Raw genomic sequence first — 110,365 nt, forward strand, 5'->3', positions numbered from 1 at the left:
AGGCCGCCAGGGATCGACACGGCGACGCCGACATCGGCGTGCTTGTGCTTGACCATGGCGCTGTCGGTCCACGAGGCATTGGCATCCGGCACCGCCATCAGCGCCATCGCCATCGCCTTGATCACCATGTCGTTGACCGAGAGCTTGTAGGCGGGAACCTCGCCCTTCTCGGTCTTCTTCACCGGTGCCGCCGCATTGAGCTGCGTGCGCAGCGCCAACAGCGCGTCGAGCTCGCAGTCGAGCGTCAGGTAGAAATGCGGGATGGTTGACTTGGCCTCGACCAGGCGGCGCGCGATGGTCTTGCGCATATTGTCGTGCGGCACGAGTTCGTAGGAGCCGTCGGCAAACAGCTTCAGCACCTGGTCGTCCGACATCGCCTTCGGCGCTGCAGCCGGAGCTGCCGCCGGAGCACCGGCAGGCGCCTTGGCAGCGGGCGCGGCCTTCGCGCCGCCGCCGGCAATCGCCGCCTCGACATCAGCCTTGACGACACGGCCATGCGGCCCCGTTCCCGTGACATTAGCCACATCGACGCCGGCATCCTTGGCGATGCGGCGGGCAAGCGGCGAGGCGAAGGTGCGGTCGCCGCCAGCGTGGCCATTGGCGGCCGGAGCAGGCTCTGCCTTCGCCGGCGCGGGCGCCGCCGCGGCTGCCGGCTTCGGCGCTTCCGCCTTTGGCGCTTCGGCTTTCGGAGCCTCGGCCTTGGGCGCAGCATCGCCACCACCCTTTGCGGCAGCGCCGGCATCCTCGCCTTCGCCGGCCAGGATGGCTATCAGCGCGTTGACCTTGACGCCTTCGGTACCAGCCGGAACTACCAGCTTGGCGACCGTGCCTTCATCGACGGCTTCGACCTCCATCGTCGCCTTGTCGGTCTCGATCTCGGCGATCACGTCGCCCGGCGAAACCTTGTCGCCCTCTTTCACGAGCCACTTGGAAAGATTGCCTTCTTCCATCGTGGGCGAGAGTGCCGGCATGGTGATGTTGATTGGCATGTTTCCCTCCCGCCCGGCTCAGCGATACGTGACGGCTTTGACCGCCTCGACGACCTCGCCGACATTGGGCAATGCCAGCTTTTCGAGGTTGGCCGCGTAAGGCATCGGCACGTCCTTGCCGGCGATGGTGATGACCGGCGCATCGAGGAAGTCGAAAGCGCGCTGCGACACCTGGTTGGCGATATGGTCGCCGACCGAGCTCTGCGGGAAACCTTCCTCGACCACGACCAGGCGATTGGTCTTCTTGACCGAGGCGATGATGGTGTCGAAGTCGAGCGGACGGATGGACCTCAGATCGATGATTTCGGCGTCGATGCCCATGCCGCGCAACTCTGCTTCGGCCTTGACCGCGTAGGTCATGCCGATGCCGAAGGAGACGATGGTGACGTCCTTGCCCGGCTTATGAATGCGCGCCTTGCCGATCGGCAGCACGAAATCGTCGAGCTTCGGCACATCGAAGGACTGGCCGTAGAGAATTTCGTTCTCGAGGAAGATGACCGGGTTCGGATCGCGGATCGCGGCCTTGAGCAGGCCCTTGGCGTCGGCCGCCGTGTACGGCATCACCACCTTCAGCCCGGGAACATGGCTGTACCAGGCGGCGTAGCACTGCGAGTGCTGGGCGGCGACGCGGGCGGCGGCGCCGTTCGGTCCGCGAAAGACGATCGGTGCGCCCATCTGGCCGCCCGACATATAGAGCGTCTTGGCGGCCGAGTTGATAATCTGGTCGATCGCCTGCATGGCGAAGTTGAAGGTCATGAACTCGACGATCGGCTTCAGGCCAGCCATCGCGGCACCGACGCCGACGCCGGCAAAACCGTGCTCGGTGATCGGCGTGTCGACGACGCGGCGCGGTCCGAATTCCTGCAGCAGGCCTTGCGTGATCTTGTAAGCGCCCTGGTACTCGGCGACCTCCTCGCCCATGACAAAGACGTCGCCGTCGCGGCGCATTTCCTCGGCCATGGCGTCACGCAGCGCCTCGCGCACCGTGGTCGACACCATCTCGGTGCCGGCCGGAATGTCCGGATCGGCGGCGACTTCCGCTCTCGGCGCTGCGGCGACCGGTGCCGCGGCCTCGCTCTTGGCCGCAACAGACGCAGGTGCTGCCGCCTCAGGCCTGGCGGGCTCCTCGCCGATGCCTTCGCCGGCCTTGTCGACGTCCTCGCCGTCAACCGCGATCACGGCGATCACAGCGTTGACCTTGACGCCTTCGGTACCGGCGGGAACCACGATCTTGGCGAGCGTGCCCTCGTCGACGGCTTCGACTTCCATCGTCGCCTTGTCGGTCTCGATCTCGGCGATGACGTCACCGGCGACGATCTTGTCGCCCTCGTTCTTCAGCCATTTGGAAAGATTGCCCTCTTCCATCGTCGGCGAGAGAGCGGGCATGAGAATTTCGATCGGCATGTCCTTGCCCTCCCTTTACAGTACGATGTCGGTCCAGAGCTCGGACGGATCCGGCTCGGCGTCGTTCTGGGCAAATTCGGCGGCGTCGGCGACGATGTCGCGGACCTCCTTGTCGATGGCCTTGAGCTCGTCCTCGCTGGCCCATTTCTTGTCGAGCAGCCGCGCCCTGACCTGCTCGATCGGGTCATGCTCGGAGCGCATCTTCTGCACTTCTTCCTTGGAGCGGTACTTCGCCGGATCGGACATCGAATGGCCGCGATAGCGGTAGGTCTGCATCTCCAGGATCAGCGGGCCGTTGCCGGCGCGGCACCATTCGGTGGCGAGATCGGCGGCGGACTTCACCGCGCGCACGTCCATGCCGTCGACCTGGATGCCGGGGATCTTGAAGGATGCGCCGCGATGCGAGAAATCGGTCTCGGCCGAGGAGCGCGACACCGAGGTGCCCATGGCGTAGCGGTTGTTCTCGATGATGAAGATCACCGGCAGCTTCCACAGCGAGGCCATGTTGAAGCTTTCGTAGACCTGGCCCTGGTTGGCGGCGCCGTCGCCGAAATAGGTCAGCGAGACGTTCTTGTTCTCGCGATAGCGGTTGGCGAAGGCGAGACCGGTGCCGAGCGACACCTGCGCGCCGACGATGCCGTGGCCACCATAGAAATGCTTCTCCTTGGAGAACATGTGCATGGAGCCGCCCTTGCCCTTGGACAGGCCGCCCCGGCGCCCGGTGAGCTCCGCCATGACGCCGCGAGGCGACAGGTCCATCGCCAGCATGTGGCCGTGGTCGCGATAGGCGGTGATCATCTGGTCGCCTTCGATCAGCGCCATCTTCATGCCAGTGACGACAGCCTCCTGGCCGATATAGAGGTGGCAGAAGCCGCCGATGAAGCCCATGCCGTAGAGCTGGCCGGCCTTTTCCTCGAAGCGGCGGATGAGCAGCATGTGCCGGTAGGCGGCAAGCTCATCGTCCTTGGTGAAGTCGGCAGGCTTCGGGGCGGAGAGCCCTTGTGATTTACCGTCGTTTTTGGATTTGGCAGGCGCTTTTCTGGCGGCGGTGGCCATGCATCACTCCCTGTTGGCGTCTCTTCGCGGACATTTAGAGCAGGATGAAATCCGCTCCGAGGGAGATCGTCTCTCCCCACCGATTTATACGAGGCTAACACGCATAAAAGCATTGCGCCATGCCGAAAAATGCATGGCTGGCATGCGTCTAAGCAATTAAAATCATTGAAAATAAAGACGATTAACTGGAATTCAGTTATTTCGCTGGAGCCGGCAGCATGATGGTGATTTCGTCGGCATGCGAGAGATTGAGCGCCTTGCGCGCCTGTTCGTCAAGCATGTCCTTTTCCAGCGTGCCCTCGTGCATCAGCTGGACACGCCGCTCGAGATCGACCCGGCGCGCCTTGACGGCATCGAGCTGCCCCTGCAGTTCGACTGCCCGGGCTTCGAGCTGATATTTGGAATAGATGCCGAATTCGCCGTGATAGGCATGGAAGCCGAAATAGGCCAGGAACAGCACGCAGAGCGAGGGGACGATCAGCCGGCCGGTGTTTCGCTGCTTGTGCTGACGTGTCCACATGATCCAGATCCTCGTGGCCGCGAACCCGAACGGCCCAGGCTCTTTTTCGCTCCATTGTGCTTAATGGACGGTTACGGACGGGCGTACGCGAAGCCTCAAAACGAAAAAGGGCGGGGAACGCCCCGCCCTTCCTCGATATCCCGATTGGTTGCCGGATCAGCCCTTGACCACCGACTTGCCGGCGTAGCGGGCCTGCTTGCCGAGCTCTTCCTCGATGCGGATCAGCTGGTTGTACTTGGCCATGCGGTCGGAGCGCGACAGCGAGCCGGTCTTGATCTGTCCGCAATTGGTGGCGACGGCGAGATCGGCAATGGTCGAATCCTCGGTCTCGCCCGAACGGTGCGACATGACGGCGGTGTAGCCGGCCTTGTGCGCGGTCTCGACGGCGTCGAGCGTTTCGGTCAGCGAGCCGATCTGGTTGACCTTGACCAGGATCGAATTGGCGACGCCCATGCGGATGCCGTCGCGAAGCCTGGCCGTGTTGGTGACGAACAGATCGTCGCCGACCAGCTGTGTCTTCTTGCCGATGAGGTCGGTCAGGATCTTCCAGCCCTCCCAGTCGTCTTCGGCAAGGCCGTCCTCGATGGTGATGATCGGATAGTCGGATGCGAGCTTGGCGAGGTACTTGGCCTGCGCCTTCGGATCGCGAGTCTTCTTCTCACCCTCATAGACGTAGTTGCCGTCCTTGAAGAACTCGGTCGCGGCGCAGTCGAGGCCGAGAGCGACGTCCTCGCCCGGCTTGAAGCCGGCCTTCTCGATCGATTCCATGATGAAATCGAGCGCCGACGGCGCGCTCTTCAGGTTGGGAGCGAAGCCGCCCTCGTCACCGACATTGGTGTTGTGGCCGGCGTCCTTGAGCTTTTTGCGCAGCGTGTGGAAGATTTCCGAGCCCCAGCGCACGCCGTCGCGCAGCGTCGGCGCGCCGATCGGCAGGATCATGAATTCCTGGAAGTCGATCGGATTGTCGGCATGCGCGCCGCCATTGATGATGTTCATCATCGGCACCGGCAGCACATGCGCCTTGGCGCCACCGACATAGCGGTAGAGCGGCAGGCCGGCCGCTTCAGCCGCCGCCTTGGCGACCGCCAGCGACACGCCGAGGATGGCGTTGGCGCCGAGCCGGCTCTTGTTCGGCGTGCCGTCGAGCTCGATCATCGTCTGGTCGATATGGATCTGGTTCTCGGCCTCCATGCCGCCGATCGCCTCGAACAGCTCGCCGTTGACGGCCTCGACCGCCCGCAGCACGCCCTTGCCGAGATAGCGCGGGCCACCATCGCGCAGCTCGACCGCCTCATGCGCGCCGGTCGAGGCGCCTGACGGCACGGCGGCGCGGCCCATCGAGCCGTCTTCCAGCACCACGTCGACCTCGACGGTCGGATTTCCACGGCTGTCCAGGATTTCACGCCCGATTATGTCGACGATGGCGGTCATTGCAATGTCCCCGATTGATCGATTGAAGCGTCGCGCCCCTCTTAGCCAAAGTGCCGCAAAAGGCAATCGGGGCGCCCGCAAATATTGCCCGCCCGCCGATTCACGAAGCGCAAATTTCTGTCATCATAAGTCATGCGCGGCGCGCAACGTTCTGGTCTATGATTCTGCTTGCGCGGGGCGAAACAGGAGGAGTTTCGCCATGTCCCAGTTGAGCGGTATCGTGAGTTTGTTCCTGATCGCGGCTGCGTTCCTGACGTCGTGCGACAACCAGCAGCCCCAGCAGGGCGCCGCGCAACTGTCGACACTTCAAGCAGCGCAGTAGGATCTTGCAGAAGAAAGGCCCTCGCATGTGCGGGGGCCTTTTTTGATTCCGCTCCGGGCTGGCCGAACGCTTCAGTGCCAGTAGGGCTCGACCCGGTAGTAGCTGTACGACTCGTCGCGTGCCGCCTGGCCGTCGGCGCCCGCCAATTCGTTGATCGAATAGGCCGGCGCGGCCTGCAACTGCTCTTTGGAGAACGGCACGACATAGCCGCCCCTGTCCTCGTCATAGTCGAGGCTCGCCCACGGGATGGCGTGGTACTTCTCGCCAACGCCGAGGAATCCGCCAAAACCGATCACCGCGAACATGATGCCGTTCGAGGTCTTGTCGAGCATGATGTCTTCGACGCTGCCGATGCTCTTGCCTTCGGTGTTGTAGACCGATGTGCCGATGACGCGCGAGGCGGCAATGGCTTCGGTGTGCCCGGTCAGGGTGCTCATGGTGGAACTCCTCTCGATTGAATGCCTGCATGGACAATGAGAGGGGCGGACGAAGGTTCCCGACTTTGTTTTTAGGCAATTCCGGACGGAAAACCGCTACGCACTTTTCCTGAAATTGCTTAGTTGTCGGTGAGGATGAAGGTGACCTTCATGTTGACGCGGTAAGCGGCGATCTTGCCGCTCTCGACGACGATCTTCTGGTCCTGGATCCAGGCGCCCTCGACGTTCTTCAGGGTCTTTGCGGCGCGCGCGATGCCCTTTTCGATGGCATCCTGAAAGCTCTTCTTGGACGATGACGTGATCTCTGTGACGCGGGCGACGGACATGGCTTCCTCCTGCCAGGGCGCTCAGTTGCGGCAGGAGCCTACAGCCGGCGGTTGCCTGCGACAAGCCGATGGGACGCCGAGTCGGGTCAGCGTCCCTTGGCGATGCGATCGAATGCCATCAGCCGTTCCAGCAAGGCTGGCATGTCCTTCAAGGGCACCATGTTCGGGCCATCGGAAGAGGTCGAGTTGTCCGGATCCTGATGCGTCTCGATGAACACGCCGGCGACGCCGACCGCGACCGCGGCGCGCGCCAGCGTCGCGACAAAGCGACGTTCGCCGCCCGAAGAACCACCCTGCCCGCCAGGCTGCTGGACCGAATGCGTGGCATCGAAAATCACCGGCGCCCCGATCTCGGCCATGATCGGCAGCGCCCGCATGTCGGACACCAGCGTGTTGTAGCCGAAGGAGGCGCCACGCTCGGTGGTCAGCACATTGGCGTTGCCGGAACCGGTGATCTTGGCGACCACGTTCTTCATGTCCCAGGGGGCGAGGAACTGGCCTTTCTTCACGTTGATCACCTTGCCCGTCCTGGCCGCCGCGACCAGCATGTCGGTCTGGCGTGAAAGGAAGGCGGGGATCTGCAGGACATCGACATGCGGCGCGACGATCGCGCACTGCTCCTCGGTGTGGACGTCCGTCAGCACCGGAAGGGAAAACGTCTTCCGCAGATCGTCGAAGACCGGCAGCGCCGCTTCCAGCCCGGCGCCTCGCGTGGCCGACAGCGAGGTGCGGTTGGCCTTGTCGTAGCTGGTCTTGTAGACGAGCCCGATGCCGAGCCTGTCGGTGAGCTCCTTCAGCGCGCCGGCCATGTCGAAGGCGTGCTGGCGCGATTCCAGCTGGCAGGGGCCGGCGATCAGCGACAGCGGCGCGGCGTTCGAGAAGACGACGTTGCCGACGGTCACGGACGGATTGGGCGCCAGGGGTTTGTTCATTTTGTCTCCCGGAAGATGAAGGCGGCGCCCTGCCCGGGCGCCGGCCTGACGACAATATCATTGCCGCTCATGTGATGTGCGATGGCGTTGGCCGCAAGCAGGCGCGCTGCGATGGCGGCGCTGCGGACCGAGAAAACGATGGCGGCAAAGCGCAGATGCGGCGACGCTCCGGTCGGAAGGTTGCAGCGCGAGGCGAAGGCCGCCGGCTCCAGGACGGTCAGGGTTGCGTTCGGCAATTCGATCGCATCACCTTGCGCAGCTTGCTTGGTGGCAGCCGTCGAGAGCAGCCCGACCTGGCCAGAAGGCCTGTCGCTGACAGCGACGACTTCGATGATGCCTGTCACGCCGTTGGCATGGGCCTGCAATGCGGTACGGTCGATCTTCGGTCCATTGATGCGCTCACACGCGAAAAGGAAAGCCTCATCGGCATCCTTGCTGGCGCAGAAGGCCAGCTTGAAGGACGCCAGGTCGCTCTTGCCGCTCGTATCGGTGAAAGTGCGCGAAAAACTCAGCATCTCCCCCGCCGACATCCCGGCCCCGACGTAACGAACGTGGTCGGCATCGGCATCGCCGGTTCCGAGCACGACAGCGGAAAAGCCCTCGTCGCCGAGGTTCTGCCGGTAGAGACGATCGCGCGCGACGAACACGTTGCCTTCGCCTATCGCCAGGTCCGCGTCCTGGTCGTTGCCAACCGCCAGCGGCTCCAGATAGGTGCCATCGGCGAAAAAGACACAGCAGTTTTCGGTGCCGAACGGGTGGATGCCGGTCGGCGCGACGACGAAGCCGAGTGAAACCAGCCGCGCCCGCGCGGCATCGAGGCGCGCTGTCGGCAGCACCAGATGGTCGAGCGGATGAGCCTGCGTCGCTTTGGTCATGCCGGCGCGGTGTGCATCATTCCGGAAGTCGGTTCAAGGGGGCTCGGCCAACCGCCCGGCGGGCTTTGGCGGTCTCGATCTCGGCGGCGTGTCCTTGTCGTCGAACGAAGCCACCCTAACTTACAACCATGGGAAGAACTGTGTTCATCGCAATGACGATTGCGGCGATTGCAATTGTCGCCGCGCTGGTGCTGGTCGCGCCCAAGCGAGGCGGCGTCGACCCGGCCGAGACTTCGGCCGTTCAAACAGAGTAAGGCCGCCTGGCGCGCCTGCGTTTCTTGCGAATACAGCGGTATTGCTGATATACGAATTTCGCTTCAGTTTGATGTCTGGCAACGTTTCGTCACCGACCGTATGGGCTAACGGCTGATCGCGCATCGCAACATGGTCGACTTTCGCTGGGCGGCAAAGGCCGGCTTCTGCCGCACTCGACCCCTTACGCACGAGTTCCGCCGGTGACAGTCTCGCCGAATACCTTTCCAGTCGCGCAGGGAGCAGGCGTCACCCCCCGGCTCGCCGTCGTTATCCCGGCCAGGAACCGCCGCGGCAGCCTGCCCCGCACGCTGGCATCGGTCCTGTCCGATCCGCGGCCCGATATCGAACTGGTGGTCGTCGACGACGGCTCCGAGGACGATACCGAAGCCTATCTTGCTTCGCTCGCCGATCCGCGCCTGGCCTGGCGCCGTTTGCCGGTGCCCTCCGGCGCCAACCGGGCGCGCAACGAAGGCGCGGCGCTGACCAGCGCGCCGCTTATTGCGTTTCTCGATTCCGACGATGCCTTCTGTCCCGGGCGCATCGAACGGCTGATCGCCTTCTTCGATGCCAATCCGGATGTCGCCTGCACGATCGACGGTTTCAAGGACGTTGCCGACAGGCGCCAGCGCCTGCATCGATTGCCCGACCCGACGCCTGACGCGGAGCGACTGCGTCGGCTCCTGCTTTGCCACTGCGTGCCGCTGACCAATTCGACCGTAACAGTGCGCCGTTCCGCCTTCGCGTCGATCGGCGGCTACGATGACGGTTTGTACCGCCATCAGGACCGTGAGTTCCTGGTCAGGCTGGGACGGCAGCACCGCATCGCCTTCGGCAAGGCCGTCGACGTCCTCAAATACCGCGAAGCCAATTCGATGTCGCGCAGCCATGCCGGCTACATCGCCGGGCTGAGCGATTTCGTCGCCCGCTGCGAGGACTATCAGACGCCGGATTACGCCACGATCCTCAGCTACCTGACGCTGCGCGGCGTCCTGAAGGCTCTGGCGCAAGGCAGCTTCGGCGTGGCGCTGGCGGAAATCATGGCGTGGCGCGGGGCGAGCAACCTGCCCGGCGGCTTTCGCGTGGTGACTGGCTATTTCGCCGGGCGGCGGCAAAGGCGCCAGCTCGAACAGTCGCTCGCTCAGGCGGCCACGACGTCGGCCGAATAACGCAGTTCACGCAACGGTTTGACCCGGCTGGTCGTCTCGGCATAGAGCGGATGCGCCTTGTAGGCGGCGAGCGCGGCGTCATCCTCGAATTCGGCGTAGACGACGACGTCGATCGCGTTGGAGAACAGATCGACCTTGGTGTTGAGAGTAACTTCGAAATGCGTCGAATACGGGATCCTGCCCAATTCCAGCAGGCCCGATCGAACGGCCTCCACATCCTCCTTGCGTCGCACGCTGAAGAAAACGATGTGCCGGATCAATCCAGCCTCCCTGATCGTCAATTCAGGCGTGTTTTGTGGGAGCAAGGGCGCAGCGTCAACCGGCAACGATGTCGCGCCCGCCATGCGCGGCGTCAGACCGCGCCGGTGACGTAGCGCACGATACGCGATACCTCCCTGACCGTCGTGTCGAGGTAGCGGCCCTGGTTGTAGAGACCGTCCCAGATCAGGGCGAAGGTGATGGTGATGATGACGATGACATAACGCATGACTAAAGTTATCGCATGCGGGTGGCGGCAACCATAGAGATTCCAAGGGCCGAGGACATTCTCCTCTGGATTTGTTGGCTCCAGAACCGACTTCGCCTGCCTCTTGAAGTTGACCCTGATGCCGTGGAAGATTGTGTCGGGAACTCAACGGAAAATGTAGCCGCGGCTGCATTTGTGCCGGATGAATGAACCTCAAGAGGGGTGCGGGGTCGGCCATGTGTGCTGGCCTCCTGAAAGTCGGGGGCAGGAAATGGCTTTCAAGCAAGACTTGGGTGTTGCGCCCGGCGACGCGGTGCTGCTTGACGAATTGAACTTCGCCGAGATCGTCAAGGGCTTGCCGGCAAAGGCGCGCCTGGTGCTTTCGGCCGCCATGGGCCTGCCGCGCGGCTCGCTCAAGGTCCGGATGCCCGACGGCCGCGCCGTCCTCGTCGGCGGCAAGGCACCCGGCCCCGACGCCGAACTGGTGCTGAAGAATTGGCGCCTGCCGGGGCGCGCCTTTTCCGGCGGCACCATCGGCCTCGCGGAATCCTACATGGACGGCGATTGGGACAGCCCGGACGTCACCAGCTTCCTCGAACTGTTCGTGGTCAATTCAGCCCTCGGCGAGAAGGTCGCCGGCGGCGCCAACTGGCTCATCAACACCGTCCAGCGCATCCGCCATTGGTTCAACGAAAACACGCATACCGGATCGCGACGCAACATCTCGGCGCATTACGATCTCGGCAACGCCTTCTATGAGAAATGGCTGGATCCGAGCATGACCTATTCGTCGGCGCTGTATGCGACGGGCGCCAACGATCTCGAAAGCGCGCAGGCCGCCAAATATCGTGCACTGGCAAAAGATACCGGCATCGGCAGGAAGGACCATGTGCTGGAGATCGGCTGCGGCTGGGGCGGCTTTGCCGAATTCGCCGCGCGCGAGATCGGTTGCCGCGTCACCGGATTGACCATCAGCCGCGAGCAGCATGATTTCGCGAAAGCGCGTATCCAGAAAGCCGGGCTTGCCGAAAAGGTCGACATCAAGCTGCAGGATTATCGAGACGAGACAGGCACTTACGACCGGATCGCATCGATCGAGATGTTCGAGGCGGTCGGAGAGAAATACTGGCCGGTGTTCTTCGGCAAGATGAAGACCTGCCTGAAGCCCGGCGGCACGGCCGGCCTGCAGATCATCACCATCAACGAGGCCGCCTACGAGGCGTATCGCGCGCGCCCCGATTTCATCCAGCGCTATGTCTTCCCTGGCGGCATGCTGCCGACACCCTCGATCCTCAAGGCTCTCGGCAAGGATCACGGCCTCGCGCATCTGCGCGAGCGCGTCTTCCCGCAGGACTATGCCCGCACCCTCGCCGAGTGGCGCCAGCGTTTCTGGGGCTCGTGGGAAAAGATCGTCCCGCTCGGCTTCGACGATCGCTTCAAGAAGCTCTGGGAGTTCTATCTGCACTATTGCGAAGCCGGCTTCCGCGCCAGCTACATTGATGTCCGCCAGGTGGTCTACAAGGCCTGAGTGTCTGGCCGGCAGAGCCGGCCCGACCCGCGTCAGAGGAGGATGCGGTATCTGGCGAAGCCCGCATCGCCCTCACCCGCCGGCTCGATCTTCAGCGACCTCACGTCCGCGATGAAATCCTTTGCCCTCGGGCCGGTGTCGAACACCACGCTGGTTCCGGGCAGCGGCGCGAACGACCAGTTGTCGTCCGCCGACGGGTTGATCGTGCCCTCGCTGATGACGTAGCGCACGATCACGTCGCGGTTGGTGTCCGGTGCCTCGTAGATGATCTTGGAAGCGTTTATGTCCGGGAAATTGCCGCCGCCGCCGGCGCGGTAGTTGTTGGTCGCGACGACGAATTTCTGCGCGGGATCAATTGGTTTGCCGTCGAACATCAGATCGACGATGCGGCTGGAGGCATTCGCCGGCCCGCCCTTGGCATCGTATTTCGGCGGTTGCGAAAGGTCGATCTTGTAGGTGACGCCGTCGATCACGTCGAAATTGTAGGACGGGAAGTCGGTGTTGATGAGCGGCTGGTCGGCCTTGCCGGGCTCGATCCGGTTGAAGATGCCGGCCGACATCTCCAGCCATTCCTTGACCTGCGCGCCGGTGATTTCGACGGCTCGCACAGTGTTGGGATAGAGATAGAGGTCGGCGACGTTTTTGATGGCGATGTCGCCCACCGGGACGTCGGTGTAGTAGTCGGCGCCGCTGCGCCCGCCCGCCTTGAAGGGTGCGGCCGCCGACAAAAGCGGCACGTCCTTCCACTGCGTGCTCTTCAGTATGTCCTTCAGGTACCAGCTCTGCGCCTGGTTGACGATCTGCACCGACGGATCATCGGCCACCAGCGCGAAATAGGAATAGAGCGGCGCCGAGGTCTTGCCGACGGGACGGCGCACATAGGCGAGCGTCGCCTCATGGTCCTGCTCGAGCGCGGCGATGATGCGCCTGTCGTCGCCGACGGTCGCCTTGTTCTTGTTGTCGACCCGCTCGTAGATCGGCCGCGCCTCGGACGTCGCGGAAACCACCCGCCACTTCGAGCCGTCGCGCTCCAGAAGCAGATCGATTAGGCCCATATGCGAGCCCCAGAAGCCGCCCATCACCGCCGGCTTGCCTCGCAGCGTGCCCTTGCCGGTGTCTACGCCATCGAGCGCCTGGAAATCCTTCTTGCCGGGGAAGACGAGATGCTGATGACCGGTGAAGACGGCATCGATGCCCTCGACGCCGGCGACGAAGAAGGAGGCGTTCTCCATCATGTCGCCCTGCTTGATGTCGATGCCGGAATGCGAGAGCGCGATGACGATGTCGGCGCCCGCCTCCCTGATCTCAGGCACCCACGCCTTCGCCGCCTCGACGATGTCGCGCGTCTTCACGTTGCCTTCGAGGTTCTTCAGGTCCCAGACCATGATCTGCGGCGGCACGAAACCGATGATGCCGATCCTGATCGGCTGCTCGGCGCCCGACCCGTCCTTGATCTTCCTGTCGAGGATGACATAGGGCTTGAGGTAGAGCTTGTCGTCGCGCGGGTTGGCGGCAAGCGCGGTGCCGCGGATGAGATTCGCGCAGACGAAGGGGAAATTGGCGCCGGCCAGCACCTTGTCGAGGAACGACAGGCCGTAATTGAACTCGTGGTTGCCGAGCGTCGAGCACTCGTAGCCGAGCAGGTTCATGCCCTTCATGATCGGATGCAGGTCGCCGTCCTTCAGGCCCTTCTCGTAGGCGATGTAGTCGCCCATCGGGTTGCCCTGCAAAAGGTCGCCATTGTCGATCAGCATCGCATTGGTTGCCTCCTTGCGCACCGCGTCGATCAGCGAGGCGGTGCGGGACAGGCCCATCGTGTCGTTCGCCTTGTCGGCGTAGTAGTCATAGGGCAGCACGTTCACATGGATATCGGTCGTCTCCATGATCCTGAGATGTGCCTGGTTGGCCTCGGCTCGAGCGGAGAAAGGATGCAGCATGATCAGCGCCCCGGTGGCGGCGGCACCGGCCAGGAATTCGCGACGGGAGACGGGCAGTCGTGACATTGTTTTCTCCTCTTCGACAACGCGACACCCCTGCCAGCGAGCGCGGAGCTTGCCGGTGAAAGACGCATGAGTCCATGTCCGGCGAAATGCCTGTCGATCACGACAAGGTGACGTGTCGATGAAGCGAGACGAGGCGCGCGATGTCAGCCCTTGTCGTCGTCGCCCTGGGTGATCAGCCGCGCGCTGCGCTGGCCAGTGAAGTAGATCCATAGCCAGCTAAGCGAGACCGCGAGCCGGTTGCGGAAACCGATCAGGAAATAGATGTGGGCAACGCCCCACAGCCACCAGGCAAGCCAGCCGGTGAGTTTGATCCAGCCGAAGTCGATCGCCGCCGCGCGCTTGCCGATCGTCGCCAGGTCGCCGGCGTGTTGATAGCGGAAAGGACGCGAAGTCGTATCGCCGGCGAGCCGCGCCTTGATCGTCGCCGCGACGTGGCGCCCCTCCTGCTTGGCGGAAGGCGCCACGCCAGGCACCGGTTTTCCATCCGGGCGCAACACATGCGCGGTGTCGCCGATGACGAAGATTTCCGGGCTGCCCGGAACGGTGAGATCGGGCTCGACCAGCACCCTGCCCGCCCGGTCGGCGGTCGTTCCCAGCCATTCCGCCGCCGGCGAAGCGGCAACGCCCGCGGCCCACAGAATTGTCTTTGCCGGCAGGCGCTTGTCGCCAAAGACAACGCCATCCGCATCCAGTTCTGTGACCGCCTGGCCGAGCTCGACCGTGACGCCGAGCCGCTCCAGCGCCTTCTGGGCATAGGCGGAGAGCTGCGGCGCGAAGTTGGCGAGGAGGCGATCGCCGGCCTCGATCAGCACCACGCGCGTCTGCCTGGTGTCGATGTTGCGGAACTCGTCGCGCAGCGTGTCATGCGCCAGTTCCGCGATGGTGCCGGCAAGTTCGACGCCGGTCGGTCCGCCGCCGACGATGACCAGCGTCAGCAGCGCCTGGCGCCTCGCCGCATCGGTTTCGCGCTCGGCCTGCTCGAAGGCGAGCAGGATGCGGCGCCGAATCGTGGTGGCATCCTCCAGCGTCTTCAGCCCGGGAGCGAACGGCTCCCATTCGTCATGGCCGAAATAGGCGTGGCGCGCCCCGGTGGCAAGCACCAGCGTGTCGAAGCCAACGGCGCTGCCATCCTCGAGCAGCACGCGTTTGCCGGCGCGGTCGACGCCAGTGACGTTGCCCAAAAGCGTCGTCACATTCTTGCGCTTGCGCAGCAGATGGCGGATCGGCCAGGCCACTTCCGAAGTCGCCAGCGATGTCGTCGCCACCTGGTAGAGCAGCGGCTGGAACAGGTGATGGTTGCGCTTGTCGATCATGGTGATGCGCACCGGCGCGCCGGCGAGCGCATGGGTCAGTTCGAGGCCGCCGAACCCGGCGCCGACGACCACGACATGATGGCTGGCTTCGTTCATTCACTTACCTCGCCAAGCAAATCCACCGGACCCAATCTAGGTATTATTGTGCATTGCAGCAATAGCGGGAAGACCGTCCAATTGCCCGGGACTCGCCGCCGGATGTCGTGAATGCACATGTCGACCGGTTTGCACGAGGTATAGCGTCACTGCCGGAATACAGGAGTGAAGCATGGCTGATGATCGTGACGAGCAGGGCCCGGCCCAATACGCCTCCCCGCCCTGTTTCATGCATGAACTCGATCCGCAGTTCTTGGCGCCGCTGACCGACTGGACCGATGTCAGACGCTGGCGCAAGGCCGAGCGCGAACGGTTGATCTCAGCGCGGCTAGCAATCACCGCCGATGCCCGCGCGGCAATGTCGACGCGCATCGCCGAGGGCCTCGACGCTTTGATTGGCGACATTGGCGGCCGCATGGTCAGCCTCTACTGGCCCTTCCGCGGCGAGCCGGATCTGCGGTCCTGGATGGCGTCGATCAACGAACGTGGCGGGCGGACCGCACTGCCGGTCGTCATCGAGAAAGGGCAGCCACTGGTGTTCCGCGCCTACAGACCGGGCGACCGGTTGGAGAAGGGCGTCTGGAACATCCCGATCCCGGCGGAAGGCGATCCGGTGCTGCCAGACATCGTCATTTCGCCGATCGTCGGCATCGACCCCGGCAAATATCGTCTGGGTTACGGCGGCGGCTTCTTCGACCGCACGCTGGCGGCGATGCCGTTCAGGCCGCTGGTGATCGGCGTCGGCTACGAACTGCAGCGCATCCCGACGATCTACCCGCAACCGCACGACATCCCGATGAGCGAGGTGGTGACGGAGGCCACAGGCGCTTAGCGGCGCCTAGGCCATCTCCGGCCGCAAGCCGACCGCTGTCCGGTCGACGATCTCGCGCAGCGCGAAGGACGAATTGATCTTCGTCACATGCGGCATCGCCGACAGCCATTCCTTGTGGATGCGCTCATAGTCGACCAGATCCTTCGCGGCGATGCGCAGGATGTAGTCGTATTCACCCGACATCAGGTGGCAGGACAGCACGTTCGGGCAGCGCTTGATCGCCGCCTCGAAATCCGACAGCGTCTTCTCGAACTGGCCCGACAGCGATATATGCACGATTGCCGTCATCTGGTGGCCGAGCGCGGCGTTGGACAGCCGCGCGTGATAACCGCGGATAGTGCCCGACTTCTCCAGATTGTCGAGCCGCCGCGAGCAGGCCGATTGCGACAGGCCGACCTTCTCGGCAAGCGCGGCGTTGGGTATCCGCCCGTCTTTCTGCAAAGCCTCCAGAATGGCGATATCAATCCTGTCGAGCGGCATTCTTCGTGTTTCCTGCGAAAATAGTGAGATTTCGCGCAACGATTATCGAAGTGCGCCCGTTCTCGCAAGCGCATTCGCAAACACTTGCGGGCCGATTCATGGTTCACTCCGCCAATACAGGGAACGCGCCCGCAAAGGGCCGGATCAGGAGACAGAAAATGCGCGTCGGTTGCCCCAAGGAAATCAAGAACCACGAATATCGCGTCGGCCTGACGCCTGGCTCCGTCCGCGAATATGTCGCGCATGGCCATGAAGTGCTGGTCGAGACCGGCGCCGGCGCCGGCATCGGCGCCGACGACAACGCCTACCGCGCCGCCGGCGCGACCATCGCCAAGACGGCCGCCGACGTGTTCGCCAAGTCCGACATGATCGTCAAGGTCAAGGAACCGCAGCCCAACGAATGGGTCCAGCTGCGCGACGGCCAGATCCTCTACACCTATCTCCATCTCGCTCCGGATCCGGACCAGACCAAGGGGCTGCTCGCTTCGGGCGTCACGGCGATCGCCTATGAAACCGTCACCGACGACCGCGGCGGCCTGCCGCTGCTTGCGCCGATGTCGGAAGTTGCCGGCCGCCTGTCGATCCAGGCCGGCGCGACCGCGCTGCAGAAGGCCAATGGCGGCCGCGGCGTGCTGCTCGGCGGCGTACCCGGCGTGCTGCCCGGCAAGGTCACCGTGCTCGGTGGCGGCGTCGTCGGCCTGCATGCGGCCAAGATGGCGGCCGGCCTCGGCGCCGATGTCACCATCATCGACCGCTCGATCCCGCGGCTGCGCCAGCTCGACGACATTTTCGGCGGCCGCGTCCACACCCGCTACTCGACCGTCGAGGCGCTGGAGGAAGAGTGCTTCTCCGCCGACATCGTCGTCGGCGCCGTGCTGATCCCGGGCGCCGCGGCGCCGAAGCTGGTGACGCGCGAAATGCTGTCCGGCATGAAGAAGGGTTCCGTGCTCGTCGACGTCGCCATCGACCAGGGCGGCTGCTTCGAGACCTCGCACGCCACCACCCATGCCGAGCCGACCTACGAGGTCGACGGCGTCATCCACTATTGCGTCGCCAACATGCCGGGCGCGGTGCCGGTCACCTCGGCGCATGCCCTCAACAATGCGACGCTGCATTACGGCCTGCAGCTTGCCGACAAGGGCCTCAAGGCGCTTGTCGACGACCACCATCTGCGCAACGGCCTCAACGTCCACAAGGGCAAGATCACCAACCGCGCGGTCGCCGAAGCGCTCGGCTACGAGCTCGTCGAGCCGAAGGCGGTCCTCGCCGCCTGACAGGCACGCGAAGAGAGTTCCTCCTGTCGCCCGCCGGCTCCGTCCGGCGGGTTTTTCTTTGCGCGGAACAATTTAGCCAACAAAAAAGCGGAGCCAAAGCCCCGCTTCCTCGACGTTGAGACGTGCCGCCGGTCCATCCGCGGTCGGCAATCGATCAACACTTGCCTTTTAGCAAGTAATTGCGACGGCTATACGACAGTCTCGCCCGACATTCACGCAGATCCGTGGTGCCTTTGTGAAGCACTTCACATTCGGCATTCGAAAACCATGCCTAGTCGCATCGGCCTGTAGGCGGCTTTCTCTTCTGTCGCAGGCTTTTTCCCCAACTGCCCGCCAGCCTATCGGCGGGCATATTTTTTGGAACGCGTCAGGCGCGTTCGATGCGGCACTGGTAGCAATTGTTGCGCGCCGAGCGGACATGGATGTAGGCGATGTCGTCGCGCTCGAGCAGCGTTTCGGCGCGAGCTGCGATGTCCGGCGTCGCTATGACCCCGCCGCTGCCATAGACGATGCGGTCGTTGCGGCCATAGCCACGCACGATGTAGTCGCTGCTCTCGAGCATTTCGGGAAGCGCCGCGTCCTCCGGCGCGCGTGCGCATTCCTGCGCATGCAGGAAGATCGGCCCGGTCTCGGCATAGGGCTGCAGCTCGGGAAACGGCCGGTAGGCCAAAACGAGATAGGCATCGCCCGCGGCGACGTTCTTCAGGCAGTGGCGGCAGGGCACGCCGTCGCCGTCGGAAACCTGGCGCTCCGGCGTATGGCCGTACGCGTCCGCCCCGCCGCGCTGCAGGGCTCTCACATTGTCGGTCGGCAGCGCTTTGAACTGGATGGTCATGGCATGTCTCCGCTATCGCTGACCGGAAATTACGCGGTCCCCGGCACGCTTCCCACCCGATTCCTGCCAAGCAGCGTCAGTCGATGAGCGCGTCGAGCCCGCGCACCAGCGCCTTGCCGGCCCAGCCGGTCGCGCCGGCCATTATCACACGTATCGCCATCGTCGGATCCTCTTGCGCGATCTTCGTTGGCCCTGGACATCAAGCGATATGGAAAGAGCCGGCTCATTCAAGCCGGGCTCTTCCAGGCGAAGGCCTGACGCGGGCGCTATCGGATGAAGTCGTCGAAGCGGCGCAAGGTCACCCTGCGGTTGCGCCAGTTCTCCTGCTGTGTCGGCACCAGCAGGAACTCCTCGCCATAGCCGACGGTTTCGAGCGCATGGCCGGGCACGCCGAACTCGCGCACCAGCGTCCGCTTCAGCGAGGCGGCGCGCTGCTCCGAGAGGATCTGGTTCGACTGGAAGGAGCCGACCGCATCGGTATGGCCCTCGATCAGGATGCGGGCGCCGCGATCGCGCCGCAGGATGCGGTGCAGCGCATCGGCGATGTTGTCGATCTTGCCGTATTGCGACTCCGAGATCGCAGCCGAGCCGAAGGCGAAGTTGATCGACTGGATGTCGATCGAGCGCGCCATGCGCCTGAGATCCGGCCGGCGCTTGAATTCGCGGATGGTGACGCGCTGATTGGGGCGCAGCTTCACCCGGGGCGCGGCCTCGAGCTGGCGCTCGATCGTCGCGGCGGAAGGCGTGGTGGCCTGTGCAAATGCAAGGCTCGGCATGGCAAGTGCCGCAATCATGGCAACGGCAAATGTACGTCGGGTCAGCATGTCTTTCTCCTTCGGCCCGTCCTTCTGACGGGCGCGTTGATCTTGCCGACACCTTGGCAAAGTCAGCCTGAAGCGAGGATGAACGAACAGATGCCAAGTTTTCCGACTGGCCAGACATGTCGCTCCGCGCCATGATGCTCCCGGACGAACGCGGCGCGGTTGAGGGGCCTGGCGAGGATCCGAGCATGATCACCGGAGGATGCCTGTGCGGCGCAGTCCGCTACGAAAGCAGCGCGGAGCCGATCACCACGCGCCTTTGCTGGTGCCGCTTCTGCCAGTATGTCGCGGCCGGCAACGCGGCGGTGAGCGTCTGCTTCCTGACGGCGCGGATCAAGATCGCCGGCGAGACGCGCGACTATGAGAGCGTGGCCGATAGCGGCAACAGGATGCACCGGCGCTTTTGCCCGGCCTGCGGCGTGCATCTCTTCAGCGAGGCGGAGTCGCGCCCGCATCTGATTTTCGTGCGCGCCGGCACGCTCGACGATCCGAATATGATCAGGCCCGCGGCGACGATATGGACGGCCAAGGCGCCGGCCTGGGCCTGCATCGACACTTCGCTTCCGACCTTCGAGGGCCAGCCGCCGCCGGTGGCCTAGGCGGCATCGACACTACGGCCGCATGACGCTCGCCGAACGCTCGGCGAAGGAAAGCGGGTGCACGATCTCCTTCTTCTGCGCCACCGGCGTGAAGCCGAGCTTCTGGTAGAGCGGCAGCGCCGCCGGGTGGTCGAGCGTGCAGGTCTGCACAGTCACCCGCTTCGGGCCATGCGACCAGGCAGCCGATATCGCAGCGCCCAGGAACCAGCGGCCGATGCCTTGCCCTTGCGCATGCTCCATCATGCCGAAATAGGCGAGTTCCACCTCTTCCGGCAGATGCGGCTTGAGATCGAAGAAGCCGGCCGGCGCACCGTCGAGATAGAGCACCCTGATGTCGCGATCCTCGCGGTGGAGGCCGGCCGAAAGCTCCTCGTCGCTCAGCCTCAGCACGTTCACCCAATGCCATTTGCGCCCCACCCGATCCATCAGGTAGCGGTAGAAATGCAGCGGAATATCCTTGGTCTTCAGGAGCGCGATCTGCCGGTTGTACGGGACAGGCGGCGACGCGGCCGGCGGCGCATGCATTTCGAGAAACGTTACCGTGACGTCGATGTCCTGCAGCGCTCCGTTTTCCATCACGGTCATTCCTTGCCCGTCACCACGGGCGTATCGGCAAGCCCGCCCCATTCGGTCCATGAGCCGTCGTAAAGCCTGTTGTCGGTGTGGCCAAGCGTCTCCAGCGCCAGCGTGATCGCCGCCGCCGTTATGCCCGAGCCGCATGACGTGACGACCGGCTTCGACAGATCTATGCCGGCATCCTCGATCACCTTGCGCAAACGATCCCTGGGCAGAAGCTCGCCGTTCTCGGCCAATGCCGTGACCGGCACGCTGCGCGCGCCCGGCATATGGCCGGAGCGGATGCCGGCGCGGGGCTCCGGATCGGTTCCGGCAAAACGGCCGGCGGATCGTGCATCGGCGATCTGGCTTTCCCGGCCGTCGACGATGCGGCGCATTTCGGCGAGGCCGACGACGCGCGCGGCATCGAAGTCGGCGTGGAAGATGCAGGGCGCGATCTTCGTCGGCTCCGCCGTCACCGGGCGGCCCTGCGCCTTCCAGCGATCGAAGCCGCCGCTCAGTATGTAGACCTGGAAGACGCCCATGACCCGAAACATCCACCAGCCGCGCGGCGCCGAGAAATAGCCCGGGCCGTCATAGATCACGATCGTGTCGTCGGCCGAAACGCCCATGGCGCCGACATACTGCGCGAAATTTTGCGGCGACGGCAGCGTATGCGGAAGCCCGGTATCGGGGTCCGAAATGGCGTCCTGATCTAGGAAGCGGGCGCCGGGAATATGCGCCGCCTCATATTCGGCGCGTGCATCGCGCTTTTGCGCCGGCAGGTACCAGGAAGCGTCGATGATCGTCAGGCCGGGCTCGCCAAGGCGCTGCTGCAGCCAATCCGCGTCGACGATGAAAGGACTATCTTCGGCCATTCTTTCTCCTCCCATCTCGCAACAGTGTCGTCGATCAGATCGCCGGCATCGGTCCGAAGCGGATGCGGAAACGCCGGTTCTCGCGGCCCTTCTTCTCGATCTTGCCGATATGGATCTCGCCGACCTCGCCGGTGCTCTTCACATGGGTGCCGCCGCAGGGCTGGCTGTCGATCGAGGCATTTTCGCCGATGCAAACGAGGCGGATCCTGCCGGTACCGACAGGCGGGCGCACATTCTTTGACTTAACAAGACCGGGATTGGCCGCCAGTTCCGCGTCGTTGATCAGCCGGGTGAAGATCGGATGGTCGGCACGCACCAGTTCCATCAGCCTCGCCGTCACATCTTCCTTGGTGAAATTGGCATCGGGAATGTCGAAGTCGACGCGGCTGTCGTCCTCGGAAACGGCAGCGCCGGTGATCGGGAACGGACACACGACGGTGAGCAGGTGGCAGGCCGCGTGCATGCGCATCAGAAGATGCCGTCGCTCCCAGTCGATGGCGAGCTTGAGCCGCTCGCCGATCGTGGGTGCCGCTTGTCCGGGCGCCGGCACATGGATGATCTCGTCCTTGGTCTCGCCGGTGATGGTGGCGGCGATCGCGACCGGGCTGCCGTCGGCACGCTCAAGCCTGCCGGTGTCGCCGGGCTGGCCGCCCGAGGTTGCGTAGAAGATTGTCCGGTCGAGGATTATGCCCCCGCGCTCGTTGATCGCGACAACCGCCGCCTCGCTCGCCTTCAGGTAGGCGTCGTCACGAAACAGAGCTTCCGTCCGGTGCGCCATCACGCGACCTTTTCGAAGGGCACCGAAATGTCGGCCTTCTCTTCCATCCAGCCCGGCACCGGCAGGTTCTTCTCGCGCAGGAATTCGGGATTGAACAGTTTCGACTGGTAGCGCGTGCCGTAGTCGGCAAGGATCGTCACGATGGTGTGGCCCGGTCCCAGCTCGCGTGCCAGCCGGATGGCGCCGGCGATGTTGATGCCGGTCGAGCCGCCGACGCACAACCCCTCCTCCTGGATCAGGTCGAAGACGATCGGCAGCGCCTCCTCGTCCGGGATCTGGAAGGAGAAGTCCGGCTTGAAGCCTTCGAGGTTGGCGGTGATGCGCCCCTGGCCGATGCCTTCGGTGATCGAGCTGCCCTCGGCCTTCAATTCGCCGCTGGTGTAGAAACTGTAGAGCGCGGCGCCCAGCGGATCGGCGAGCCCGATCTTGACTTGGCCGCTCTTGGCCTTCAGCCCGAGCCCGACGCCGGCCAGCGTCCCGCCGGAGCCGACCGCCGAGACGAACCCATCGACCTTGCCGCCGGTCTGGGTCCAGATCTCCTCAGCCGTCGTCCTGATATGGCCGTCGCGGTTGGCGACGTTGTCGAACTGGTTGGCCCAGATCGCGCCATTCGGCTCGGTGCGCGCCAATTGCTCGGCCAGGCGCCCCGACAGCTTCACATAGTTGTTGGGGTTCTTGTAGGGCACCGCCGGCACCTCGATCAGCTCGGCGCCGAGCAATTTGATCGTGTCCTTCTTCTCCTGGCTCTGCGTGTCCGGAATGACGATCACCGTGCGATAGCCGAGCGCCTTGGCGACCAGCGTCAGGCCGATGCCGGTGTTGCCGGCCGTGCCCTCGACGATGACGCCGCCCGGCCTCAGCAATCCGCGCTGCTCGGCATCGCGGATGATGAACAGGCCGGCGCGGTCCTTGACCGACTGTCCCGGGTTCATGAACTCGGCCTTGCCCAGGATCTCGCAGCCGGTTGCTTCCGAGGCCTTGTTGAGGCGGATCAGGGGCGTGTTGCCGATCGCGTCGATCACAGAACGGGGCATCAAGGATTCCTTGTATGAGCGAGGCGAGACCCTAGAAACCCAAAGGCCCGGTTTCAAGGCAAGAATTCGCCTGGACCAGTCGCATTTCGGGCATTGCAATCTCCTGAATTCAGATGCCGTGTTCCGGCACGCATTTCAACCTTGCGCCGAAAAGCGCTCTTTTCATTCGATTCCTTCGCCGCTAGAGCACTACCGACACACTGGCAGGACTTAGCATGACACTCTATCGGGCCAACCCGAAGCATGGCGTCGCCTGGATCACGGGCGGCAGCAGCGGCATCGGCCGCGCACTGGCCAAGGATCTCGCCTCGAAGGGCTACGCCGTGGCGGTGAGCGCGCTCGCGGACGATCCGATCGACACGCTGATCGTCGAGACGGCGCAGATGCCCGGGCATGTGAAGTCGTTTCCTTGCGACGTCACCGACGAGACGGGGATGGCAAGGACGGCCGCCGCGATCGAGAAGGACATGGGGCCGATCGTGCTCGCGGTCTTCAACGCCGGCAACTACATCGCCACGCCGGGCGAGCATCTCGTGGTGCGCGATTTCCGCCGCTCCTTCGACGTCAACTATTTCGGCATCGTCAACGGCCTGGTGCCTGTCGTCGAGCATATGCGCGTGCGCGGGCGCGGCCATGTCGTTCTCGTCGGTTCGGTCACCGCCTATTCCGGCTGGCCGACCACCGCCGCCTATGGCGGCACCAAGGCGGCGATCAACATCCTGGCGGAATCGCTGAAATACGACTTCGACAAGATGAACATCAGGGTTCAGGTGATGAACCCGGGCTTCGTCGACACCCCGCTGACGGAAAAGAACACGATGCCGATGCCGGGGCTGATGCCTGTCCACCGCGCATCCCGCCGCATGGTGCGCGGCATCGAGAAGGGTGGCTTCGAGGTCACCTTCCCCTACCGCATAAGCTGGCCGCTGAAATTGCTCGGCCTCTTGCCGCGACCAATCTGCCGCTGGGTGATCGGCATCACGACCGGCTGGAGGGCGCGGCCGCTGAATTTCGACCGCAAGCTGCCGGGCGTGGCCGACCAGGCGTCGGACCAGGCGAGCTGATCTGGCGAACGGCGATTGCCTGTTACACGGCACGGCCATAGGTTGAGAATTGTTGCTTGGAGCTTCTGATGGGGCGGCGGATCGTGCTTGCGGTACTGGGGCTCGCTGTCATCTTCTCCATGGCCTTTGTTCTCGGCCCACGCGTGTCCGTCGACACGAGGATCCGTTTCGACCCTTCCATCATTGGCGACGATCCGCAGGCCTATCTGGCGCGCGAAGAGGCCGCCGTGCCCAACATCCGCGACGGGCTGGAAAAGGAGATCATCTGGGCAAATCCTATGGTTCACGCCAAGACGCCGCTGGCCATGGTCTACATCCATGGCTTCTCGGCCTCGAAGGGCGAGGTCCGGCCGCTGCCCGACGACGTCGCCGATGAGCTTGGTGCCAACCTGTTCTACACGCGCCTCACCGGCCACGGCCAGGACGGCGCCGCGATGGCCGAGGGCAGCGTCAATGCCTGGATCAACGACTACGAGGAGGCGCTCGCCATCGGCCGGGCGATCGGCGACAGGGTGATCGTCATTGCCACCTCGACGGGTGGCTCGCTGGCGGCATGGGCCGCGACAGAGCCGCGCGCCTCGGACGGGGTTGCGGCGATCGCGTTTATATCGCCCAACTTCGGCGTCAAGGCGTCCGGGGCGGAACTGCTCACCAAGCCCTGGGGCAAACAGATCGCCGAACTCGTCGGCGGCAAGGAGCGCAGCTTCCCGACCCGCAACGCGCTGCATGAAAAGTTCTGGACCCACCAATACCCGATGGCGGCGACACTGCCGATGCAGGCTCTGACCGAACTCGCCTATGCCGCGCCTGTGGAAAAGGCGACCATCCCTGCCCTCTTCATCTTTTCGGATTCGGACAGAGTGGTGCGGCCAGACCGCACCCGCGAGATCGCCGGGCGCTGGGGCGCGCCGCACGAGCTGGTGCCGGTCGACGACACCGGCGACGCCGACAACCACGTCATTGCCGGAGACGCGCTGTCGCCGTCGACAACAGCCGTCCTCGCGGAGCGGATCGTCGTCTGGGTCAAGGCGCTGACCGGGCAGTAGCCGTCACAAGAAAAAGGGCGACCGAAGCATCGCTACGATCGCCCTCGCATTCACTGGTCGGCAGTCAGCTTAGGCAGGCTTGCCGAACCGCAGGCTTCAAGCCGCCCGCGTCGCCGGCCGCTTGCCGCCGAAGCGGCGCTTGTTGTTGCCCTTGAACGACTTGCGGCCCTCCGGACGCTCGCCTTGCGGCTTTGCCGCAAACGGCCGCTCGCCGTTCGGCTTGCCGCCGAACCGCTTCTTGCCGGAGCCGTTGTTGCCGCCGCCCGGACGCCGGCCGTCGCGGCGACCATTGTGGTCGGCACGATCATTGGCCGGCTCGAAATGGCGCTCGTTCCGTTCCTTGGGATCGCGCTGCGGATCGGGGCTGCCGAGATGGTCGGCAGCGATCGGCAGCTTGGCGCGGATGATGCGCTCCACCTGGCGCAGCTTGGCGTTCTCGGATGGATCGCAAAGCGTGATGGCGATGCCGTCCCTTCCGTTGCGGCCGGTGCGGCCGATGCGGTGGACATAGCTCTCCGCCTCGTCGGGCAGGTCGAAGTTCACGACATGGCTGATGCCGGGAACGTCGATGCCGCGCGCGGCGATGTCGGTCGCGACCAGGATGCGCACCGAACCCTCACGGAAATCGTTGAGCGCCTTCTGACGGGCGTTCTGCGACTTGTTGCCATGGATGACGGCGGCCTTGAAGCCATCACGATCGAGATCCTTGGTCACCCTGTCGGCGCCATGCTTGGTGCGCGAAAAGATGATGACGGACTTCATCGCTTCGTCGGCGAGCATCTTCGACAGCACCTGGCGCTTCTGCTTGGTGCGGGCAAGGACGACGCTCTGGACGATCTCAGCCGCCGCCGTGCTTTGCGGCGCGACTTCGACGCGAACGGGGTTCTTCAACAGGCCTTTGGCCAATTCGGCGATCTCGTCCGGCATGGTCGCCGAGAACAGCGCCGTCTGGCGGTCGGGCGCGGTCGCCTTGGCGATGCGCTTGACGTCGTTGATGAAACCCATGTCGAGCATGCGGTCGCCTTCGTCGAGCACCAGCCATTTGGTGTCGGCGAGGATCAGATCGCCCTCACGCACCAGGTCGGTCAGCCGGCCGGGCGTGGCGATCAGGATATCGACGCCGGGCGCGATCTTCTTCACCTGGCTGAAGCGCGAGACGCCGCCGAGCACCAGCGCGGTCGAGACATGCGCGCCCTTGGCGAGGATCTTGATCGTGTCCTCGATCTGCACGGCGAGCTCGCGCGTCGGCGCCAGGATCAGCGCACGTGTGGTCTTCGGCCGGCGCTTGGTGCCGAGTCCGATGATCTTCGAGAGGATCGGCAGCGCGAAGGCCGCGGTCTTGCCCGAACCGGTCTGGGCGATGCCGAAAATGTCGCGGCCTTCCAGCTGCGGCGGGATCGCCTGGACCTGGATCGGCTTTGGATCCGTGAAGCCCGCGGCATGAGTGGCCTTGAGCAGCGCGCCGGAGATCCCGAGCGCGGCGAAACCATTCTGTTCCGCTGTGTTTTCGTTGGTCAAAATAATCTTCTTTCACGCGGCCTTCTGGCCGCAACATCGATGGCGGCAGGGCGCAACCTGCCGTCGAAAAATTGTCATGGAACGACAAGGCGGCGGACGGAACGTCCGCGCGGCTGCGCTGTCGTGCCCGCAAGCATCATGCCTCGGGGCTTTTTCGCCACTTTGTGATGTACCGGAAAGAGGGGCCGATATACCGGAAAGAGGGAAAACAGACGCAACCAGTCTCATTCGTCGAGAAGGCCGGACAATGCCGGCCCAAGCGCCTATGCCGCCGCATATGGACGAATTCGCCTCGGAATGCAAGGGCTGCATGCTGCAATGCAGCAAAACGGTGGCGAAAGCGGCGCTTGCACTCCCCTGCCCGCATCATTTACGACAAACGCACCTATCCGTTTGGGGGACCGGCGATGAAGGACGTGCTGAAGGAACTCGAGCGCCGCCGCGAGATCGCCCGCATGGGCGGCGGCAAGGCCCGCATCGACGCCCAGCACCAGAAGGGTAAGCTCACCGCCCGCGAGCGTATCGATGTCTTCCTCGACGAGGGCTCGTTCGAGGAGTTCGACATGTATGTCGAGCACCGCTCGACCGATTTCGGCATGGAGAAGACCAAGATCGCCGGCGACGGAGTCGTCACCGGCTGGGGGACCGTCAATGGCCGGCCCATCTACATCTTCGCCAAGGACTTCACCGTGTTCGGCGGCTCGCTGTCGGAAGCGCATGCCGAGAAGGTCATCAAGGTGCAGGAGATGGCGCTGCGCAACCGCGCGCCGATCATCGGCCTCTACGACGCCGGCGGCGCCCGCATCCAGGAAGGCGTGGCGGCACTCGGCGGCTATGCCGAAATCTTCCAGCGCAATGTTCTGGCCTCCGGCGTCATCCCGCAGATCTCGCTGATCATGGGCCCTTGCGCGGGCGGCGATGTCTACTCGCCGGCGATGACCGACTTCATCTTCATGGTGCGCGACACTTCCTACATGTTCGTCACCGGGCCGGATGTGGTGAAGACCGTCACCAACGAGACGGTGACCGCCGAGAGCCTCGGCGGCGCCTCGGTCCACACCACCAAATCCTCGATCGCCGACGGCGCCTACGACAACGACGTCGAGGCGCTGTTGCAGATGCGCCGGCTGGTCGATCTCTTGCCTGCCTCCAACACCTCGGAAATCCCGGAAATCGAGTGCTACCAGTCGGTCACCGACCACGACCTGTCGCTCGACCGGCTGATCCCCGACAACGCCAACAAACCCTACGATATCAAGGAATTGATCCTTAAAGTCGCCGACGAGGGCGACTTCTTCGAGATCCAGCAGAGCTTTGCGAAAAACATCGTCACCGGTTTCGGCCGGGTCGAGGGCCGCACGGTCGGCTTCGTCGCCAACCAGCCGATGGTGCTGGCCGGCGTGCTCGATTCCGACGCCAGCCGCAAGGCGGCGCGCTTCGTGCGCTTCTGCGACTGCTTTTCCATTCCGATCGTCACCTTCGTCGATGTCCCGGGCTTCCTGCCCGGCACCGCGCAGGAATATGGCGGGCTGATCAAGCATGGCGCCAAGCTACTGTTCGCCTATGCCGAGGCGACCGTGCCGAAGATCACCGTCATCACCCGCAAAGCCTATGGCGGCGCCTATGACGTCATGGCGTCGAAGCATCTGCGCGGCGACATGAACTACGCCTGGCCGACGGCGCAGATCGCGGTGATGGGCGCCAGGGGCGCGGTCGAGATCATCTACCGCAAAGACATCGGCAATGCCGAAAAAATCGCAGCGCATACAAAGGCTTACGAGGACCGCTTCCTGTCACCCTTCGTTGCCGCCGAACGCGGTTATGTCGACGAGGTGATCATGCCGCACTCGACCCGCCGCCGCGTCGCCCGGGCGCTGAGGATGCTGCGCAACAAGGACATGCAGAACCCCTGGAAGAAGCACGACAACATCCCGCTGTGACCTGAATGCCGCGCTTCATCATCAGCGCTGGGCGGCGGTTCGGCAGGTTCGCGGTGCTGTCCGCTGCGGCGCGAGATCATGGGAGCCTTGCGACCGCCTCGACCGCCGCTTGCCCGCCTTCTGGAAATGGCCGCAGACTTGTCGCAAAGCCAGTATTTGAATGGTTGCGCCCAAAGGGCGTGGGAACGTCCGGATGACGGCAAGTCGACACACCCGTCATGGGCACAGCGTCTGGCCGCGCTGGGATACGTGGAGACGCCTGAGATCGAACCGATACGGCGGACAGCACTCTCCACGCTGCTTAACCCAGAGACGGCCGAACAACAGATCGCCGGGTTTAACAACAGATGGACCGAGCGGATGGAGGACTATCTCCAGCGCTAAGCGGCGGTCCTACTCGTAGTTTTCGTAGGATTTTTCCTCGATTAGGGAGGAGCTGAGCAACACGTTTATCTCGCGCTTCAGCGCGGCGCGGCGGTCGTTGGTTCGGTAGACGCCGCGGGCGAGTTCGATGAAACGATCACCGAAGCGCTTGTTGAGTTCTTCGACGCGGATATCGTCCTCGATGACCCAGAGCGCCTGGTTGACGGCCTTCAGTTCCGCGTAAAGGCCGGCCAGCGTCTCCGACGCCGGGAGGTGGTCGTCGCGAACGCGCGATAGCTCCTCCAGTTCGTGCTGGACGTTGGCCAGTTTGGACGCGTCGGCGATGCTTGCCGCCTTGATCTCGAGGATCGATATCTTGTCCAGCAGTTCGCCGGGGGCGATCTCGACGCGTATGGGGCGGACCATGCAATTGCCCTTTTCTGATGAGCCTTGTCAAACATCGCCGGCGGGGAATATGGACCCACCGGACGGAGTAGCGGCAATAGGCAGCCGAAACGAGCCAAGTCAATCTCCTGGATGGCGGCGGCTGCGCCGACGCCGATGAATTGAAAGGTATGCGTCTTGGATCCAATCCTCTTGGTCGGCTTTCCGGCGGTCGGCGATTTCGTCCGCTGTCATTCGGCCATCCGCATCCTCGCGGAGCGGTTTCCCGAGCGCCCGATCGACGTCGTGACCTCGCCCGGCAACGTCTCTTTTGCGCGGTTCATGCCGCATGTCCGCAAAGCGTGGCCCCTAAAGAAGCGTCATATGGAGCTCGGCCTGGCGGAGCGCCGCAGCCTGGTGCGCGAGCTTCGCCAGCAGAACTATGGCTCGGCCTATCTCATGACGAGCACGATCAAGGCGGCCCTGATACCGTTCATGGCCGGCATACCGGAGCGCATCGGCTACCCGCAGGAGCTGCAGTTCGGGTTGGTCAATCGCTTCCCAGCCGGCTGGCTGCGCCATTTGTGGGCGTTCGGTCCGCGCAAGACGCGTCTCTATGAGGAGGTTTGCTCCATCGCCACCCTAGACGCGAGGCCGGCCAACGTCGATTGGCCAGCGCCGCAGCTGGTCATCCCGGCCGCGGAATTGGATGAATGGCGCAGCCGTGCCGGGGTCGAGGCCGGCAAGCCAGCACTGGCAATCTTCACCGGAGACATGACCAGCTCCCGATCGTGGCCAATGGAGCGCTTTATCTCGGTCGCCAAGGACCATTCCAATCGCGGCTGGGCGGTATGGATCGTCGGCGGTCCTCGCGAACACGATGCGGCGAACCGAATTCGCGCCGAGCTGCCGCAAGCGGTCGATTTCACCACGACGCCGCTGCTCGACGTGATGTATCAGCTTGGCGCGTCGGCGCTGTTCCTTGGCGTCGATGGCGGCATGTCTCATGCTGCCGCGGCCTTGAATGTTCCCTGCGTGCAGATCTTCGGCTCGAACCTTTCCTACATACATGGGCCGGTCAACGACCATGTTCGCTTTCTCGAGCCGCCCATTTCGACCCCGAGCTGGATCGAGGATACATCGGGGGTCAGCGAGGAACGGGTGCGCGAGGCGCTGGCCGCTGCCTTCGCGGAACCGCGCCGCCAGCAAGGCGCCTGATATCAGCTACTCCTCTTGCGCCGCTCCGAAACCCGCACCCATGGTGGCGCGTGCCGCGCTCGCCCAGGGCGTGGCGTGATTGTCGATGCGCATCTGGAAGATGAAATAGGTCGGCGAGCAGAAGCCGATGCCCTTCACCTTGGCGGCGCCCGGCGTGTCCGCCGGCAGCGACTGGCACATATAGTCCTCGCGGCAGAAATGGTCCGCCGAGCAGGCCGGCCGGTTGCCGCGATTGACGGCGCCGCCGAGGCACTGGTCGAAATTGTTTGTCGCCACGCAGGTATCGAACTTCTTGCCGCCGACCAGTCCGCAGATCTCGTTCGGCATCGGCTTGCCGGCCTTGAAGGCGGCGAAGCTGCGGTCCTTGTCGTCGCAAGCTCGATAGGCGATGCCTGCCGGCACGCCGATCTTCGGCGGCCGGCAAGTGTAGGCGGTCCGTGAAATGTCGGAGGCGAACGCCGCAAACTGCCCGGCGATTGTGTAGCGGTCGTTGAAGGGCTGCGCTTCATTGCTGGCGATCGAGCCGGCCAGGCACGGATGGCCGGAAAACATCGCCTTGCTGTCCTTGGGCAGCAGGCATTGCGCCAGCGTGGTGCGCACGCCCGAAGCCGTGGCGAGCGGTGTGCAGATGGTGCCGCCGCCGCACTGCCAGGTCTGGCCGAAGCGGGCGGCGTCCTCGGGCCCCAGGCACGGCATCGCCATCTCGGCCGGCGCGTAGGCGACTTCGCCGGCACCCCTCCATTCGGCCGGCGGTGCGAATGAGAGCGGGCGGAAACGGTTCGGCTCCTTGCCCTCGGTCACGGCGCGCAGCCAGGCCTCGCGGCGCGTGATCTCGGCATGGAGATGCGGCGAGATGCCGACCTCGATGCGGTTGAGCGGCGACGTCGTCTTGTCGTCGAGGCCGATGAAATGGAAGCCGGCGGTGGAGCCTGCCTGATGGCAGCCCTGGCAGGCGCCATTGTCCAGCCGTTCGACCAGCGCCTCCGGCGTGCGCGCCAGCTTCAACCCGGAATAGTCGAGCCCGGCGAAATCGGTAGGCTCGAACAGCGACGTGAACGGATGGTTGGCCTGCCTGGCGCTGCCGAAGGTCGACCATGAGATGACCTTCTTCGCCAGGAACTCGTCCGGCATCTCATAGACGCCGAGATCGACCGGGCCGACATTGGCCCGGACATAGTCGGCGAGCTTTTTCTTGAGCACGGCATCTTCCGACAGCCGCGCGACGTCAGGCGTGTTCTCCAGCGGCTTTTCGCTGACCGTGGCGCCACCGATCCCAAAAATCCGCATGAGGTAGGCGGCCTGGCCGCCGAACTCGGTCTCTTGGCCGGAGGGAAAGCGCACCACTTGCGCGTTGAGTTCGAGCTGCTTGAAGGTCAGTTCTTCCGGCTCCAGCGGCCCGCCGGCCAGCCAGCCGGCATCGACGGCCTCGTCGAGCTGCGGCGTCCAGCGCCCGGCAACCCCGACGCAACCGCCGTCGGCATCCGGAGCGACGCTGTAGACGGCATTGAAATTGAACGGCAGGCGCGAGGCCAGGACCTTGCCGTTCTTCCTGAAACTGTAGGCCAGGCGGTAGATGAAGCGCACCTCGCCGCAATTCTTGTCGCCGCTCAACGCGGCGAAGTCGCGCCGGTCGAGCCGGTTGACGACACCGACCAGCCGGAAGCGCGCCGCGTTCGTCTTCAGCCAGCGCATGTCCATGATGCGGCCGACATTGCCGTCGGTCACCTCGTAGAGGGTGCGCCCGCCGGCTTTCATCTCGGCCCTCAGCGCGGCGACGTCGGCTGCCACCGTCTCGACGATGGCGTGATAGGCGGGCGCTTCCTGATAGAGCGATTTCAGGTCGTCATCGCCGTCCATGGCGAAAATGCCGGCGAAGCCGAAGCCCTTGGCATCGAGGGCCGCGAGGACCGCCGGATCGTCGACGATGGTCACAGGCTGCTGAGCGCGCGCGCCGCACGGCACCAATAGCGCGACGACAGCCGCAATGACGAGAGCGAACCGCTTCATCAGGTGGCATCCGCCTGCTGTGCTTCAACCAGTTCGTGCAGCACCGGCACCATCGCCAGCGGCAGGTCCTCGGCGATCAGCCCGGGACCGAAGCGGCTGCCGGCCTCGGCGTGGATCCAGACCGCCGCCGCCGCCGCTGCGAACACTGCCATGCCTTGTGCCAGAAGTCCCGCGATGATGCCTGCCAGCACGTCGCCCGACCCCGCCGTGGCAAGCCATGGCGCGCCGTTGCCGTTGATGGCCGCGAGGCCGTTCGGTGCCACAATCACCGTATCGGCCCCCTTGTAGACGACGACCGCATTGGCTCGCTGGGCGGCTGCGCGCGCCTTGGCTAGTTTGGAGAGATTTTTGTCTGCGGCAATGTCCGGAAACAGGCGAGCAAATTCACCTTCATGCGGTGTCATCACCAATGCGGGAGCGTGCGGCTCGTGAGTTGCTTCAAAGAGGCTCGCAGGCTCATCGCGAAACGAGGTGATGCCATCGGCATCGAGGACCAGCCCGCCGATCCCGCTGGCAGCGCCTTGCCGCCCGGCTCGCAGTATCGCCAAGGCAAGATCCCGTGTCCTCTCGCCGACGCCGAAGCCAGGTCCGAGAACAAAGGCCGAAGGCCGGCGCTCGCCGATGAAGTTGTTCAGGTCGGCTACGGTGTCGGTCCTGCGCAGCATGATCGCGGTCAGGTGCGCGGCATTTATCTGCATGGCGTCCGCTGGCGACAGCACGGTTACCGCTCCTGCCCCTGCCCTCGCGGCGGCAAGCGCCGACAACCGCGCGGCGCCGGTTGTCGACGGCCCGCCGGAAAACACCCCGGCATGGCCACGTTTGTATTTGTGCGCGTCGGTGGCTGGAACCGGCAAGTTCCCGAGCCAGAGAGCCGGCTTATTCTCGAACGTTCTTGGAATGAGGTCGTTGACGACACTGTCGGGGATGCCGATGTCGGCAAGCACGATCTCACCGCAGAGTTCGCGACCTGGCAGCAGCAGATGCCCGGGCTTTTTTCGAGCGAAGGTAACGGTGATGTCGGCCCGAAAAGCTTCTTCCCCAAGCACTGCACCGGTATCGCCGGAGACTCCCGAAGGCAAATCGATCGCAACAACCGGCAAGAGCAGGGATTTGGCAAAATCGATGGCGTTCGTAGCGTCGACGGGCAGCGACTTCGACAGCCCTGCCCCGTAGAGCGCATCGACGACGATTGAGCCGAAATCAGGGGCAAATGTCGTCAGCGGTCGGGGCGCGACCGGGCACTCCGCCGCGGCAATCGCGGCGTCGCTGCCGGCCCGCGGCTTGCCCGATACCCACACCGCGACATCGACGCCGGCCTCGGCCAGCAACCGCGCCACGACATAGCCGTCGCCGCCATTGTTGCCGGTGCCGCACAGCACATGCACGCGCGTCGCGGCCGGGTAACGCGCCAGCACAACGGCTGCGACCTCCGCGCCGGCCCGCCGCATCAGGCCGTAGCCGTCGAGCGGGCCAGCAGCGATTGCCAGCCGGTCGGCCTCGGCCATTTCAACCGGAGATAAAAGTTCGTTGCTCATGGATTGCCGTCCGCCCTCCGGTGAAGCATTGTCCAGTTTTCGGTTTGAAGCAAACAGCGAACACTGCCATTGCCTATAAAGGCATCGTTCGATGCGATGCGCCAACGGGCAAAACTGCCTGCAGATTGCGCTATTTGCCTAATTATTGTGCGGACGGGAGGGTCAGCAATGTATAGGCTTCGAGCGTCGATGACGCTTCCAATGCAGCGAATGACGCGAATGCGCATCGGGACGCGGCATGGTAGTGAAATCGCCCAATGGCGCTTCGAATCCGTCCGGACTGGCACAGTTCGTGCTTGATCGAAGCCGCAAGCGGGGCACAAAACCCGTCTTTTGGCAGTGGAGGCCACGTTTTACATGAAAAAGATCGAAGCGATCATCAAGCCATTCAAGCTGGACGAAGTGAAGGAAGCGCTTCAGGAGGCCGGACTGCAAGGCATCACCGTGACCGAGGCCAAGGGCTTCGGCCGGCAGAAGGGCCATACCGAACTCTATCGCGGCGCCGAATATGTCGTCGACTTCCTGCCCAAGGTGAAGATCGAGGTGGTGCTGGGCGACGACGCCGTCGAAGGCGCCATCGAGGCCATCCGCAAGGCGGCGCAGACCGGCCGCATCGGCGACGGCAAGATCTTCGTCTCCAACATCGAGGAAGTCGTGCGCATCCGTACCGGTGAGACCGGGATGGACGCCGTCTGACGCCTTTCTGCAACGTCATCATCAAAAAAACGTCACACAGGGATACATGACATGACGACAGCCAAAGACATCATGAAGCAGATCAAGGACAACGACGTAAAGTTCGTCGACCTGCGCTTCACAGATCCGAAGGGCAAGCTGCAGCACGTAACCATGGATGTCGTCGAGGTCGAGGAAGACATGTTCGCCGACGGCGTCATGTTCGACGGCTCCTCGATTGCGGGCTGGAAGGCGATCAACGAGTCCGACATGGTGCTCATGCCCGATCCCGACACGGTGCACATGGATCCGTTCTTCGCCCAGTCGACCATGGTCATCCTGTGCGACATCCTCGATCCGGTCTCCGGCGAATCCTATAACCGCGACCCGCGCGGCACCGCCAAGAAGGCCGAGGCCTACATGAAGTCGGAAGGCATCGGCGACCAGATCTTCGTCGGTCCGGAAGCCGAGTTCTTCGTGTTCGACGACGTCAAGTACAAGGCCGATCCCTACAACACCGGCTTCCGCCTGGACTCCACCGAACTGCCGTCCAACGACGACACCGACTACGAGACCGGCAATCTCGGCCATCGCCCGCGCATCAAGGGTGGCTACTTCCCCGTGCCGCCGATCGATTCCGCCCAGGACATGCGCTCGGAAATGCTGACCGTGCTCGCCGAAATGGGCGTGCGCGTCGAGAAGCATCACCATGAGGTCGCCGCCGCGCAGCACGAGCTCGGCATCAAGTTCGACACGCTGGTGCGCAACGCCGACAAGATGCTGATCTACAAGTACGTCGTGCACCAGGTCGCCAACGCCTACGGCAAGACCGCCACCTTCATGCCGAAGCCGATCTTCGGCGACAACGGTTCGGGCATGCACGTCCACCAGTCGATCTGGAAGGGCGGCAAGCCGACCTTCGCCGGCAATGAATATGCCGGGCTGTCGGAGAGCTGCCTCTACTACATCGGCGGCATCATCAAGCACGCCAAGGCGATCAACGCCTTCACCAACCCGCTGACCAACTCCTACAAGCGCCTGGTGCCGGGCTACGAGGCGCCGGTGCTGCTCGCCTATTCGGCGCGCAACCGCTCGGCGTCCTGCCGCATTCCGTTCGGCTCGTCGCCGAAGTCGAAGCGCGTCGAGGTCCGCTTCCCCGATCCGGGCGCGAACCCCTACCTCGCCTTCGCCGCCATGCTGATGGCCGGCCTCGACGGCATCAAGAACAAGATCCACCCGGGACAGCCGATGGACAAGGATCTCTACGACCTGCCGCCGAAGGAGCTGAAGAAGATCCCGACCGTCTGCGGCTCGCTGCGCGAAGCGCTGCAGAGCCTCGACAAGGACCGCGGCTTCCTCAAGGCCGGCGGCGTCTTCGACGACGACCAGATCGACAGCTACATCGAGCTGAAGATGGCCGAGGTGATGCGCTTCGAGATGACCCCGCATCCGGTCGAATACGACATGTACTACTCGATCTAAACTTCTGATCGGATTGAGATTTGAAGCCCTCGGAGGTCTCCCTCCGGGGGCTTTTTCATTGTCGTCCATGGTGATTATGCGAGCTATCGCGAGCCGGTGCTCAATAGGCGACGCGCACGTTCGCCGTCAGCGTGTTTCGCCACGTGCGCGATTTCTGTGCCGCCGCTTGGGCGATCTCCATGCAAAAAAGCCCCGGCGTTTCCGCCGGGGCCTTCTGGTCGCAGAGTATTCTGTTGCGGCGCGAACGCGCGCCGAGCGGATCAGGCGGCAGCCGAAACCTGGCCGCTGGCCGGGACCGACGCGATCGTCTTCAGGATCTGCGAAGCGATCTGGTAGGGGTCGCCCTGCGAGTTCGGACGGCGATCTTCCAGATAGCCCTTGTAGTCGTTCTTGACAAACGAGTGCGGCACGCGGATCGAGGCGCCGCGGTCGGCTATGCCGTAGCTGAACTTGTTCCACGGCGCGGTCTCGTGCTTGCCGGTCAGACGCTTGTCGTTATCCGGGCCGTAGACGGCGATGTGATCCATCAGGTTCTTGTCGAACTCGGCCATCAGCGCTTCGAAATAGGCCTTGCCGCCGACTTCGCGCATATAGGCGGTCGAGAAGTTGGCGTGCATGCCCGAGCCGTTCCAGTCGGTGTCGCCGAGCGGCTTGCAGTGGTACTCGATGTCGATGCCGTACTTCTCGGTCAGGCGCTGCAGCAGGTAGCGGGCCATCCACATCTGGTCGGCGGCCTTCTTGGAGCCCTTGCCGAAAATCTGGAATTCCCACTGGCCCTTGGCCACCTCGGCGTTGATGCCTTCATGGTTGATGCCGGCGGCGAGGCACTGGTCGAGATGCTCCTCGACGATCTGGCGCGCGACCGAGCCGACGTTCGAGTAGCCGACGCCGGTATAGTACGGGCCCTGCGGCGCCGGGTAGCCGCTCTCGGGGAAGCCGAGCGGACGGCCGTCCTTGTAGAAGAAATACTCCTGCTCGAAGCCGAACCAGGCGCCCTCGTCATCGAGGATGGTGGCGCGCTTGTTGGAGACATGCGGCGTCACGCCATCGGGCATCATCACTTCGCACATCACCAGCACGCCGTTGGTGCGGGCCGGATCCGGGAACACGGCGACCGGCTTCAGCACGCAGTCGGAACTGTGGCCTTCGGCCTGCTGGGTCGAGGAGCCGTCGAAGCCCCACAGCGGCAGCTGCTCGAGCGTCGGGAACTCGGCAAACTCCTTGATCTGGGTCTTGCCGCGAAGATTGGGGACCGGTGTGTATCCGTCGAGCCAGATATACTCGAGCTTGTATTTGGTCATTCTAGAGCCTCTCGTTGCTTGATCACCGCGCAGGGCGACGACGCATGGCCGGGCCGAGCCGACCTGCCGCGTCTTAAAAAGCAATTCGTGTGCCACTCCGGCAGTGGAGGGTGCGGCAAAATGGTCGTCACAAAGCGCTGAATTTGCTGAGCCGCCTCAGCGATGCGTTCAGATCGATCAAAAGCATAGTTTGCACAAAAATAGTGCAAATACTGATCTTTTTGTGGGCATATTGCCTAAATGAGTCGCAACCACTATCTTGGAAAGTAGATGAATCGACAGGCTCCTGGAGAAGAAGGGAGATCGCCAATGCAAGTCACCCCGTCCCGTCCGTCGGCAAAGATTTTGATGTTCCCCCTGGCAGGGCGCAAATCTGCCTCAAATTTAGGCGCAAAGGCCAAGTTCGCGGCAGAGCTTGCCTCGCTGCGCAACACGCATGCCGATTTTGATGGCTGGTACCACGAGGCGGCGATTGAGGAAGAGAGCACGCAGCGCAAGAGCTGATCGAGCCCTCCAGGGATTTCAGAATGGGAAAAGCCCGGCGTGATCACTCACGCCGGGCTTTTGCTTTGAGCGCCTGAGCAGCGCCTACTGCTTGGTGTTGAGGTCGGTTCCCAGCGTATCCCTGACGAAGATCATGCCGATGATCAGCGACATGGCGGCGATCACCACCGGGTACCAGAGGCCGTAATAGATATCGCCCTTGTAGGCGCTGAGCGCGAATACCGTCGCCGGCAAGAGACCGCCGAACCAGCCATTGCCGATGTGGTAGGGCAGCGACATGCCGGTGTAGCGGATGCGGGTCGGGAACATCTCGACCAGGATCGCCGCGATCGGCCCGTAGACCATGGTGACGAACAGCACGAGGATGAACAGGATGCCGATGGTCATCGGCCAGTTCACCGCCGCCGGATCGGCGAACATGGCAAACGCGCCGCCGCCCGGAATGCTGTAGACGGTGATCTCGGGCGCACCCGCCGCCTCATCCTTGGTCAGCAGCTTGTCTTTGACGGCCTGGTCGACAGCAACCGTCGTCTTCTCGCCGCCGCGGATCGCCGCCGCGTCGAGCTTGAGCTCGGGATTGGCCGCGACAAAGGCGTCGAGCTTCTGGTCCGGCACCTTGGCCGCCGCGCGCTTCAGCGGATAACCGCCGTCCCGCAACGACATGTTGACCGCCTTGACGAAGGCAGCGTCCTTGGCCTTGGCCTGATCGCCGGCGGCGACGGCGTCGTAGGACTCCACCGTCTCATTGCCGATCTTGACCGATGCGGCCGTTCCGGGTGCCGCCGTCGTGACCACGTCGTAAGGCACCGAGTTCTTGGTCAGGAACGAGGTGGCGATATCGCAGGACGTCGTGAACTTCGCCGTGCCGACCGGGTTGAACTGGAACTTGCAGTCGCCGGGCGCCGCGGTCACCGTCGCACGGGTGTTCTGCTGCGCGGTGGCGAGCGCCGGATTGGCAGCCCAGGTCAGTGCCTTGAACAGCGGGAAGGTGCAGACGATGCCCAAGGCGAGGCCGGCCATGATGATCGGCTTGCGGCCGATCTTGTCGGATAGCCAGCCGAACACGACGAAGAAGATCGAGCCGATCGCCAGCGCCACCGCGATCATGATGTTGACCGACTGCGGGTCGACCTTCAGCACGTTCTGCAGGAAGAACAGCGCGTAGAACTGGCCGTTGTACCAGATCACGGCCTGGCCGGCGGTGAGGCCGAGCAGCGCCAGCAGCGCGATCTTGGCATTCTTCCACTGGCCGAAGGCTTCCGAGAGCGGTGCCTTCGAACCCTTGCCTTCCTCCTTCATGCGCTGGAACGTCGGCGACTCCGAGAGCGAGAGCCGGATCCAGATCGAGATGGCGAGCAGCACGAAGGAGACGATGAAGGGAATGCGCCAGCCCCAATCGGCATAGGTTTCCTTGCTCATCGACCCCTGCACGATGAGGATGACGATCAGCGACAGGAACAGACCGAGCGTCGCCGTCGTCTGGATCCAGGAGGTGTAGAAGCCGCGGCGATCGTCGGGGGCATGCTCGGCGACATAGGTGGCGGCGCCGCCATACTCGCCGCCGAGCGCCAGGCCCTGCAGCATGCGCAGCCCGATAAGGATCACCGGCGCGGCGATGCCCCAACTGGCATAGCCTGGCAAGAGACCGACCAGGAAGGTCGACAGGCCCATGATCGTCATGGTGACGAGGAAGGTGTATTTGCGGCCGACAAGATCGCCGATGCGGCCGAACAGCAGAGCGCCGAAGGGGCGGACCAGGAACCCGGCGGCGAAGGCGAGCAGCGCGAAGATGTTGCGCGTCGCTTCCGGCGCCGAGGAGAAGAAGGTGGCGCCGATGAAAGCCGCCAGCGAGCCGTAGAGATAGAAGTCGTACCATTCGAAAACGGTGCCGAGCGAGGAAGCGAAGATAACCTTCTTCTCCTCCCGCGTCATGCCGCGGCTTGTTCCGCCGGCGGTCGATGCCATTGCCATTGAAAAGTCCTCCCGTGAGATCCCGTCTGTCCGCGATGGCTGCGCGCCATCGTCCACCTCTCCTCCGAGAGCAGACTCAAAGACGCAGCCACAGGTAAAAAGTGGCAGAAAGCGCCGGCGAAAGGCACCGCGACGATGGGATTATGACTTTCGTATTAGGTGCAGTGCGAAAGCGGAGCGCTGCGCTCAGGCTTTCAGCGCCTCGAGCAGGCCGATGGCCGCCAACATGTCGCGCTTGCGGGCCGAGCGGCGCGCCACGGCCTCGGCGTCCTGGCCCCAATGCTCGATCTGCCAGTCCTCGTCGACATGGGCTGCGGCCCAGGCCGTTTCGCCATCGAGTTCGCCGAAATCGACAGCCATGGCCAGCAGCGCCGATCCGGTCAGCGAGGTCATGACATGGATGGCGGCGAGCCGCAGCGGCTCGTTGCGCTGCGCAAGATGGGCGCCGAGCACGGCGATGGTCTCGCGCGGCTGCTCGACATGAACGATGCCCTCGGCGAGAAGGAAGCGGGCGCCAAGCGCGCCGCGCGCCCAATCGATGACCGGGTCCCAAAGCTGGTTCTGCCGGTCTACCAGCCCTTGCGGGCCATCGGCGCGGTAGCAGAGCAAGTCGGACGAGGCGAAGCGCAGGATATCCTCCAGCACCGCCTGCGGATCGCTGGCCACGCCGTCGATGGCGGTGTTGACGAGGCGCATGACCGGCATGGTGACGGGGTCGATGACCTCGCCTTGCGCGTCGAACTCGCCGGCAACCAGGGCCGCCGCCTTTTCGGTTGGCAGCGCCAGCAGTGTCTTGCCTGGCGTGCGTACCGGCCTGCCGTCGAGATGGACGGCAAAGCCCTCCTCAACCGGCGCGAGCGAGACGGTCTTGTAGAAGCGCTTCGGCAGCGGCGTCTTCATCTGGATCTGGGCGCGGCGCACGGGATCGGGATCGGAGAGCTGCTTTCCCGCTTCGAGGTCATTGAGGATGTCGCGCATGTCGAACTCCTTACGCTGGAACCTGCCTGCGCGGCCGGTTGACGATGATGAGGCCGGCGGCGATCAGGCCGAGCGCCAGGAAGATCCTGACTGTCGGCGGCTCGCCCAGCAGCACCGCGCCGCACAGAACGCCGAAGACCGGGGACAGGAAGGCGAAGCTCGACAGGCCGGCCGCCGGATAGCGCGTGAGCAGCCAGAACCACAACACATAGGTGAATGCGACGATATAGAAAGACTGGAACAGCAGCGCCAGGGTCGGCAAGGCGGTGACCGCGCGGATGGGCGGGCCGGCGAAAGGCATCACCAGCAAACCGACGACAGCTGCGCCAGCCAGTTGGTAGAGCAGCAGTTTCTCGGCGCTGGTCTCGACCAGTTTCGACCGCTTGATGACGATGCTGGTCATCGCCCACAGGATCCCCGACCCGAGGCTGAGCAGATCACCGGTGAGTGTGGCAGTGTTGCCGGCAACGATGCCGTCGGAGAAGACCGCCGCAAGGCCGCAGAAGGCCAGAACCAGTCCGCCCAGCTTGCGCGCGTTGATGCGCTCGCCGAGCAGGAAATGACCGCCGATCAAGACCCAGAACGGCATGGTGTTGACCAGCAGCGTGTTGCGGGCAACGGTTGTGTATTCCAGCCCGATATAGAGGCACAGGAACTCGACGCCGAAGAGCACCCCGACAATGATGCCGGCGACAAGCGTCCCGTCCGCTTCGAACAGCTTGATGCCGCGGAGCCGACACCATCCGAGCACGCAAAGCCCGCCGAGGATCGAGCGCGCGATCGAGACGAAGACGGGATCATAGCCGGCGTAGGAGACCTTGGCGGCGACATAGTTCAGCCCCCAGGAGAAGGTCAGCCCGACCATGATCGCGGCGGCCGCCATGTCGACCGCATCCCGGCGATCGAGCGCGCCGGTGGCGCCGCTCACCCCTCCTCCTCCGCGCTCTGCTCATCGAAGCCGATCAGATTCCAGCTCTGGCGCATATGCGGCGGCATCGGCGCGGTGACGTCGATGACGCCCTTGTCCGGGTGCGGGATGAGGATGCGGCGCGCATGCAGATGCAGTCGGTTCTGCATGCCGCCCGGAAAATCCCAATTGGTATCGGCCTCGAAATATTTGGGATCGCCGATGATAGGGCAGCCGATATGAGCGGCGTGGACGCGCAGCTGATGGGTGCGGCCGGTATAGGGCTCCATCTCCAGCCAGGACAGCGATTGCGCCGCTTGCTCGACGACGCGGTAGTAGGACACCGCATGGTCGGCGCCCTTCTCGCCGTGTTTGGCGATGCGCACGCGGTCGCCGTCCGGTGTCGGCTCCTTGATCAACCAGGTCGAGATCTTGTCTTCGCGCTTCGGCGGCACGCCCTTGACCAGCGCCCAGTAGGTCTTCTTGGTCTCGCGCGCCCGGAAGGCTTCCGACAGCTTCATCGCCGCAAGGCGGGTGCGGGCGACGACCAGCACGCCGGAGGTGTCGCGATCGAGCCGGTGCACCAGGCGCGGCTTCTCGCCCTTCTGGTTGCGCCAGGCCTCCAGCATGTCGTCGACATTACGGGTGACGCCGGAGCCGCCCTGCACGGCGAGCCCCGCCGGCTTGTTGAAGACGAAGACCTTCGCATCCTCGTGCAGAAGCATCTTGGCGAGCACATCGGCGTCGCCCTGGTTGCGGATCGAATGGCCGGTGAGCGGCGCATCGCCCTTCTTGTCGACGTCGAGCGGCGGAATGCGGACCGTCTGGCCGGGCTCGACGCGGGTGTCGGCCTTCACCCTGCTGCCGTCGACGCGGATCTGGCCGGAGCGCAGGAGCTTCTGCAGATGGCCGAAGCCGAGACCCGGAAAATGGGTCTTGAACCAGCGGTCGAGCCGCATGCCCGCCTCGCCGGCCTCCACCGTGATCTGTTCAACGCCTGCCATTTGTCTCGCTTTGCCTCTTCGGAAGCGGGGGCAATAGCACTAATGCATGTCGCCCAAAAGTGTCTGGCGGTTTTGGGACAACGACATGCATGAACAAACCTAAGGCAGGCTTCTTGCGAGCCAAAGACCCAGAAACAGGGCGAGGATCGCGCCAATGACGCTGGCGAGCGCGTACCCGAACGCCGGTAGCGTCGCGCCGCGCTCCCAAAGCGTGGCGAAATCGAGCGAAAAGGCCGAGAAGGTGGTGAAGCCGCCGAGGATGCCGGTGGCCACGAACAGCCGCACTTCGTTCGAGCCGCCGCGCCGCGCGAGCACGGCGATGAACAGACCCATGACGAACGAGCCGAGGATGTTGATCGCCATCGTGCCCCAGGGATAGTTGGGGCCGACCAGGCGCAGGGTGCCCATATTGGTCAGGTGGCGGATGCCGGCGCCGATGCCGCCGCCGATGACAACGAGAAGTAGATTGGCCATGGCGGCTTTCTGCCGTTGCCGGATTGCCCGGTCAATCCCTCTCGATGGCGGAGGGAACCGTGCAGATCGTCGAGCGCGTCAGAAACCGCCTCTCGCGGCCATTGTCGAGCGAGAACATGCCGCCTCTGCCCGGCACCACGTCGATGATCAAATTCGTGTGTTTCCAGGCTTCGTACTGTGAGGCGCTATATAGACCGGCGTGTCGCCGATCTCGCCCAGCATGACGTCGCCGTCGCCGACGATGAAATCGCCGCGCGGGTAGCACATCGGCGAGGAGCCGTCGCAGCAGCCGCCGGACTGGTGGAACAGGACCGGGCCGTGATCGGCGATGATGTCGGCGAGGAACGCCTCTGCCTCCGGCGTGGCGGACACTTTGCCCAGCGATTTCTTGTCCAAGATGTCCTCCCCCTGTTTGAAGGGGGGACGCGGCGAACCGCGCCCTCCCCGCACCTCGGGAGTCGATCAGAAGAAGCCGAGCTTCTTCGGGCTGTAGCTGACCAGCATGTTCTTGGTCTGCTGGTAGTGGTCGAGCATCATCTTGTGCGTCTCGCGGCCGATGCCGGACTGCTTGTAGCCGCCGAACGCCGCATGCGCCGGATAGGCGTGGTAGCAATTGGTCCACACGCGACCGGCCTGGATGGCGCGGCCGAAGCGGTAGCAACGGTTCGCATCGCGGCTCCAGATGCCGGCGCCGAGGCCGTAGAGCGTATCGTTGGCGATCGACAGCGCCTCGTCATCATCCTTGAAGGTGGTGACCGACACCACCGGTCCGAAAATCTCCTCCTGGAAGATGCGCATCTTGTTGTGGCCGCGGAACACGGTCGGCTTGACGTAGTAGCCGCCGGCAAGGTCGCCCGGCAGGTGGTTCTGTTCGCCGCCGGTCAGCACCTCGGCCCCTTCCTGGCGGCCGATGTCGAAGTAGCTCAGGATCTTTTGCAGCTGCTCGCTCGACGCCTGCGCGCCGATCATCGTGGCGGGGTCGAGCGGATCACCCTGGACGATCGCCTCTACACGCTTCAGCGCCCGCTCGATGAACCTGTCGTAGATCTTCTCATGCACCAGCGCCCGGCTCGGGCAGGTGCAGACCTCGCCCTGGTTGAGCGCGAACATCACGAAGCCCTCGATCGCCTTGTCGAAGAAGTCGTCGTCCTCCACCGTCACATCCTGGAAGAAGATGTTGGGCGACTTGCCGCCGAGCTCCAGCGTCACCGGGATCAGATTCTGGCTGGCATATTGCGAGATCAGCCGGCCCGTCGTCGTTTCGCCGGTGAAGGCGATCTTGGCGATGCGTTTGGACGACGCCAGCGGCTTGCCGGCCTCGAGCCCGAAACCATTGACGATGTTGAGCACGCCCTCCGGCAGAAGGTCGCCGACGAGGTCGGCCCACAGCATGATGGTCGCTGGTGTCTGCTCGGCCGGCTTTAGCACCACGCAATTGCCGGCGGCGAGCGCCGGCGCCAGCTTCCACACCGCCATCAGCAGCGGGAAATTCCAGGGAATGATCTGGCCGACGACGCCGAGCGGTTCGTGAAAATGATAGGCGACGGTGTCGTGGTCGATCTCGGAGATCGAACCCTCCTGGCTGCGCAGGACGCCGGCGAAATAGCGGAAATGGTCGATGGCCAGGGGCAGGTCGGCCGCGGTCGTCTCACGGATCGGCTTGCCGTTGTCCCAGGTCTCGGCCAGCGCCAGCAGGTCGAGATTCTCTTCCATGCGGTCGGCGATGCGGTTGAGGATGAGCGCGCGGGCGGCTGGGCTTGTCCTGCCCCAGGCCTCCTTGGCCTTGTGCGCGGCGTCGAGCGCCGCTTCGATGTCGCTGGCGTCCGACCGGGCGACCTCGCCCAGCGGCCCGCCGGTCACCGGCGAGATGTTCTCGAAGTACTTTCCGGAGAGCGGCGCCACCCATTTGCCGCCGATGTAGTTGTCGTAGCGCTTGGCGAAGGGAACCTTGGCCGTGCGGGAAAATTCCACCTTGTTCATTGTCTGCCTCCCAGCAAAACAGCGCCACGGAATGTGTCGCGTCGCGGGAGACAGTCGCGGATGGCTTTTAGCTTGTCAGCCCGGGGTCGGACGATCGCAGCCGCCGAGTGTCGCAGAACTGCGACAGGTCGGGTCCGGGAAAATCAATGGGTGCGGTGGATGCCGAAACGGGCGAGCTTGCGGTGCAGCGTGGCGCGGGAAATGCCGAGGTTCTGGGCCGCGGCGGAGACGTTGCCGCCGGTGCGTGCAATCGCGCGCTGCACCACACCGCGCTCGGCATCATCCAAATCCTCGGAGGTCTTGGCTGCATCGCCGAGGAGATCGGCGGCAAGCAGCCCCTTGGCAAGGGCTTCTCGGGTTATGCCGAGCGCAAGACGCGCGGAGCGCGTCGCACCGACAACCAGATCGTCGGCATCGACGGCAATGAACGCGCCGGCGCCGCGCTCGGCGACCGGAGCGAGCAGGATGCGGGCGTTGGAGTACACCATGCGGAAATTCTCGGCCTCGATGCGGCGGGCGGCGTCACCGACCGCAACCGCGATGAGCTGGACAAAACCTTCCGTCAGATCCGACCGGCAGGACGACACGTCGAGCGCCGCCGCCAGATTGCCTTCGTGGTCGTAGACCGGCGCCGTGGTGCAGCTGAGCAGCGTGTTGCGTGAGAAGAAGTGCTGGTCGCGATGGATGGTCAGCGCCCGCTGGTCGGCGATACAGGTGCCGATCCCGTTGGTGCCTTCGCTGTCCTCGCTCCACACCGTGCCGGTCCACAGGCCCCATTCGTCGAACGTCTCGTCGTCGGCGACGGCGCCCCTGCGCTCGATGGGGATGCCATTCCGGTCGGCTAGCATCACACAGCAGCCGACGCCGCCGACTGCGAGATAGAGCCGGTTGAGACTTGCCTCGGCGGCGCGGGCCAGTGGCTCCATGCGCTGCCTGGCCAGCATCAGCTCGGCTTCGGTCAACCGCTTCGGCGCCTTGCGCTCGGCCGGATCGAGACGGTGCAGCTGGAGAGAACGCCGCCATGAGGCGACCAGCGCCGAATGGGCCGCGTCGCTCCTGGCGATCGAGGCCTGGACATGATCCGCATGCACGACTGATTGCCGACCGATCAACCTGACCCTCCCGTGAGCGAGACCTCCTCCCGCTCAGTCGTCATGTTGGCTAGAACATATTCGACACCCAAGGCAGTTCAGCTTCGATAGAACGCTGACCCCGAGACGTATTTGATTTTGCGCAATTCGGGACGGAAAATCGCTACGCAATCGTCCCAGAATTGCTCTGGCGTTCTAACGGTGGCTGCCGGCCGGCGCCATTGGACGTTGGTTTAAGACCGATTGGCGAGATCCTGTCGTAGATCAGTTCGCCCCGGCCTTCTTCGGTTTGCTGGAGCCGATCATCTTCCAGTTCTTGTAGAACATGGCGTTGACGCGCTCGACGCTGACCGAGACGACCGCGAGAAGACCGGCGATCAGGCCCGGGAACGGGGACGGACGGATGATGTCCATGAAGACGCAATAGCGTCGCCCGTCATACTCGTTGACCGAGCGGTGCAGCAGCGTGTCGTCGAAAATGTAGAGCGGATTGTCGTGCCAGTAGTTCCTGGCGTCGTTGCACTCGACGAAAACCTCGGCCTTCACCGGCAGCAAATTGTAGAGAATGCGCAGGCTGAGTCGAAGCGGACCGAAATGCCAGGAGGTCGATTCCTTGCCCCTGAAGACGGACACGGCGATGGTCTTAATGTATTTGAAATCCTTGTTGAATTCCGCCACGTTGTCGATCTTGTGCTTGCCGTACCACTGATAGACATACATGCCACGCCGGCCGGTGCCGAAATTGGCGTCGATATCGGCGATGATCTCGTCCTTGCGCGCCTTGAAGACGTCGAGAACCTCGTTGACCTCTCGCTGATAGTCGGCGGGAAACTGCTCCAGCTTCCAGACGCCAGGGTTCCGGTAGCAAAGCAGGTCGACAAGCAGGTTGAACGGCGACAGCAGCCAGGTGAAGAGGCCGTTGCCGAGAAAATAACCGCGGAACAGCGACAGGGTCTTGTTCTTGTTGCGCAGCACGTCGATCAGGCCGCAGACGATCCAGATCGTCGTCAGGATCGGGATGAAGTAGAAGCCGAGCGCGAGAAGCGGAACCGCTATGATCAGCTGGCGGAGGGATTTGCGAAGGGTTTTTGTCATTGGTTGCTCGCGCCGGGCGCGATTCCTGTTCCGAATGATTATCGCCAAAGGCTCTTGGCCGCGACCACCACCCAGGTCGTGCGCCTTGATAAGGTCTTTTGTTGCTCGGCACAATGCCGTCGCATACGGCCCGAATGGTCGACGGCTGTTGCCAACAAGAATATTTGGAGTCGGCCGCTCCACTTAAGGTCAATGCGCTGCCGGCAGGCCGAGGTCGTCCCATTTCGTCTTCGGCACGACATCGCCGACCGGGAATTCGATGCGTCGGCGCTTCGCCTCGCTTGGCCAGCCTCGCGCTCGCTGTCAGCACCATGAAAAAAGCCCCGTTTCCGGGGCTTTTCGATCGTGGGGGCCCTCAGCCCTTGCGCGGCAACTGGGGCACAAGGCTGCGCTTGCCGCCGTCCTTGCCCTTCGGCTCCGGCTTCTGCGCCACCGCCTTCTTGGCTGCGGGTTTCTTTGCCGCCTTGCGGGGCTTCGGCGCTTCTTCCGGCTCTTCCTTCTTCGGCTTCACCGGCGCTTCGTCGGCCAGCGATTCGAGCTTCAGGCCGGTCTCGCCGGTTTCCTTCTTCTCGACGGTGACGCGCACCGTGCCGCCCTTCTTGAGCTTGCCGAACAGCACCTCGTCGGCCAGCGGCTTCTTGATGTGCTCCTGGATGACGCGGCCGAGCGGACGGGCGCCCATGCGCTCGTCATAGCCCTTGTCGGCCAGCCAGGCGATCGCGTCCGGCGACAGGTCGAAGGTGACGCCGCGCTCGGAGAGCTGGGCCTCCAACTGCATGACGAACTTCTGCACCACCTGATGGATGACCGGCACCGGCAGCGAGCCGAACGGGATGATCGCATCGAGGCGGTTGCGGAACTCCGGCGTGAACAGCCGGTTGATCGCCTCGACATCGTCGCCTTCGCGCTTGGTCGAGCCGAAGCCGATCGCCGCGCGCTGCGCATCCGACGCACCCGCATTGGTGGTCATAATCAGGATGACATTGCGGAAGTCGATCTGCTTGCCGTTGTGGTCGGTCAGCTTACCGTGGTCCATCACCTGCAACAGGATGTTGAACAGGTCCGGATGCGCCTTCTCGACCTCGTCGAGCAGCAGCACGCAGTGCGGATGCTGGTCGACGCCGTCGGTCAGCAGGCCGCCCTGGTCGAAGCCGACATAGCCGGGAGGCGCGCCGATCAGCCGCGAGACGGTGTGGCGTTCCATGTATTCCGACATGTCGAAGCGGATCAGTTCGACGCCCAGCGAGGCGGCGAGCTGCTTGGCCACTTCCGTCTTGCCGACGCCGGTCGGGCCCGAAAACAGATAGGAGCCGATCGGCTTTTCCGGTTCGCGCAGGCCGGCGCGCGCCAGCTTGATCGCCGAGGTCAGCGCGGTGATCGCGGTGTCCTGGCCGTAGACGACGCGCTTCAGCTCGACGTCGAGACCCTGCAGCACCTTCTCGTCGTCGGCCGAAACCGTCTTCGGCGGGATGCGCGCCATGGTGGCGATCGTGGCTTCGATTTCCTTGATGCCGATCGTCTTCTTGCGCTTGGCCTCAGGCACCAGCATCTGCGACGCGCCGGTCTCGTCGATCACGTCGATCGCCTTGTCCGGCAGCTTGCGGTCGTTGATGTAGCGCGCCGAAAGCTCGACCGAGGCCTTGATCGCCTCGCTCGTGTAGCGGACCTTGTGGAACTCCTCGAAATAGGGCTTGAGGCCCTTCATGATCTCGATGGCGTCCTCGATGGTCGGCTCGTTGACGTCGATCTTCTGGAAGCGCCGCACCAAAGCGCGGTCCTTCTCGAAGAACTGGCGGAACTCCTTGTAGGTGGTCGAGCCGATGCAGCGGATGGCGCCCGACGACAGCGCCGGCTTCAGCAGGTTCGACGCGTCCATAGCGCCGCCTGACGTGGCCCCTGCCCCGATCACGGTATGGATCTCGTCGATGAACAGCACCGCGCCCGGGTAGTCCTCGAGTTCCTTGACGACCTGCTTCAGCCGCTCCTCGAAGTCGCCGCGATAGCGCGTGCCGGCAAGCAGCGTGCCCATGTCGAGCGCGAAGATGGTGGCGTTGTGCAGCACTTCCGGCACGTCGCCCTCGACAATGCGCTTGGCCAGACCCTCGGCGATCGCCGTCTTGCCGACGCCGGGATCACCGACATAGAGCGGGTTGTTCTTGGAGCGGCGGCATAGCACCTGGATGGTGCGGTTGATCTCCGACTCGCGGCCGATCAGCGGATCGATCTTGCCGGCCTTGGCCTTGTTGTTGAGGTTGATGCAGTAGGCCGTCAGCGCGTCCTGCTGCTGCTTCTTCTTGCCGTTCTCCTCCTGCGGCTCGGCGCCGTTCTGGCCGCCCTGCTCGTCATCGGCGCCGCGCGGGGTGCGGCTCTCCGACGCGCCGGGGCGCTTGGCGATGCCATGCGAGATGTAGTTGACCGCGTCGTAGCGGGTCATCTGCTGTTCCTGCAGGAAATAGGCGGCGTGGCTCTCGCGCTCGGCGAAGATGGCGACAAGCACGTTGGCGCCCGAGACCTCTTCGCGGCCAGACGACTGCACGTGGATCACGGCGCGCTGGATGACGCGCTGGAAACCGGCGGTGGGCTTGGAATCCTCATCATAGCCGGTGACGAGATTGTCGAGTTCGGTGTCGATATAGGTGAGAACCGTGTGCTTCAATTCGTCGAGGTCGACGTTGCAGGCGCGCATGACGGCGGCCGCCTCGGTGTCGTCGATCAACGCGAGCAGCAGGTGTTCGAGTGTTGCGTATTCATGGTGCCGCTCATTGGCGAGCGTCAGCGCCTGATGTAGCGCCTTTTCCAGGCCTTGGGAGAAAGCCGGCATGTTACCTCACTTCTTCTCCATCACGCATTGCAGCGGATGCTGATTCTGTCGGGCGAAATCCATGACCTGGGACACTTTGGTCTCGGCCACCTCGAATGTATAGACCCCGCACTCGCCCACTCCATGATTGTGAACATGAAGCATGATGCGTGTGGCGGCTTCGCGGTCCTTCTGGAAAAAACGCTCCAGCACGTGAACCACGAACTCCATGGGCGTGTAGTCGTCGTTGAGGATGAGGACCCGGTAGAGACTGGGCTTCTTGGTCTTGGTTTTGGTGCGCGTGATGACGGCCGTACCGCGACCGGCCTCGTTGCCGTCGCCTTCACTCTGCATCCGCACCACGCCTGCCGTGGCAGTCAAACCGATCGTCACGTAGTCCTGCCTTTTTCGAATCCCCATGCGAGTTCGACATGTAGGTGTTCGATGGACGATTTTAAGCCCTTCTGTTTAGCTGACAATATGGCTAGGTGGGCAAACTTCAGCGATTTTCGCAATCGTGAAGGCAGCAAAGCCGCCGGATTGAAGCGAACATGAAAAAACCCGGCCGCGCATCCGCGACCGGGTCTGTCATGCAGGCCGGCTGGCCTAATTTCAGTGCCTTGCGGCGAAATTACTTCGCCTTGGCGACGATCGATTCGAACGGCTTGTAGGCTTCCTTGGCGAGTTCGGCATAGAGGTCGCTGATCTTGGCGGCCTCGGCGACGAAGCTCTCGTAGCTCTGCTTGGCGTAGTCGGACTGGATCTCGATCGCCTTGTCCAGCGACTTGGCCGAGAACAGCTTCTCGAAGGCGGCGCTGCCGGCCTCGAAGCTCTTCTTGGTGTACTCGCCCGCTTCGGTGGCGATCGCCTGCGCGCCCTTGGTGAGCGAAGCAAAGCTCTTCAATCCGGTGTCGGCAAATTCCTTGCCGTATTTGCTGAAGTCCTCGTAGGTCTGGGCCATTTCACGCTTCCCTTCGTGGTTGAAACGCCCTTTTGCCCCGGGCGCCCTTGTGCAATGCACCGTAAATATATTGTGCGATGCACAAAAGTCAAGTTTTTGCCTGTTTGCTGGGCATAGGCGGACGGGAAGAGTCCAAAATTCGAATAAAAAGCGGCTCAAATCGCCAGAAAATGGTGAACGCGGCGGTTACCATAAACGGATTGGTAACGCTGCCCGCGATAGCTTGACCGGAAGCGAGGCAGGCTCACGCCGCCGCCTCCGGGGCAACGAAAATTCAGGGAAGTATCAGTGCGTCAGGCGTTGTCGGGCTTCGTCTCCAAATCCTCCTCATTCCTCAAGGCGGCCACGATCGTCGCCCTGGCGATGGGCGTCGTCGTCGCCGATGCCGCCTCGTCGATGGCGGCGAAGTCGGCCGCCATCGTCATCGACGCCAAGACCGGCAAGGTGCTGTATTCCTCCGACGCCAATGGTCGGCGCTATCCCGCTTCGCTGACCAAGATGATGACGCTCTACCTGACGTTCGAGGCGCTGGCGAAGGGCCGGATCTCGAAGAACACGCCGGTGCCGTTCTCCGCCCACGCCGCGGCCGAGCCGCCGACCAAGCTCGGCGTCAAGCCCGGCGGATCGGTGTCCGTCGACACCGCCATCCTGTCGATGGTCACCAAGTCGGCCAATGATTCCGCGACGGCGCTGGGCGAGCTGATCGGTGGCAACGAAGCCAATTTCGCCCGCATGATGACCGCCAAGGCGCGTCAGCTCGGCATGAACGGCACGGTCTTCCGCAACGCCAACGGCCTGCCCGATCCCGGCCAGTTCACCACGGCCCACGATATGGCCATGCTCGGCATCGCGCTGAGGGAGCACTTCCCGCAATATTACGGCTACTTTTCGCAGCGCTCCTTCCTGTACGGCCGCCAGCGCATCAACGGCCACAACCGCTTGCTCGGCCGGATCAAGGGCGTGGACGGAATCAAGACCGGCTACACCCGCGCTTCCGGCTACAATCTGGTCTCGTCGGTCAACGACGGCGATCGCAAGCTCGTCGCCGTCGTGATGGGCGGCGCCTCGGGCCGCTCGCGCGACAACCAGATGGCCGGTCTGATCAACGCCTACATGCCGCGGGCATCGACGCGCGGTGGTGGCGCCCTGGTCGCCAAGACCGGTGGCGGCAATCCGATCAGCGCCCTCGCCAAGGTGTTCCTGCCGAAGCACGATGCACCGACCCCGGACGAAAAGCCGGCGGTCGAAGACGAGGCGACGGTCGCCTCCGCCGACGACAGCGCGCCCGTTGTCGAGGAAACCGCCCCGGTCGTCGAGGAAACCACGCCGGTCGTCCAGATCAAGAAGGTCAAGACCGTGGCTGTCGCCGCTGTGGCTGCGGCCCCGGCGCCGCAGGCCGTCGCCGCCTATGCCGAACCTGAGCCGGCGCCGGCGGTCGATCCGGTCAAGACGGCCTCGGTGCCGTCGGGCTGGGCGGTGCAGGTGGCGTCCTCGCCGAAGCAATCGGAAGCCCAGGCCTTCCTCGACAAGACGAGCAAGCAGGCGCCGAAGGTGCTGGCCGATGCCTCCGCGTTCACCGTCGCCTTCGACAAGGACGGCGTCACCTACTACCGCGCCCGCTTCGGCGGCTTCTCGTCGAAGGACGCCGCGTGGAATGCCTGCACCGCTTTGAAGAAGAAGAAGATCAGCTGTTACGCCGTCCAGCAGTAGGGCGGCATTGGAATCTCCCGGGAAATTTCTGCGTCGAAGGAGACTAGTTGTGGTTGGAGAGCAAGACGTCCTTGGCTTCATTGATCCGCGCCGCAAGGAACGACGTGCCGCCGATATCGGGGTGCAGGCGCTGCATCAGGCGGCGGTGCGCCTTGCGGACATCCGCCGCGGCGGCCCCCGCTTCAAGACCAAGGATCTTGTAGGCCTCCTCCTTAGTCATGGCGCCCGCACCTGGCGCAACACCCAGCCCTTCGCCACTGTCCGGCTCTGCGTTTTTGCGCCAGACGGGAAATCGGCCGTCAAGATACGTCTCTAGCAGCTGGCGGCTCTCCGGATCGCCGGAGAGCTCACGATAGAGGTGCTGCAGCTCGGCCAGGTTCATCGCGCCAAGCATCTTGCCTTCATGGCGGCCGGCCAGAACGAGCCCTTCCAGTCCGCCGGTCTTGTGATCGAGCTCCATTTCCAGCGCGGCAGTGCGCACGGTGGAGCGTTTTCGCGGCGGTGGCTGCGCCGGTCGGTTAATGCGCATCGTACCGTACCAGGCTGCCGCGCCGACCAGCATGATCCCACCGAGGCCGCTGCGCCCGACGGCGAATATCGCTGCGCCGGCCAGGGCAAGGAGAATCGGCCCCAGCGTCTTCAATCCATCCGCCATTTTCGCAGGATCGGCGCGCACGAAAATCGTGACGGCGCCTAGAAGCACCAGAAGCAATGCGACCAATGCGATCAGTATGCCCATCGGTTCCCGTCGCCCTGCAAAGTGACGACAGACCGCTCGTTTGACCGCCATTTCCTGCCGGAGTCATGACCCTTCCGGCAAGCCGGGGCCCGCGCGGGGCGCGCCTGAGCGATCTGCTTATTGTCGCACATAGATTGAAGATGTAGCGCGGCGCCAATGCTTGCAAGTCCCATGTCTCACCATGGGGAGGGCCAGCAGGCGCCGGCGGATCGCAACCCCGGGGCAGAATCGTCCGCCCTACAGCAGGCCCAGCTCGGCCAGTTCCTGCCTGAGCTTCGGCGGCATCTCGACCAGGCCTGTCCTGCCCTTGCCGAGATCGGCTGGCGCGTCGGACGGTTTCAGGTAGCGCCAGCCCTGGAAGGCGCGGCGCGGCTGCCATTCGGTGCGCACGACTTGCGGGTCGAGCATCAGGTGACAGCGGCCGATGCCCTCATCGTCGGTGAACGGCCGGATCTCGGTGATCAACTGGCGGCATTGCACGCTGCCCTTGATCACCCAGTAGAGCGAGCCGCCGTCGGTGACCTCGTCGCCGCGCGACGGCACCATGCGGGTGGTGTGCCAGTGCTCGGCCGGCTCGCCGGCGCGCCGCCGCTCGTCGAGGCGAAAGTCGATCCACTCTTCGAGATCCTCGACGCTGTCGCAGCCGACGCAAAGTTTTAGAAGATTGAGAGCCATCGCTTAAGGTTTAGTCCGGCACGCGAAACCGTCAACGCCCCTGCCCGACTTCTCCACAGTGCCAGCGACGGCGTTCAGCACTCGACGACGTTGACGGCGAGACCGCCGAGGCTGGTTTCCTTGTACTTCTCGTTCATGTCGAGGCCGGTCTGGCGCATGGTCTCGATCGCCGCGTCGAGCGGCACGAAGTGGGTGCCGTCGCCCTTGATGGCGAGCGAAGCGGCGGTCACCGCCTTGACGGCGCCGAGCGCATTGCGCTCGATGCATGGCACCTGCACCAGCCCGCCGACGGGATCGCAGGTCATGCCGAGATGATGCTCCAGCGCGATCTCGGCTGCATTCTCGACCTGCTCCGGCGTGCCGCCCATGACGGCGCAAAGGCCGGCCGCCGCCATGGCCGAGGCGGAACCGACCTCGCCCTGGCAGCCGACCTCAGCGCCCGAGATCGAGGCGTTCGACTTGATGATGCCGCCGACGGCGGCGGCGGTGAGCAGAAAGTCGCGGATGCTCGGCTGGTCGGCCTCGGGATGGAAATGCAGCCAGTAGCGCAGCACCGCCGGCAGCGTTCCGGCCGCGCCATTGGTCGGCGCGGTGACGACGCGTCCGCCGGCGGCGTTCTCCTCATTGACCGCCATGGCGTAGATCGACAGCCAGTCATTGGCGAGCAAGGGGTTCGGCCGGTTCTGCTGCCACTGTTCCTGCAGCTTGTCGTGCAGTTGCCGGGCACGACGGCGCACCTTCAACCCGCCCGGCATGATGCCGTCCTGCGACAGGCCGCGGTCGATGCAGCCCTTCATGGCGCCCCAGATGGCGTCGAGACCGGCGTCGAGGTCCTCGCGCGACATCTGCGTCTCCTCGTTGACGCGCTTCATCTCGGCGATGGAAAGCCCGCTCTTGGCCGCCATCTTCAGCATCTCGACGGCATTCTTGAAGGGATAAGGCACCTTCTTGCCTTCCGTCGTCACCGAGCCCTTGGCCTTTATCCGCTGCAGCTCTTCCTCGGAAACGACGAAGCCGCCGCCGATCGAATAATAGATGCGCTTGAGCAGCAGTCGGTCGCCGGCGTCGTAGGCATAGAACGCCATGCCGTTGGCGTGGCCGGTGAGCGGCGTCTTGCGGTCGAGCACGAGATCGGTCGCGGGATCGAAGCGGTAAGTCGGGTGACCCGGCGGCGCGATGCGCTTCTCGGCTGCGATCCCGGCAACGATGCCGTCGGCGAGGTCGGGATCGACCGTCTGGGGCGTCTCGCCGGCAAGGCCGAGAACGACGGCGCGGTCGGAGCCATGGCCGATGCCTGTATAGGCGAGCGAGCCGTGCAGGCTGGCGCCGATGCGGTCGACTTTTGCGCCTGCCGGGCGTGGCCAGTCACCGGCGAGGATCTCGTCCAGAAAACGCCGCGCGGCGGTCATCGGCCCCATCGTGTGCGAGCTCGATGGGCCGATGCCGATCTTGAACAGGTCGAAAACCGAAAGGAACACGCGCCGTTGTCTCCTGAATCCGTCTCGGCATACATATAGGAATTGCTGAGATGTTTCCGCTGTTTTGCGGATCGCGGCTGAGCGCCCGCCGACCTTGTCTGCTCCGGCAGCGACATTGATTGTCGGGTCACGCCGGCGGGGCTATTCTCCGAGACGCCAGGTAATCGTTGGGGAGGAAGCAATGCTTGCGTTGGATGCCTAGCCGGAACCGGTGTGCATCGTGCCGGCGCAGACGGCCATCATCGTGGTGGACATGCAGAACGCCTTCGCCTCGGCGGGCGGCATGTTCGACCTGGCGGGCTTCGACATATCGGGTGCTGCACCGGCCATCGAGGCCAACAAAAGGCTGCTTGCGGCCGCGCGCAAAGCTGGCCTCACCGTGGTCTATCTCCAGATGTCGTACAGGCCCGACCTCGGCGACGCCGGCGATGCCTCCTCGCCGAACTACCACAAGGAACTGGGAATGGTGCTGATGCGCCAGCGCCCCGAGCTACGCGGCAATCTGTTGATCGACAACAGCTGGGACTGGCAAATCGTCGATGCGCTGAAGCCGGAGCCGGGCGACCAGATCATCCGCAAATCCCGCTACAGCGGCTTTTGCAACACCGGTCTGGAAGCGTATCTGCGGGCTCGCAATATCCGCCATCTGCTGTTCAGCGGGGTCGCCACCAATGTCTGCGTCGATGCGACCGCGCGCGACGCCTACATGCTGGAATTCTGGCCTGTCCTGGTCGAGGACGCGATGAACCATTCGGGCCCCGACTTCAACCGCCAGGCAACGCTGTGGAATTTCGAGAACGCGTTCGGATGGGTCACCAGGACGGACATGGTGGTCGAGGCCCTGCGCGCGAAAGCCGCCCAACCCCTGCCGGCCTAGCCGACCGTCGAAGCGGCCGGCTCGCCTGTGGTACAAGGGGACATGGGCGATTCCTTCCATCTTTCGACGGCCGACCTCGCGGCGCTGGCCTTCTTCCTCATCGTCTGGGTGCTGCATACGCTGGCCTCCGACGGCAAGCTGGTCAGCCGCGTCTCGTTGACGACGGCGATGAACGCCCAGCGCACGGCCTGGATGCGAACCATGGCCGAGCGCGAGATCCGCATCGTCGACACCGCCATCATGACCGGTCTGCAGCAAGGCACCGCCTTCTTCGCATCCTCTTCGCTGATCGCGCTTGGCGGCTGTTTCGCGCTGCTCGGCGCCTCCGACCAGGTGCTTACGGTGCTGAGCGACCTGCCGCTGAGCGCGACCTCCTCGCGCGAGGCTTTCCAGATGAAGGTTTTCGGCCTGGTGCTGATCCTGGCCTTCGCCTTCTTCAAGTTCGGCTGGGCCTACCGTCTGTTCAACTACTGCTCGATCCTGATCGGCGCGGTGCCGATCCCGTACGGCGAGGCTTCGCGCAATCCGGTCACCGAGACCGCGGTCTGGCGCGCGACGCGCATGAACATGCTGGCCGGCAAGCATTTCAATTCCGGCCTGCGCGCGGTGTTCTTCTCGATCGGCTATCTCGGCTGGTTCATCGACCCGGTGATTTTCGTGCTGTCGACGCTGCTGCTGCTGGCGGTGCTGGTCCGGCGCCAGTTCTTCTCTGCGGCCAGGGAGGCCGTCCTCGGTCAGCCGCCCGGGAAGGGCCGGTCGATGCGGCCGGACAGCCAGTAAGCGGCAAGCCCGATCCATTCGCGGATCGCCATGGTTGCCACCTGCAGCGAATCGGCCGGGTTGTCGCGGAACAGGCCGATGCCTTCTTTGCCCGAGGTGCGGTAATCCACCGGCCATGGGATGGTCGGGAAGCCAGCCTTGTCGAACAGTGCCTTGGCGCGCGGCATGTGGAAGGCCGAGGTCACCAGCAGCCAGGTCTCGCCCGGCTTCGGCGCCACCAACTGCCTGGTGAAGACGGCGTTCTCATAGGTGTTGCGCGACTTGTTCTCGAGGATCAGCCGATCGGCGCCGACGCCGAGCGCGCCAAGCAGGCGCGGCGCGGTGTCGGCATCGCCCTCGCCGTCCAGGAACAGTTCTCCGGTCCCGCCGGATACCACCACCTTGGCCTGCGGGAACCGCCGGGCGAGGATCGCGGTCTCGACCATGCGGTCACCGCCGCTGTTCAACTCATAGCCGCCGCGTGCGAGGTTGATGGCGCCCTCGAAGCCGCCACCGAGCACGACGATGCCGTCGACTCTTTGCGGCAGCGACGGTTTGGCAAAGCGCTCCTCCAGCGGGTTGAGCATCATCGCGCCAAGCGACGTCCAGGCCGAAAGCGACAGGATCAGGAAGGCGAGCATGCTACCGGAAGCGGCCAGCCGCCGACGGCCGAACACTGCCGCGAGCAGGCCCGCCAGCAGCAGGAAGATCGCCAGGTTGAGCGGCTGGATGAAGAACCAGAAGATCTTGGAAAGATAAAAGAACATCCCTCACCCCATTACAGCGCCGCGCGCCCCCTGGACGCGCAAAGGACGCTGTAACACTTTGATCTTGCGCACGTTCCTTTCCGAAAATCGATTCCGATTCTCGGAGCCACGAGCTAGATGAGGGACGATCCTACCACCACTTTTCCGGCTGAAATGTGCCGGCCGCCTGCTCGATGACATGCGCCGTCTGGAACAGGGTTTCCTCGTCGAAGGGACGACCGATGAGCTGCAGGCCGAGCGGCAGGCCCTTGGCGTCGAGACCGGCGGGCACGCTGATGCCCGGCAGGCCGGCCATGTTGACGGTCACCGTGAAGATGTCGTTGAGGTACATCTTGACCGGATCCGACGCCATGTCCTCGTCGGCAACGCCGAAGGCGGCCGACGGCGTTGCAGGCGTCAGGATGACATCGACGCCAGCGGCAAAGACGTTCTCGAAGTCGCGCTTGATCAGGGTGCGGACCTTCTGCGCCTGCAGGTAGTAGGCATCGTAATAGCCGGCCGACAGCACATAGGTGCCGATCATGATGCGGCGCTTGACCTCGCGGCCGAAGCCGGCGGCGCGGGTCTTCTCGTACATGTCGACGATGTCCTTGCCCGGCACACGCAGCCCGTAGCGGACGCCGTCATAGCGGGCGAGGTTCGACGAGGCCTCGGCCGGCGCCACGATGTAATAGGCCGGCAGCGCGTATTTGGTGTGCGGCAGCGAGATGTCGACGATCTCGGCGCCGGCTTCCTTCAGCCAGGCAATGCCCTTCTGCCACAGCGCCTCGATGTCCTGCGGCATGCCGTCGACGCGGTATTCCTTCGGAATGCCGACCTTCATACCCTTGATCGGTTTGCCGATCGCGGCCTCGTAGTCCGGCACCGGACGATCGACCGACGTGGTGTCCCTCGGGTCGACGGAGGCCATCGACTTCAACAGGATCGCGGCGTCGCGCACGTCGCGCGCGATCGGGCCGGCCTGGTCCAGCGACGAGGCGAAGGCGACAATGCCCCAGCGCGAGCAGCGGCCGTAGGTCGGCTTGATGCCGACCGTGCCGGTGAAAGCCGCCGGCTGGCGGATCGAGCCGCCGGTGTCGGTGGCGGTGGCTCCGGCGCAGAGGAAAGCGGAAACGGCCGAGGCCGATCCGCCGGACGAGCCGCCCGGCACGAGCTGGGCATTGTCCAGCGTGCGCTGGGTTTTCGCGCCGCCGGCCGAGACGAAGCCGCCGTCGCCCTGATGCGTGGTCGGCATTACCACCGTATCGAGGCGCGAGCGTCGCCACGGATTGATGACCGGGCCGTAGTAGGAGGTCTCGTTGGACGAGCCCATGGCGAACTCGTCCATGTTGAGCTTGCCCAGCATCACGGCGCCGTCGGCCCACAGATTGGCGGTGACGGTCGATTCGTAGCGCGGCTCGAAACCGTCCAGCACGTGGCTGCAGGCCTGGGTGTGGACGCCCTTGGTGCCGAACAGGTCCTTGATGCCGAGCGGAATGCCTTCCAGCGCGCCGCCCTCGCCCCTGGCGAGCTTGGCGTCGGAGGCCTTGGCCATGTCGCGCGCCTTGTCGCCGGTGACGGTGACATAGGCATTGAGCACCGGATTGGCGCGCTCGATCGCCTGGAGATAGGCCTCGGTGATCTCGGCCGCGGTGATCTCCTTGCCGCGCAGCCTGGCGCGGGCCTCGGAAATCGTCAGATGTGTCAGGTCGCTCATCAGGCAAGGCTCTTTTCGTAAAACACCGACCACTCGGAGTCGGGATAATCCAGCACCGGGCCGCAACGCGAGAATCCGGCGCGTTCATAGACGGTCCAGGCGGCGGGGTGGCGGTCGCCGGTTTCCAGCACAAGGCGCGTCATCCCCTCGCCACGCGCCAGCGCCTCGACCCGTTCGACGATTTTCGCGCCGATCTTCTGGCCGCGATGCGAGGGCCTGGTGTACATGCGCTTGACCTCGCCAACGGCGCCGTCATGACGCTTCAGCGCGCCGCAGCCGATGGCAAGACCATTGTCGCGGGCGACGAAGACGGTGGTGTCCTTGCCTGCCATCTGCTCGACGGTCATGTGGTAGCAGTGTTCTGGCGGCGTCAGTTCGAGCAGCGTCGCGTTGAGCTCCTCGACCAGCGTGCGCACATCGTCCTGCAAGGCGGTCTCGACGGCGATCTCGATTGCCATCGGCCGGTTACTCCACGACCTTCGGAACGAGGAAGAAGTTCTCTTCGGTGGCCGGCGCGTTGGCGACGATGTCGGAGGCCTTGTTGCCGTCGGTCACGATATCCAGCCGCTTCTTCATCTCCATCGGCGTCACCGATGTCATCGGCTCGACGCCGGAAACGTCGACCTCGTTCAATTGCTCGACGAAGCCGAGGATGGTGTTCAGTTCGCCGGTCATGCGCTCGGCGTCCTCCTCGCTCACCGCAATGCGGGCAAGGTGCGCGACACGCTTCACTGTCTGAAGATCAACGGACATTTCTGTTGCCTCTGGAAAACCAGCGCTATAGCGGCGCCGCGCGCGCCGCGCAACCTGCATCGTCGCGCGCGGACGGCTGAGATCTGGGCTTAGGGCGACGTCACGCCTTCGCAGAGGAAATAGCTGCCGCTGTTGCCGGCCTGCTCGCTTTCGTCATCGACGGGGCGGACCGAAACAAGATCGAGCTGCTTTGGGCTCATCTGCGTTACCGACAGCACATCGGGAAAGACAAAGCCCGGCTCCTGGCAGATGGCGGTGACCGCCCAGCTCGGCGAGCGTGTCGCCCTGGTGACCTGAAGGAACTCGCAATTGTATTCGATGCCTTGTAGGCCGTGGGCCGACAAAACGATGTTGCCGGCCTCGATCACGTCCTGCAGCTTGCCCTTCTTGGCCTGCGCGCACAGCTCTTCGGATTGCAGGTAGACACCGTCGATGAAGTCCTCCGCCGCCGGCGCGGGAGACGCGGCAACCAGCATCGAAACGCAAAGTGTCTGCCTCAAAGCCATGATTTCATTCCATTTCTCTCATGAATGATCTCGGCTCGTCGCGCCCCTATATCGTGATGGTCTGGCCGATTGCCGGCAAGGCCACTTGCACGCCTGAGCCCTCCATTCCCGCGACGAATTTGTCGGCGTCTGGTCGATGATCGGAAAGGTGCCGAAATGACAGGGCACGACTGTGTCGAAATGGAAGAAGCGCCGGCAGGCGAGCGCCGCCACCGCGCCGCCCATGGTGAAACGGTCGCCGATCGGCACGAGGCCGATCTTCGGCTCATGCAGTTCGTTGATCAGCGCCATGTCGGAGAAGATGTCGGTGTCGCCCATATGGTAGAGCGTCTTGTCCTCCGCGAAATGCAGGACCAGACCGCCGGGATTGCCGAGATAGGTGTTGGCGCCGCCCTCGCCGCCGAAGGACGATGAGTGCAGCGCCTGGACGAAAGTGGTGGTGAAGGCGCCGCAATCGACGGTGCCGCCGATATTGCCGGGATTGATCCTGCTGCCGTTGGCGCCCTGGCCGACCAGATACATGCAGATTTCGTAATTGGCGACCAGCATGGCGCCGCTCTTCTTCAGCACCTCCAGCGCGCCGCTGACATGGTCGTTGTGGCCATGCGTCAGGAGCACATGGGTCACCCCTTCGGCCGGTCCTTCCCAGCCGCCCGTCCAGGACGGATTGCCGACCAGATAGGGGTCGATCAGGATATTGGCTCCCGCCGTCTCGACGCGGAACGCCGAATGTCCATACCAGGTCAGTTTCATCAACGACTTCCTCGATTTTTGTTGCGTCAGAGGATAGAACGCCTCCGGCAAAATTAAAGGGCCATCACATTCGGTGCGTCAAAAAGGATGCGCCGCACCGTGCGTCTGAAGGAAAGCCATTTGGGCATCATATCGATCGAGGACTTGCCGGCGCGCCTCGTCGGCGGCAGGACGCTCGCCGGGCTCGACCTCGGCGACAAGACGATTGGCGTGGCGGTCTCCGACCGGGGCCTGGCCTTCGCCCATCCGCGCCCCGTCATCATGCGGCGGAAATTCTCGCTCGACGCGGCGCTGCTGCTCGCGCAGCTGGAGAAGGACAATGTCGGCGCGATCGCGCTCGGCCTGCCGGTCAACATGGACGGTTCGGAAGGCCCGCGCGCGCAGAAATCGCGCGCTTTTGTGCGCAACATGGCTGCCCTGTCGGACCTTCCCTTCGTGCTTTGGGACGAGAGGCTGTCGACGGTCGCGGCCGAGCGGACGCTGATCGAAATGGATTTTTCGCGCAGGAAGCGTGCCGGCAAGATCGATTCGGCGGCGGCCGCCTTTATTCTGCAGGGAGTACTGGACCGGCTTCAGTCGCTCGGTCCAGACGCTCTTGCGGAACCGGATTTCCCGAGCGAGTCCTGACCCAGGCGGCGATGTTGCGGCGGCGTCGGAACGCCCACAGCGCCATCAGCAGGAAGCTGTCGAAAACGCAGGCCTTGGCCACCATGCCGGGAATGAGCGCGGGATCGATGCCCAGCATCTCGCCGTAAAGCTGGAATACCAGGTCGTGCAGCGGGCGGCTCAGCATCACATAGCCGAAATTCATGTCGTTGAGCGACAGGAAGAACCAGCCCCAGAACAGGAGCAACGGAGCAGCCCAGAGCGCGAACAGCGTGCGCATCAGCGGCCATCCCTCGAATTCGCTTCCGGCCGCCCGGAAATGCGTGACAACAGCGAACTGTGCGCGGCGCCTCGTGCCATGACATGGGCGGTCGCGCGGACTTCGGTGTCAGCCGCAAACGCCTCGACCCGCGCCGTGCGCTGCTCGGCCAGCACCGCGACATAGGATGCGAGCAGCGCGGTCAGTTGCACGGCGACGACCATGAACAGTCCGTCGATTCCTTGCGCCGCGCCGCCGACCAGAACCAGCGACAACACAGCAGAGGCGGAAATGAAGGCGACGCGCACGACACTGTCCGTGGCGTCGGGACTGGCCGCTATGTTGATCAGCGTCTCGACGAAGGCCCAGCAGAACAGCACCGCCACCACCAAAAGCGCGATCGCCAGCGGCGCCACGATGGCGGCGTTCTCCAGTCCGGTGATGCGGCCGTTTTCGACCTCAAGGCCGAGCACCGCAAGGGCCGCGGCGACGCCGCGATTGCCGTCGATGCAGATATACGCCAGCAGGGCGAAAACGATCGCCCAGTGCAAGGCCAGAAAGGAGGTCAATACGTGCCGCATGGCGTTCCTGCTTCGCAGGGCAAGGAACGGCATGGTTAACCAATCCTTGCTCCGGTGAGAACAGTGGGCCCTTCGGGCCGCCGCCGCAATGGAAACCATTCGTTAAGGTTAATGTGTATCCACAGGCCACGCGAAGGCCTGGCGGAGCTCGCTCAGTTCACCGGCGGATAGAGCGTGTCGACGATCATCCGCGCATCGTGGCGCGAATCGAGCATGCCATAGGTGTTGCGCCATTGGCCGGCGAGACGCGTCTCGACGAAGGCGTCGGCGATCCGCCCTGCCCCCAACCGGCGAAGCTCTGCTGCCGCCGCCGACAGCGCCAGTTGCTCGGTAAGCAGGCGCGCCGAACCCTCGTCGGTCGCCGCCACCTGCATGGCTGCCTTGAGCACGCCAATGGTGCCGCGGCCGCCGGCGCCGAGATCGCGGTCGATGCCGGCGAGCACCTCCTCGAACAGGCCCGGCGCGCGGCCGAGCACGCGCAGCACGTCGAGCGCCATAACGTTGCCGGAGCCTTCCCAGATGGCGTTGACCGGCGCCTCGCGATAGTAGCGGGCAAGCGGCGCCTCCTCGACATAGCCATTGCCGCCGAGGCATTCCATGGCTTCGTAGAGCAGCGGCGGCGTAATCTTGCAGACCCAGTATTTGACCACCGGCGTCATGGCGCGGGCGAAGGCCGCCTCGCCGCGATCACTCGCCGCCTCGTCGAAGGAACGCGCCAGGCGGAACGACAGCGCCGTGGCGGCTGCGACATCGAGCGCCATGTCGGCCAGCACGCGCTGCATCAGCGGCTGGTCGATCAGGTTGGCGCCGAAAACCTGGCGATGGCGGGTGTGGTGGATGGCCTCGGCCAGCCCTGCCCGCATGATCGCCGACGAGGCGACCGCGCAATCGAGCCTGGTCAGCGTTACCATATCCATGATCGTCTTCACGCCGGCGCCCGGCTCGCCGACCATCTCGCCGATGGCGTTGACGAACTCCACTTCCGAAGAAGCGTTGGAGCGGTTGCCGAGCTTGTCCTTCAGCCGCTGGAAGCGGAAGCCGTTGCCGGAGCCGTCGCCGAGGATGCGCGGAACAAGGAAGCAGGAAAGCCCTTCCGGCGCCTGCCCGAGCACCAGGAAGGCATCCGACATCGGCGCCGACATGAACCATTTATGGCCGGTGAGCCGATAGAATCCGCTGCCGGCGCGTTCGGCCCTGGTGATGTTGGCGCGCACGTCGGTGCCGCCTTGCTTCTCGGTCATGCCCATGCCGAGCGTCAGTCCGGTCTTCTCGACCGGCGGCTTCTGGCTCTGGTCGTATTTGCGCGTCGTCACGCGTGGCGCCCATTCGCGGAACAGTTTCGGGCTCGCCATCAGCGCCGCCAGCGAGGCGCTGGTCATGGTGATCGGGCAGAGGTGCCCGGTCTCCAGCTCGGCGGTGATGTAGAAGCGCGCGGCCCGCACCTGGTGGCGGCGGCCGATCTCCGCGTCGCCGTTTTCCCAGACCGAGGAATGCAGCCCGTTCGCGACGGAACGGCGCATCAGGGCATGGTAGGCGGGGTGGAACTCGACCTGATCGATGCGCCGGCCCTGGCGGTCATGCGTCCGGAGCTTCGGCGTCTCGACATTGGCGAGGCGGGCCAGTTCCTGCGCTTCCTGCGTCAGCACGAAACGGCCGAGCCCGTCGAGATCCTTGCGCACCGGTTCGGAAAAGCGCTCGGCAAGCTGGATCAGCAACGGATCGCCCCGCCAGGCGTTGCCGCCCGTCAGCGGCGGCGGCTGGTTCGTCACGTCGTCGGTCACGCCCTGTCCCTATCATGCGAAGGCCACGAATCCGAAGCCATCGGGCCTTATAGCCCAAGCGATGCAAGGCGCGCGACGAAAATACCGGGGAGAATGGCCGCAATCCAAAGCTGGTGCTTGCGGCTGGGGACACCGCACCCTATAGCAGCGCCTTGAGATGACCGACGCTTCGTCCCTGCCGCTCTATCCCCACCGCCATCTTCTGGGCATCCGCGATCTTTCCCCCGCCGATATCGAGCTTTTGCTCGACCGGGCGGACCGGGCCGTCGCCATCTCGCGGCAACCCGAGAAGAAGACCTCGACGCTGCGCGGCCGCACCCAGATCAACCTCTTCTACGAAGCCTCGACCCGCACGCAGTCGTCGTTCGAGCTTGCCGGAAAGCGGCTCGGCGCCGATGTCATGAACATGTCGGTGGCAAGCTCTTCGGTGAAGAAGGGCGAGACGCTGATCGACACAGCGATGACGCTCAACGCCATGCGCCCGGATATCCTCATCATCCGCCACCAGTCTGCCGGCGCGGCGGCCCTTCTGGCGCAGAAGGTCGGCTGCTCCGTGGTCAATGCCGGCGACGGCGCGCACGAGCATCCGACGCAGGCGCTGCTCGACGCGCTGACCATCCGCCGCGCCAAGGGGCCGCTGGCGAAGCTGATCGTGGCGATCTGCGGCGACATCCTGCATTCGCGTGTCGCCCGTTCCAACATCATGCTCTTGAATGCGCTGGGCGCGCAGGTGCGCGTCGTCGCGCCCTCGACGCTGCTGCCCTCGGGCATAGACAGAATGGGTGTGATCGTCGCCCGCTCGATGGCCGAAGGGCTGAAGGACGCCGACGTGGTGATGATGCTGCGCCTGCAGCGCGAGCGCATGGAAGGCGCCTTCGTGCCGTCGATCCGCGAATATTTCCGCTATTTCGGCCTCGACGCCGAAAAGCTCAAGGCGGCCAAGGACGACGCGCTGGTCATGCATCCCGGCCCGATGAACCGCGGCGTCGAGATTGCGTCCGAAATCGCCGACGGGCCGCAGAGCGTCATCCAAGAACAGGTGGAGATGGGCGTCGCCGTGCGCATGGCGGTGATGGAAGCGCTGCTCGACCCGCGCCGCAACCACGAAGGGCGCGGCGCATGACGACAACGGTCTTCAGCAAGGCGCATGTCGTCGATCCTTCGCGCGGCATCGACGAGGTCGGCACGGTCATCGTCGACGGCAGGAAGATCGTCGCCGCCGGCAAGGCGGCGCTGAACCAGGGCGCGCCGGAAGGTGCCGTCGTCATCGACTGCGCCGGCAAGGCGATCATCCCCGGCCTCATCGACAGCCGCGTCTTCATCGGCGAGCCGGGCGGCGAGCATCGCGAGACGATCGCCTCGGCAAGCATCGCCGCGGCGGCCGGCGGGGTCACCTCCATCGTCATGATGCCCGACACCGATCCGGTGATCGACAATGTCGCGCTGGTCGAATTCGTGCTGCGCACCGCCAAGGACACGGCCAGCGTCAACATCTTCCCGGCGGCGGCGATCACCAAGGGGCTCGACGGCCGCGAGATGACCGAGTTCGGCCTGCTGCGCGAGGCCGGCGCCGTCGCCTTCACCGACGGGCGTCACACCATCGGCAACTCCCTGGTGATGCGCCGGGCGCTGACCTATGCCCGCGATTTCGGCGGCGTCATCGCGCACGAAACGCAGGACGCCGACCTCGCCTCGGCCGGCGTGATGAATGAGGGCCTCTATGCCAGTTGGCTCGGCCTTGCCGGCATTCCGCGCGAGGCGGAATCGATCCCGCTGGAGCGTGACCTCGCCCTGGCGCGGCTGACGCGCGGCGCCTATCACGCGGCCAAGATCTCGACAGCGATGGCGGCCAATGCGGTGAGCCGGGCGAAAGCCGACGGTGCCAATGTCACGGCCGGCGTCGCCATCCACAATCTGTCGCTCAACGAGAACGACGTCGGCGAATACCGAACCTTCTTCCGGCTGACGCCGCCGCTGCGCGCCGAGGAGGACCGGCTGGCGATGATCGAGGCCGTGAAGGACGGTACCGTCGACATCATCGTTTCCTCGCACGATCCGCAGGACGTCGACACCAAGCGCCTCCCCTTCTCCGACGCCGCTGCCGGCGCGATCGGGCTCGAAACGCTGCTCAGCGCCGCGCTCCGTCTCTACCACAATGGCGATGTCCCGCTGCTCAGGCTGGTCGAGGTGCTGTCGACCGCACCGGCGAAACTGTTCGGCCTACCCGGCGGCACGCTGAAGCCGGGCGCGATTGCCGACCTTGCGCTGGTCGATCTCGACGAACCTTGGATCGTCAGCGAGAGCGGCCTTCGCTCGCGCTCGAAGAACACCTGCTTCGAGGGCGCGCGGCTGCAAGGCAAGGTCTTGCAAACGATGGTATCGGGCCGCACAGTGTTTTCAATCTAGGCCGATGGCGGCATAGTCCGCCATTTCGTGCGGTGAAGGAAACGCGGGGGGAAACAATGAGTTATGGCGGTATCCTGGCGCTGCTGTTCGGCTATCTGCTGGGCTCGATTCCGTTCGGGCTGCTGATCACCCGCGCGGCCGGCCTTGGGGACGTGCGCAAGATCGGCTCCGGCAATATCGGCGCAACCAATGTGCTGCGCACCGGCAACAAGGGGCTCGCCGCCGCAACGCTTCTGCTCGATGCGCTGAAGGGCACGGCGGCGGTGCTGATCGCCGGCCGCTTCGCGCCGGAGCTTGCGCTGTTGGCCGGCTTCGGCGCTTTTATCGGCCACCTCTTTCCGGCCTGGCTCGGCTTCAAGGGCGGCAAGGGCGTCGCCACCTACCTCGGCGTGCTGATCGGCCTTGCCTGGCAGGTGGCGCTGATCTTCGCCGTCGTCTGGCTCGCCGTCGCCGTCCTGTTCCGCTACTCCTCGCTCGCAGCGTTGACCGCGGCGGTCGCGGTGCCGATCGCGCTCTACTTCCTCAGCACGCCGGCGATTGCCGGACTGTTCGCGGTGATGAGCCTGATCGTCATGGTAAAACATCGCGCCAACATCTCGCGGCTTACCGCCGGCACCGAGGGCAAGATCGGGGCCAAGGGATGACCAAGCCCGCCGCCGGCCCGCGCCTCAGCGACCGGCAGCGGCTGAGCTGGCTTCGCCTGATCCGCACGCCGAATGTCGGTCCTGCCTCGTTCCGCGAACTGATCAACCGCTTCGGCTCAGCCGAAGCCGCACTCGAAATGCTGCCCGAGTTGATGATGTCGGGCGGCGCCAGCCGCATCGTCCGCATTCCCACGGTGGCCGAGGCCGAGGCGGAGCTGAGGCGGCGAGGCGGGCCGGCGGCCGTTTCGTCGGCATTGGCGAGGCAGACTATCCGCCCTTGCTGAAGAACATGGACAACCCGCCGCCCCTGCTTGCGGTGAAGGGCGAAGGTGCGGTCTTCCGTCTGCCGGCGGTCGCCATCGTCGGCGCCCGCAACGCCTCGCTCGCCGGCGTCAAGATGGCGCGGATGCTGGCGGCGGACCTTGGCCGCGACGGCTACGCGATCGTCTCCGGCCTGGCGCGCGGCATCGATACGGCGGCGCACCAAGGCAGCCTCTCTACCGGCACTATCGGCGTGCTGGCCGGCGGGCTCGACATGCCCTACCCGCCCGAGAACGCCGGGCTCTGCAACGAGATCGCCGAGCGCGGCGGTGCCGTCGTCTCGGAAATGCCGTTCGGCTGGCAGCCGCGTGCGCAGGATTTTCCGCGCCGCAACCGGCTCGTCGCCGGCATGGCGCTGGGGCTGGTGGTGGTCGAAGCCGCGCAGCGCTCAGGCTCGCTGATCAGCGCCAGGCTGGCCGGCGAGATGGGCCGACTGGTCTTCGCCGTGCCCGGCTCGCCGCTCGATCCGCGCGCGGCCGGCTCGAACGGCCTGCTCAAGGACGGCGCCACCCTGGTCACCGAAGCGGCCGATGTTGCCAGCGCCATCGCGCCGTTGGCTGGCGTGCGCGCCCCGAGGGTTGCGCCGCTGGCAGAGCCGCCCGACCTCTCGGCGACGCCGCCGCCGCGCGAGGATGATCGTGCCGGCGTGCTCGAGGCGCTCGGCCCGACACCGGTGGCGGTCGACGAGATCATCCGCCATACCGGCTTGAGCGCCGCGCAGGTGTCGATGGTACTCCTGGAACTCGACCTCGCCGGCAGGATCGAGCGTCACGCCGGCGGCAATGTCTCGCTGGTCTTCGGAGAGGCTTGATCCTTGAAGCCTGTCGCCGGCGAGCAGTCGAAGCAAACACGGATCACACGCATGGCCGCTCTTGCCTGGGCGGGCTTGAGTGTCGTGCTGGCCCTGCAATGGTCCATGGACCTCAGCATGGTGGGTTTTCCGGACGGCTACATAAACCCCGTTTGCAAAAACCACGAGCCCGCTCCTGGGGGTTCTGACGGCCGCTTGCATGGCTCAGGGTCTCTACTTCCTGTTCGCTGGCCTGCTCGGCAGAACGATGAGCGCGATCGGGCTCGGCCTGCGAATCCTGATCGCCGCCATCCTCACGGTGGCGCCGGTGTTGGTCGTAAAGGATTGTCCGCATTCCGCGACATGCAGCGCGGCCTATGAGGCGCTCACCAACACAATGATGGACGATGGGACAGGCGGCTAGGGCGGTTCAGCGTTTCATAGTCGCCGAACCGCCCTAAGTTTTTGTTTTGACGCAATTCCGGACGGAAAACCGCTGCGCACTTTTCCTCGAATTGCTCTAGCGGAACAGATATTTGGACACTTCCGGGTTGCCGCGGCGCCACATCACATTGTCCAGGAAGTAATGATGGACGTTGATGAATATCAGCACGATGAAGAAGAACAGCGATGAGCCGAGGACCTGCCTGTCGTAGGGGATCAAGGCAGTCAGCACGAACGGGATCAGCCAGAAACCGAGATAGCCCAGCGCACCGCCCCCGACGATGAATCCGAGGACACGAAGCCGGTAGAGAGGGCCGAGAAACGACAGGATCTTCGGTTGCGGATCCTTTCCGGCATCCTGGCCGTCGCGCTCGACGTTCGTCTGATAGCGCCAGACCACCGCAAGGTACTGGAGCGAGTGGAGCGCGGGCACTACCAGCAGCCAGAGCGGGTTTATCCTCGCGATCAGGATCCAGAGGTAGAGCGATGCGACATACGCCACGATGCCGTTGTACGGCAGGCCGCCGCCGTTCTTCCGCCAGCGCCTGGCCAGCATCAGGACCGTGGCCGCGGTGGATGCCAGGGCCACCAGCAGGGCAATGTCGGTGATCCACGAAGGGGCCGCGAATGTGTAATATTCCAGGCCATAGTATTTGCCCGCGGTGACCGCCGTGTTCGTCTGCAGCCAGGCCAGGATCCAGACGGCATAGCTGTTGACCAGCAGCACCTTCTTGTCCCGGTCGTCGAAGAATTTGCGCTTGAGCACGGCATCCACCATCAGCATGCCGTAGCCCTGCTTGACGTAGTGCCAGCCGACGAAGAAGAACATGGCGTTGGTCGCATAGCCCAGCAGCCGTGTGTTCGCCGTCGCCGCGCCGTAGGCAAAGAAGGCGCTCATGATCAGGGGAACGGCGATGCCGGCGAAAATGTAGCGGATCTGGAGGCCCTTGTCGTATCCGTCGCCGCTCACCTTGCGCCCGAAATTGCGGTAGAAAATCTGATATGAGTGGGCGAAGTGGGGATAGTTTACCAGGTAGGCCACAACGACCATCGTAGCGGCAACGAGGCCTTCGTATTCGAGCGGCACAAGAAACAGAAGCGGCAGGATGAGAAACGCGCTGCCGCCGAGCATGAGGAAGTCGGCGATCGGGCCGAACAGATATTTTTGGGGTTTCGTCACCGCGGGGGCCAGAGTGTCCGCCGAAAGGTGAAGTGCCATGTATCGCCTCCCTTGCGAACGCCGACTCTAGCCGCCGCCCCGTCTGACGACAAGCTTGGCCCTCGCGGTCCACGCCCCCTTTGTGGATATCGAAGCCATCAAGAGACGCGTTTCGGCGACTGCAGCTCGCGCCCCATCCTGGCTGCCTGAAAGATCGTCATCAAAACCAGGACCGGCTCGCCATCGGTCGGATTGATCATCAGGGCGACACGGCCAAGCTCGTCGCTCATGGCACAGTTCCAGTCCTTGACCGCGATCACCTTTGTCTCGGACAATTATTGCCCTCCCCTGGTGCCCTTTCGCTGCGCGCGAGCCGACGGCCGGAGAACTCCGGGATGTACTTCAATCCGCATGATCCAGCAGTTTGGTGGTGATCGTGGCTTCGCGACGGTGTTCGGAATTGGCCCGATCGATGCCTTCCACGGTGATGGCGAACGTCCCGTTTTCGGTCCTCGCTATCCAGCTCTTTGCCTTCAGATACCAGAGATGAAAATCCAGATGCTCCCGCGGGCAGCCTGACAGGCGTTCGAGCTCGTCATCGCCAATGCCTGGATTGTTGACGTCCTGGCGGCGTCTTACATAGAGAAGTGCCAGGAGTTTCGCCTGGATCACGACATCCCGCTCAAGCCCCTTGGTATTGCTGGCCTCCTCGGTCAGCTCACGGCGCAGGCCCAAATTGTCTCTATACTGGATGTCGTACTGCGCGCGCTTGACCGGATCCTTGAGCGTGTTGTGGGCTTCCACGATTTCGCTGAAGCGTGAATCATCGCCGGTGTCCCGATTGTCGGGATGATAGCGCATGGCAAAATAACGAAATATCCGCTCAATCGTTTCCGAGTTGGCGTTCGGGCTGATTTCAAGAAGTTCGTAGTAGTCAGTGAACATTGGTGGTGCTGCCTCGAATCTACACCACTCCCCCGCGGTCAGCTTCGCGCAACTGGTACCCACATGCAAGCTCGCTTCCCGCGAGGGACTGGCTGGCGACCAGCGCCAACTGGCGCACGGCTACCTCTGTCCCGGTTCGGGACCAAAAGCTGGCACCTGTCTTGCGTTGGAGAGATTGCCGGGACACCTCCACCGGTCCTGATCGTGGGGTCGGGTTGTCAATCTCGCCGGGCCATGGGTTTGGGGTTTCATGCCCGGCGAGTCTTTCTTTCAACGGTCCAACAATGCTGAAGCTCCGCCAAAAGCCGCAACACAACTATCCGAGCAGCGATCGCTTCGGCGAGGACGGCCTGCGCCTCTATAGCGCCTACGAAGCGGCGAAGGTTCGACAGCGATTGCAACAAGGTGGGATGAAACGCATCCGGGCAGCCGCGATCGTCCTGGCCGCCATCGCTTTTGTGCTACTCCTGATCGCTTTCCAACTGCCCGGCGGCTAAGGGCCAGGGCGCTCGCAGTTTGGGCTGGTGCCTCGATGGCGCCGGTTGGCGAGCTTTTAAGGCTCAATGGCTATCCGGCCAAGCTACCGGCGTCCCTGCCGGCGCTGACTCCTCGATTCAACGCTTGTAGCCGGTAGGCAGATCGGCCACTGCCAAGCGGTAGCTGCGCTCTACTGCCGAAGAATATCGGCCTTCGTTGGCCAGATTGTCCCATATGAAGAACACGGCCACGACGGCAAGGATCAATAGAACCGCTCGCATCGGAAAGCCTCCCTCATAGCGGCCCGGCACCCGCGGCGGGGTAGGCCAGTGAGGCCGGGCCTGACCGGTGGGCCTTGGTTGGGGGCGTCGCCGGCTGAGCTATTTTAGGCCATTTCATGCATCATTGCTAATTTAGTAAAATGCGGCATGTATTGCCTGGCCGTCAGTAAACCGGGGCCTGACCGTAGAGCGACTGAGCTTCCCGATCGACTCCCGGTGCGGCGAATTGGTTCGCAAGCGTCTGCTAATATGTGGATAGCCTGTCGTCGAGCCGCCGTGTTAAATTAGGCGGACATGGCGAAGCTCTTTTTAATCGCGCTCACCGTCGCTCACAGCTGGTACACCGGCTACCACGATCCGGTCACCGGCTATGAATGCTGCGACGCCAAAAAGGACTGTGGGATCATCGCTCCGCGCTTTGTCGAGCCGTTGCCAGGTGGCGGTTTCAATGTCCGGACCGGATCCAAGTCCCGGTATTTCATCCCCAAGAACCGCGTTATAGAAAGCGAAGACAGCCAGTATCACATCTGCCTGTCCCCGCCGTTTTCCTACATTCGGTGCTTCTTTGCGCCCCGTACCGAAGCGAGCCGGGAGAGGTCGGCACTGGATCACTTCGAGTGAGTGTAATCAAGCTACAGCTAATATAGCTCGCTACGCAGCCTCGCCGGGTGTAGGGTGCCTCGTCGTCCGACCTAAGGCCACGGACGATGGAGCATGCACGGAGCATAGCTATGCGTGGTTTGATCCTTGGCCTGGCTGCCCTCGTGGTCAACTCATCATTTGCGCAGGCAGCAGGCGACAGCATCGCCGGCCGGAAAGTCATGGTGCAATGCCAAATGTGCCACGGCACGGATGGCCTCGGCAAAATGTCTTACACGCCCAATATCGCCGGGCAGAAGTACGACTATCTGGTCCACGCGCTGATGGCTTACAAGGCCGGAGAGCGCAAGAGTTCAATGATGTCGCTGGTCGTCAAGAAGCTGAGCGACGAAGACATCGCCAATGCCGCGGCCTACTATGCCGCGATCAAGATTACCGTCGAAGTTCCGCCCTGATAAGGCACGATCCTGTCGCGCATTGACGTCTTGCGCTGCGCTGCCTGAAAAGCACCGCCGAAGAAACGTCTTCGAGTTTCGCCGCGAAACTTGCTCCCTCACGAGCGTGGCGGCCCAGCGGCCGGGGGTGTGGGTGGGGTGGCGCGACCGCCGGGCCTAACCGGCAAACAGCAAGTTTGGGGGACGTTTGTCGGCGGCCGCAATTATAGGCCGATATAACGGGATATAAAAGCAGAAGGTGGCCGACGCCTTGTTGGGGCGCACGGCCCGAGAGGGCGAACCTCTCATATTTGATCTTTCTTGATTCCATAGGTCCCAGCCCAACAGACACGCGTCGCGCTCGCCCCTGACTAGATGATCGATCGCGCTGGACGCACGTCGCGAAGAACTTCAAGCAGCCCGTTAGCCTCGTGGGAAACCAGCTGCGTTCGTTTCAGGCGAAACGATATCTTTCGGAATTCATTGATTAATTTGGTGAGCGCGATGGGATTCGAACCCATGACCTACTGATTAAAAGTCAGTTGCTCTACCGGCTGAGCTACGCGCTCCCGCGGGCTCGAATAAGGCCGCCCTCGAAATTGGGCGGAACATAGGGAGAGTGCATCGACCGGTCAACCGGAAAAACATGGCCTCCAGGCCGTGTCCGGCGCGGCATTGTGAGCCATGCGAGCGTGCGCGGCACAGCGCGCGAGAGGGTCGAAGGCTGGGCCTTGCATCCAAGCGCTGCTACCATCGGGGCGCATTCTGCAATCTGGACGGGAACGTGGGAACAATTGCCTACGTCACCCGTTTTTTTCCCACAAGGGACATCAACACCCTTCGAGGAGAAGAGCGATGAACAGGATCGCATCAAGCCTGCTGGCGGCCGCGCTGTCGGCTTCGTTCGTGGCAGCGGACGTCATGTCCGTGAATGCCCAGCCAATCTATGCGCCGCAGCCGCAAGGGCTTTCGTCTGATGTCCAGACCGTCCAGTACCAGGAGTGGCGACGGCACCGCACCATCTCGCGCAACCGCGTCTATTCGCGCAACGGTGACATGTACTGGAATGGCCATCGCGGGTATCGCGAATATCGCCGCGGCTATCGCCGCCATGGCGACTTCTGGTTCCCGCTGGCTGCCTTCGCGACCGGCGCGCTGATCACCGGCGCCATCGTCAACAGCAACCGGACCCGTGTCTATCGCGGCGGCGATGCGCATGTGCAGTGGTGCTACGACCGGTACCGGTCCTATCGCGCCTGGGACAACACGTTCCAGCCGTATAATGGCCCGCGTCAGCAGTGCTATTCGCCCTACTGACCTGATCATCGGAACACGGGAGGCTGCGAAGGCCCGTGCCGGCAACGGCACGGGCCTTTCGCGATATCCCTGTCGCAAAGGAAGCGATGCGCGAATCAGCTGGCCCAGCTGATGGTCTTGATAATCAGATACAAGCCTCCGCCCTCCCCGCGTGGGGAACGGTAGGCTCCGAGCGCTTCGCAAATTCGAACCATGGCGCCGGTCAGTTCCCAGCCCAGCGCCTCAAGGTCGTTGTTCGTATCGAGCACATAGGCCTGAGCCAGCTCGTCGATGCCTTTTTCCTCGCCGAAGGACCGAACCCGCTTGGCATCACCGAGAAGCTCGCCGGGCAGGTTTGAATTTGCCCAGGCCCACAGCCAGTTGTCGGCTTTGGCGCTCGTAGAGCCCGCAATCTGGATCTCGCTGACCACCTTGACGACGCCTTGGTCTGAAAACAGGAGCTTTCCTGCCTCCAGATCGTAGTCGTAGCGCGGCCAGCTGCCGAGGCGGAAATCCTTCTGCAAGCGGTCGTTCTTGGCGTTCAGCTGATCGAATGCCTCTTCGCGCCAGCCAGCATACCAGTCCGGATCCATCCCCCCTCGCCCCCAGCACTCAGCGCCTGATGGGGCTTCTTATGGCACGCTCAGCGTCCTGCGCACAGCGTCGCGCCAGCCCGCCAGCTTGGCGGAGCGTGTCGCAGCGTCCATCTCCGGCTTGAAGCGGCGGTCGAGCGCCCAGGTCTTGGCGAAGTCCTTCGCCTCCGGCCACACGCCCGCCTTCGACCCAGCCAGCCAGGCGGCACCGAGCGCGGTCGTCTCGAGGATGGTCGGCCGGTCGACCGGCGCATCGAGGATGTCGGCCAGCCGCTGCATGGTCCAGTCGGAAGCGACCATGCCGCCATCGACCCGAAGCACGGTTTTCGCGGACGCCCCCTTCCAGTCCTTGCGCATGGCGTCAAGCAGGTCGCGGGTCTGGTAGGCGACGGATTCCAATGCCGCGCGGGCAAACTCCGCCGGGCCTGAGTTGCGGGTCAGGCCGAAGATCGCGCCGCGCGCCTCGGCGTCCCAATGCGGCGCGCCGAGGCCGACGAAGGCCGGCACCAGATACACATTCTGCGCCGGATCGGCGGCTGCCGCGAGCGCGCCGCTCTGCTCGGCCTTGCCGATCACCTTGATGCCGTCGCGCAGCCATTGCACGGCGGCGCCGGCGATGAAGATCGAGCCTTCCAGCGCATAGGTGGTCTTGCCGTTCAGCCGGTAGGCGATCGTGGTCAAGAGCCGGTTCTTCGAACGCACCAGATCGGCGCCGGTGTTGAGCAGCGCGAAGCAGCCGGTGCCGTAGGTCGATTTCATCATGCCGGGCTCGAAACAGGCCTGGCCGATGGTCGCCGCATGCTGGTCGCCGGCGACGCCGAGGATTCTTATTTCAGCGCCGAACAGGCCCTTCTCGGTCACGCCATAGTCATCGGCGCAATCCTTCACCTCGGGCAGCAGCGCGGCCGGGATGCGCAGGATCGACAGCAGCTCGTCATCCCACACATTCTTCTCGATGTTGTAGACCAACGTGCGCGAGGCATTGGTTGCGTCGGTGGCGTGAACCTTGCCGCCGGTCAGCCGCCAGATCAGGAAACTGTCGATGGTGCCGGCGAGCAGTTCGCCCTTCTCGGCGCGCTTCCTTGCGCCTTTCACCTTGTCCAGCATCCAGGCGATCTTTGTGCCGGAGAAATAGGGATCGAGCAGCAAGCCGGTTTTCTTGGTGAATGTCTTTTCCAGCCCCTGTTTCTTCAACTTCTGGCAGAGCGGCGCGGTGCGGCGGTCCTGCCAGACGATGGCATTGTGGATCGGCTTGCCGGTCGCCCTGTCCCAGATGACGACGGTCTCGCGCTGGTTGGTGATGCCGATCGCCGCCACATTCGAGGCACTGCGGCCGGCAGCCTTCAGCGCGGCCTTCACCGTCGCCACCACGCTTGCCCAGATCTCCTCCGGATCGTGCTCGACCCAGCCTGAGGCCGGATAATGCTGGGTGAATTCCTGCTGGCCGGTGCCGGCGACTTTCATCTTGTCGTCGAACAGGATCGCCCTGGTCGATGTCGTCCCTTGATCGATGGCAAGCACAAAGCCGCTCATTGCCGTTCCCTCCACTCTTCATGCAACAGGGGAGACGGCAAAAGCCGCCTCCCCCGCAGGATCCATGCGGGCGCTGACGCCCGCATCAGTCAGTCTTACTTCTGCCAGCTCTTGACCAGCTCATCATAGTTGATGGTGATCGGCTTTTCCTTCTCGTTCTCGATCTTCAGCTGAGGCGCGAGATTGCCCTTCTTGACCGCGTCGGCGTTCCAGTAGGCGAGATCATGCTCTTCGGCCATCTTCGGGCCGATATCGCCCTGGACGCCCGACTTCTCGATGCGGCTCATGACCTTTTCCTGCTCGGCGCAGAGCGAGTCCATGGCTTCCTGCGCGCTCTTGGCGCCGGACGAGGCATCGCCGATCGCCTGCCACCAGAGCTGAGCCAGCTTCGGATAGTCAGGCACGTTGGTGCCGGTCGGCGACCACTGCACGCGGGCCGGCGAGCGGTAGAACTCGATCAGGCCGCCGAGCTTCGGAGCACGCTCGGTGAAGCTCTTGTCGTGGATCGTGCTCTCGCGGATGAAGGTCAGGCCGACATGGCTCTTCTTGACGTCGACGGTCTTCGAGGTGACGAACTGCGCGTAGAGCCAGGCGGCCTTGGCGCGGTCGGTCGGCGTCGACTTCATCAGCGTCCAGGAACCCACGTCCTGGTAGCCGAGCTTCATGCCGTCCTTCCAGTAAACACCGTGCGGCGACGGAGCCATGCGCCACTTCGGCGTGCCGTCGTCGTTCATAACCGCCTTGGCGCCGGCGTCGACCATCGAAGCCGTGAAGGCGGTGTACCAGAAGATCTGCTGTGCGACCGCGCCCTGCGCCGGCACCGGGCCGGATTCGGAGAAGGTCATGCCCTGGGCTTCGGCCGGAGCGTAGGCCTTCAGCCAGTCGAGGTACTTCTGGATCGAGTAGACGGCAGCCGGGCCGTTGGTGTCGCCGCCGCGCGCGGTGCAGGAGCCGACCGGACGCGAATTCTCGTCGACCTTGATGCCCCATTCGTCGACCGGCAGACCGTTCGGGATGCCCTTGTCGCCGTTGCCGGCCATGGACAGCCAGGCGTCGGTGAACCGCCAGCCGAGCGACGGGTCCTTCTTGCCGTAGTCCATGTGGCCATAGACCTTCTTGCCGTCGATCTCGCGGCCGGTGAAGAACTCGGCAATATCCTCATAGGCCGACCAGTTGACCGGCACGCCGAGGTCGTAGCCGTACTTGGCCTTGAAGTCGGCCTTGTTCTTCTCGTCGTTGAACCAGTCGTAGCGGAACCAGTAGAGGTTGGCGAACTGCTGGTCGGGCAACTGATAGAGCTTCTTGTCGGGCGCCGTGGTGAACGAGGTGCCGATGAAGTCCTTGAGGTCGAGGTTCGGATTGGTGACGTCCTTGCCGTCGCCTTCCATCCAGTCGGACAGGTTGCGCACCTGCTGGTAGCGCCAGTGGGTGCCGATCAGGTCGGAGTCGTTGACCCAGCCGTCATAGAGGTTCTGGCCGGTCTGCATCTGGGTCTGGATCTTCTCGACGACGTCGCCTTCCTGAATCGTGTCGTGCGTCACCTTGATGCCGGTGATGGCCGAGAAGGCCGGTGCCAGCACCTGCGATTCATAGGAATGGGTGGCGATGGTTTCGGAGACGACCTTGATGTCCATGCCGGCGAAAGGCTTGGCGGCGTCGATGAACCACTGCATTTCCTTTTCCTGGTCGGCGCGCGAGAGCGTCGACAGCGGACCGATTTCCTTGTCCAGGAAGGCCTTGGCCTCGTCCATACCGGCATAGGCATTGCCTGCCCCGAGCAATAGGACAATGGCGGTCGTTGATGTTAAAATTTGCCGTCGCATAAGTTTCCTCCACATTTAGGTTTCAAGTGCGATCTGGAGCGGCCGCCGGCACGCGACCGCTCCAACAGTTTCCCCCTCTATACGTAGCGGAACACGCCGATGGCGTAGACTACGGAGAGAGCGAGAGCCCACCACAGGTTGGGTCCAACCAGACCCAGCCAAGCGAGATGGATGAAGGCGCTGCCAAGCAGCGAAAGGAAGAGACGGTCGCCGCGCGTCGTCTCGAAGCGGAGCACGCCGATGCGCGGATTGCCGCCCGGCGAGGCATATTCCCACGCCGCCATGCCGCAAAGCAGCAGGAAGACGGTGCCGAAGAAGGCCGCCGTCGGCCAGGTCCACGCCATCCAGGAGAGGTCGAGGTTCATGGTCATACCCTCCCGAGGGCGAAGCCCTTGGCGATGTAGTTACGGACAAACCAGATGACCAGCGCGCCCGGGATCAGCGTCAGCACGCCGGCGGCGGCGAGCAGGCCCCAGTCCATACCGGCGGCCGAGACGGTGCGGGTCATGGTGGCGGCGATCGGCTTTGCGTCGGTGGTGGTCAGCGTGCGCGCGATCAAGAGTTCCACCCATGAGAACATGAAGCAGAAGAAGCAGGCGACGCCGATGCCGCTGGCGATCAGCGGCATGAAGATCTTCACGAAGAAGCGCGGGAACGAATAGCCGTCGATATAGGCGGTCTCGTCGATCTCCTTTGGCACGCCCGACATGAAGCCCTCGAGGATCCACACCGCCAGCGGCACGTTGAACAGGCAGTGCGCCAGCGCCACCGCGATATGGGTGTCGATCAGGCCGAAGGCCGAATAGAGCTGGAAGAAGGGCAGCGCGAACACCGCCGGCGGCGCCATGCGGTTGGTCAACAGCCAGAAGAACAGATGCTTGTCGCCGAGGAAACGGTAGCGCGAGAAGGCATAGGCCGCCGGCAGCGCCACGGCGACCGAGATCACCATGTTCATCACCACATAGGTGATCGAGTTGATGTAGCCCGAATACCAGGACGGGTCGCTGAAGATGGTGCGATAGTTGGCGAGCGTCGGCGCATGCGGATAGAGCGTCAGCGACGAGACGATCTCGGCATTGGTCTTGAAGCTCATGTTGATGAGCCAGTAGATCGGCAGCAGGATGACGATGATGTAGACCGTCGGCACGATCCACCACCAGCGCGATTCCTCGCCGCGGCGCCGCATCAGCCGCGCCACCTCGTCCTGCGACAGGGCGCTGCTCAGCCCTTCCGAAACCGCCGTCTCGCTCACTCTGTTTGTTCTTTCGTTGACGCCGCTCATCTCAGCGCTCCGCGTCGTAGTTGGTCATCACGGTGTAGAAGACCCATGACAACAGCAGGATGATCAGGAAGTAGACCAACGACATGGCCGCCGCCGGACCGAGGTCGAACTGGCCGAGCGCCGTCTTGACGAGGTCGATCGACAGGAATGTCGTCGAATTGCCGGGGCCGCCGCCGGTGACGACGAAAGGCTCGGTGTAGATCATGAAGCTGTCCATGAAGCGCAGCAGCACGGCGATCAGAAGCACGCGCTGCATCTTCGGAAGCTGGATGTAGCGGAACACCGCCCAGCGCGAGGCACCGTCGATCTTGGCCGCCTGGTAGAAGGCATCCGGGATCGAGACCAGGCCGGCATAGCAGAGCAGCACGACGAGGCTGGTCCAGTGCCAGACGTCCATGATGATGACGGTGACCCAGGCGTCGATCGGATCCTGGACATAGTTGTAGTCGATGCCGAGCGCATTGACGTAGTAGCCGAGCAGGCCGATGTCGTTGCGGCCGAAGACCTGCCAGATCGTGCCGACGACATTCCACGGGATCAGCAGCGGCAACGCCATCAGCACCAGGCAGACCGGCACGCCCCAGCCCTTCTTCGGCATGTTGAGCGCAATGAAGATGCCGAGCGGCACCTCGATGATGAGGATGATGAAGGAGAAGATCAGGTTGCGGACCATCGCTTCCCAGAAGCGGTCGGAGGACAGCAGCTCCTCGAACCACTCGGTGCCTGCCCAGAAGAAGACGTTGTTGCCGAAGGTGTCCTGCACCGAATAGTTGACGACGGTCATCAGCGGGATGACGGCCGAGGACGCCACCAGCACCAGCACCGGCAGGACAAGGAACCAGGCCTTGTTGTTCCAGGTCTTTTCCATCTATGCCCCCATCTCGACGCGCCAGGAATCGGCATAGATGTTGATGCCTGCAGGGTCGAAGCGAACCTTCGGATCGGCCGGCACGGTGTCGTCCTCGCCGATGACGGCGGCGATCTCGCGGCCCTCGAGGCTGGCACGGACCACCTTATGGCGACCGACATCCTCGACCTTGCTGACCTTGACGGCCATGCCGTCGCGGCCGAGCCTGACATATTCGGGGCGGATGCCGAGCTCGATCGAGCCGGCGCCGGCGTTCGCACCGACAGTCTTGGGCACGCCCGGCAGTTCGATGCGCTGGCTGCCGATCGTCGCGGTCCTGCCGTCGATCGCCACCGGCATGACGTTCATGCCGGGCGAGCCGATGAAATAGCCGACAAAGGTGTGGCGCGGGCGCTCGAACAGTTCGGCCGGCGTGCCGATCTGGACGATCTCGCCGTCATACATGACCACCACCCGGTCGGCGAAGGTCAGCGCCTCGGTCTGGTCGTGCGTGACGTAGACCATGGTGTAGCCGAAGCGGCGGTGCAGCTGCTTCAACTGCGAGCGCAGCACCCATTTCATATGCGGATCGATGACGGTGAGCGGCTCGTCGAACAGAATGGCGTTGACGTCGGAGCGGACCAGGCCGCGGCCGAGCGAGATCTTCTGCTTCTGGTCGGCGGTCAGGCCGCGCGCTTTCCTGTTCGCCCATGACGCGAGATCGATCATCTCCAGCGTCTCGCGCACCTTGCGGTCGACATCGGCTTCCGGCACGCCGCGGTTGCGCAACGGGAAGGCCAGATTGTCGTAGACGGTCATCGTGTCGTAGATGACCGGGAACTGGAACACCTGAGCGATGTTGCGTTCCTGCGTCGACAGCCTGGTGACGTCCTTGCCGTTGAACAGCAACTGGCCGTGCGAAGGGTGCAGCAGCCCCGAAATGATGTTGAGCAGCGTGGTCTTGCCGCAGCCGGAAGGCCCGAGCAGCGCATAGGCGCCGCCATCCTCGAAGGTGTGATGCACCTCCTTCAGGGCAAAATCTGAATCCTTCTGCGGATTGGGCAGATAGGAGTGGCGGATGTGGTTGACGTCGATGCGTGCCATCGCTTCCTCCTCAAGCCGCGAGCTTCGGCGCGGCGACGGCGCGGCCGTTTCCGTCGAAGACCATGATGTGGCGCGGGTCGATGAAGACCTCGACTTCGGCATCCGGCTCGAAGTCGCGGATGCCGTGGGTCAGCATCACCCAGCGCGCGTCGGCGAAATCGAGATGGATGAAGCTCTCCGAGCCGGTGATCTCGGTGATGGTGACCTTGGCGCGCACCGGCACGGCGGCTGCGTTGGGGCGCTCCAGCGACAGGTGGTGGGGCTGGAAGCCGATCGTATAGCTTGCATCGGCGATGCCGGCGAGTTCCGCCGGCACCGGCAGCGTGACGCCGCCTTCCAGCAGGAAGACCGCACCCTTCTTGGCAAGCACGATGGTGTTGAGCGGCGGGTCGGCGAAGGTCTTCGCCGTCACGAGGTCGACCGGCTTGCGGAACACTTCGATGGTCGGTCCGAACTGGGTGATGCGGCCTTCGGCGAGCGTCGCCGTATTGCCGCCGAGCAGCAGCGCCTCGTGCGGCTCGGTGGTGGCGTAGACGAAGATGGTGCCGGCGGCGGCGAAGATCTTCGGCAGCTCGGCGCGCAACTCCTCGCGCAATTTGTAGTCGAGATTGGCGAGCGGCTCGTCAAGCAGGACGAGGCTGGCGTTCTTGACGATGGCGCGCGCCAGCGCGGTGCGCTGCTGCTGACCGCCGGAAAGGCTGAGCGGCGTGCGGTCGAGATAGGGCGTGAGCTTCAGGAGTGCCGCGGCGTTGCGCACTTCCTTGTCGATCTTCGACTGCTCGGCGCCGGCGACCCTGAGCGGCGAGGCGATATTCTCGTAGACTGTCATCGCCGGGTAATTGATGAACTGCTGGTAGACCATGGCGACGTTGCGCTTCTGGACCGGCTGGCCGGTGACATCCTTGCCGTCGAACCAGACCGAGCCTGACGTCGGCGCGTCGAGACCGGCCATCAGCCGCATCAGGCTGGTCTTGCCTGACAGCGTCGGGCCGAGCAGCACGTTGAGCGAGCCATGCTGAAGTGTCAGCGACACGTCACGGATGTGCTCCGCCGCGCCGACCGTCTTCGACACGTTTCTCAGTTCCAGCATGATGCCTCCTCCCCGGCTCTGTGCATCACACGGCCATCCTATTCGGCCGCCGCGACGTGACGGCGGCTTATTCCACGCATGAATTCGTCGAGCGTCGCCGCCTGCTCTCGGCTGAGATGCAGGCCGCGCTTGGTCCGGCGCCACAATACATCCTCGGCGGTCAGCGCCCATTCGTTTTGGACCAGATAGCGTACCTCAGCCTCATAGAGATCGGCGCCGAAGTTGCGGCCGAGATCGGCATTCGACTTGGCCAGGCCCAGCACGGCCTGCGCCAGCGTGCCGTAGAGCCGGGTCAGCCGGCGCGCCAGGCGCTGGTCGAGGAACGGATAGGCGCTCTTCAGTTTCGCCACTTGCGCCTCAAAGCCGGTGGCAGGGAAGTTGCCGCCCGGCAAAGGCGCGTCCGCCGTCCAGCGCTTGCCGCGCTTGCCGAGGAAGCCTTCGATCTTTTCCAGCATCGATTCCGACAGCCGGCGATAGGTGGTGATCTTGCCGCCGAATGCGTTGATGATCGGCGCTGCCCCCTCGCCGCCATCGGACTTCAGCACGTAGTCGCGGGTCGCTTCCTGCGCCTTGGAGGCGCCGTCGTCATAGAGCGGGCGCACGGCCGAATAGGTCCAGACGATGTCCGAGCGCTTGACGGCCTGAGCGAAATATTCGCTCGCCGCCGCGCACAGATAGTCGATCTCGGTGTCGCTGATCTTCACCTCATGCGGATCGCCCGGATAGTCGCGGTCGGTGGTGCCGATCAGCGTGAACTCTTCCTCGTAAGGAATGGCGAAGATGATGCGGCCGTCCTTGTTCTGGAAGAAATAGGCGCGCGGGTCGTCGAACTTCTTGGCGATGACGATGTGGCTGCCTTGCACGAGACGGACATTGTGGACGTCGTTCTGGCCGACCGTCGCCGACAGCACGTGGTCCACCCAGGGGCCGGCGGCGTTGACCAGAAGCCTGGCCTTGACTTCCTCGGTCTCGCCGGTGCGCACGTCCTCGAGTCGGATTGCCCAGAGGTCGCCGTCACGGCGCGCGCCGACGACCTTGGTGCGGGTGCGGATGATCGCGCCGCGGTCGGCCGCATCGCGAGCATTCAGCGCTACCAGCCTGGCATCGTTGACCCAGCCGTCGGAATATTCGAAGGCCTTGCGGAACAGCGGCTTCAGCGGCTTGCCGGCCGGGTCCCTCGCCATGTCCAGCGTCTTCGTCGCCGGCAGCAGTTTGCGGCCGCCAATGTGGTCGTAGAGGAAAAGGCCGAGCCGAATCAGCCAGGCCGGCCGCAGGCCCTCGGCATAGGGCAGCACGAAACGCATCGGCCAGATGATGTGCGGCGCGTTCTTCCAGAGAACTTCGCGCTCCATCAGCGCTTCGCGCACTAGGCGGAATTCGTAGAACTCGAGATAGCGCAGGCCGCCATGGATCAGCTTGGTCGAGCCGGACGAGGTGCCGCTGGCCAGATCGTTCATTTCGGCGAGAAAGACCGAGAAGCCGCGACCAACTGCGTCGCGGGCGATGCCGCAGCCGTTGATGCCGCCGCCAATGACAAAAATGTCATGGATCGGTGATGCGTCCAAGAAGTCCTCCAGCGATTTCGCATTGCAGCATTTTTGGTCTTTTGCGAAACCGTCACGGAATTAATTCGAAATAAGAACGAATGTCAAACGAAATATCACAGGCGTGTGATGACGCTGCGGAGATGGCCTAGCCGAGCGATGTTTCGATCAGTTGAACCTCGGCTTCGTCGCAGATCTTGCGCACCGAGGGGATGTCGCAGCGGTCGGTGATGAAGGTGTTGACCTGCGACAGATGGCCGATGCGGACCGGCGCGGTGCGCTCGAACTTGGTCTGGTCGGAAACCAGGATGACGTGCCTTGCGTTGGCGATGATGGCTTGCGCAACCTTGACCTCGCGAAAGTCGAAATCGAGCAGCGCGCCATCATGGTCGATGGCCGAGGCGCCAATGACGGCGTAGTCGACCTTGAACTGCCGGATGAAATCGACGGCCGCCTCGCCGACGACACCGCCGTCTGAGCCGCGCACGACGCCGCCGGCGATCACTACCTCGATCGAAGGATAGACACGCATCCTATTGGCAACATTGATATTATTGGTGATGACCATGAGGCCGTTGTGATCCAGCAAGGCCTTGCTGACGGACTCGGTAGTGGTGCCGATGTTGATGAACAGTGAGGCGTTGTCGGGGATCAGCCTGGCGGCGGCGCGACCGATCGCCTCCTTCTCATCGGCGGCGATCTTGCGGCGCGCCTCATATTCCATGTTCTCGATCCCGGACGGGAACAGCGCCCCGCCATGGATGCGGGTGAGCAGCCTCTGGTCGCAGAGGTCGTTGAGGTCCTTGCGGATGGTCTGCGGCGTCACGTTGAAATGCGTTGCCAGGTCGTCGACCAGCACGCGGCCATGGTCCTTGGCCATCTGGATGATCTCGGCATGACGCGGCGACAGAAACATCGCTCTCCCTCCCGTTTTCGTTTTTCTTGTCTATATCGCAAAACGAAAGCAATGAAAAGGGATAAGCCGGCTAACGAAAACCATATGATCGCAAAGCCAAACCGGCCGCAAGCTGCGGCGAGTTGCTTCAGGTGGGGCGGCGAGCGATTTCGGTGATGACGTCGAATGCCGCCTCGACATCGGCCGCCGTCGCCTCGAACTGGCCGGCCTGGAAACGGATCGCGATCGCGCCATCGACCTTTGTCTGCGTCAGGTAGATGCGGCCGTCATCGTTGATGGCATTGACCAGGCGAAGATTGTGCTCGTCGGGGTTGGCGCCCGGTCCTGTCCGATGCCGGAACGAAAACAGCGACAGCATTGGCTCGGTCACGATCTCGAAGTCCGCCTCCCCCGCAAGCCGCGCGGCGAGAGCCTGGCTCCAGGTGACGTGATTGCGGATCATGGTGCGCAATCCTTCCAGCCCATGGGCGCGAAGCAGGAACCAGAGTTTCAGCGCCCGGAACCGGCGACCGAGCGGCACCGACCATTCCGAGTAGTTGATGATGCCGTCGTGGCCGTGGGTCTTCAGATAGTCCGGCTTGATTGCAAGCGTGCGCACGAGATCTTCCGGCCGACGGATGAACTGGATCGAGCAGTCGAATTGCGCGCCCAGCCATTTGTGCGGATTGAACACGATGGAATCGGCGTCCTCGACGCCGGCCCAGAAATGCCGGTACTCCGGGCAGATCATCGCCGATCCGGCCCAGGCGGCGTCGACATGCAGATAGAGCCCATGCCGTTTGGCGACAGCAGCCACGGCGGCGATGTCGTCGGTGCCGCCGGTGCTGGTGCCGCCGACGCAAGCGATGATACCCGCCGGCAGCATCCCGGCCTCGCGGTCGGAGACGATCGCGGCCTCGAGGGCCACGGTGTCCATGGCGCGGAAGCGGCCGGCTGCTGGGATGCGCACGAGGTTCTCCTCGCCGATGCCGGCGACCCAGATGGCGCGATCGATCGAGGTGTGGACCTGGTCGGAAGAATAGACGCGCGGCCGCGCCTGCCCGGCGAGTCCCTTGCGGTTGCCTTGCCAGTCGAGCGCGCGCTCGCGCATGGTGAGCACGGCGGCCAGCGTCGCCGACGAGGCCGAGTCCTGGATGACACCGGAAAACCCTTCCGGCAGGCCGAGCGCCTGGCGCATCCAGTCGACTGTTCGGGTCTCTAGCTCGGTCGCCGCCGGCGAGGTCTGCCACAGCATGCACTGCGCTGCCATCGCGGAGACCAGATATTCGGCAACCACCGAGACGGGCGCAGCATTGGCCGGGAAATAGGCGAAGAAGCGCGGATGCTGCCAATGCGTCATGCCGGGCACGATCTTTTCCTCGAAATCGGCGAAGATCCGCTCCATCGGCTCCGCGGTTTCCGGGGGCGAGACCTCGATGGCACGGAAAACCTCGCCGGGCGCGAGCGCTGGCCGCACCGGCCGTTCGCGCAAGGTGTCGCGGTAGTCGACGCCCCAGTCGGCGGCACGCCTCGACCATGCGCGGAATTCGCTGTTGTCCATGTTTCCTCCCGATAGCCGGCGGCTGCCGGCGAGTTCAGCCGGCTCGAATTTTGATTAACATGTTAAATATATAAAGGCAATGCGCCAGCGAGGTCGCGCCGCCCTAGCCCGGATAGTCCGGCAGGCTGGCAAAGGCGGTCCTCAGGGCGTTCGACCAGCCGTCCGAGATGGTGCGGTAATATTGATCGTCCTGGCCGATGCGCTTCTTCATGCTGACCTTGAAGGCGTCCTTCTCGTAGAACAGGAGATCGAGCGGCAGGCCGACCGACAGGTTCGACTTCAGCGTCGAATCGAATGAGACCAGAAGCAGCTTCACCGTCTCGGCCAGGCTCATCGTGCGCTCATAGGCGCGGATGATGATCGGCTTGCCGTATTTGGTCTCGCCGATCTGGAAGAACGGCGTGTCGTCGGTCGATTCGATGAAATTGCCTTCCGGATAGATCATGAACAGCCGCGGCGGGCTGCCCTTGATCTGGCCGCCGAGGATGAAGGAGGCGTTGAAATAGGAATCGGCCTTGTCGCCGGCCGGCGAGGAATGAGCGATGACCTCCTTGACCGTGTCGCCGACCAGCCGCACCGTCTGATACATGGACGGCGTCTCGAGCAGCGTCGCGTGACGATCGGCAACCGCCTTGGTGCGTTCGTCGAGCAGGCTGACGACGGCCTGCGTGGTCGCCAGATTGCCGGCCGACATCAGCACGATGACGCGTTCGCCGGGCTCCTCCCAGACATGCATCTTCTTGAAGGTGGAGATCGAATCCATGCCGGCGTTGGTGCGCGTGTCCGACATGAACACGAGCCCGCGATCGATCTTCAGGCCGACGCAATAGGTCATGGCTGCACTTCCAGAGCAATTCGAGGAGAAGTGCGTAGCGCCTTTCCGCCCGGAATTGCGTCAAAAAACCTGGAGCGGATCGGCGAATCTATCAAAGCCGCACCGCTCCAGCGGCGAATCTTGCTGAATTACTGCTCTACCGTGACGGTGACGGCAAGCTTCTCGTCCGCTTGACCGAGCAGAATCCCCGATATGGGCGAGGCATCGCGGTAGTCGCGACCCGTCGCCACCCTGACATAGCGTTCGTCGGGAGAGATGCCGTTGGCGGCATCGAAGGCAACCCAGCCGAGGCCCTGAACATGCGCCTCGGCCCAGGCGTGGCTTGCTGCCTGCTCGACAGCCGCGTCCATCATCAGATAGCCGCTGACATAGCGGGCCGGAAACCCCATGGCGCGCGCCGCGGCGGCGAAGATATGGCTGTGGTCCTGGCAGACGCCGGTCTTCAACGCCAGCGCCTCCTCGGCCGGCGTCATCACGGTGGTGGCGCCAGGCTTGTAGGCGACACGCTCGCCGATCGTGCCCATCAGCCGGTGCAGCCGCTCGATATCGGTGCCCTTCCCCGCCGAGCCGGCAAGCTCGCGAATGCCTTCGCCGGCGGCGGTCAACGGCGTTTCCTGGGCAAACAGCCAGAGCGGCGCGAAACCATGATGCGGACCGGATACGCCAGTGGTGTCGCGCGTGAGCACATCGCCCGACGCTTCGATGGTGATGGCGTGAGGCTCGCCTTCGACGCTCAGAAGCCTTGTGTCGTTGCCGAAGTGGTCGGTGAAACGCACCTCCTCGCGCGCGCCGTCGATATTCAGGCCCCAGGACTGCACGGTCTGCGTGTGGCCGCTGACCGGCAGCAGGCGCAGCCGCTGCAGCAGATATTGCACCGGCGCATCGTAGCGGTACTCGGTCCGATGGGTGATCTTGAGCCGCATGGCTTCATTTTCCGTTTGCGAGCATGAAGCTCAATAGAACCTGTAGTCCTGCGCGATCTCGTCGCCGAGCCTGGTGTTGTCGCGGATGAAGTTGGCCAGGAATTCATGCAGGCCGGCGTCGAATATATCCTTGATCGAGCCTGCCCGCAGCATCGCCTGGGTCTTCTCGGCCGTGGCATGGCAGGCGTGGCGCTCGCCATAGTCGTCGCCCAGGAATTTCAGATGCTCGGCGAGGAAGCGGTAGCAGAAGGTGAGCGAACGCGGCATGCGCACGTTGAGGATCAGGTAGTCGGCAATGTTGGTCGGCTTGTAGTCGGCATCGTAGACCCACCGGTAGGAGCGATGCGCCGACACCGAGCGCAGGATCGATTCCCACTGATAGTTGTCGAGCGTCGAGCCGACCCAGGAGATCGAGGGCAGCAACACGTAATATTTGACGTCGAGGATGCGGGCCGTGTTGTCGGCGCGCTCGACATAGGTGCCGAGTTGCGAGAAATCGAAGATCTCGTTGCGCAGCATGGTGCCGTAGAAGGAGCCGCGGATCAGCGCCGTCTCGCGCTTGATGGCGTCGAGAACGGTCGGCAGGTCGCGTTCGTCGATGGGCTTGGCCAGCATGCGCTTCAGCGACATCCAGGCCTCGTTGATGCTTTCCCAGGTCTCGCGCGTCAGCGCGGTGCGCACCATGCGGGCATTGTTGCGGGCGGTCTCGATCGCCGACATCGTGCTCGACGGGTTCGAGGTGTCGCGCAGCAGGAAGTCCGAGACGTTGGCCGCGGTATAATCCTGATACTTCTGGGTGAAGGCGACGTCGGATCCGGCGCTAAGCAACACGGAATTCCATTCTTCCGACGCGTTCTGCGTACGGGTGAGCGCCATGCGCAGGCCGGCATCGACAAGGCGGGCCATGTTTTCGGCCCGCTCGATGTAGCGGTTCATCCAGTAGAGCCCGTTGGCGGTGCGGCCGAGAAGCATGGGAAGTGGCCCTTCGGGCTAGTGAGTAGGGAATAAGGAGTAGGCAGTAGTAAGAGCTTGAATTTCAATGAAATACGGCATTCCCAGTCCCCTATGCTTTCACACTACTGCTTACTGCCTACTCACTAATCCCTACTCACTCAGCTCAATCATCCAGCACCCACGTATCCTTCGTCCCGCCGCCCTGCGAGGAATTGACCACCAGAGAGCCCTCTTTGAGGGCCACGCGCGTCAAGCCGCCGGGCACGATCTGGATACGGTCGGAGACCAGCACATAGGGGCGCAAATCGACGTGGCGCGGCGACAGGCCCTTCTCGGTCAGGATCGGACACGTCGATAGCGCCAGCGTCGGCTGGGCGATGTAGTTCGACGGCTTTGCCGCGAGCTTCTTGGCGAAATCCTGGCATTCCTTCTTGGTCGCCGCCGGCCCGACCAGCATGCCGTAGCCGCCGGAGCCGTGCACTTCCTTGATGACGAGTTCGTTGATGTGCTCCAGCACATATTTCAAGCTGTCCGGCTCGGAGCAGCGCCAGGTCGGGATGTTGCCGAGGATCGCCTTGCGGCCGGTGTAGAACTCGACGATCTCCGGCATGTAGGAATAGATCGCCTTGTCGTCGGCGATGCCGGTGCCCGGCGCGTTGGCGATGGTGATGTTGCCGGCGCGGTATACGTCCATGATGCCGGGCACGCCAAGCGCGGAGTCCGGCCGGAAGGTCAGCGGATCCAGGAAAGAATCATCCACCCGGCGGTAGAGCACGTCGATCTGCTTGTAGCCTTCGGTGGTGCGCATCGCGACGTGGCCGTCGACGACGCGCAGGTCCTGGCCCTCGACCAGTTGCACCCCCATCTGGTCGGCGAGGAAGGCGTGCTCGAAATAGGCGGAGTTGTAGCTGCCTGGCGTCAACACGGCGATGGTCGGCGCGCCCTTGGTGCTTTGCGGCCTGACCGCTGCCAGCGACTGGCGTAACAGCTGCGGATAGTTTTCGACCGGCCGCACCTTGATCTGCTGGAACAGCTCGGGAAAGAGCTGCATCATCGTCTCGCGGTTCTCCAGCATGTAGGAGACGCCGGAGGGTGTGCGGGCATTGTCCTCGAGAACGTAGAACTCGTTCTCCGAAATGCGCACGATGTCGACGCCGATGATGTGGGTGTAGACGCCCGCGGGCGGCCTGACGCCGATCATCTCAGGCAGGAAGGCCTCGTTCTTGGCGACCAGTTCCCTGGGCACGCGGCCGGCGCGCAGGATCTCCTGGCGGTGGTAGATGTCGTCGAGGAAGGCGTTCAGTGCCTGGACGCGCTGCTCGATGCCTTGCGTCAGGCGGCGCCATTCATTGCCCGAGATGATGCGCGGAACGATGTCGAAGGGGATCAGCCGCTCCGAGGCTTCCTGCTCGCCGTAGACGGCAAAGGTGATGCCCGTCTTGCGGAAGACGCGTTCGGCGTCCTGCATTTTCTCGGTAAGCCTGGCCGGGTCTTGCTCCTTCAGCCAGCGATCATAAGCCGAATATGGTCTTCTCAGTCCGGAAACTTCCGGAAGCATTTCATCGAACGCTGCCAATCGCGTACTCCCCTGTAAGACCATTTCACTGGCGTCGCCGGAGAAAATCAAGCGCAATCGGTGATTTGATGAGTGACGGCGGTCGTTATGTCAGGACTGCCCAAGATTAAGGCAGGGCCGACGGGACCGGGTCAGGCTTTGCCTTGCTCCCGGGCAAACGACAAAAGGCGACTCAGAAGGCGCGGAAGGTCACGATGGTGAAGGTGTCCTTGATGCCGGGCAGAATCTGCACCTTCTCGTTGATGAAGTGGCCGACATCCTGGTCGTCCTCGACATAGAATTTGGCGAGCAGGTCGTAATTGCCGGCAGTCGAGTAGATTTCCGAGGCGATCTCGGCATCGGCAAGCGCGCTGGCGACCTCATAGGCCTTGCCGAGATCGCACTTAATCTGCACGAAAAATGCCTTCATTGCCCGGTCCTGCCTAGCCTGTGAGCGAATAAGCGGCCCTTTTGGCAGACTGCCGCCCGGCTTTCAAGCATCAGCCGGCCATGCGCAACAGTTGGCTGCTCGGCAGCGCCGAATGGCTGATGCTTGCGAGCTGCTGAAACCACCAAGCGATGCCATGCGTATGTTAGGATGCATCTTCGGACTGCGATTTCCCCCGGGGACAACGGAGACAGGCCATGCGCCGCTCATTATTCGCATTCGCAATCATTCCATTCCTGTTCATGTCCTCGGCCTTCGCCGGCGACGCCGAGATCAAGGCGGCGCAGACGGTCATCGACAGCCAGCTGAAAGCCTTCGTCGCCAATGACGGCGCCAAGGCCTACAGTTTCGCCGCGCCGAACGTGAAACGCGTCTTCCCGACCGTCGACATGTTCATGAACATGGTGACCAACGGCTACGCGCCGGTGCGCAAGCCGCAAAGCTATGCCTTCGGCAAGGTCGAGCAGACGGGCCCGACCTCGATCATCCAGCAGGTGATGATCGTCGGGCCCGACGGCAAGGACTACGAGGCGGTCTACACGCTGGAGCAGCAGCCTGACGGCAGCTTTCAGATCACCGGCTGCAGCCTGCGGGCGTCGACGTCGCTGAGCACCTGATCCGGTCAGACGACCGGAATATCGCCGCGGGCCCAGCCCTCGGAAATCTCGGCCGCCTGCGCCTCGAAGGCGCCGGCCTGGATGGCGGTGCGGATATCCTGCATCAGTTTCTGGTAGTAGGACAGGTTGTTCCAGGTGAGCAGCATCGCCCCCAGCGATTCCTGCGAACGCACCAGGTGGTGCAGATAGGCGCGCGAATAGTCGCGCGCGGCCGGGCAATCGCTCTCTTCGTCCAGCGGGCGCGGATCGTCGGCATGGCGGGCGTTGCGCAGGTTGACCTTGCCGCGGCGCGTGTAGGCGAGGCCATGGCGACCGGCGCGGGTCGGCATCACGCAGTCGACCATGTCGATACCGCGAGCCACCGATTTCAAGATGTCGTCCGGCGTGCCGACGCCCATCAGATAGCGCGGCTTGTCGGCCGGCAGTTCGGGACAGGTGATGTCGAGCATCTCCAGCATCACCGCTTGCGGCTCGCCGACCGCCAGCCCGCCGACGGCATATCCTTTCAGATCCATCGCGTTCAGGGCTTGCGCCGAGCGCACGCGCAAATCGGCAATATCGCCGCCCTGGACAATACCGAACATCGCCTTGCCCGGCTGGTCGCCGAAGGCCGTCTTGCAGCGCTCGGCCCAACGCAGCGACAGTTCCATGGCGCGCTCGATCTCCTTCGGCTTGGCCGGCAGTGCCGTGCATTCGTCGAGCTGCATCTGGATATCGGAATCGAGCAGGCCCTGGATCTCGATCGATCGCTCTGGCGACATCTCGTAGGGCGCGCCGTCGATATGCGAGCGGAAGGTGACGCCCCTCTCCGAGAGCTTCCTTAGCTTGGACAGCGACATCACCTGGAAGCCGCCGCTGTCGGTGAGGATGGGATGCGGCCAGCGCGCGAATTCATGCAGGCCGCCAAGCTTCGCCACGCGCTCGGCGCCGGGCCGCAGCATCAAATGATAGGTGTTGCCGAGGATGATGTCGGCGCCGACGCCGCGCACCTGGTCCATATACATGGCCTTGACGGTGCCGCCGGTGCCGACCGGCATGAAGGCCGGCGTGCGGATCTCGCCGCGCGGCATCGATATCACGCCGCGCCGCGCCTTGCCGTCGGTGGCAAGCAGCTTGAAGGAGAAAGCCTCAGCCATTGAAGTCCTTGTCGTGCACAGGCGCGCCGGGTGCCTGCTCGTCGAGCGACTGCCGGTAGCGGATGCAGCCGCGCATGAATTTTTCCCAGGGCGGCACCGCGATGGCAGGTTCGGTCTGTTCCGGCAGCAGGGCCCAGAGGTCGGGGTGATGCCAGCAGAGATCGTGGCCGGTGGAGTCGCGATGGGTGCGAATCCCGGCGCGCAATTTCTTCACCTCCGCGACCAGCGCGTCGCGGTCCATGTGTTCCAGATCATCGTCCATCGCTCGTCTCCGCTCGGTAAAGCAAGCTGGCGTCTCCGTAGGAGTAGAACCTGTAGCCGCTGTCGATGGCATGCGCATAGGCCGCGCGCATCGTCTCCAGCCCGCTGAAGGCCGAGACCAGCATGAACAGCGTCGAGCGCGGCAGATGGAAATTGGTCATCAACAGGTCGGCGGTGCGGAAGCGGTAGCCGGGTGTGATGAAGATATCGGTCGGGCCCGACCATGCGGCGAGTTTGCCGTCTTCTCTGGCGGCGCTCTCCAGCAGGCGCAGCGACGTCGTGCCGACGGCGACGATCCGCCCTCCCCGCGTCCTTGCCGCGTTGAGCGCTTCGGCGGTCTCGGCGCTGACAGAGCCGGTCTCGGCATGCATCTTGTGGTCGGCGGTGTCGTCTGCCTTGACCGGCAGGAAGGTGCCGGCGCCGACATGCAGCGTGACGAAGCGGCGTTCCACCCCCTTGGCGTCGAGAGCGGCAAACAGCTCGGGCGTGAAATGCAGCCCGGCGGTGGGCGCTGCGACCGCGCCCTCCTCCCTGGCGTAGATGGTCTGGTAGTCGCTGCGGTCGCGCTCGTCGTCGTCGCGCTTGGAGGCGATGTAGGGCGGCAGCGGGATGTGGCCGACGGCGTGCAGCGCCTCGTCGAGGAACGGGCCGGAGAGATCGAAGCCGAGCAGAACCTCGCCGGCCTCGCCCTTCTCGATCACCGTGGCGTCGAGCTGGCCGAGGAAGCAGGAATTGGCGTCATGGCCGAAATGGATGCGGTCTCCGGCACTGATGCGCTTGCCAGGCCGCATGAAGGCCTGCCAGCGGTCGGGCGCCACCCGCATGTGCAGCGTCGCCTCGACCTGCGCCTGTGCCTCGCCGCGCCTGCGAATGCCCTTGAGCTGCGCCGGAATGACCTTGGTGTCGTTGAAGACGAGCACGTCGCCGTCGCCGAGCAGCGACGGCAGGTCGCGCACCGTACGGTCGGCCAGCCCTTCCCCCGGCCTGACGACCAGCATCCTGGCGCTGTCGCGCGGCTCGGCGGGGCGCAGCGCGATGCACGCTTCCGGCAGGTCGAAGTCGAAGAGGTCGACGCGCATCAGAAGAGCCGGATGAGCAGCGCTCCGGCGAGCAGCAACACGGCGCCGGCAATGCGGCCGAGCGAGATCTCGCGCACCGCCACGCCGAGGAAGCCGGCACGGTCGATGAGCATGCCGGCCAGCAGCTGGCCGGCGACCAGGAACGCCATCAGCGCGGCGGCGCCGATGCGCGGCGTGAGAATGGTCGAGAGCGTGACGTAGAAGCCGCCGAGCATGCCGCCGGCGATGAACAGCCATGGCGCCGGCGCCTTCCAGTCGAGCGAAATGCCCTGCAGCTTCACCACGACGACAGCGATGACGCCGAGCACGACCGCGCCCGACAGGAAGGAGAACGCAGCCGCCGCGACCGGGAGCCCCAGGCCGCGCGCCAGCTGCGAATTGATGGGCGCCTGAACGGCGATGAAGGCGCCGGACAGGATGCCAAGCAGGGACCAGACGGCGCCCATCATCGTTATGCCGCCTTTACTTGACGTCGGCCGCGACCTTCAGCGACACGATCTTGTCGGGGTCCTGCACCGGCTCGCCGCGCTTGATCTTGTCGACATTGTCCATGCCTTCGAGGACCTGGCCCCAAACCGTGTACTGGCGGTTGAGGAAGGAGGCGTCATCGAAGCAGATGAAGAACTGCGAGTTCGCCGAATTCGGGTTCTGGGCGCGCGCCATCGAGCACGTGCCGCGGCCATGGTTGGCGTTGGAGAACTCGGCCTTCAGGTCCGGCTTGTCGGAACCGCCCATGCCCGCGCGCGAAGGCGCGAAAGAGGGCTTGCTCGAATTGCCGAACTTGACGTCGCCGGTCTGCGCCATGAAGCCGTCGATGACGCGGTGGAAGACAACGCCGTCATAGGCGCCTTCGCGCGCCAGCTCCTTGATGCGGGCGACATGGCCGGGCGCCAGGTCGGGGAACAGTTCGATGACGACCTGGCCCTTGGTCGTTTCCATGATGAGGGCGTTCTCGCGGTCCTTGATCTCAGCCATGTCAGATATCCTTTTGAAAAAACAGATTTACTTGTCGGTGGCGATGCGCACTTTGATCATCCGGTCAGGATCGCTGACGGTCCCGTTGTCCGCCTCGTCGCCCTTCTTGATGTTGTCGACCAGCTCCATGCCGCTGACGACATTGCCGACGATGGTGTACTGGCCATCGAGCGACGACGCCGGCGCGAACATGATGAAGAACTGCGAATTCGCCGAATTCGGATCCTGCGAACGGGCCATGCCGACCACGCCGCGCTTGTAGTGCTCGGTCTGCGAGAATTCGGCCGGCAGGTCCGGCAGGTCGGAACCGCCGGTGCCGACGGCCTGGGGGTTGAAGCCCTTCTTCATGTTGCCGAACTTGACGTCGCCGGTCTGCGCCATGAAGCCGTCGATGACGCGGTGAAAGGCGACATTGTCATAGGCGCCCTCGCGCACCAGCTTCTTGATCTGCGCGACGTGCTTGGGCGCCAGATCGGGGCGCAGCGCGACGGTCACGTCGCCATCCTTCAGCGTGATGATCATGGTGTTTTCGGGATCGGCGGCGAAGGCCGAGACCGAGGCGGTCACGAGACCGGCCAGCACGACAAGGAACGTAGCGAGCTTCCTCAGCTGCATGGTATTTCTCCGAAGATCTTTTGTTTGGTGCATGTCGTCACCCCAAAACCGGCATCCACTTTTGGGCGACATGCACTATTTCGCGAATTTTGCTGTCAGCGCCCCGGCGACGGCCGCCGGCACGAAGGGGCGGATGTCGCCTCCCATCGAGGCTATCTGGCGGACAAGTGTGGCGGTAATGGTTCTGACCGACGGGCTGGCGGGCAGAAAAACCGTCTGCAGTTCCGGCGCCATGGTCTCGTTCATGCCGGCCATCTGCATCTCGTAGTCGAGATCGGTGCCGTCGCGCAGGCCGCGGATCATGATCGAGGCGCCCTCCCGCCTTGCCGCGTCGATGACCAGACCGTCGAACGCCACGACCTTGATGCGGGCACCGTCGCGGCCGAACTCGGCCTTGGTCGCCGCCTCGATCAGCTTCACCCGTTCCTCGAAGGAAAACAGTGGCTTCTTGCCGGGATGAATGCCGATCGCCGCATAAACGATGTCGGCCACGGCGAGCGAGGCCTTCAGCACATCGAGGTGGCCGTTGGTCAGCGGGTCGAAGGAGCCGGCGTAAAGGGCGATGCGTTCGGTCATGGCAGGCTTCTAGCGGGCGCGCGGACGGAAGGCAAATCCGATTGATCAGGCATCCGTGAACCTTTTCGCAGACGTGAACGACAGATGAATGCGACGATCAGCAACGTTTCACGTAGCGTTCACTAGGTTGCCGCTTCAGGAGATGAAACCAAAGTCCCATCTATCCGTTATTAGGCGCAGGAGAACACGCACATGCTGATCTACATGCTAGCCACCGCAATGACAGTCGCCATGCTGATCGCCACCGCGTTCGGCCTGCATCAGGAAGCCGTGCGCGTTCGCGCCAAGACGAACACGCGGCGCTTCGAAGCCCGCAAACCCTACCGCCACTACTGAATTCGACCCGCCTGATTGCGGCGACAGTCCTGATTGCGCCGGCCGTCTGGCCGGCGTTGCCGTTTTAAGGCCTATTCGGCGGTATCGGGAGCGGCGTCCGTGGCGTCCGTCTCGCCTTCGGCGCTCTCTTCCTCGTCCGATTGCGGTTCTGAAATCCGCTCCACCGAGACGACCTTCTCGCCCTCGGCCGTGTTGAAGATGGTGACGCCCTTGGTGGCGCGGCTGGCAAAACGGATGCCGAAGACCGGAACGCGTATGACCGTGCCGCCATCCGAAACCAGCATGATCTGGTCATCATTGCCGACCGGGAAGGTCGCCACGAGCTGGCCGATCTCGGCCACCTTCGACACGTCGGTGGCGCGGATGCCCTTGCCGCCGCGCCCGGTCAGGCGGAAGTCGTAGGACGACGACCGCTTGCCATAGCCATATTCCGTCACCGTCAGCACGAAGCGCTCGTGCTCCTTGAGGAATTCGTAGCGTTCGTCGGAAAGCTCCGCCTCCTCGCCGATCTCCTCGTTGGTCAGCGCGATCTCTTCTTCCTCGCCGGCCACACCGGCTGCAAGCCGCCGCTCCGCCGCCGCCCGCTTGAGATAGGCGGCGCGCTCGGCCGGCGATGCGTCGACATTCTCAATCACCGACATGGAGATGACGCGGTCGGTGTCGGCCATGGCAATGCCGCGCACGCCGACAGAATTGCGGCTCTGGAAGACGCGCACGTCGCTGACCGGAAAGCGGATGCACTGGCCCGAATTCGCGGTCAAAAGCACATCGTCATTGTCGGTGCAGGTCTCGACGCCGAGGATCTCGTCGCCCTCCTCCTCCAGCTTCATGGCGATCTTGCCGTTGCGGTTGACCTGGACGAAGTCGGACAGCTTGTTCCTGCGCACGGTGCCGCGCGTGGTGGCGAACATCACGTCGAGCTCGCCCCAGCTCGCCTCGTCCTCGGGCAGCGGCATGATGGTGGTGATGCGCTCGCCCTGCTCCAGCGGCAGCATGTTGATCAGCGCCTTGCCGCGCGACTGTGGGTTGCCGATCGGCAGGCGCCACACCTTTTCCTTGTAGACGATGCCGCGCGAGGAGAAGAACAGCACCGGGGTGTGCGTGTTGGCGACGAACAGCCGGGTGACGAAATCCTCGTCCTTGGTCGACATGCCGGAGCGGCCCTTGCCGCCGCGGCGCTGCGCCCGGTAGAGCGACAGCGGCACGCGCTTGATGTAGCCGGAATGGCTGACGGTGACGACCATGTCCTCGCGCTGGATCAGGTCCTCGTCTTCCATGTCCGCGCCGCCGTCCGAGAGCTCGGTGCGGCGCGGTGTGCCGAACTCGTCGCGAACCGCGATCAGCTCGTCCTTGACGATCTGCTGGATGCGTGCGCGAGACGACAAAATATCAAGATAATCAATGATTTCCGCACCAATCGTGTTCAACTCGTCGGCGATCTCGTCACGACCGAGCGCGGTCAGGCGCTGCAGGCGCAATTCGAGGATGGCGCGTGCCTGTTCCTCGGAGAGGTTGTAGGTGCCGTCCTCGTTGATGCGATGGCGTGGGTCGTCGATCAGCAGGATCAACGACTCGACGTCGCCGGAGGGCCAGCGCCGCTCCATCAACTGCTCGCGCGCCGTCTGCGGATCGGGCGCGGTGCGGATCAGCTTGATCACCTCGTCGATGTTGGCGACGGCGATGGCCAAGCCGACCAGGACGTGGGCGCGTTCGCGCGCCTTGCGCAACAGATACTTGGTGCGGCGGCTGATCACCTCCTCGCGGAAGCTGACGAAGGCCTTCAGCATGTCGATCAGCGTCATCACTTCCGGCTTGCCGCCGTTCAGCGCCACCATGTTGGCGCCGAAGGAGGTCTGCAGCGGCGTGAAGCGATAGAGCTGGTTGAGGATGACGTCGGCGACGGCGTCGCGCTTCAGCTCGACGACGACGCGGTAGCCCTGGCGGTCGCTCTCGTCGCGAATGTCGGAAATGCCTTCGATGCGCTTGTCGCGCACCAGCTCGGCCATCTTCTCGATCATCGAGGCCTTGTTCACCTGATAGGGAATCTCGGTGATGACGATCGATTCACGGTCATTGCCGCGGGCCTCGATGTTGACGCGGCCGCGCATGACGATGGAGCCGCGCCCCGTCGAATAGGCGCTGTAGATGCCGGAACGGCCAAGCACGATGCCGCCGGTCGGGAAATCCGGCCCGGGCACGATCTCCATCAGCGCCGGCAGGTCGATGGCCGGATTGTCGATGAGGGCGATGGCGCCGTTGCAGACTTCGCCGAGATTGTGCGGCGGGATGTTGGTGGCCATGCCGACGGCGATGCCGCCGGAACCGTTGACCAGCAGATTGGGAAAGCGCGCCGGCAGCACCTTCGGCTCGCTGCCCGACGCATCGTAAGTGTCCTGGAAATCGACGGTTTCCTTGTCGATATCCTCCAGCAATTCATGCGCGACCTTGGTCAGACGCGACTCGGTGTAGCGCATGGCCGCCGGCGGATCGCCGTCGATCGAGCCGAAATTGCCCTGCCCGTCGATCAGCGGCACGCGCAGCGACCAGTCCTGCGCCATGCGCACGAGGGCGTCATAGATCGAGGCGTCGCCATGCGGGTGGTATTTACCCATCACATCGGCGACCGGGCGCGCCGACTTCACATATTTGCGGTTCCAGTGGTAGCCGCTCTCATGCGAAGCGTAGAGGATGCGGCGATGCACCGGCTTCAGGCCGTCGCGCACGTCGGGCAGCGCGCGGCTGACGATCACGCTCATGGCGTAATCGAGATAGGAGCGCTGCATCTCCTCGATGATCGAAATCGGCTCGATGCCGTTGGGGCCGCCGTCCGGCCCGCGCGGTGTCTTCTGGTCGGTCAAATCAGGTCACAATCCAGTCGGGAATCACTTGCTGCTTATATAGGAAGCGGCGCCGAAACTCCAATCTTCATGGCGCTTTTCCAGAGACAATTTTGACGGCAATTTCAAAAGGATACCGCTGATTGCGACGATATGGCCACGGCGCGTTTTGCAGCCGCCGCGGCTGGTTCGCAACCGATCGCCTCATCGAGCGGGAACCGCAAATACGCTGAACCGGCCCCGTTGGCGGCCTTGCGGGTGTCCTCAGCGGCGGCCCGTTCGGCCCGCGCGGTAGGCGCCGGGCGCTTCTCCCATCTCGCGCCGGAAGCGGCGGTTGAAAGTCGACAGGTCGTTGAAGCCGGCGTCGAAGGCGATCGTCGAGATCGCCGTGTCGGAGGTTCGCAGCCGCACGGCGGCCCTGTGCAGCCTGGTCCTGAGCAGGAACTGGTAAGGCGTCATCCCGGCCACCTGTCGGAAGGTGCGCAGGAAATGATAGGGGCTGGTCGCCGCGCTGCTGGCGAGGTCGCAGAGCGACAGCGGGCGGCCTGCATCGAGTTCGATCAGCCGCACCGCCTCGGCGACGCGTTTCTGGTCGCGCCGGCCCGGCGCGCGGCCGGCATCGGCGGCATCCGAACTCGCCGTGACCACCGCCCCGGCGATGCGCAGGCCGATTTCCTCGAATGCATCGGTATCGCCTGTCTCCCGCGCGGCCTCCGCTTCAGCAAGCAGCGGCGCGAGCGCCGGCAAGGGCGGCAGGCGCGGGCCGGTGAAGCCAAGCCGCCTGGCGCCAGGCACGCCGGCAACAACGCGTTCCATGTAGGCCGGCGAAAAATGGAAGGAGAGGCAGCGGTCGCCGGCGCCGTGCTCATGCCCGCACTCATAGCAGGTGTCAGGATTGCCGAGCAGGATCGCGCCGGGCGCCAGCATCGCCGTGCCTTCGCGCGTCCGGTAGCGGAAAGTGCCCTCGGTCACCGCGGCGACACAAAAGCCGCGATGCTCCTCCTCGAATGGGCTGTCGCCCGCGCCGGCGGTGCATATGACGTCCGACACCTGCCAGCCTTGCCCGAAGGCAATTTCCTTGTCGCGTGTCGTCATGGCCGGAAAGATAGCAATTTTCCCCAAGCGCAGAACCGTGTCCGGCCGTTATTGCTCGTCCTCTCCTGACAAACGAGGCAGCAGTCATGACCGATCCCTTCACCGAGGCCCTGCACAGCGACGGCCCAAACGCCGACCTAGCCGAAAAGCTGGAGCTCTATGGCCGCTTCGTCGGCGCCTGGACGTTCGACGCCACGCGCCATCTCGAAGATGGCACGGTTCTTACCGGGCGTGGCGAGGTGCATTTCGGCTGGGTTCTGGAGGGCAAGGCGATCCAGGATGTGTGGATCCTGCCCGCGCGCAAAACTGGTGTGCAGACATCCCTCGGCGCGTGGACGTTCTACGGCACGACGCTGCGCGTCTACGATCCCGGGGTCGATGCCTGGCACATCTTCTGGAGCGATCCCCGTAACCAATACTACAGCCGGCAACTCGGCCGCGCCGAGGGCGATACGATCGTGCAGATCGGCGCCGATGGCTCCGGCGCGTCGGTGCGTTGGAGCTTTTCGCGCATCACCGAGAATTCGTTCCGCTGGCTCGGCGAGCGCTCGCCTGACGGCGGCGCCACCTGGCGGCTCGAGGTCGAATTCCTCGCCCGCCGCACGACTCAAGGCTGATCGGCCAACTTATTGCAAAAACGGAGAAAACGATGCTTGACCACATCTCGCTCGGCGTTCGCGACGCGACTGTCTCGAAGCGCTTCTACGATGCCGTGCTGCAACCGCTCGGCTATAGCTGTCTCAGCCAGTCGCCCGGCTCGCTCGGCTATGGCGCCGATGCGGTGGCGCTCTGGGTGAATGAAGCGGCGCGGCCGGTTTCGGCCGACACGGAGTCCGGCCTGCATTTCTGTTTCGCCGCGCCGACGCGCAAGAGCGTCGATGCCTTCCATGCGGCTGCGTTGCGTGAGGGCGGCGGCGACAATGGCCCGCCTGGCCTGCGCGCCGCCTATGGCGACAACTACTATGCCGCCTTCGTCATAGACCCTGACGGGTACCGGCTTGAGGCTTACTGCGGCAAAGCCGAATAGCCGGCTGAAATCCCCTCCTTCCTGTTCCCACCGCTTCCGCTTTGCTCTACCAATTGGCGAGCTTGGGCTTCGCCCGGCAGGAGGGGACCAGCGATGCCGAGCTTCGACAGCCTGTTCAACGCCTTCGTCACCATACTGGTGACCATCGACCCGCCGGGGCTGGCGCCGCTCTTCCTCGCCGTGACGCGCGGCATGAACCGCGAGGAGCGCCAGCAGGTTTCGGTGCGCGCCTCGGTGATCGGCTTTCTGGTGATGGCGCTGTTCGCGGTTGCCGGCGCGTCGATCCTGTCGGTGTTCGGCATCACGCTGCCGGCCTTCCGCGTCGCCGGCGGTTTCCTGCTCTTCTTCATCGCCTTCGAAATGGTGTTCGAGCGCCGGCAGGACCGCAAGGAGAAGATCGGCGACGTCGCCATCACCAAGGATATGATCCACAACATCGCCGCCTTCCCGTTGGCGATCCCGCTGATCGCCGGCCCCGGCGCGATCTCGGCTACGGTGCTGCTGTCGGGACACTTCGACGGGTTCGCGGCGCAGGCGGCGCTGGTCGGCATCATCTTCGTCTGCCTCGCCATCACCTATCTGGTGTTCGTGCTGGCGGAGCGCATCGACCGCATCCTCGGCCAGACCGGCCGCTCCATCCTGACGCGCCTGCTCGGCGTCATCCTAGCGGCGCTGGCGGTGCAGTTTGTCGCCGACGGGATCAAGGCGCTGATGGCTGCTTGAGCCGTACCCTACTGCCTACCCCTATTTCGCCGCCGTATCGACGACCTCGAAATCGTGGGTGACGGTGGCCGTCTTGGCCATCATGGCGGTGGCGGAGCAATATTTTTCGATCGAGAGGTCGATCGCCCGCTTGACCTTGTCATGCGAGAGCCCGCGGCCCTTGACGATGAAATGCATGTGGATGCGGGTGAAGACCCTGGGCTCCTTCTCGGCCCGGTCGGCGTCGAGCTCGACGACGCAATCCTCGATCGCCTCGCGGCCTTTTTCGAGAATGTGGACGACATCGTAGGCCGAGCAGCCGCCGGTGCCGATCAGCACCAGCTCCATCGGGCTCGGCCCCGGCGTTTTGCCCTCCGGGCCGGACGCTGTTCCCAGGACAACCTTGTGGCCGCTGCCGGACTCACCGACGAAGGTGCGTTCCTCGACCCATTTGACGCGTGCTTTCACGGCATTTTTCCTTGCGAGGCCTTGGCCAGCCTATTGACCGAACATGACCGTGTGCATGATCCGGCCAGGCAGCAGCGTGAAGATGCCTGCGCCGATCAAGGCGAAGACATAGAGCTTGATCATAGCGCCGCGATGCGCGGCGACGCGATGGGTGTGCGCATACCACACCGCCAGCGGCGCGGTGACCAGCACCAGGATCGACAGCAGATGGATCGGACTGAACGGGCCGATCAGGCGGATCTGCTGGATCCAGAAACTCGAGACGGCGATGACCAGCATCAGCGCCGCCCAGGCATAGCCCATCACGCGGTGGCTCGGCGTGCCTTTCGGCAGCGCCAGCTGCGCGCCGCCAATCGCCAGGGCGGCAAGGGCCGCGAATGCATGCCACGGAATGGGAGGGGGCGCGGATAGCAATGGTCCGAGCGACATCTCCCCTCCTCAATGCCGGTTGCGTAGTCCTGGCGCTCAGAACGGGATCTCGTCGTCGAGTTCGCGCGACGCACCGCCGCCGCCACCCCTGGAGCCGCCACCACCGCCGCCGCGGCTGAAGCTGTCGTTCGGGCCGGACTGGCCGAAATCCGAGCCGCGGCTGCTGTTGCCGCCACCGGCATAGCTGCCGACCTGGCCGCCGCCCTCGCCGCGCGCGTCGAGCATCTGCAACTCACCGCGGAATTTCTGCAGCACGACCTCGGTCGTGTAGCGGTCATTGCCGGTCTGGTCCTGCCATTTGCGCGTCTGCAACTGGCCCTCGACATAGACCTTCATGCCCTTCTTCAGATACTGCTCGGCCACCTTGGCGATCTGGTCGTTGAAGATGACGACGTTGTGCCACTCGGTCTTTTCCTTGCGCTCGCCGGAATTCTTGTCGCGCCAGCTTTCCGAGGTGGCGATGCGGATGTTGACGACCGGCTCACCCGAGTTCAGGCGGCGGATTTCCGGGTCCGCCCCGAGATTGCCGACCAGAATGACCTTGTTGATGCTACCCGCCATCGTACTTCTCCGCGCTCATCCGAAACAAATTTTTGACGCTGCACCTTACAGCTTGCGGGCAATCGCCGCCCGTCGTGACTGGCTTTTCCCACAAGGTTTTTGTTCTCTTTTCGTTCTAGGATGTGGGCGACGCGCTGTCAATGGTTGTCAGCAGCATGTAGTGTTCCGGCCCGGAATTTCCACGTGATCGGGAATGGATGGAGTGCCAGGTGAATTCGATCGCACATGGGGACCAGCCGCGCGAACAGTGGCGCGCCGGTGTCGAGACACGCATGCACGTCTCGGCCAGAAATGGCGCCGCGCAGCTTTGCATCTTTGAGCAGTGGGTCGAACCCACGGTCGGCGCCCCGACGCATTGGCATTCGGTCGAGGAAGTGCTCACCGTCATCGCCGGCACGGCCGAGATGTGGATCGACGACGAGCACAGCGTGCTCACCGCAGGACAGTCTCTCATCATCCCTGCGCACAGGAAGCACGGCTTCCGCAATGTCGGCAACGAACCGCTTCACATCCATGCGGTGCTCGCTTCGCCGATCTTCGAAGCGACGTTCGACGGGCCGGCCGGACTGGTGAGACGCTGGCTTGCTGACGGTTCGTAAACAGCGCTTGCCAAATCAATAAGTATCGACTTATGCTTCAGCCATGATCGAGGCAGAGATTTTCCGCGCGCTGGCCGACCCGACGCGCCGCGCCGTCTACGAGCGGCTCGCCGCCAGCGAGATGACCGTGTCGGAGCTGCGCACCGGCATGACGGTATCGCAACCGGCGGTTTCCCAGCACCTGGCGGTGCTGCGCGGCGCCGGCCTGGTGGTCGAACGGCGCGCCGGCCGCAACGCCTATTACCGCGCCGACCCGCAAGGTCTCGAGCCGCTGCTCGGCTGGATCGAACGCTACCGCGCGTTCTGGCCGGAACGCATCGAGAAACTGAAGACAGTTCTGAAGGGAATGGACCAATGACGGAACGTCCTCCTGCCGAAGCGCCGCTCGACTTCGAATGCGAGCTTGCCGATCCGCCGGAGAAGGTCTGGCGCGCGCTGACCGAACCGGAACTGCTGGCGGCCTGGATGATGCCGAACGACATCACGCCTGAAGTGGGCAGCCGTTTCGCCTTTGCCGGACCCGAGGCGCCGATCGAATGCGAAGTCCTTGAAGCCGAGCCTGGACGACTGCTGCGCTATTCGTGGCGCGAGCGGCCCGGTGCCGACGATGCAGACAAGCTTCCAGCATTGGACAGCATCGTCACCTTCACGCTTGCCCGCACGGTTTCCGGCGGCACGCATCTGCGCATCGTCCATGACGGCTTCGCCCGCACACCCGCCGTCGTCATGGCTGGCGCCGGCTGCCGGCTCGCTTTCAACGCGCAAGGCGCAGGACGCGCGATCGCGGCGAATGCGCCGCTGTTGCGGCGCGCGGCCTGAGCAAGGGAGAAACGAGATGAGCGGGCTTGCCAATCTGGTGCCGATGGTGATCGAGCAGTCGAGCCGCGGCGAACGCGCCTTCGACATCTTCTCGCGGCTGCTGCGCGAGCGCATCATCTTCATCAACGGAGAGATCAACGACGGCATGTCGGCGCTGGTCTGCGCGCAGCTCCTGTCGCTGGAGTCCGACAATCCCGACAAGGAGATATCGCTCTACATCAACTCGCCTGGCGGGGTGGTGACCAGCGGCTTCGCCATCTACGACACGATGCGCTACATCTCCTGCCCCGTGTCGACCGTGTGCATGGGCTTTGCCGCCTCGATGGCGTCCTTCCTGCTGATGGCGGGCGAGCCGGGGCGCCGCATCGCGCTGCCCAACTCCAGCATCGTGCTGCATCAGCCGCTGGGCGGCTTCCAGGGCCAGGCTTCCGACATCCAGCGTCACGCCGAAGGCATCATGCGCACCAAGCGGCGCATGACCGAGCTCTATGCGCATCATTGCGGCCGGACCTACGAGGAGGTCGAGCGCACGCTCGACCGCGACTATTTCATGACTGCCGAGGAGGCGAAGGCCTGGGGCCTCGTCGACCATGTCTACGACACCCGCAAGAAGGCCGCGTGAAGGAATGCCGGCGCGCGGCAATTTGATCGCGTGCGATCTGGCATCGCTGCCGTGCCGACCCTATAGTCCGGCAATGATTGGCAAGCATTCTTCCACACTCCTGGGAATCGTGGCGGTCGCGTGCGTGTTGGCGGGCGCCGCCGTCGCCGATGACAGCGCGACGCAGAAGGGCGCGCTGCCCGGCGTCAGCAGCGACTATCGCATCGCCAAGCCTGCCCCGCAGCCCGAACCCGACGACGCGCTGCCCGCCGGCGGCAACGGCCAGTTCAAGATCGGCGATACCGACGTCAGGATTTCCGGCAGCATAACCATCGACATGGCGACGGGCGGGATCAGGCCGCCGGGCCACTAGCCGGCTACCGTCCGGGCGCTTCGCTGCCTAGACTGCGATTCCAATGTTTCCAATGGCAATGGGGTGTAGCGTGCTTGCACAAACGAACAGCCCCGCCGTTGCTTCCGCAAAACGGACGGGGCTTTTCTGGATTTGAAATCCAAACTTGCCGGGAGTGTTCTGCCGGCGTTTGATTTCGGATGCATCGCGGCATTCAGCCGACGATCCGACTATCGTCTCTAATTGTGAGGATTCGACAGGTCACGGTTTGTCGGGCTGACGCTCACGCCTGCCCTGGCACTTATGCCCGCCGCGGCTCCATCTTGGTGTGGAGCCTCAAGGGACTGTCCGGTGGCGTCATGCTCCGCTCCTGGGTCCGTTGCGACAATTGTCGTCCAGAGCGCAAATCGCAAAACCTGCGGCGTCTCGCAGGCCACCTTTGGGCGGCGAGGCCATCGAAAGACAGCCGGCTCCGTTGGACCTGTGGACACTGCTCCCCTCGCTCGGAGACGTCAACCATCGAATAGCCGGTTACCGAAAAATGTGATCGCCGGGAGGTTACGTCCAGGTCAAGTCGAGACCGGATTTCCACACCGCTTTGTCAGGAGCGTGTTCGGCCTTTGTTCTTTCCGCTTGCTCGCCCGCGCGAAAGACGCTTAAACGCTTTTGTCGAGAATTGTGGCGTCTCTCGACGTGGCGGGAAAATTACCTACATAGGGGATGGCCGGGAGAAACCCGCCGATCCCACGAATTCCAGACCTGAGGCGGCGACCGGCGATGGCCGACCATAAATACCTTTCCATTCGCGGGGCGCGCGAACACAATCTGAAGAACGTCGATCTCGACCTGCCGCGTGACAGCCTTATCGTCATGACCGGCCTGTCAGGGTCCGGCAAGTCGTCGCTCGCCTTCGACACGATCTATGCCGAAGGCCAGCGCCGCTACGTCGAGAGCCTGTCGGCCTATGCGCGCCAGTTCCTGGAAATGATGCAGAAGCCTGATGTCGACCAGATCGACGGGCTGTCTCCCGCCATCTCCATCGAACAGAAGACGACGTCGAAAAATCCGCGCTCGACGGTCGGCACCGTCACCGAGATCTACGACTACATGCGCCTCCTGTTCGCGCGCGTCGGCGTTCCCTATTCGCCGGCCACCGGCCTGCCGATCGAGAGCCAGACGGTCAGCCAAATGGTCGACCGGGTGCTGGCGCTCGAGGAAGGCACGCGCCTGTTCCTGCTGGCGCCGATCGTGCGCGGCCGCAAGGGCGAGTACCGCAAGGAACTCCTGGAGCTGCAGAAGAAGGGTTTCCAGCGCGTCAAGGTCGACGGCGTCTTCTACGAGATCGCCGACGTGCCGGCGCTGGACAAGAAGTACAAGCACGACATCGACGTGGTCGTCGACCGCATTGTCGTGCGCGGCGACCTGGCGACGCGACTTGCCGATTCCATGGAGACGGCGCTTAAGCTCGCCGAGGGCCTGGCCGTCGCCGAATTCGCCGACAGGCCGCTCGACGCCAGCCTGACCGGTGAGGACTCGGTCAACAAGTCGAAGAACGAGACGCATGAGCGCATCCTGTTCTCGGAGAAATTCGCCTGCCCGGTTTCGGGCTTCACCATTCCGGAGATCGAGCCCAGGCTGTTCTCCTTCAACAATCCGTTCGGCGCCTGCCCGACCTGCGACGGTCTCGGCAGCCAGCGCGCCATCGACGCCAATCTGGTGGTGCCCGACGAGAACCTTTCGCTGCGCGACGGCGCCGTCAGCCCGTGGGCGAAGTCGACCTCGCCCTATTACGCGCAGACGCTGGAAGCGCTGGGCAAGGCCTATGGCTTCAAGCTCGGCGACAAGTTCAAGGATCTTTCCGCCGCGGCGCAGGAAGCCATCCTGCACGGCACCGGCGAGCGCGAGATCACCTTCCAGTATGATGACGGTCTGCGCTCCTACAAGACGACCAAGACCTTCGAGGGCGTCATCCCCAATCTCGACCGGCGCTGGAAGGAGACCGAATCCGCCTGGATGCGCGAGGAGATCGAGCGCTTCATGTCGGCGACCCCCTGCCCCTCCTGCGGCGGCTACCGGCTGAAGCCGGAGGCGCTGGCGGTGAAGATCGCGGGAAAACACATCGGCGAAGTGACCGAGCAGTCGATCCGCAATGCCGACCAGTGGTTCACCGATCTGCCGGCGCAGCTGAACGACAAGCAGAACGAGATTGCGGTGCGCGTGCTCAAGGAGATCCGCGAGCGGCTGCGCTTCCTCAACGATGTCGGCCTCGACTATCTGACGCTTTCGCGCAATTCCGGCACGCTGTCGGGCGGCGAGAGCCAGCGCATCCGGCTCGCGTCGCAGATCGGCTCGGGCCTCACCGGCGTGCTCTATGTGCTGGACGAGCCGTCGATCGGCCTGCACCAGCGCGACAATGCACGCCTGCTCGACACGCTGAAGCACCTGCGCGACATCGGCAACACAGTGATCGTGGTCGAGCATGACGAGGACGCGATCCTGCATGCCGATTATGTCGTCGATATCGGTCCGGCCGCAGGCATCCACGGCGGCGAGATCATCGCGCAAGGCACACCGCAGCAGATCATGGCGACCCCCGCCTCGATCACCGGCAAATACCTGTCGGGCGAGCTCGAAGTGGCCACACCTGGCGTGCGCCGCGAGGCGAAGAAGAATCGGCGTATCAAGGTCGTCGGCGCGCGCGGCAACAATCTGAAGAACGTTACCGCCGAGATCCCGCTCGGCACCTTCACTGCCGTGACCGGCGTGTCCGGCGGCGGCAAGTCGACCTTCCTGATCGAGACACTGTTCAAGGCGGCCTCGCGCCGCATCATGGGCTCGCGCGAGCATCCGGCCGAGCATGACCGCATCGAGGGGCTGGAGTTCCTCGACAAGGTCATCGACATCGACCAGTCGCCGATCGGGCGCACGCCGCGTTCCAATCCCGCCACCTATACCGGCGCCTTCACGCCGATCCGCGACTGGTTCGCCGGGCTGCCCGAGGCCAAGGCGCGCGGCTATCAGCCGGGACGCTTCTCGTTCAACGTCAAGGGCGG

At 63.9% G+C, this 110,365-nt stretch carries 114 protein-coding genes, 1 tRNA gene and 3 pseudogenes (1 of these 118 cut by a window edge); 37 read left to right on the forward strand and 81 right to left on the reverse strand.

All coding sequences use genetic code 11. The annotated features are described in order from the left end of the window. The 5 genes from EN846_RS19600 to eno all read right to left on the reverse strand — a co-directional run. Positions 1-989 (reverse strand): 2-oxo acid dehydrogenase subunit E2 (locus EN846_RS19600; RefSeq protein WP_135859272.1); only part of this gene is annotated, 989 nt, incomplete at its 3' end. A gap of 18 nt (positions 990-1,007) precedes the next feature. Continuing rightward, positions 1,008-2,393 carry a pyruvate dehydrogenase complex E1 component subunit beta gene (locus EN846_RS19605; protein WP_127393515.1) on the reverse strand — a complete coding sequence of 462 codons (1,386 nt, stop codon included), beginning with the start codon at positions 2,391-2,393 and terminating at the stop codon, positions 1,008-1,010. Positions 2,394-2,408: 15 nt separating this feature from the next. After that, positions 2,409-3,449, reverse strand: a complete 1,041-nt coding sequence (gene pdhA / locus EN846_RS19610; RefSeq protein ID WP_127286906.1) for a pyruvate dehydrogenase (acetyl-transferring) E1 component subunit alpha — start codon at positions 3,447-3,449, stop codon at positions 2,409-2,411. Positions 3,450-3,645: 196 nt separating this feature from the next. Beyond that, positions 3,646-3,969, reverse strand: coding sequence for a septum formation initiator family protein (locus tag EN846_RS19615; protein ID WP_127286905.1), 324 nt, complete (start codon positions 3,967-3,969; stop codon positions 3,646-3,648). A 156-nt stretch (positions 3,970-4,125) separates the two neighbouring features. Next, positions 4,126-5,400: a phosphopyruvate hydratase gene (gene eno, locus EN846_RS19620; protein ID WP_128346554.1), complete on the reverse strand. Its 1,275-nt coding sequence runs from the start codon at positions 5,398-5,400 to the stop codon at positions 4,126-4,128. 199 nt (positions 5,401-5,599) lie between these two features. Between eno and EN846_RS36405 the strand changes: the two genes are divergently transcribed. After that, positions 5,600-5,722, forward strand: a complete 123-nt coding sequence (locus tag EN846_RS36405; protein WP_274608485.1) for a hypothetical protein — start codon at positions 5,600-5,602, stop codon at positions 5,720-5,722. A gap of 71 nt (positions 5,723-5,793) precedes the next feature. Here the strand turns inward: EN846_RS36405 and EN846_RS19625 are convergent, their stop codons facing one another. From EN846_RS19625 to EN846_RS19640, 4 genes are all read right to left on the reverse strand, one after another. After that, the gene (locus EN846_RS19625; RefSeq protein ID WP_127286802.1) at positions 5,794-6,159 is read right to left on the reverse strand and encodes a PRC-barrel domain-containing protein; all 366 of its coding nucleotides are present in this window, start codon (positions 6,157-6,159) and stop codon (positions 5,794-5,796) included. A 119-nt stretch (positions 6,160-6,278) separates the two neighbouring features. Then, positions 6,279-6,485, reverse strand: coding sequence for a dodecin family protein (locus EN846_RS19630; protein ID WP_127286801.1), 207 nt, complete (start codon positions 6,483-6,485; stop codon positions 6,279-6,281). Positions 6,486-6,571: 86 nt separating this feature from the next. Then, positions 6,572-7,417: a 3-deoxy-8-phosphooctulonate synthase gene (gene kdsA / locus EN846_RS19635; RefSeq protein ID WP_127393430.1), complete on the reverse strand. Its 846-nt coding sequence runs from the start codon at positions 7,415-7,417 to the stop codon at positions 6,572-6,574. Then, complete coding sequence (locus EN846_RS19640) at positions 7,414-8,292, reverse strand: VOC family protein (RefSeq protein ID WP_127393429.1); 879 nt, start codon at positions 8,290-8,292, stop codon at positions 7,414-7,416. The genes kdsA and EN846_RS19640 overlap by 4 nt, the downstream gene beginning before the upstream one ends. 455 nt (positions 8,293-8,747) lie before the next feature. Here EN846_RS19640 and EN846_RS19645 point away from each other — a divergent pair, with 455 nt between their 5' ends. After that, entirely contained in the window at positions 8,748-9,713 is a 966-nt protein-coding gene (locus tag EN846_RS19645) for a glycosyltransferase family 2 protein (protein WP_187331404.1), read from the forward strand. On the opposite strand, the gene EN846_RS19650 is transcribed toward EN846_RS19645, so the two are convergent. Both EN846_RS19650 and EN846_RS36410 read right to left on the reverse strand, forming a co-directional pair. Beyond that, positions 9,686-9,973: a Dabb family protein gene (locus tag EN846_RS19650; RefSeq protein WP_127311475.1), complete on the reverse strand. Its 288-nt coding sequence runs from the start codon at positions 9,971-9,973 to the stop codon at positions 9,686-9,688. The genes EN846_RS19645 and EN846_RS19650 overlap by 28 nt on opposite strands. A 92-nt stretch (positions 9,974-10,065) precedes the next feature. Then, positions 10,066-10,200, reverse strand: a complete 135-nt coding sequence (locus tag EN846_RS36410; RefSeq protein WP_281015748.1) for a hypothetical protein — start codon at positions 10,198-10,200, stop codon at positions 10,066-10,068. A 250-nt stretch (positions 10,201-10,450) separates the two neighbouring features. Between EN846_RS36410 and EN846_RS19655 the strand changes: the two genes are divergently transcribed. After that, a complete protein-coding gene (locus tag EN846_RS19655; RefSeq protein WP_128346556.1) occupies positions 10,451-11,707 on the forward strand; it encodes a cyclopropane-fatty-acyl-phospholipid synthase family protein in 1,257 nt (418 codons plus the stop codon). A gap of 32 nt (positions 11,708-11,739) precedes the next feature. Here EN846_RS19655 and EN846_RS19660 read toward each other — a convergent pair whose 3' ends face one another. Both EN846_RS19660 and EN846_RS19665 read right to left on the reverse strand, forming a co-directional pair. After that, positions 11,740-13,710, reverse strand: a complete 1,971-nt coding sequence (locus tag EN846_RS19660; RefSeq protein WP_127394093.1) for a bifunctional 2',3'-cyclic-nucleotide 2'-phosphodiesterase/3'-nucleotidase — start codon at positions 13,708-13,710, stop codon at positions 11,740-11,742. Positions 13,711-13,853: 143 nt separating this feature from the next. Continuing rightward, entirely contained in the window at positions 13,854-15,119 is a 1,266-nt protein-coding gene (locus tag EN846_RS19665; protein WP_135859271.1) for an NAD(P)/FAD-dependent oxidoreductase, read from the reverse strand. 172 nt (positions 15,120-15,291) lie between these two features. Between EN846_RS19665 and EN846_RS19670 the strand changes: the two genes are divergently transcribed. Continuing rightward, positions 15,292-15,951 (forward strand): 5-formyltetrahydrofolate cyclo-ligase, encoded by a 660-nt coding sequence (locus tag EN846_RS19670; RefSeq protein ID WP_127393537.1) that lies wholly within the window; start codon positions 15,292-15,294, stop codon positions 15,949-15,951. 6 nt (positions 15,952-15,957) lie between these two features. On the opposite strand, the gene EN846_RS19675 is transcribed toward EN846_RS19670, so the two are convergent. Further along, positions 15,958-16,431, reverse strand: a complete 474-nt coding sequence (locus tag EN846_RS19675) for an Lrp/AsnC family transcriptional regulator (RefSeq protein ID WP_126054644.1) — start codon at positions 16,429-16,431, stop codon at positions 15,958-15,960. 158 nt (positions 16,432-16,589) lie between these two features. On the opposite strand from EN846_RS19675, the gene ald reads away from it, so the two are divergent. Continuing rightward, positions 16,590-17,705 carry an alanine dehydrogenase gene (ald, locus tag EN846_RS19680; RefSeq protein WP_127393536.1) on the forward strand — a complete coding sequence of 372 codons (1,116 nt, stop codon included), beginning with the start codon at positions 16,590-16,592 and terminating at the stop codon, positions 17,703-17,705. 367 nt (positions 17,706-18,072) lie between these two features. On the opposite strand, the gene EN846_RS19685 is transcribed toward ald, so the two are convergent. Further along, positions 18,073-18,540, reverse strand: a complete 468-nt coding sequence (locus EN846_RS19685; RefSeq protein WP_127393535.1) for a DUF1203 domain-containing protein — start codon at positions 18,538-18,540, stop codon at positions 18,073-18,075. Between the two features lie 266 nt (positions 18,541-18,806). Continuing rightward, on the reverse strand, positions 18,807-19,364 hold the full coding sequence (locus EN846_RS19690) for an OmpA family protein (protein ID WP_127393534.1): 558 nt from the start codon (positions 19,362-19,364) through the stop codon (positions 18,807-18,809). Between the two features lie 185 nt (positions 19,365-19,549). On the opposite strand from EN846_RS19690, the gene EN846_RS19695 reads away from it, so the two are divergent. Then, positions 19,550-19,960, forward strand: a complete 411-nt coding sequence (locus EN846_RS19695; protein ID WP_127393533.1) for a GFA family protein — start codon at positions 19,550-19,552, stop codon at positions 19,958-19,960. 12 nt (positions 19,961-19,972) lie between these two features. Here the strand turns inward: EN846_RS19695 and EN846_RS19700 are convergent, their stop codons facing one another. The 4 genes from EN846_RS19700 to EN846_RS19715 are packed head-to-tail and all read right to left on the reverse strand — an operon-like array spanning position 19,973 to position 23,205. Then, positions 19,973-20,536 (reverse strand): GNAT family N-acetyltransferase, encoded by a 564-nt coding sequence (locus tag EN846_RS19700; protein WP_127309988.1) that lies wholly within the window; start codon positions 20,534-20,536, stop codon positions 19,973-19,975. A gap of 5 nt (positions 20,537-20,541) precedes the next feature. Continuing rightward, positions 20,542-21,393, reverse strand: a complete 852-nt coding sequence (gene sseA / locus EN846_RS19705; RefSeq protein ID WP_128346739.1) for a 3-mercaptopyruvate sulfurtransferase — start codon at positions 21,391-21,393, stop codon at positions 20,542-20,544. Between the two features lie 34 nt (positions 21,394-21,427). After that, positions 21,428-22,171: an alanyl-tRNA editing protein gene (locus tag EN846_RS19710; protein WP_127394302.1), complete on the reverse strand. Its 744-nt coding sequence runs from the start codon at positions 22,169-22,171 to the stop codon at positions 21,428-21,430. Next, entirely contained in the window at positions 22,171-23,205 is a 1,035-nt protein-coding gene (locus EN846_RS19715) for a cysteine synthase A (protein WP_127283776.1), read from the reverse strand. Before EN846_RS19715 ends, EN846_RS19710 begins: the two co-directional genes overlap by 1 nt. 215 nt (positions 23,206-23,420) lie before the next feature. Here EN846_RS19715 and EN846_RS19720 point away from each other — a divergent pair, with 215 nt between their 5' ends. Further along, on the forward strand, positions 23,421-24,269 hold the full coding sequence (locus EN846_RS19720; protein ID WP_127391276.1) for an SDR family oxidoreductase: 849 nt from the start codon (positions 23,421-23,423) through the stop codon (positions 24,267-24,269). A 68-nt stretch (positions 24,270-24,337) separates the two neighbouring features. Beyond that, positions 24,338-25,315, forward strand: a complete 978-nt coding sequence (locus EN846_RS19725; RefSeq protein WP_128346740.1) for an alpha/beta fold hydrolase — start codon at positions 24,338-24,340, stop codon at positions 25,313-25,315. 96 nt (positions 25,316-25,411) lie between these two features. On the opposite strand, the gene EN846_RS19730 is transcribed toward EN846_RS19725, so the two are convergent. Continuing rightward, the gene (locus tag EN846_RS19730; protein ID WP_187331403.1) at positions 25,412-26,833 is read right to left on the reverse strand and encodes a DEAD/DEAH box helicase; all 1,422 of its coding nucleotides are present in this window, start codon (positions 26,831-26,833) and stop codon (positions 25,412-25,414) included. Between the two features lie 407 nt (positions 26,834-27,240). Between EN846_RS19730 and EN846_RS19735 the strand changes: the two genes are divergently transcribed. Beyond that, the gene (locus EN846_RS19735; RefSeq protein ID WP_127391279.1) at positions 27,241-28,773 is read left to right on the forward strand and encodes an acyl-CoA carboxylase subunit beta; all 1,533 of its coding nucleotides are present in this window, start codon (positions 27,241-27,243) and stop codon (positions 28,771-28,773) included. A 393-nt stretch (positions 28,774-29,166) separates the two neighbouring features. Here EN846_RS19735 and EN846_RS19740 read toward each other — a convergent pair whose 3' ends face one another. After that, positions 29,167-29,562, reverse strand: coding sequence for a DUF6165 family protein (locus EN846_RS19740; RefSeq protein ID WP_127391273.1), 396 nt, complete (start codon positions 29,560-29,562; stop codon positions 29,167-29,169). A 156-nt stretch (positions 29,563-29,718) separates the two neighbouring features. On the opposite strand from EN846_RS19740, the gene waaF reads away from it, so the two are divergent. Continuing rightward, the gene (waaF, locus tag EN846_RS19745) at positions 29,719-30,738 is read left to right on the forward strand and encodes a lipopolysaccharide heptosyltransferase II (protein WP_127309992.1); all 1,020 of its coding nucleotides are present in this window, start codon (positions 29,719-29,721) and stop codon (positions 30,736-30,738) included. A gap of 6 nt (positions 30,739-30,744) precedes the next feature. Here the strand turns inward: waaF and EN846_RS19750 are convergent, their stop codons facing one another. After that, positions 30,745-32,745 carry a hypothetical protein gene (locus EN846_RS19750; protein ID WP_127309993.1) on the reverse strand — a complete coding sequence of 667 codons (2,001 nt, stop codon included), beginning with the start codon at positions 32,743-32,745 and terminating at the stop codon, positions 30,745-30,747. Next, on the reverse strand, positions 32,745-34,280 hold the full coding sequence (locus tag EN846_RS19755) for an NAD(P)H-hydrate dehydratase (protein WP_127391278.1): 1,536 nt from the start codon (positions 34,278-34,280) through the stop codon (positions 32,745-32,747). Before EN846_RS19755 ends, EN846_RS19750 begins: the two co-directional genes overlap by 1 nt. A gap of 357 nt (positions 34,281-34,637) precedes the next feature. On the opposite strand from EN846_RS19755, the gene EN846_RS19760 reads away from it, so the two are divergent. Together EN846_RS19760 and glnA are read left to right on the forward strand one after the other, a co-directional pair. Beyond that, positions 34,638-34,976, forward strand: coding sequence for a P-II family nitrogen regulator (locus tag EN846_RS19760; RefSeq protein ID WP_006205430.1), 339 nt, complete (start codon positions 34,638-34,640; stop codon positions 34,974-34,976). A gap of 51 nt (positions 34,977-35,027) precedes the next feature. Beyond that, a complete protein-coding gene (gene glnA, locus EN846_RS19765; RefSeq protein WP_127286113.1) occupies positions 35,028-36,437 on the forward strand; it encodes a type I glutamate--ammonia ligase in 1,410 nt (469 codons plus the stop codon). Between the two features lie 260 nt (positions 36,438-36,697). Here the strand turns inward: glnA and EN846_RS19770 are convergent, their stop codons facing one another. Continuing rightward, positions 36,698-37,738 carry a glutamine synthetase beta-grasp domain-containing protein gene (locus EN846_RS19770; protein ID WP_127312043.1) on the reverse strand — a complete coding sequence of 347 codons (1,041 nt, stop codon included), beginning with the start codon at positions 37,736-37,738 and terminating at the stop codon, positions 36,698-36,700. Between the two features lie 309 nt (positions 37,739-38,047). On the opposite strand from EN846_RS19770, the gene EN846_RS19775 reads away from it, so the two are divergent. Then, positions 38,048-38,242 (forward strand): DUF2735 domain-containing protein, encoded by a 195-nt coding sequence (locus EN846_RS19775; protein WP_127286111.1) that lies wholly within the window; start codon positions 38,048-38,050, stop codon positions 38,240-38,242. A gap of 84 nt (positions 38,243-38,326) precedes the next feature. Here EN846_RS19775 and EN846_RS19780 read toward each other — a convergent pair whose 3' ends face one another. The 12 genes and pseudogenes from EN846_RS19780 to EN846_RS19835 all read right to left on the reverse strand — a co-directional run bounded on the left by EN846_RS19780 (position 38,327) and on the right by EN846_RS19835 (position 51,503). Further along, a complete protein-coding gene (locus tag EN846_RS19780) occupies positions 38,327-40,213 on the reverse strand; it encodes an MFS transporter (protein WP_127286110.1) in 1,887 nt (628 codons plus the stop codon). A gap of 186 nt (positions 40,214-40,399) precedes the next feature. Beyond that, complete coding sequence (locus EN846_RS19785; protein WP_127286109.1) at positions 40,400-41,191, reverse strand: ATP12 family chaperone protein; 792 nt, start codon at positions 41,189-41,191, stop codon at positions 40,400-40,402. A 10-nt stretch (positions 41,192-41,201) separates the two neighbouring features. Beyond that, on the reverse strand, positions 41,202-42,074 hold the full coding sequence (locus EN846_RS19790; protein WP_187331409.1) for a DMT family transporter: 873 nt from the start codon (positions 42,072-42,074) through the stop codon (positions 41,202-41,204). A gap of 41 nt (positions 42,075-42,115) precedes the next feature. Next, on the reverse strand, positions 42,116-43,102 hold the full coding sequence (locus tag EN846_RS19795) for an RluA family pseudouridine synthase (protein WP_127391271.1): 987 nt from the start codon (positions 43,100-43,102) through the stop codon (positions 42,116-42,118). Between the two features lie 99 nt (positions 43,103-43,201). Continuing rightward, positions 43,202-43,576, reverse strand: coding sequence for a fluoride efflux transporter CrcB (gene crcB, locus EN846_RS19800; RefSeq protein WP_127284624.1), 375 nt, complete (start codon positions 43,574-43,576; stop codon positions 43,202-43,204). A gap of 31 nt (positions 43,577-43,607) precedes the next feature. Continuing rightward, a pseudogene (locus EN846_RS19805) lies at positions 43,608-43,975 on the reverse strand (DUF779 domain-containing protein). Positions 43,976-44,038: 63 nt separating this feature from the next. Continuing rightward, the gene (gene adh / locus EN846_RS19810; protein ID WP_127284623.1) at positions 44,039-45,556 is read right to left on the reverse strand and encodes an aldehyde dehydrogenase; all 1,518 of its coding nucleotides are present in this window, start codon (positions 45,554-45,556) and stop codon (positions 44,039-44,041) included. Between the two features lie 143 nt (positions 45,557-45,699). Continuing rightward, complete coding sequence (locus EN846_RS19815; RefSeq protein ID WP_245493481.1) at positions 45,700-46,647, reverse strand: helix-turn-helix domain-containing protein; 948 nt, start codon at positions 46,645-46,647, stop codon at positions 45,700-45,702. Positions 46,648-46,911: 264 nt separating this feature from the next. After that, the gene (locus EN846_RS19820) at positions 46,912-47,742 is read right to left on the reverse strand and encodes an aspartyl/asparaginyl beta-hydroxylase domain-containing protein (RefSeq protein WP_135859270.1); all 831 of its coding nucleotides are present in this window, start codon (positions 47,740-47,742) and stop codon (positions 46,912-46,914) included. A gap of 355 nt (positions 47,743-48,097) precedes the next feature. Beyond that, positions 48,098-50,563: an ATP-dependent Clp protease ATP-binding subunit ClpA gene (gene clpA / locus EN846_RS19825; protein ID WP_127284621.1), complete on the reverse strand. Its 2,466-nt coding sequence runs from the start codon at positions 50,561-50,563 to the stop codon at positions 48,098-48,100. 6 nt (positions 50,564-50,569) lie between these two features. Next, positions 50,570-50,896: an ATP-dependent Clp protease adapter ClpS gene (gene clpS / locus EN846_RS19830; protein WP_187331408.1), complete on the reverse strand. Its 327-nt coding sequence runs from the start codon at positions 50,894-50,896 to the stop codon at positions 50,570-50,572. Positions 50,897-51,173: 277 nt separating this feature from the next. After that, positions 51,174-51,503: a phasin family protein gene (locus EN846_RS19835; protein ID WP_127392146.1), complete on the reverse strand. Its 330-nt coding sequence runs from the start codon at positions 51,501-51,503 to the stop codon at positions 51,174-51,176. A gap of 288 nt (positions 51,504-51,791) precedes the next feature. Here EN846_RS19835 and EN846_RS19840 point away from each other — a divergent pair, with 288 nt between their 5' ends. Next, positions 51,792-53,213 (forward strand): D-alanyl-D-alanine carboxypeptidase family protein, encoded by a 1,422-nt coding sequence (locus tag EN846_RS19840; RefSeq protein ID WP_127392147.1) that lies wholly within the window; start codon positions 51,792-51,794, stop codon positions 53,211-53,213. 43 nt (positions 53,214-53,256) lie between these two features. Here the strand turns inward: EN846_RS19840 and EN846_RS19845 are convergent, their stop codons facing one another. The 3 genes from EN846_RS19845 to EN846_RS19855 all read right to left on the reverse strand — a co-directional run bounded on the left by EN846_RS19845 (position 53,257) and on the right by EN846_RS19855 (position 56,105). After that, positions 53,257-53,952, reverse strand: coding sequence for a DnaJ domain-containing protein (locus EN846_RS19845; RefSeq protein ID WP_127392148.1), 696 nt, complete (start codon positions 53,950-53,952; stop codon positions 53,257-53,259). 237 nt (positions 53,953-54,189) lie between these two features. Continuing rightward, complete coding sequence (locus tag EN846_RS19850) at positions 54,190-54,627, reverse strand: DUF1489 family protein (protein ID WP_127392149.1); 438 nt, start codon at positions 54,625-54,627, stop codon at positions 54,190-54,192. A 74-nt stretch (positions 54,628-54,701) separates the two neighbouring features. Continuing rightward, positions 54,702-56,105: an L-serine ammonia-lyase gene (locus EN846_RS19855; protein WP_127392150.1), complete on the reverse strand. Its 1,404-nt coding sequence runs from the start codon at positions 56,103-56,105 to the stop codon at positions 54,702-54,704. A 220-nt stretch (positions 56,106-56,325) separates the two neighbouring features. Between EN846_RS19855 and EN846_RS19860 the strand changes: the two genes are divergently transcribed. Both EN846_RS19860 and EN846_RS19865 read left to right on the forward strand, forming a co-directional pair. After that, the gene (locus EN846_RS19860; protein ID WP_348630792.1) at positions 56,326-56,982 is read left to right on the forward strand and encodes a cysteine hydrolase; all 657 of its coding nucleotides are present in this window, start codon (positions 56,326-56,328) and stop codon (positions 56,980-56,982) included. A 42-nt stretch (positions 56,983-57,024) separates the two neighbouring features. After that, positions 57,025-57,762 (forward strand): DUF599 domain-containing protein, encoded by a 738-nt coding sequence (locus tag EN846_RS19865; protein WP_127392151.1) that lies wholly within the window; start codon positions 57,025-57,027, stop codon positions 57,760-57,762. Here the strand turns inward: EN846_RS19865 and EN846_RS19870 are convergent. The 6 genes and pseudogenes from EN846_RS19870 to EN846_RS19895 form a co-directional block, all read right to left on the reverse strand. Further along, positions 57,717-58,508: a YdcF family protein gene (locus EN846_RS19870; protein WP_127392152.1), complete on the reverse strand. Its 792-nt coding sequence runs from the start codon at positions 58,506-58,508 to the stop codon at positions 57,717-57,719. The genes EN846_RS19865 and EN846_RS19870 overlap by 46 nt on opposite strands. Positions 58,509-58,638: 130 nt before the next feature. Continuing rightward, positions 58,639-60,204: an amidase family protein gene (locus EN846_RS19875; protein ID WP_127286213.1), complete on the reverse strand. Its 1,566-nt coding sequence runs from the start codon at positions 60,202-60,204 to the stop codon at positions 58,639-58,641. Continuing rightward, the gene (locus EN846_RS19880) at positions 60,204-60,662 is read right to left on the reverse strand and encodes a GNAT family N-acetyltransferase (protein ID WP_127392153.1); all 459 of its coding nucleotides are present in this window, start codon (positions 60,660-60,662) and stop codon (positions 60,204-60,206) included. Before EN846_RS19880 ends, EN846_RS19875 begins: the two co-directional genes overlap by 1 nt. A gap of 7 nt (positions 60,663-60,669) precedes the next feature. Next, positions 60,670-60,957, reverse strand: coding sequence for an Asp-tRNA(Asn)/Glu-tRNA(Gln) amidotransferase subunit GatC (gene gatC, locus EN846_RS19885; protein WP_127286215.1), 288 nt, complete (start codon positions 60,955-60,957; stop codon positions 60,670-60,672). 89 nt (positions 60,958-61,046) lie between these two features. Then, positions 61,047-61,463 carry a hypothetical protein gene (locus EN846_RS19890; RefSeq protein ID WP_128346564.1) on the reverse strand — a complete coding sequence of 139 codons (417 nt, stop codon included), beginning with the start codon at positions 61,461-61,463 and terminating at the stop codon, positions 61,047-61,049. Between the two features lie 46 nt (positions 61,464-61,509). Next, a pseudogene (locus EN846_RS19895) lies at positions 61,510-62,216 on the reverse strand (metal-dependent hydrolase). Between the two features lie 120 nt (positions 62,217-62,336). Here EN846_RS19895 and ruvX point away from each other — a divergent pair. Beyond that, positions 62,337-62,843 carry a Holliday junction resolvase RuvX gene (gene ruvX, locus EN846_RS19900; protein WP_127394090.1) on the forward strand — a complete coding sequence of 169 codons (507 nt, stop codon included), beginning with the start codon at positions 62,337-62,339 and terminating at the stop codon, positions 62,841-62,843. On the opposite strand, the gene EN846_RS19905 is transcribed toward ruvX, so the two are convergent. From EN846_RS19905 to EN846_RS19915, 3 genes are all read right to left on the reverse strand, one after another. Beyond that, complete coding sequence (locus EN846_RS19905; protein ID WP_135913952.1) at positions 62,761-63,102, reverse strand: DUF6105 family protein; 342 nt, start codon at positions 63,100-63,102, stop codon at positions 62,761-62,763. The genes ruvX and EN846_RS19905 overlap by 83 nt on opposite strands. Beyond that, positions 63,102-63,662 (reverse strand): hypothetical protein, encoded by a 561-nt coding sequence (locus EN846_RS19910; RefSeq protein WP_127394089.1) that lies wholly within the window; start codon positions 63,660-63,662, stop codon positions 63,102-63,104. Before EN846_RS19910 ends, EN846_RS19905 begins: the two co-directional genes overlap by 1 nt. Before the next feature lie 152 nt (positions 63,663-63,814). Further along, positions 63,815-65,443, reverse strand: a complete 1,629-nt coding sequence (locus tag EN846_RS19915) for a DNA alkylation response protein (protein ID WP_127286221.1) — start codon at positions 65,441-65,443, stop codon at positions 63,815-63,817. Positions 65,444-65,600: 157 nt separating this feature from the next. On the opposite strand from EN846_RS19915, the gene EN846_RS19920 reads away from it, so the two are divergent. From EN846_RS19920 to EN846_RS35895, 5 genes and pseudogenes are all read left to right on the forward strand, one after another. Further along, positions 65,601-66,566 carry an aspartate carbamoyltransferase catalytic subunit gene (locus EN846_RS19920; protein ID WP_127286222.1) on the forward strand — a complete coding sequence of 322 codons (966 nt, stop codon included), beginning with the start codon at positions 65,601-65,603 and terminating at the stop codon, positions 66,564-66,566. Beyond that, the gene (locus EN846_RS19925; RefSeq protein WP_128346565.1) at positions 66,563-67,849 is read left to right on the forward strand and encodes a dihydroorotase; all 1,287 of its coding nucleotides are present in this window, start codon (positions 66,563-66,565) and stop codon (positions 67,847-67,849) included. Before EN846_RS19920 ends, EN846_RS19925 begins: the two co-directional genes overlap by 4 nt. 56 nt (positions 67,850-67,905) lie before the next feature. After that, on the forward strand, positions 67,906-68,493 hold the full coding sequence (gene plsY / locus EN846_RS19930) for a glycerol-3-phosphate 1-O-acyltransferase PlsY (RefSeq protein WP_127394194.1): 588 nt from the start codon (positions 67,906-67,908) through the stop codon (positions 68,491-68,493). After that, positions 68,490-69,625, forward strand: a pseudogene (dprA, locus tag EN846_RS19935) (DNA-processing protein DprA). Before plsY ends, dprA begins: the two are co-directional and overlap by 4 nt. A gap of 199 nt (positions 69,626-69,824) precedes the next feature. Continuing rightward, positions 69,825-70,028, forward strand: a complete 204-nt coding sequence (locus tag EN846_RS35895) for a hypothetical protein (RefSeq protein ID WP_245493532.1) — start codon at positions 69,825-69,827, stop codon at positions 70,026-70,028. A gap of 96 nt (positions 70,029-70,124) precedes the next feature. On the opposite strand, the gene EN846_RS19945 is transcribed toward EN846_RS35895, so the two are convergent. The 3 genes from EN846_RS19945 to EN846_RS19955 form a co-directional block, all read right to left on the reverse strand. Next, positions 70,125-71,267, reverse strand: coding sequence for a hypothetical protein (locus EN846_RS19945; RefSeq protein ID WP_127393242.1), 1,143 nt, complete (start codon positions 71,265-71,267; stop codon positions 70,125-70,127). A 98-nt stretch (positions 71,268-71,365) separates the two neighbouring features. Beyond that, positions 71,366-71,542, reverse strand: a complete 177-nt coding sequence (locus tag EN846_RS19950; RefSeq protein WP_127393241.1) for a hypothetical protein — start codon at positions 71,540-71,542, stop codon at positions 71,366-71,368. A gap of 67 nt (positions 71,543-71,609) precedes the next feature. Continuing rightward, positions 71,610-72,152 (reverse strand): J domain-containing protein, encoded by a 543-nt coding sequence (locus EN846_RS19955; protein ID WP_127393240.1) that lies wholly within the window; start codon positions 72,150-72,152, stop codon positions 71,610-71,612. Between the two features lie 284 nt (positions 72,153-72,436). On the opposite strand from EN846_RS19955, the gene EN846_RS19960 reads away from it, so the two are divergent. From EN846_RS19960 to EN846_RS19970, 3 genes are all read left to right on the forward strand, one after another. Further along, the gene (locus EN846_RS19960; protein WP_128346456.1) at positions 72,437-72,649 is read left to right on the forward strand and encodes a hypothetical protein; all 213 of its coding nucleotides are present in this window, start codon (positions 72,437-72,439) and stop codon (positions 72,647-72,649) included. Between the two features lie 555 nt (positions 72,650-73,204). Then, positions 73,205-73,531 carry a hypothetical protein gene (locus EN846_RS19965; RefSeq protein ID WP_127311514.1) on the forward strand — a complete coding sequence of 109 codons (327 nt, stop codon included), beginning with the start codon at positions 73,205-73,207 and terminating at the stop codon, positions 73,529-73,531. A gap of 110 nt (positions 73,532-73,641) precedes the next feature. Then, entirely contained in the window at positions 73,642-73,965 is a 324-nt protein-coding gene (locus tag EN846_RS19970; RefSeq protein WP_127311513.1) for a cytochrome c, read from the forward strand. Positions 73,966-74,437: 472 nt separating this feature from the next. Here EN846_RS19970 and EN846_RS19975 read toward each other — a convergent pair. After that, a tRNA-Lys gene (locus tag EN846_RS19975) sits at positions 74,438-74,513 on the reverse strand. Between the two features lie 286 nt (positions 74,514-74,799). Between EN846_RS19975 and EN846_RS19980 the strand changes: the two genes are divergently transcribed. Then, positions 74,800-75,261 (forward strand): BA14K family protein, encoded by a 462-nt coding sequence (locus EN846_RS19980; RefSeq protein WP_127311977.1) that lies wholly within the window; start codon positions 74,800-74,802, stop codon positions 75,259-75,261. A gap of 95 nt (positions 75,262-75,356) precedes the next feature. Here the strand turns inward: EN846_RS19980 and EN846_RS19985 are convergent, their stop codons facing one another. From EN846_RS19985 to EN846_RS20060, 16 genes are all read right to left on the reverse strand, one after another. Next, positions 75,357-75,833, reverse strand: coding sequence for a DUF6882 domain-containing protein (locus EN846_RS19985; RefSeq protein WP_127311978.1), 477 nt, complete (start codon positions 75,831-75,833; stop codon positions 75,357-75,359). A gap of 39 nt (positions 75,834-75,872) precedes the next feature. Continuing rightward, a complete protein-coding gene (gene glpK / locus EN846_RS19990; RefSeq protein WP_128346457.1) occupies positions 75,873-77,366 on the reverse strand; it encodes a glycerol kinase GlpK in 1,494 nt (497 codons plus the stop codon). 95 nt (positions 77,367-77,461) lie between these two features. Continuing rightward, entirely contained in the window at positions 77,462-79,189 is a 1,728-nt protein-coding gene (locus tag EN846_RS19995) for an ABC transporter substrate-binding protein (RefSeq protein WP_127392623.1), read from the reverse strand. A gap of 77 nt (positions 79,190-79,266) precedes the next feature. Continuing rightward, positions 79,267-79,560 carry a DUF2160 domain-containing protein gene (locus EN846_RS20000; protein WP_187331401.1) on the reverse strand — a complete coding sequence of 98 codons (294 nt, stop codon included), beginning with the start codon at positions 79,558-79,560 and terminating at the stop codon, positions 79,267-79,269. Further along, complete coding sequence (locus EN846_RS20005; protein WP_127287343.1) at positions 79,557-80,471, reverse strand: carbohydrate ABC transporter permease; 915 nt, start codon at positions 80,469-80,471, stop codon at positions 79,557-79,559. The genes EN846_RS20000 and EN846_RS20005 overlap by 4 nt, the downstream gene beginning before the upstream one ends. A 1-nt stretch (position 80,472) precedes the next feature. Beyond that, positions 80,473-81,339, reverse strand: coding sequence for a sugar ABC transporter permease (locus tag EN846_RS20010; protein ID WP_127392624.1), 867 nt, complete (start codon positions 81,337-81,339; stop codon positions 80,473-80,475). Next, entirely contained in the window at positions 81,340-82,422 is a 1,083-nt protein-coding gene (locus EN846_RS20015) for an ABC transporter ATP-binding protein (protein ID WP_127286739.1), read from the reverse strand. It abuts the gene before it with no gap. A 10-nt stretch (positions 82,423-82,432) separates the two neighbouring features. Then, positions 82,433-83,512: an ABC transporter ATP-binding protein gene (locus tag EN846_RS20020; RefSeq protein WP_127392625.1), complete on the reverse strand. Its 1,080-nt coding sequence runs from the start codon at positions 83,510-83,512 to the stop codon at positions 82,433-82,435. A 38-nt stretch (positions 83,513-83,550) separates the two neighbouring features. Next, positions 83,551-85,077 (reverse strand): glycerol-3-phosphate dehydrogenase, encoded by a 1,527-nt coding sequence (glpD, locus tag EN846_RS20025; protein WP_127392626.1) that lies wholly within the window; start codon positions 85,075-85,077, stop codon positions 83,551-83,553. Positions 85,078-85,204: 127 nt separating this feature from the next. Continuing rightward, entirely contained in the window at positions 85,205-85,972 is a 768-nt protein-coding gene (locus tag EN846_RS20030) for a DeoR/GlpR family DNA-binding transcription regulator (RefSeq protein WP_127286741.1), read from the reverse strand. Positions 85,973-86,099: 127 nt separating this feature from the next. Next, complete coding sequence (locus EN846_RS20035) at positions 86,100-87,512, reverse strand: aspartate aminotransferase family protein (RefSeq protein WP_135859268.1); 1,413 nt, start codon at positions 87,510-87,512, stop codon at positions 86,100-86,102. 103 nt (positions 87,513-87,615) lie between these two features. After that, on the reverse strand, positions 87,616-88,347 hold the full coding sequence (locus EN846_RS20040; protein WP_127285977.1) for a peptidase: 732 nt from the start codon (positions 88,345-88,347) through the stop codon (positions 87,616-87,618). 128 nt (positions 88,348-88,475) lie between these two features. After that, positions 88,476-89,270 (reverse strand): transglutaminase family protein, encoded by a 795-nt coding sequence (locus EN846_RS20045; protein ID WP_127391927.1) that lies wholly within the window; start codon positions 89,268-89,270, stop codon positions 88,476-88,478. A 30-nt stretch (positions 89,271-89,300) separates the two neighbouring features. After that, entirely contained in the window at positions 89,301-90,242 is a 942-nt protein-coding gene (locus EN846_RS20050) for an alpha-E domain-containing protein (RefSeq protein ID WP_127285975.1), read from the reverse strand. A 145-nt stretch (positions 90,243-90,387) separates the two neighbouring features. Continuing rightward, entirely contained in the window at positions 90,388-91,800 is a 1,413-nt protein-coding gene (locus EN846_RS20055; RefSeq protein ID WP_187331400.1) for a circularly permuted type 2 ATP-grasp protein, read from the reverse strand. A 172-nt stretch (positions 91,801-91,972) separates the two neighbouring features. Continuing rightward, complete coding sequence (locus EN846_RS20060) at positions 91,973-92,209, reverse strand: Lrp/AsnC ligand binding domain-containing protein (RefSeq protein WP_127391929.1); 237 nt, start codon at positions 92,207-92,209, stop codon at positions 91,973-91,975. Between the two features lie 215 nt (positions 92,210-92,424). Between EN846_RS20060 and EN846_RS20065 the strand changes: the two genes are divergently transcribed. Continuing rightward, positions 92,425-92,844, forward strand: a complete 420-nt coding sequence (locus tag EN846_RS20065; protein WP_127285972.1) for a DUF4864 domain-containing protein — start codon at positions 92,425-92,427, stop codon at positions 92,842-92,844. A gap of 5 nt (positions 92,845-92,849) precedes the next feature. Here the strand turns inward: EN846_RS20065 and tgt are convergent, their stop codons facing one another. From tgt to coaD, 7 genes are all read right to left on the reverse strand, one after another. Then, positions 92,850-93,980, reverse strand: coding sequence for a tRNA guanosine(34) transglycosylase Tgt (gene tgt, locus EN846_RS20070; protein WP_127391930.1), 1,131 nt, complete (start codon positions 93,978-93,980; stop codon positions 92,850-92,852). Beyond that, positions 93,973-94,242: a hypothetical protein gene (locus EN846_RS20075; RefSeq protein WP_127391931.1), complete on the reverse strand. Its 270-nt coding sequence runs from the start codon at positions 94,240-94,242 to the stop codon at positions 93,973-93,975. Before EN846_RS20075 ends, tgt begins: the two co-directional genes overlap by 8 nt. Then, complete coding sequence (gene queA, locus EN846_RS20080) at positions 94,232-95,320, reverse strand: tRNA preQ1(34) S-adenosylmethionine ribosyltransferase-isomerase QueA (RefSeq protein ID WP_135860759.1); 1,089 nt, start codon at positions 95,318-95,320, stop codon at positions 94,232-94,234. The genes EN846_RS20075 and queA overlap by 11 nt, the downstream gene beginning before the upstream one ends. Continuing rightward, positions 95,320-95,769 carry a DMT family transporter gene (locus EN846_RS20085; protein ID WP_127285968.1) on the reverse strand — a complete coding sequence of 150 codons (450 nt, stop codon included), beginning with the start codon at positions 95,767-95,769 and terminating at the stop codon, positions 95,320-95,322. The genes queA and EN846_RS20085 overlap by 1 nt, the downstream gene beginning before the upstream one ends. A gap of 13 nt (positions 95,770-95,782) precedes the next feature. Continuing rightward, positions 95,783-96,295, reverse strand: coding sequence for a peptidylprolyl isomerase (locus EN846_RS20090; RefSeq protein WP_127285967.1), 513 nt, complete (start codon positions 96,293-96,295; stop codon positions 95,783-95,785). A gap of 27 nt (positions 96,296-96,322) precedes the next feature. After that, positions 96,323-96,910 carry a peptidylprolyl isomerase gene (locus EN846_RS20095; protein WP_127391932.1) on the reverse strand — a complete coding sequence of 196 codons (588 nt, stop codon included), beginning with the start codon at positions 96,908-96,910 and terminating at the stop codon, positions 96,323-96,325. Between the two features lie 75 nt (positions 96,911-96,985). Beyond that, positions 96,986-97,486, reverse strand: a complete 501-nt coding sequence (gene coaD / locus EN846_RS20100) for a pantetheine-phosphate adenylyltransferase (protein ID WP_126054740.1) — start codon at positions 97,484-97,486, stop codon at positions 96,986-96,988. 192 nt (positions 97,487-97,678) lie between these two features. On the opposite strand from coaD, the gene EN846_RS20105 reads away from it, so the two are divergent. Next, positions 97,679-97,822: a hypothetical protein gene (locus EN846_RS20105; RefSeq protein WP_127285636.1), complete on the forward strand. Its 144-nt coding sequence runs from the start codon at positions 97,679-97,681 to the stop codon at positions 97,820-97,822. Positions 97,823-97,893: 71 nt separating this feature from the next. On the opposite strand, the gene gyrA is transcribed toward EN846_RS20105, so the two are convergent. Together gyrA and EN846_RS20115 are read right to left on the reverse strand one after the other, a co-directional pair. Beyond that, a complete protein-coding gene (gene gyrA / locus EN846_RS20110; protein WP_127391933.1) occupies positions 97,894-100,680 on the reverse strand; it encodes a DNA gyrase subunit A in 2,787 nt (928 codons plus the stop codon). 243 nt (positions 100,681-100,923) lie between these two features. Continuing rightward, on the reverse strand, positions 100,924-101,754 hold the full coding sequence (locus EN846_RS20115) for an AraC family transcriptional regulator (protein WP_127391934.1): 831 nt from the start codon (positions 101,752-101,754) through the stop codon (positions 100,924-100,926). Positions 101,755-101,840: 86 nt separating this feature from the next. Between EN846_RS20115 and EN846_RS20120 the strand changes: the two genes are divergently transcribed. From EN846_RS20120 to EN846_RS20130, 3 genes are all read left to right on the forward strand, one after another. Next, entirely contained in the window at positions 101,841-102,371 is a 531-nt protein-coding gene (locus tag EN846_RS20120; protein WP_127391935.1) for a hypothetical protein, read from the forward strand. 32 nt (positions 102,372-102,403) lie between these two features. Continuing rightward, positions 102,404-102,781, forward strand: a complete 378-nt coding sequence (locus EN846_RS20125) for a VOC family protein (RefSeq protein ID WP_127391936.1) — start codon at positions 102,404-102,406, stop codon at positions 102,779-102,781. Between the two features lie 93 nt (positions 102,782-102,874). Then, positions 102,875-103,504: a MarC family protein gene (locus EN846_RS20130; RefSeq protein WP_135859266.1), complete on the forward strand. Its 630-nt coding sequence runs from the start codon at positions 102,875-102,877 to the stop codon at positions 103,502-103,504. Positions 103,505-103,525: 21 nt separating this feature from the next. Here EN846_RS20130 and EN846_RS20135 read toward each other — a convergent pair whose 3' ends face one another. Genes EN846_RS20135 through ssb form a run of 3 tightly spaced genes read right to left on the reverse strand, consistent with a single transcriptional unit; the run spans position 103,526 to position 104,941 of the window. Then, a complete protein-coding gene (locus EN846_RS20135) occupies positions 103,526-103,951 on the reverse strand; it encodes an OsmC family protein (RefSeq protein ID WP_127394362.1) in 426 nt (141 codons plus the stop codon). 30 nt (positions 103,952-103,981) lie between these two features. Further along, positions 103,982-104,380 (reverse strand): DUF2306 domain-containing protein, encoded by a 399-nt coding sequence (locus tag EN846_RS20140; RefSeq protein ID WP_127285643.1) that lies wholly within the window; start codon positions 104,378-104,380, stop codon positions 103,982-103,984. Between the two features lie 36 nt (positions 104,381-104,416). Then, positions 104,417-104,941, reverse strand: coding sequence for a single-stranded DNA-binding protein (ssb, locus tag EN846_RS20145; RefSeq protein ID WP_127285644.1), 525 nt, complete (start codon positions 104,939-104,941; stop codon positions 104,417-104,419). Between the two features lie 209 nt (positions 104,942-105,150). On the opposite strand from ssb, the gene EN846_RS20150 reads away from it, so the two are divergent. The 6 genes from EN846_RS20150 to uvrA all read left to right on the forward strand — a co-directional run. Continuing rightward, the gene (locus EN846_RS20150) at positions 105,151-105,540 is read left to right on the forward strand and encodes a cupin domain-containing protein (RefSeq protein WP_348627108.1); all 390 of its coding nucleotides are present in this window, start codon (positions 105,151-105,153) and stop codon (positions 105,538-105,540) included. 43 nt (positions 105,541-105,583) lie between these two features. Continuing rightward, positions 105,584-105,898: a metalloregulator ArsR/SmtB family transcription factor gene (locus tag EN846_RS20155; RefSeq protein ID WP_127285645.1), complete on the forward strand. Its 315-nt coding sequence runs from the start codon at positions 105,584-105,586 to the stop codon at positions 105,896-105,898. Then, positions 105,895-106,359 (forward strand): SRPBCC domain-containing protein, encoded by a 465-nt coding sequence (locus EN846_RS20160; protein WP_127285646.1) that lies wholly within the window; start codon positions 105,895-105,897, stop codon positions 106,357-106,359. Before EN846_RS20155 ends, EN846_RS20160 begins: the two co-directional genes overlap by 4 nt. Positions 106,360-106,375: 16 nt before the next feature. Then, on the forward strand, positions 106,376-106,981 hold the full coding sequence (locus EN846_RS20165) for an ATP-dependent Clp protease proteolytic subunit (RefSeq protein WP_127285647.1): 606 nt from the start codon (positions 106,376-106,378) through the stop codon (positions 106,979-106,981). 73 nt (positions 106,982-107,054) lie between these two features. Then, the gene (locus EN846_RS20170; protein ID WP_127285648.1) at positions 107,055-107,333 is read left to right on the forward strand and encodes a hypothetical protein; all 279 of its coding nucleotides are present in this window, start codon (positions 107,055-107,057) and stop codon (positions 107,331-107,333) included. A gap of 756 nt (positions 107,334-108,089) precedes the next feature. Beyond that, positions 108,090-110,365: the 5' portion of an excinuclease ABC subunit UvrA gene (uvrA, locus tag EN846_RS20175; RefSeq protein ID WP_128346749.1), read on the forward strand. It continues 646 nt past the right edge of the window; only the first 2,276 of its 2,922 coding nucleotides appear in the window; the start codon lies at positions 108,090-108,092; the stop codon falls past the right edge of the window.

Origin of the sequence: Mesorhizobium sp. M4B.F.Ca.ET.203.01.1.1 (genome assembly GCF_004791025.1) — a bacterium.
In the GTDB taxonomy this organism is placed as follows: Bacteria; Pseudomonadota; Alphaproteobacteria; order Rhizobiales; family Rhizobiaceae; genus Mesorhizobium; species Mesorhizobium abyssinicae.

Excerpts from the sequence above, each read along its gene's own strand:
- EN846_RS19605 (WP_127393515.1), bottom strand. The coding sequence starts at position 2,393 with ATGCCGATCGAAATTCTCATGCCCGCTCTCTCGCCGACGATGGAAGAG.
- pdhA (WP_127286906.1), bottom strand. The coding sequence starts at position 3,449 with ATGGCCACCGCCGCCAGAAAAGCGCCTGCCAAATCCAAAAACGACGGT.
- EN846_RS19615 (WP_127286905.1), bottom strand. The coding sequence starts at position 3,969 with ATGTGGACACGTCAGCACAAGCAGCGAAACACCGGCCGGCTGATCGTC.
- eno (WP_128346554.1), bottom strand. The coding sequence starts at position 5,400 with ATGACCGCCATCGTCGACATAATCGGGCGTGAAATCCTGGACAGCCGT.
- EN846_RS36405 (WP_274608485.1), top strand. The coding sequence starts at position 5,600 with ATGTCCCAGTTGAGCGGTATCGTGAGTTTGTTCCTGATCGCGGCTGCG.
- EN846_RS19625 (WP_127286802.1), bottom strand. The coding sequence starts at position 6,159 with ATGAGCACCCTGACCGGGCACACCGAAGCCATTGCCGCCTCGCGCGTC.
- EN846_RS19630 (WP_127286801.1), bottom strand. The coding sequence starts at position 6,485 with ATGTCCGTCGCCCGCGTCACAGAGATCACGTCATCGTCCAAGAAGAGC.
- kdsA (WP_127393430.1), bottom strand. The coding sequence starts at position 7,417 with ATGAACAAACCCCTGGCGCCCAATCCGTCCGTGACCGTCGGCAACGTC.
- EN846_RS19640 (WP_127393429.1), bottom strand. The coding sequence starts at position 8,292 with ATGACCAAAGCGACGCAGGCTCATCCGCTCGACCATCTGGTGCTGCCG.
- EN846_RS36410 (WP_281015748.1), bottom strand. The coding sequence starts at position 10,200 with ATGCGTTATGTCATCGTCATCATCACCATCACCTTCGCCCTGATCTGG.
- EN846_RS19655 (WP_128346556.1), top strand. The coding sequence starts at position 10,451 with ATGGCTTTCAAGCAAGACTTGGGTGTTGCGCCCGGCGACGCGGTGCTG.
- EN846_RS19660 (WP_127394093.1), bottom strand. The coding sequence starts at position 13,710 with ATGTCACGACTGCCCGTCTCCCGTCGCGAATTCCTGGCCGGTGCCGCC.
- EN846_RS19665 (WP_135859271.1), bottom strand. The coding sequence starts at position 15,119 with ATGAACGAAGCCAGCCATCATGTCGTGGTCGTCGGCGCCGGGTTCGGC.
- EN846_RS19670 (WP_127393537.1), top strand. The coding sequence starts at position 15,292 with ATGGCTGATGATCGTGACGAGCAGGGCCCGGCCCAATACGCCTCCCCG.
- EN846_RS19675 (WP_126054644.1), bottom strand. The coding sequence starts at position 16,431 with ATGCCGCTCGACAGGATTGATATCGCCATTCTGGAGGCTTTGCAGAAA.
- ald (WP_127393536.1), top strand. The coding sequence starts at position 16,590 with ATGCGCGTCGGTTGCCCCAAGGAAATCAAGAACCACGAATATCGCGTC.
- EN846_RS19685 (WP_127393535.1), bottom strand. The coding sequence starts at position 18,540 with ATGACCATCCAGTTCAAAGCGCTGCCGACCGACAATGTGAGAGCCCTG.
- EN846_RS19690 (WP_127393534.1), bottom strand. The coding sequence starts at position 19,364 with ATGCTGACCCGACGTACATTTGCCGTTGCCATGATTGCGGCACTTGCC.
- EN846_RS19695 (WP_127393533.1), top strand. The coding sequence starts at position 19,550 with ATGATCACCGGAGGATGCCTGTGCGGCGCAGTCCGCTACGAAAGCAGC.
- EN846_RS19700 (WP_127309988.1), bottom strand. The coding sequence starts at position 20,536 with ATGGAAAACGGAGCGCTGCAGGACATCGACGTCACGGTAACGTTTCTC.
- sseA (WP_128346739.1), bottom strand. The coding sequence starts at position 21,393 with ATGGCCGAAGATAGTCCTTTCATCGTCGACGCGGATTGGCTGCAGCAG.
- EN846_RS19710 (WP_127394302.1), bottom strand. The coding sequence starts at position 22,171 with ATGGCGCACCGGACGGAAGCTCTGTTTCGTGACGACGCCTACCTGAAG.
- EN846_RS19715 (WP_127283776.1), bottom strand. The coding sequence starts at position 23,205 with ATGCCCCGTTCTGTGATCGACGCGATCGGCAACACGCCCCTGATCCGC.
- EN846_RS19720 (WP_127391276.1), top strand. The coding sequence starts at position 23,421 with ATGACACTCTATCGGGCCAACCCGAAGCATGGCGTCGCCTGGATCACG.
- EN846_RS19725 (WP_128346740.1), top strand. The coding sequence starts at position 24,338 with ATGGGGCGGCGGATCGTGCTTGCGGTACTGGGGCTCGCTGTCATCTTC.
- EN846_RS19735 (WP_127391279.1), top strand. The coding sequence starts at position 27,241 with ATGAAGGACGTGCTGAAGGAACTCGAGCGCCGCCGCGAGATCGCCCGC.
- EN846_RS19740 (WP_127391273.1), bottom strand. The coding sequence starts at position 29,562 with ATGGTCCGCCCCATACGCGTCGAGATCGCCCCCGGCGAACTGCTGGAC.
- EN846_RS19750 (WP_127309993.1), bottom strand. The coding sequence starts at position 32,745 with ATGAAGCGGTTCGCTCTCGTCATTGCGGCTGTCGTCGCGCTATTGGTG.
- EN846_RS19755 (WP_127391278.1), bottom strand. The coding sequence starts at position 34,280 with ATGAGCAACGAACTTTTATCTCCGGTTGAAATGGCCGAGGCCGACCGG.
- EN846_RS19760 (WP_006205430.1), top strand. The coding sequence starts at position 34,638 with ATGAAAAAGATCGAAGCGATCATCAAGCCATTCAAGCTGGACGAAGTG.
- glnA (WP_127286113.1), top strand. The coding sequence starts at position 35,028 with ATGACGACAGCCAAAGACATCATGAAGCAGATCAAGGACAACGACGTA.
- EN846_RS19770 (WP_127312043.1), bottom strand. The coding sequence starts at position 37,738 with ATGACCAAATACAAGCTCGAGTATATCTGGCTCGACGGATACACACCG.
- EN846_RS19775 (WP_127286111.1), top strand. The coding sequence starts at position 38,048 with ATGCAAGTCACCCCGTCCCGTCCGTCGGCAAAGATTTTGATGTTCCCC.
- EN846_RS19780 (WP_127286110.1), bottom strand. The coding sequence starts at position 40,213 with ATGGCAATGGCATCGACCGCCGGCGGAACAAGCCGCGGCATGACGCGG.
- EN846_RS19785 (WP_127286109.1), bottom strand. The coding sequence starts at position 41,191 with ATGCGCGACATCCTCAATGACCTCGAAGCGGGAAAGCAGCTCTCCGAT.
- EN846_RS19790 (WP_187331409.1), bottom strand. The coding sequence starts at position 42,074 with ATGGCGGCCGCCGCGATCATGGTCGGGCTGACCTTCTCCTGGGGGCTG.
- EN846_RS19795 (WP_127391271.1), bottom strand. The coding sequence starts at position 43,102 with ATGGCAGGCGTTGAACAGATCACGGTGGAGGCCGGCGAGGCGGGCATG.
- crcB (WP_127284624.1), bottom strand. The coding sequence starts at position 43,576 with ATGGCCAATCTACTTCTCGTTGTCATCGGCGGCGGCATCGGCGCCGGC.
- adh (WP_127284623.1), bottom strand. The coding sequence starts at position 45,556 with ATGAACAAGGTGGAATTTTCCCGCACGGCCAAGGTTCCCTTCGCCAAG.
- EN846_RS19820 (WP_135859270.1), bottom strand. The coding sequence starts at position 47,742 with ATGACAAAAACCCTTCGCAAATCCCTCCGCCAGCTGATCATAGCGGTT.
- clpA (WP_127284621.1), bottom strand. The coding sequence starts at position 50,563 with ATGCCGGCTTTCTCCCAAGGCCTGGAAAAGGCGCTACATCAGGCGCTG.
- clpS (WP_187331408.1), bottom strand. The coding sequence starts at position 50,896 with ATGCAGAGTGAAGGCGACGGCAACGAGGCCGGTCGCGGTACGGCCGTC.
- EN846_RS19835 (WP_127392146.1), bottom strand. The coding sequence starts at position 51,503 with ATGGCCCAGACCTACGAGGACTTCAGCAAATACGGCAAGGAATTTGCC.
- EN846_RS19845 (WP_127392148.1), bottom strand. The coding sequence starts at position 53,952 with ATGGGCATACTGATCGCATTGGTCGCATTGCTTCTGGTGCTTCTAGGC.
- EN846_RS19850 (WP_127392149.1), bottom strand. The coding sequence starts at position 54,627 with ATGGCTCTCAATCTTCTAAAACTTTGCGTCGGCTGCGACAGCGTCGAG.
- EN846_RS19865 (WP_127392151.1), top strand. The coding sequence starts at position 57,025 with ATGGGCGATTCCTTCCATCTTTCGACGGCCGACCTCGCGGCGCTGGCC.
- EN846_RS19870 (WP_127392152.1), bottom strand. The coding sequence starts at position 58,508 with ATGTTCTTTTATCTTTCCAAGATCTTCTGGTTCTTCATCCAGCCGCTC.
- EN846_RS19875 (WP_127286213.1), bottom strand. The coding sequence starts at position 60,204 with ATGAGCGACCTGACACATCTGACGATTTCCGAGGCCCGCGCCAGGCTG.
- EN846_RS19880 (WP_127392153.1), bottom strand. The coding sequence starts at position 60,662 with ATGGCAATCGAGATCGCCGTCGAGACCGCCTTGCAGGACGATGTGCGC.
- gatC (WP_127286215.1), bottom strand. The coding sequence starts at position 60,957 with ATGTCCGTTGATCTTCAGACAGTGAAGCGTGTCGCGCACCTTGCCCGC.
- EN846_RS19890 (WP_128346564.1), bottom strand. The coding sequence starts at position 61,463 with ATGGCTTTGAGGCAGACACTTTGCGTTTCGATGCTGGTTGCCGCGTCT.
- EN846_RS19905 (WP_135913952.1), bottom strand. The coding sequence starts at position 63,102 with ATGCGCACGCTGTTCGCGCTCTGGGCTGCTCCGTTGCTCCTGTTCTGG.
- EN846_RS19910 (WP_127394089.1), bottom strand. The coding sequence starts at position 63,662 with ATGCGGCACGTATTGACCTCCTTTCTGGCCTTGCACTGGGCGATCGTT.
- EN846_RS19920 (WP_127286222.1), top strand. The coding sequence starts at position 65,601 with ATGACCGACGCTTCGTCCCTGCCGCTCTATCCCCACCGCCATCTTCTG.
- EN846_RS19925 (WP_128346565.1), top strand. The coding sequence starts at position 66,563 with ATGACGACAACGGTCTTCAGCAAGGCGCATGTCGTCGATCCTTCGCGC.
- plsY (WP_127394194.1), top strand. The coding sequence starts at position 67,906 with ATGAGTTATGGCGGTATCCTGGCGCTGCTGTTCGGCTATCTGCTGGGC.
- EN846_RS35895 (WP_245493532.1), top strand. The coding sequence starts at position 69,825 with ATGGCTCAGGGTCTCTACTTCCTGTTCGCTGGCCTGCTCGGCAGAACG.
- EN846_RS19945 (WP_127393242.1), bottom strand. The coding sequence starts at position 71,267 with ATGGCACTTCACCTTTCGGCGGACACTCTGGCCCCCGCGGTGACGAAA.
- EN846_RS19955 (WP_127393240.1), bottom strand. The coding sequence starts at position 72,152 with ATGTTCACTGACTACTACGAACTTCTTGAAATCAGCCCGAACGCCAAC.
- EN846_RS19960 (WP_128346456.1), top strand. The coding sequence starts at position 72,437 with ATGCTGAAGCTCCGCCAAAAGCCGCAACACAACTATCCGAGCAGCGAT.
- EN846_RS19965 (WP_127311514.1), top strand. The coding sequence starts at position 73,205 with ATGGCGAAGCTCTTTTTAATCGCGCTCACCGTCGCTCACAGCTGGTAC.
- EN846_RS19970 (WP_127311513.1), top strand. The coding sequence starts at position 73,642 with ATGCGTGGTTTGATCCTTGGCCTGGCTGCCCTCGTGGTCAACTCATCA.
- EN846_RS19980 (WP_127311977.1), top strand. The coding sequence starts at position 74,800 with ATGAACAGGATCGCATCAAGCCTGCTGGCGGCCGCGCTGTCGGCTTCG.
- EN846_RS19985 (WP_127311978.1), bottom strand. The coding sequence starts at position 75,833 with ATGGATCCGGACTGGTATGCTGGCTGGCGCGAAGAGGCATTCGATCAG.
- glpK (WP_128346457.1), bottom strand. The coding sequence starts at position 77,366 with ATGAGCGGCTTTGTGCTTGCCATCGATCAAGGGACGACATCGACCAGG.
- EN846_RS19995 (WP_127392623.1), bottom strand. The coding sequence starts at position 79,189 with ATGCGACGGCAAATTTTAACATCAACGACCGCCATTGTCCTATTGCTC.
- EN846_RS20000 (WP_187331401.1), bottom strand. The coding sequence starts at position 79,560 with ATGACCATGAACCTCGACCTCTCCTGGATGGCGTGGACCTGGCCGACG.
- EN846_RS20005 (WP_127287343.1), bottom strand. The coding sequence starts at position 80,471 with ATGAGCGGCGTCAACGAAAGAACAAACAGAGTGAGCGAGACGGCGGTT.
- EN846_RS20010 (WP_127392624.1), bottom strand. The coding sequence starts at position 81,339 with ATGGAAAAGACCTGGAACAACAAGGCCTGGTTCCTTGTCCTGCCGGTG.
- EN846_RS20015 (WP_127286739.1), bottom strand. The coding sequence starts at position 82,422 with ATGGCACGCATCGACGTCAACCACATCCGCCACTCCTATCTGCCCAAT.
- EN846_RS20020 (WP_127392625.1), bottom strand. The coding sequence starts at position 83,512 with ATGCTGGAACTGAGAAACGTGTCGAAGACGGTCGGCGCGGCGGAGCAC.
- EN846_RS20030 (WP_127286741.1), bottom strand. The coding sequence starts at position 85,972 with ATGTTTCTGTCGCCGCGTCATGCCGAGATCATCCAGATGGCCAAGGAC.
- EN846_RS20035 (WP_135859268.1), bottom strand. The coding sequence starts at position 87,512 with ATGGACAACAGCGAATTCCGCGCATGGTCGAGGCGTGCCGCCGACTGG.
- EN846_RS20040 (WP_127285977.1), bottom strand. The coding sequence starts at position 88,347 with ATGACCTATTGCGTCGGCCTGAAGATCGATCGCGGGCTCGTGTTCATG.
- EN846_RS20045 (WP_127391927.1), bottom strand. The coding sequence starts at position 89,270 with ATGCGGCTCAAGATCACCCATCGGACCGAGTACCGCTACGATGCGCCG.
- EN846_RS20050 (WP_127285975.1), bottom strand. The coding sequence starts at position 90,242 with ATGCTTCTCGGCCGCACCGCCAACGGGCTCTACTGGATGAACCGCTAC.
- EN846_RS20060 (WP_127391929.1), bottom strand. The coding sequence starts at position 92,209 with ATGAAGGCATTTTTCGTGCAGATTAAGTGCGATCTCGGCAAGGCCTAT.
- EN846_RS20065 (WP_127285972.1), top strand. The coding sequence starts at position 92,425 with ATGCGCCGCTCATTATTCGCATTCGCAATCATTCCATTCCTGTTCATG.
- tgt (WP_127391930.1), bottom strand. The coding sequence starts at position 93,980 with ATGGCTGAGGCTTTCTCCTTCAAGCTGCTTGCCACCGACGGCAAGGCG.
- EN846_RS20075 (WP_127391931.1), bottom strand. The coding sequence starts at position 94,242 with ATGGACGATGATCTGGAACACATGGACCGCGACGCGCTGGTCGCGGAG.
- queA (WP_135860759.1), bottom strand. The coding sequence starts at position 95,320 with ATGCGCGTCGACCTCTTCGACTTCGACCTGCCGGAAGCGTGCATCGCG.
- EN846_RS20085 (WP_127285968.1), bottom strand. The coding sequence starts at position 95,769 with ATGATGGGCGCCGTCTGGTCCCTGCTTGGCATCCTGTCCGGCGCCTTC.
- EN846_RS20090 (WP_127285967.1), bottom strand. The coding sequence starts at position 96,295 with ATGGCTGAGATCAAGGACCGCGAGAACGCCCTCATCATGGAAACGACC.
- EN846_RS20095 (WP_127391932.1), bottom strand. The coding sequence starts at position 96,910 with ATGCAGCTGAGGAAGCTCGCTACGTTCCTTGTCGTGCTGGCCGGTCTC.
- coaD (WP_126054740.1), bottom strand. The coding sequence starts at position 97,486 with ATGACCGAACGCATCGCCCTTTACGCCGGCTCCTTCGACCCGCTGACC.
- EN846_RS20105 (WP_127285636.1), top strand. The coding sequence starts at position 97,679 with ATGCTGATCTACATGCTAGCCACCGCAATGACAGTCGCCATGCTGATC.
- EN846_RS20115 (WP_127391934.1), bottom strand. The coding sequence starts at position 101,754 with ATGACGACACGCGACAAGGAAATTGCCTTCGGGCAAGGCTGGCAGGTG.
- EN846_RS20120 (WP_127391935.1), top strand. The coding sequence starts at position 101,841 with ATGACCGATCCCTTCACCGAGGCCCTGCACAGCGACGGCCCAAACGCC.
- EN846_RS20125 (WP_127391936.1), top strand. The coding sequence starts at position 102,404 with ATGCTTGACCACATCTCGCTCGGCGTTCGCGACGCGACTGTCTCGAAG.
- EN846_RS20130 (WP_135859266.1), top strand. The coding sequence starts at position 102,875 with ATGCCGAGCTTCGACAGCCTGTTCAACGCCTTCGTCACCATACTGGTG.
- EN846_RS20140 (WP_127285643.1), bottom strand. The coding sequence starts at position 104,380 with ATGTCGCTCGGACCATTGCTATCCGCGCCCCCTCCCATTCCGTGGCAT.
- ssb (WP_127285644.1), bottom strand. The coding sequence starts at position 104,941 with ATGGCGGGTAGCATCAACAAGGTCATTCTGGTCGGCAATCTCGGGGCG.
- EN846_RS20155 (WP_127285645.1), top strand. The coding sequence starts at position 105,584 with ATGATCGAGGCAGAGATTTTCCGCGCGCTGGCCGACCCGACGCGCCGC.
- EN846_RS20160 (WP_127285646.1), top strand. The coding sequence starts at position 105,895 with ATGACGGAACGTCCTCCTGCCGAAGCGCCGCTCGACTTCGAATGCGAG.
- EN846_RS20165 (WP_127285647.1), top strand. The coding sequence starts at position 106,376 with ATGAGCGGGCTTGCCAATCTGGTGCCGATGGTGATCGAGCAGTCGAGC.
- EN846_RS20170 (WP_127285648.1), top strand. The coding sequence starts at position 107,055 with ATGATTGGCAAGCATTCTTCCACACTCCTGGGAATCGTGGCGGTCGCG.